Source organism: Acinetobacter sp. CY17, from assembly GCF_059515825.1.
This window is the reverse complement of record NZ_JCAKMX010000005.1, coordinates 57672-173014: the sequence shown is the minus strand read 5'-3', so window position 1 is coordinate 173014 and position 115343 is coordinate 57672. Positions and strand designations below refer to the sequence as shown.

Below are 115343 nucleotides of genomic sequence, written 5' to 3'. Positions count from 1 at the left end.
GTTTTGCTATATTTTGAACAAACTCGCTCCACATCTACTTGACACTTTGGTGGCGGATCAATAAGATACCGCCATCTTCTAAACGTCCCTATCGTCTAGAGGCCTAGGACATCGCCCTTTCACGGCGGTAACCGGGGTTCGAATCCCCGTAGGGACGCCATCTATTTTTTCTCTTATTTTATCCCAGAAGCATCCCCTTTATTTAGTTATTTTTTATCCACTCTTTGCTGAACTGTGTTGATTGTTTTAGATTTTTAATTGATAATCATTTTCCTTTAAATTAACATTTACTCAATATGCGTTTTGCTTATTCTGCCTTAACCGTGGCCATTGCGAGCATTTTAAATACTGCTGTATATGCTGAACAAAGCAGCCCAGAAAAGGAAGTGAATCTCACTGCAATTGTGCTTCAGGCAGAAGATGAATCTAACAACACTTTAGGCAAAACGGTTTATCACAAAGCAGATCTAGAAAATATTCCCAATAGTTCTAAAAATATTACTGACTTTTTAAAAGTTAATCCTCATGTACAGTTTGATCAAGCTGCGCGTAGTGCCTTGCAACAAGGTGAATTAAACCCTAGTGATATTAGTATTAATGGCGGTTTAGGCTACGATAATAAATTTCTGGTCAACGGCATTAATACCAACAATAATATTAATCCTGTCGGTGCATCTAGCTCTAATGATCCCAATGATTTATTTGGGGCTTCGCAAAGCGTAGCCGTTAATACCGATCTGCTGTGTAATATTACTGTGCTTGATAGTAATGTCTCTGCCGAATATGGAGAATTTACTGGGGGGATAGTCAGTGCACAAACCTGTAAACCAACCACTGCTGTCGGTGAGCTACATGGACAGATCAATTATGACTACACCTCAGATCAATGGTCAAAAATTCAATTTCCAAATCCTGAAGATTTGGCAAGTTTTGAAGATTCAAGTTCTGAAAAGTCCCAACCTTTTTTTACCAAACAAGGGCTAAGCGCCAGTTTATATGGCAATGTCAGTGAAAGTTTAGGTTTTAATGCCATTGCATCTTATCGTCATGCACAGATTCCGCTAAAAACCTCGCTTAAAGACCCAACACGCTTTGAGCAAGAACGTGAAGCAAGTAACGCGGGCTTAGAGCTGTTTTACCACCCGTCCGAGAAGACTCGCCTGAAATTAGGCGCGCAGTTCTTTGAAAACCAAGGTTTATATTTTGTTGGCAATGTGAAGGATTCTGAATCTATCCATCTCTCCGACAGTCAAAGCTTTTATCTCAACTTAGAACAAGATTTCAAGCAATTCAATTTAGAACAACAATTCAATTATCAAACCCAAGCAGCACAGCGTACAGCCCGAGCATTGACCTATGTGTGGAACAGCTCGCTTGATAAAAACTGGAGCACAGATGGTTCTGCCCGTGAAGGTCATTTAGGTAACTTAAAGCAACAGGAACAACGTCTAGAATATGCTGTAAAAGCGACACTTAAACCGCTAGAATTTGCCTCGGCAACACACCAAATTAAACTCGGTGCTGGTCTTGGACATTATGAAGCAGATTGGCAACGCCCCCAAGATGTGTACAGTTACTCAACCCCTGTGGCTTTAAATACTGGCGATTGCCTTGGTCTGACTGGACCTGCAGCCGCATGTGATAGCTCAGCTGGCAGCAAAGCCAATTTTGCTCATGGTCAATATCTCTCTTTACGTAGCATTTATTCAGCTGGTCAGGTCGATGTACAGCAAGACCGTTGGCATGCCTTTATTGAAGACCAAATGAGCTTAAATGACGCTATTAAGCTAGATTTAGGGATACGTAGTGACTATGACTCGTTGACCAAAAATCTTAATATCGCACCACGTACCGCTTTACATTACGCCCCTTTTGGCGATCAGCGTTTGAGCTTTAGTACCGGTTGGAATCGTTATTACGGCATGAATGCCTTTGCGAATGAATTACAAGACCGCTTAGACCAACTACAAAAGCGTCAAAGACGCCAAGATTTAACAATGGGTTGGTTTGATGACCCTCAATATACAGGTGCAACAGCAACTTACCGTTCACAACTTGACACCCCATTTTCTGATGAAATTGTATTGGGCATGAATGCCCAACTGCGTAATACTCAGATTGGTTTAAAATGGGTGAACCGCGACAATCAAGACCAGTTACGTCAAACCAAAATTGAAAAACGCCCTGAGGTAACAGGTACTGAACAATTTAGTCGTAGCTATGACAACTCAGGTCGTTCAGAAGCACAGATCTATACTTTAACTTTAAGCACTATCGCGCCTTTAAATTTTAAAAGTACCCAACATCAACTCTCTTTGGCGGCAGACTACACAGACACCATTCGTAACTTTGAAAGCTATAACAGCTTGGCCTACTTTGGCACCCCATTTGTGATTTATGACGGCAAAAAAATCGATGCCGATTTTATTCCAGCCAGCAACTTTAATACCCCATGGACCATTCGTGGCACATGGCATATCGCCTTTAGCCAGATTCCACTGAACATAACCCACTTCCTTAGCTATCAAGCTAAGGTAGATGCCATGAAACGTAAAGCCAATGGTTATACAGATGAAACTGGCATTAAATATGATACTTATACCCCATACCAAACTCAGCCAAAATTTACTTGGGATGTACGTACCACCTATGCTGTCGTAAATCAGCAGCGTTATCAGGCTCTATTGGGCTTAACGATAAATAACCTGACCAATCATCGTAATACGTATGTAGATCGCACAGGTGTTGCCCAACCTGAAATTGGACGTCAATTTATTGCTGACCTAACATTTAAATTTTAAGAGCGCTAAAGCGCTCTTTTTATGCCCAAAATTTAAGCACATAAAATAAATAAGAATTATTTTCAATTATAAATAGTTGCCTTTTTATTTAATATTAATGATAATCCGTCTCGTTTTCGTTTGCATGTATTTTTATTATGCGCTTTACTTCCTCTACGCTTAGCACTGCCATATTAGCTATTTTAACCGGCTCAACTTATGCAAATACAGATTCGAATTCACAGGAAAAACAAGTTGCCCTTTTACCCATTGTGCTCGAAGCACAAGAAAATTTACAACTTGGTAAAAAGGTTTATACAAAAGAAGACTTAAAAAAGATCCCAAATAGTTCTAAAAGCATTACTGATTTTTTAAAAGTAAACCCGAATGTACAATTCAGTAATGACCATTTGGCGGCAAGCACTCAGGCAGATTTAAAGCCCGCAGAAATTTCGATTCACGGTGCACAAGCATTTAACAATAAATTTGTAGTTAATGGCGTGAGCAACAGCAATATCCTCGATCCTGTTGGCTCAGGCACAGCAATCTATGGTGCCCTATCTGGTGGTTCACAAGGGGTAGCAATCAATACCGATTTACTGTGTAATCTCGAAGTTTTAGACAGTAATGTCAGTGCGAAATACGGTGGATTCACTGGTGGCGTTATTCAAGCCGATACCTGTGCACCAAATACAGAAATTGGAAAAATTCATGGCAGCGTCACCTATGACTATACTGAAAGTGACTGGAATCGTTATCACATAAAAACCGATGCAGATAAAGGTTTATTCCAAGGTGAATCCACGCAATCCAACCAAAAAGAATATGTTCGACAAGGTGTAAGTACCAATATTTACGGTAAACTTTCAGAAGTCTATGCTTTTGATGCCTATGTATCGCAACGTCAATCTAAAGTCCCTGTCGCAAGCGGTTTACCATCTCCCACAGAAATTGAACAAAAAAAATTAAATACCAATATCGGTGCAACACTTTATGTCGATCCTAATGCACAAACCAAAATGAAATTTGGGTTCACCTTAGGCGAATTAGAAGACAATACGTATGTTGATAAACGACGCAATTCGCATAGTACTGTTCAAAACGAATCCGCATTAATTTTTGCTGACATTGAAAAGCAATATACTTGGGGTCAATTAAAACAAAAATTAAATTTTCAGCAAATTGATAACAATCGCGAATCTGCCTCTGATCGAGGGATCAATTGGATTTATGCAGCAGGCAGTAAAGACTGGGCGAATACTGAAAAAGTCTGGGAAGGTGCAATCTCAGCAGATATCACCTTAAAACAACAAAGCTTGAACTATGAATTAGACACGCTATTTAATCGCTTTGATTTAGGTGAAACCAAACATCAATTCAGTGCAGGTTTTGCTTATCACTATGATGATGTAAAGTGGCAACGTACCAAAGATTTTATTACCCACTATGGTGTCACATCAGGGCCTACCCAAAATTTATATGATTTAAATGGTCAATCCTGCCAAGTCAATGATCCACTTTGCGATGAAAATAGCACGGTTCAATTCACCAACAGTAAAGTCCCTACGGTCTTTAATGGTCAATATTTTGCTGGCGGCAACTTATATAAAGCAGGTAAATTTGAAGGCACATATCAACAAGCATCACTCTATATTGAAGATGCAATTCGTTGGAACAATGTAAGTACACGTTTAGGTGTGCGTGCGGATTATGATGAATCGAATGGCAATTTAAACTTTGCACCTCGAACACGTCTTCACTATCAACCCTTTAACACTAACAGCTTAACCTTAACATCGGGTTGGAATCGCTACTACAATGCACCCACCTATATGACTGAATTACGTCAATCGGTGACTTCTTTAGATTTTAATATAAAGCGTGAAGATCAAAATTCTGAATGGATAGAAAGTCCAAAAACAAGTTGGAATACCGATACTCAGAAGAAAGACTTAAAAACACCTTATGCGGATGAATTTGTGTTGGGCTTGAATAGCCAATTTAAGAATACCAATCTGGGTATAAAATGGGTAAATCGTCAGTACAAAGATGAAATTTCCCGAAACCAAATCGGTACGGGCGTAAATCGTTATACCGTATATGACAATAGTGGTTACGGCGAGAATGATACGGTTACCCTTGAAATCAGCACGCTACAACCGCTTAAATTTAAAGGCAGCCACCATGATTTAGGCTTAGCAGTCAACTATACAGATTCTTATCGAAGCACACCTGATTACACAGAAGTGTTGATTGAAGAAGAATTACAAGAACTGATTTCTTATGATGGCAAAATCATAGAATTTGGAGACATGCCTGCAACAAACTATAACCAACCCATTACTGCACGTTTTTCTTGGGATATTGGTTTTGATGCAATTCCTGTAAAAATCTCAAATTTCTTAAGCTATAAAGATACCTATAAGCAAGTGTTAGAAGCAAGCTCTGCAGACAAAGTCGTGCACAATGGCGTTAAAATTGATACCTACACCTTACAGGATGTAAAACCTCGTTTTACCTGGGATATGCGCACCACGTATGATTGGCAAATTTCAAAAGATTATTCAGCTATTTTTGGCTTAACGATCAATAATATTACCAACCGCAATAATTTATACGTAAGCGGAAGCAAACTATACTCTGAAATCGGTCGTCAATTTATTGCCGATGTGACTTTCAAATTCTAATCTCACCTTAAATAGAGCACTCATTGAGTGCTCTATTTAGATTTAGGAACAAGATGATGCCGAATATAATAACTATGGTGTTGGCGATTATTGCCGTGTTAGGTATTATTTTTTTGAGTTTTCAACAACAAGAAGCCCCTGAAAGCCTACTAAAACCAGATATTCAACACGTTGAACACACCTTAACATCCGAACCACAGGTTACAACGACACTCCCTGCATCCGCTCAATCCACACCCCAAGCTTCAAAAATTTCTACCACTGCATCAATCTATTACAAACAAGCAGCAGAACATGGTTATGAAAGTTTAATCCCCTTCTTTGAACGTGGCGCAATTGCCAATAGCGATATGAGCCACAAAGAAAAACAAAAAATCTGTGAACTCACTTTAACTAGGGTACGCGTGGCTGAACTGAAACGCTTAGAACACACCGAATGCCAAGTGCAAAATGGCAAAATCAGCTTTATGTCAGTGAACGCCAGCTTAAAAACGCCAGATGGAAAAATTGATCAAGCAGCGATGATTGAGAAACTCGCCTATTTGCAAGAGCGACAGCAACTGCAAACCGATATGAGCTATACCATTGCAGGCTTAGAATATAAAGAACCAAATTCACTGTATAGTAAAGTGGTTGGTTTTGATTTAGATCAGGTTTTTGATTATTTACTCAGTATTGATGCACCACTGCCACAATATAATCTACTGCACGACCATTTACGTGGGCACAACCCTAATCTGAATATGATTAAAAAGTTGCAACAGCTCGGCTATACCGCAGATCACGCGAGTCTTAAAATTATTAATGACGCCACATATCAGCAAAAACATCCTGAAATTTATCAATATTTAAGTCATTCAAACTGATAGATTGCCATGCCTGCTATAGACTTAATTTTAGCGTTTCAATTTTGATAAAAAAACACCATTTACGCAAATATTTAGTCACAAAAAATCAATTAACGCAAATTTAAGACTTTTATAGAGCTAAAATATACGCCTTTAGTCTCAATTTTTATCATGCATGCTACTAAACACTCTGCCCCAAGTTTGAAAAGGGCAATGACCTCTCGTCATCTTATTATGCTGTCCTTAGGGGGTGCTATTGGTACGGGTCTATTTATGGGCTCAGGTCAAGTCATTTCACAAGCCGGCCCTTTAGGGGCAGTCCTTGCCTATATGATCGGTGGTTTAATTGCCTATATGGTGATGCTCTGTTTGGGTGAATTGGCAGTCCATTTACCTGTTTCAGGCTCATTTGCTGCATTTGCCGCGCAATATATTGGCCCTGGTACCGGTTATATGGTGGCATGGATGTATTGGCTAGGTTGGTCAGCCACCTTAGGGACTGAATTTACCGCTGCGGCCATCTTAGTTCAAGAATGGTTTCCACAAACTTCCATTTGGTTATGGACTTTAATTTTTGCCAGTGGCGTCTTAATTTCAAATTTAAGCTCAACCCGTGCCTTTGCCGAATCTGAGTTTTGGCTGTCGTTTATTAAAGTTGCCACAGTTTTAGTGTTTATTTTATTGGGCTTTAGCTGCATTTTTGGCATTGTACCTTTCCAAGGTTATACATCTGCGCCCATGTTTCATCATTTAACCGAACACGGTTGGCTACCCAACGGCTTAATTCCACTGTTTACTACGCTCTTAATTGTTAACTTTGCCTTTAACGGTACGGAAATGATCGGTATTGCGGCAGGTGAAACAGAAGATCCAGAAAAAAATATTCCTAAAGCCATTCATGCTGCAGTGTGGCGACTGATTATTTTCTTTGTTGGTACCATTATTGTGATTAGCTCTTTGCTTAGCTATAGCGATGCTGGTTTAAATATCGGTGGGCATGGCGGCTTAAGTAGCAGCCCCTTTGTATCGGTCTTTAATTTAATCGGCATTCCTTATGCTGAGGATATGATCCGTTTTGTAATTATTACTGCCCTTTTATCTACTGCAAACTCAGGACTTTATGCAGCTTCACGCATGATGTGGGCTTTGTCTGCCAAAAAACAATTGCCACGCATCTTTAGCAAATTGAGTCGATCTGGCGTGCCTTATGTGGCCGTTTTAGTCACCATGATTGGTGGTTTGCCGGGTTTACTGTCTGAACAATTTGGTGCGGATGTCATTTTTAAAAATCTGATGGGAGTTGCTGCCTTTACCATGGTGATTGTGTGGATGAGTATTTGCTGGAGTCAGTTTAATTTCCGTCGCCAATGGCTCAAACAAGGCCATACTTTAGCCGAGCTCAAATTCCGTACACCGCTTTATCCTCTAGTTCCTATTTTAGGTTTTATATGCTGTAGCGCAACGGGTTTAAGTATGGCGGCTGACCCTGAAATGTGGTCTGGCTTTATTGGCTGCTTGTTATTTATGGCTGCTTGTTATGCGGCTTATTATGCTTTTTACCATAGAAAAGACCACTAAATAAAAGGCATTAGGGTGCTTTTTATTTCAGTTATGTTTGAACTAGTTGATTGAAAATACATCACTTTTTAAAAAATATGCTATTTTTTAGGCAGTTAAACTTTAAATTAAACTTTATCTTTGATTTAAGTTTGACAGCCTTTAAAAAAATCCATAATATAGCCATCACCTCGCAACGTCCCTATCGTCTAGAGGCCTAGGACATCGCCCTTTCACGGCGGTAACCGGGGTTCGAATCCCCGTAGGGACGCCATCTATCACGCTCGTGATTTATAAATAAAAGTTTTCTTATTCATTATTTTATTGCAGATTTGCAGTTTTACACTACAATAGCCCGTTCCTATTCTTTTTTATTTTTCTGTTATGCAGCCATCTATGCAGCAGGGCAATTCTGCGCCTTTAAAACGCGCTATGAGTACCCGTCATTTGGTCATGATCTCACTCGGTGGTGCGATCGGGACCGGCCTATTTTTAGGCTCGGGTGAAGTCATTGCACAAACTGGACCGATTGGTGCCATTCTCTCCTATTTTCTTGGTGGTATTATCGCCTATATGGTGATGCTATGTCTGGGTGAACTCGCTGTACACATGCCAGTGTCAGGCTCATTTGGGGCTTATGCCAAACAATATATTGGCCCCGGTACAGGCTATACGATCACTTGGCTTTATTGGCTAACTTGGTCAGTCACTCTTGGAACCGAATTCACAGCAGCTGCACTCTTAATGCAGGAGTGGTTCCCTGACAGTTCTATGTGGATGTGGACCTTATTCTTTGGGGCATTCGTATTTAGCTTAAATATGATTTCCACCAAATGGTTCGCAGAATCAGAATTTTGGTTAGCTTTAATCAAAGTTGTTACCGTGGTTGCATTCATTTTGCTGGGTTTATTGGCAATTTTTGGGTTTATTGGCTATCAAGGTCAAGAAACTGCGCCATTATTCACCAACTTGACTGCACAAGGTTGGTTCCCTGAAGGTTTATTCCCTATTTTTGCCACTATGCTGATTGTGAACTTTGCCTTTTCAGGTACAGAGCTCATTGGGGTTGCTGCTGGTGAAACCAAAGATCCTGCGAAAAATGTACCTAAAGCGATTAATACCGCGATCTTCCGTTTATTGATCTTCTTTGTGGGTACAATTATTGTTGTGACTTGTCTTTTGCCACATCAAGATGCGGGTCTTGGCGGTGATGGCATCAGTAGCTCACCATTCGTTGCCGTGTTCCAGCACATTGGTATTCCATACGCTGAAGATGTGATTCGTTTTGTCATTATTACCGCACTTCTGTCTGCAGCAAACTCAGGTTTATTTGCAGCATCACGCATGATGTGGTCATTGTCTTATAACAAACAACTGCCTGCGGTGTTCTCTAAAGTGAATAAACGCGGTATTCCCTATGTTGCTGTTTGTGTCACGATGATTGGTGGTATGCCGGGTCTATTGTCTGAACAGTTTGCACCTGAAACCATTTTTACCAACTTACTGGGTATTGCCGCATTTACCATGGTGGTGGTGTGGATGAGCATTTGCTTAAGCCAATTTAACTTCCGTCGTCAGTGGTATAAACAAGGTCGTAAGAAAGAAGAACTTGGCTTTGCTGCACCATTGTTCCCAATCGTGCCTATTTTGGGCTTTGTGTTCTGTTTCATCACGTGTATGAGTATGGTGTTTGATCCAACCTTACAAGTCAGCTTTGTACTGTGTCTGCTTTTTATTGCGGCATGTTATGCAAGTTACTATGCGTTTTATCATAATAAATCTTAATTTTAATTAAGATGCAAAAAGAGCAACTTCGGTTGCTCTTTTTTATGTGCTGAAAAAAATAGACACCACGCCGAACAGATCGCTTAGAAAAACCACAATCAAATATTTCAGCATTTTTAATTTAAAAATTTAATTTTGATAAAAATAGCTATTTTTGTATTATTTTTCAGCAAAAATAACAGATTCGTTTTATTTTTATACGAACAACAATAAAATACCTAAATAAGTGCAAAAAAGCGTTTGACACACCCCCGTTCTCACCCTATTATACGCCCACCTCTGAAACGTCCCTATCGTCTAGAGGCCTAGGACATCGCCCTTTCACGGCGGTAACCGGGGTTCGAATCCCCGTAGGGACGCCAATTTCAGAAGTAACTATTTTATTCAGTCCCTATCGTCTAGAGGCCTAGGACATCGCCCTTTCACGGCGGTAACCGGGGTTCGAATCCCCGTAGGGACGCCATAAAATTCTTTGAGAATCAAATGGTTTAAAATAGCTTACTTCACACGACGTCCCTATCGTCTAGAGGCCTAGGACATCGCCCTTTCACGGCGGTAACCGGGGTTCGAATCCCCGTAGGGACGCCATCTAATGATTTAGATGCTGAAATTGAAATGCTTTATCTGTCCCTATCGTCTAGAGGCCTAGGACATCGCCCTTTCACGGCGGTAACCGGGGTTCGAATCCCCGTAGGGACGCCATATTCGAGCGTCAAGCTCTAAAAAAAGCCCAAGCATTTAAGACTTGGGCTTTTTTTATGTCTATACAATTTAGATTCATCACTTACTTTTTAAATGATGAATCTAGGTTTTAATTTAGCGTATGAGCATATTGACTGGCTTGAATCAAGGCTTGGCTATAAGCCGTTTGTGGTTTGTGAAATAAGTCCTCAGTGTTTTGCAGTTCCATGACTTTGGCATGTTGCAAAACCAAGACTTGCTGACACAGCGCACGTACCACATGCAAGTCATGACTAATAAACAGATAACTCATGCCATATTCTGCTTGTAAGCGGCGTAGAAGCGCCACAATGGCGCGCTGTGTGCTTCGATCCAAGGCTGAAGTGGGTTCATCCAAAATCATGAGTTTAGGCTGTAGCACTAAAGCGCGTGCCAATGACACGCGCTGGCGTTGACCACCTGAGAGTTCATGTGGATAACGTAATTTAAATTCAACGGGTAATTCAACGTCTATTAAGGCTTGTTCTATACGCTGCTCAACCTCTACTTGAGTTAAGTTTTGCAGCAATAAACCCTCACCCACAATTTGCCCAATATTTAAACGCGGATTTAAACTACTCAATGGATCTTGAAATACCATTTGCATATTAGAGCGTAAAGGGCGTAATTGTTTTTCGTTATAGGCATTTAAATCCTGTCCAAGTAATACGATCTTACCCTCGCTTGGAATTAAACGCGCGATGGCAAGGGCCAGCGAGCTTTTGCCAGAACCACTTTCGCCTACAATCCCTAAAGAGATACCTTGTTGTAACTGTAAATCTAAAGGCTCAACCGCAACCACATAGTCTTTGACACGATTAAGCAAACCTTGCTTAATGGGAAACTTTACCGCTACGTGTTGCAAGTCAAGTAAAGTCTGTTCTGCATCAAGTTGTAGCGCTTGCCCAAAATCGTGATTGAGTAAGTTTTGGGTATAGGCATGTTTAGGTTGGTTAAAAATCTCATTGACCAAGCCTTGCTCCACCACCTGACCCTGTTGCATCACCACCACTTGCTGGGCATAACGGCGTACTAAATTTAAATCATGGCTAATTAAGATCATCGCCATTTGGCGCTTTTGTTGCAAATGCTGCAATAAATCTAGAATTTGTGCTTGTAAGGTCACATCGAGCGCTGTGGTCGGTTCATCGGCAATTAAAATCTCAGGATCTTGCGCTAAGGCCATAGCAATCATGACACGTTGCCGTTGTCCGCCTGAGAGCTCGTAGGGATAACGTCTGAGCTTATCTTCGGGCTGTGGGATACCCACATCATGCAGCAGCGTAATGACGCGCTGACGCGTCTGTGTGGCGCTTAAACCTTGTAGTCTTAAACTCTCACCAATGATTTTTTCTACCCGATGCAAAGGATTAAGTGCAGTCATAGGCTCTTGGAAGATCATGGCAATTTTTTTACCACGAATGGCACGTAAGTGTGAGGCGCTTAATCCAAGTAAATCTTGCCCTTGAAACAGCGCCTGACCAGAGATGCTTAAGGTACTGGGTAACAAGCCCAATAGTGCCAAACTACTGATGGATTTACCCGAACCACTTTCACCTACAATCGCCAGCGTTTGCCCGCATGCAAGCTGAAAGTTTAAGTCTTGCACTAAAGTTTGCGTGGCGGTTTTAATCTGTAGGCCACGTACATCAAGTAAATTATTGACGTCTTGGGTCGAATGCATCGCGGGTCGCCTCGCCAATATAAATCAGTAGAGATAGCACAATCGCTAAAGTAAAGAAGCCAGATAGCGCGAGCCAAGGCGCATGCAGGTTGTTTTTACCTTGTAATAATAGCTCGCCTAATGAGGCTGCATCTGGGGGTAAGCCATAACCTAAAAAATCCAGTGCCGTGAGTGCCGTAATATTGGCAGTGAGCATAAATGGCAACTGCGATAAACTGGAGCTCATGGCATTGGGCAAAATATGCCGCAGCATAATGGTGTGATCAGAGACGCCTAAACTGCGTGCGGCACGCACATAGTCTAAATGCCGTGCGCGTAAAAATTCAGCGCGCACTAAACCCACCAAAGTTGGCCAGCCAAATAGCAACATAATTAAAAATAGCCAATACACATTGGGAGTAAACAGACTCACTAAGATCATCACCATAAACAGCATCGGTAAGCCGCCCCAGACTTCTAAGATACGCTGCCCGATGAGATCGACCCAACCGCCATAATAGCCTTGTATCGCACCCACCAAAATACCAAGGGCCGCCGAAGCCAAAGTTAAGGCAAAACCAAATAACAGTGACACACGTAAGCCATATAAAATTCGTGCCAGCACATCACGGCCTTGGTCATCTGTACCTAACCAATTGTCTGCTGTGGGCTTAGATGGCACTGGAACGCTTAAATCTAAATTGGGTGTTTGATAGGAGTATTCAATTAACGGCCAGACTGCCCAGCCATGGTCGGTAATTAAAGCCTGTACCGCAGGGTCTTTATAATCGGCTTCGGTTTCAAACACCCCGCCAAAGGTGGTTTCGGGATAAGTTTTTAAAACCGGGACATAGAATTGCTGCTGATATTTCACCAATAAGGGTTTGTCATTGGCAATCAGCTCTGCACCAAGAGACAAGATAAAAATAATGCTAAACACAATAAAGCAGCCAAAACCTAATGTATTGGCTTTAAAACGTTGTAACCGTGCTTGCATGATGGGTGACATTATTTGCTCCCTCGTGCATCAAAATTAATCCGTGGATCAATCACTTGATACAGCACATCACTGAGTAAGCGCAGCAATAAGCCCAATAAGGTAAATAAAAATAGCGTACCAAAAATCACGGGATAATCACGTTGTACAATGGCTTCAAACCCGAGTAAGCCTAAACCATCTAAATTAAAAATAATTTCAATAAATAAATTACCCACAAAGAAAATACCTACCAAAGCTTCGGGCAAACCTGCAATCACAATCAGCATGGCATTACGAAATACATGCCCATACAGCACGCGTGATTCGCTTAAGCCTTTGGCACGCGCTGCCAATACGTATTGTTTAGACAGTTCTTCCATAAAAGAATATTTGGTCAGATAAGTTAAACCAGCAAAACCACCTATCACCATAGCCAATAACGGCAAGCTCATATGCCAAAAATAGTCTTTGATTTTGCCCAATATACTGAGCTCGCTAAAGTTTTCTGATACCAAGCCTTGTAACGGAAACCATTGTAAATAGCTGCCACCAGCAAAAAAAACAATGAGTAAAATCGCAAAGACAAAGGCTGGAATCGCATAACCAATGGCAAGCAGCATAGACGTCGATTGATCAAAAATACTGCCATGTTGACGGGCTTTTTTAATCCCCAGTGGAATAGAGATTAAATAAATGAGTAAGGTGCTCCACAGACCCAATGACAAAGACACCGGCATTTTTTCCCACAACAAAGTGGTTACAGGTTTGTCTTTAAAAAAGCTAGTGCCAAAATCAAAACTGAGATAGCTTTTGAGCATTAGCAAAAAGCGTTCATGCATGGGTCGATCAAAGCCATATTGCGCTTCAATTTTTGCCACCATTTCATCGCTTAAACCTTTTGCACCTTGATAAGCGGTGTTGGTTGCTGCGGTTTCGCCGCTGGTTTGCCCCATCCCAGCAAAACTTTCTGCCTGTTGAATGGCTTGCTCAACTGGCCCACCCGGTGCAATTTGAATCACCACAAAATTGAGCAGCAAAATAAAAAATAAGGTGGGAATGATCAACAGCAGTCGCTTTAAAATATAAGTGCCCATTTCACTCCTAGCTGTTTATTATTTCTGACCTAAATATTGGCGTACTTTAGCGGCTTGTTGGGCATCGCTCCACCAATAATCAATGCCGGTCGATAATTTTGGTTTTTGTTTGGGTTGTTGATACATATTCCAATAAGCTAGCCAATTTTCGCCTTTACCATAAGTCGGAATTTGGTAAAAACCTGCCCGCAATAAACGATCCAGCACTTTAGTGCGTAACACCAATTGCTCACGATTTGGCGCACGAATCAGCTGTTGAATGGCATCATCAATCACCGGATTTTTAATGCCTGCATAATTGTAATTGCCCGGCTCATCAGCGGCTTTGGAGCTCCAAAACTGGGCTTGTTCATTGCCCGGATTTAAAGACTGCGGCAACACATTGGTGGTCATATCAAAATCGCTACGCCGCATACGCTCAATATATTGCGGTACATCAACATGCCGAATATTGACTTGAATACCCAAACGTTTGAGGTTGCGTACAAACGGCATTAAGGTACGCTGTAAACCATCTTGATGAATTAAAAATTCTAAGACAATCGGCTGACCTTTGGGGTCATGCAATTTGCCATTTTGGAAACGATAACCGGCTTTGAGTAATAAGCTACGCGCGGTGAGTAAATTATTGCGGTTAAAACCACTGGCATCTGAAACCGAATAACGCCAATTGGCAAGCACCCCTTGGCGCTGAATTGGATGCAGCTTGCTTAAATAGGGTTTTAAAATCGCAAGCTCTGCCTGACTTGGCGTGCCTTTGGCTTCAAGTTCACTATTGCTAAAATAGCTTTGTAGTCGTTGATATTGCCCATAAAACAAGGCTTTATTTTGCCATTCAAAGTCATAGGCATAGCTTAGCGCTTGGCGGAAACGAATATCTTGCATGGCTTTACGGCGGGTATTAAACACAAAGCTTTGCGTTGCAATTGGGTTTTGATGCTGGAAGCGATATTTGACCACCATGCCTTGCTTGATGGCAGGAAAATTATATTCCGTGACCCATTTACGTGCAGTATATTCTTCATGCAAGGTATATTGACCGGATTTAAAGCCTTCAAACGCCACATCTAAGTTGCGGTAATACACGTATTTAATTCGGTCAAAATTATAACGACCTTGATTGACCGCTAAATCTTTGCCCCAATAATTGGGGTTGCGTTTATAACTGATACTGCGTCCCGCATCAATTTTTTCAATCACATACGGCCCAGAGCCTAACATTGGTTGCATGGTAATGCGGCTAAAATCGCGCTTTTGCCAATCTTTGGCGGCATAAATGGGCATTTGCGCCAAAATTAGCGGCATTTCACTGTTATGTTTAGATTTTAAATGCATACGCACTTGATGGCGTCCCAACACCTCAACCCGTGCCAAATCTGACAAATACATCTGTAAACCAGGATTAGATTTGGTTAAATAGGCATCAAAGGTAAATTTTACATCATGTGCGGTGAGTGCGGAGCCATCACTAAACTTGGCTTTAGGATTTAAATCAAAAGTGACGGTAGTTAAGTTTTTCGGATCAAAACTGACCCGTTCCGCAAGTAACGGATACATCACCCCCGGTTCATCTAAGGATGAACTCATCAGGCTATCAAATAAATAATTGACCCCATCTGCCGCACTGCCCTTACCATTCATACTATTGAGATTATCAAAAGTGCCATTGGCGGCTGTCGTTAAGTAGCCGCCTTTAGGTGCATGAGGATTGGCATAGGGCATGGCACTACGCCCGCTATATTGCGGCTGACCATGCAGCGCAATATAAGGCGTCGTTTGCATGGCAGCCTGCAAGGGAGCTGCCACAACCAAAGCCACATAAGCCAACCAGCGCATCGCTATGCCTTAGAGATTTGGAACTTGAATGACTTGACCAATACGCAGCTGCGCATTTGGGGTCAGATTATTCAACTCAGCCAAAGCAGTTTGATCTAAGCCATAACGCCCTGCTAAACCAATTAAGGTATCCCCGCTTTTGACACGGTAATCACTGAATTTTTTCGGAATGTGAATGCTTTGCCCCACACGTAAACTCGCATTGCTGCTCAAATTATTTAAGCTGGCCAACTCGGAAACCGAGATACCTAAACGATTGGCAATAGCATATAGTGATTCACCTGCTTTGACCGTATGAGTTTCAGTATTGGTGCTTTTAATCACGGTTTTAGTGGCTATTGGCGTTGCCACTTGATCAGCTTTGCTGTCTCGCGCTTCAATCTCACCATCGAGTTTTAAACGCTGCCCGACCCGCACACTACTACTGGTTAAATTATTGAGCTGCATTAAGTAGCTGACTTGCAGATGATATTTGGCAGCAATACTACTCAGGTTATCGCCCGATTGGACCACATAGACCTCAGGCATTTTCACTGTGGTGGCGGTTTTATTGGCTATCGTTGTTTTGCTTGTGTTTTCAACTTTGGCTGGTGCTTCACCGGTCAATCGCAAACGCTGGCCTGCGCGTAAACCGTTACTGCGCTGAATAGCATTAAGATTGGCAATATAGTCCACGGTTAAATTATAACGACTCGCGATGCCACTTAAAGTATCGCCTGATTGCACGGTGTAACTTTCAGGCAGTGTATAGCCTGCAGGCACTGTTAAACTTTGGCCTGCACGTAAACTCGCATTCGTACTGAGCTGATTTAAGGCCGCCAATTCAGTCACAGAAATTTTGGCTTGCTGGGCAATACTGTATAAGCTGTCGCCACGTTGCACGCTATAAGACTCAACGTTGTAACTTGGCTCAAACTTAGCCTCTTTAACAGTTTCTTGAACAGCCTGATTTTCTTCTTTGACTGCTGTGGCAACAGCATTGACTGGCACATTAATTTTTTGTCCCGCCATCAAATTACTGCTTGCGCTTAAACCTGGGGTTAAATCTGCCAAGGCCTGATTACTCAAACCATAACGCGCTGCCAATACGCCTAGATACTCACCACGCTGTACAGTATACGTTTTGGTTTTTATACTACTTTTGCTCGAAGCAGTTTTTTCTCCTTCAAGCTTGGCTTTACTTGATGTATTTAGTTTAAGCTGCAATTTTTGACCAGTATAAATACCACTGGTCACGCTTAAATTATTGTAATCTGCTAACTCTTTTAGACTCAAACCATATTCATTGGCAATGCCAGTTAAAGTATCGTTGGCACGTACCGTATAGCTATTGGGTACAGTTTTTGGTTGAGGTTTTTCCAGTACAGGTGATTGTGGTTTAGCATCGTATAAATAAATGGTGGTTCCCACATATAACACGGCGTTGTCAGCAATTTGGTTCCATTTTGCCACATCACGCCAGTTGACCCCATGTTTCATGGCAATCATTTGCAGGTTGTCCCCTGGCATCACCACATAAGTCGAACGTTTACCTTTTGGTGCCACAACAACCACATCAGACTCGGTTTTAATGATGGTCTTGCCTTGGTTTAACTGTGCTTCCACAGAACTTGGACCGGTATTTTCGGCCACCCCTTTTGGATAAGAGAAACCTTTGGTCAGCTCTTGACCACTTTGTTCAGCAATGGATTGACTGGTTTGTAAAGCGGTGAGCTTAATTTTACCATCCACTGGATCAACAATTTCGGTGCCTTGTGGCGCCAGTTGTTTGAGCTCAGCCACCACTTGGGCTTGTTCAGCTTGTGAGGCAACAGGTTTTAACACCTCATCCACAGTTTTATTGTCACCCTCAGCGCGTACTGCCGCTAAGATTTGTTCACGCTCTTGCGAACTAATCGCAGGTTCGGTACGCACTGGCTGCACATTGGCAGCAGGAGTCACCGCTACAGGAATACGCGGTGCACTTGGAATATCCGTATTGGCAGCAAACGCAGCTAAAGCAGCCGAGCCTTGAGGCGTGGTGGTGCGTGTTGTGCTTGCTGTTGTCGTGCTTGGGGTCGATGTTACTGCGGTACTGGTCGGTTTTTGTGTATTGGCTAAAACCGGTGGTTGTGTTGTCTTGGTAGGTGTCACAGCCTTAAATGAACCACTTGGTGCTTTAGCTTGTGTGCTTGCCAACATACTACCGCTATGCAGGGTTTTTAAACGTGCATCAATTGTGGGACTCAGATCAGCTGGAATTAAAATTCGCATTGGGCTGCTGGCATCAATATGTTCACCACGATGGCCTGGGTTAAGTTGATATAACTCAGCACGGCTAAGGCCAGTAATACGGGCAATATCATTGAGTGCCACTGGGCCAACCTGAATTTCTCTAAAGTGCGGACGGTTAGCAATTGGCGGCAAGGTCACATTATAGGCACTTGGATTTTTAATAATTTGTGCCACCGCAATAAAGCGCGGTACGTAATACATGGTTTCTTGCGGTAATTTCAGTGACCAATAATCGGTAGGTAAACCTGCAGCCTTGTTACGGTTAATGGCTTGTTGAATACGACCTGGGCCTGCATTATATGAAGCCAGTGCCAATTCCCATGAACCAAACTGGTTATATAAACTCCCTAAAAACTCGTATGCTGCGCGGGTGGATTCCACCACATCACGACGACCATCATATTGACTGGTTTGTTTTAAACCATAAATCTTACCGGTACTTGGAATAAACTGCCACAGCCCTGCTGCTGCTGCCGAACTGGTGGCTGCTGGGTCATATGAACTTTCAATAATAGGTAATAAAGCCAGTTCTGTAGGTAAACCACGGCGCTCCGCTTCCTTAACCGTATGGTACAAATAGCGTGAGGCACGGGCGCTTAATCGATCAATATAAGGTTGACGCGAAATAAACCAACCACGCTGAGCATTAATGCGTGCATCGCTTCGGCTTAAATCCATTTTAAAACCGACCAGCATACGCTTCCAGACGTCGCCATGCTTTAATACCAACAAGCGGTCGCCTTCTACAGCACGCATATCGGTTGCCGAGAGTAAGTCTTCTAAGCCATCCATGCCTGTGGCACCGAGCATCTGTGATTGTTGTGCTTTAGTGGATGATGCTGAAGGTGCGGACGAACAACCGCTGATTCCTAATGCAACCAACGCTGAACCCAATACGGTCAGTTTAAAAAAAGGTCCTTTTGACTGCCACAGCTGCGTGGTTGCTTTATACATAAACAGAATCCAAAACTACGACTAAAATTATTGTTGAGAGTGGTCATTGTAGAGGAGCATGCCCCAGACTCAAGCGGATAATTTAGCGCGATTTGAGGATTAATGTTACAAGAATTTAAAAAAACTCCGCTTAAATGTATGCAAGCACAACACGCTCTGACTTTTCGGTTTACAATGTCGAGTTCTAAATTCTGCTGTTTTTGCCTACGGATCAAGTTATGACTGAAACAATCACTTTATATGTAGATGGCGCCTGTCGCGGCAATCCTGGCCTAGGTGGCTGGGGTGCCTATCTCATTTATGCTGATCAGTCTGAGAAAAAACTCTGTGGTGGTGAACATAATACCACCAACAATCGCATGGAGCTTACCGCTGCGATTGAAGGCATTCGTGCTTGCCCCAAAGAGGCGCACTTGATCATGTGGACGGATTCGACCTATGTACAAAAAGGTATTACCGAATGGATTGTGGGCTGGAAAAAGAAAAATTGGAAAGGCGTTAAAAATCCAGATCTTTGGCAAGCACTAGATCAAATTTGCCAAGGCCGCAGTATTGAATGGCATTGGGTCAAAGGTCATGCTGGACATGCCGGCAATGAAATGGCCGATCAACTGGCCAATTTAGGCGCAGACCAAACTGCACAAGGTCAAAGCACTACACCCCTCATAGCTCCAACAGCACCTGCAGCTGAACAGGATTGGCTCTTAGATGACCCTTTTGGCTTTGATTTGGCAGAAGATATGTTTGATGCCGAAGACCAATTTGAGCCAGAAACCGAAACCGAAACCGAAACCGAAACCGAAACCGAAACCGAAACCGAAACCGAAACCGAAACCGAAACCGAAACCGAAACCGAGCCTAAAGCTCATTCAGCAGTTCATCCACAGATTGTCATGACTGAGGCCAAACTCGATTTACATGGCCCACGTCAGCTCATTTTAGATACTGAAACCACCGGTTTTTATTTCCAAGATGGTGACCGCATTGTGGAAGTCGGTGCAATTGAAATGATTAATCGCAAACTGACCGGTCGCTCGATTCATATTTATATCAATCCAGAAAAACCCGTGGGTGAATCAGAAAATATTCATGGTATTTCTGATGAATTTTTAAAAGACAAACCTAAATATGCCGAAATTGCGGATGTCTTATACGACTATTTAAAAGGCGCTGAAATTATTGCCCATAACGCAAACTTCGATATGAATTTCTTAGACATGGAGTTTGAGCGGGTCGGTTTAGGCAAGTTGTCTGCTGTCTGTAGCGTCACTGATACCTTGGCTATGGCCAAAGCCAAACATCCGGGGCAAAAAAACTCACTTGATGCTTTAGTGCGTCGTTATGAAATTCCAGAGCGTGACCGTACCTTCCACGGTGCCTTACTCGATGCCGAAATCTTAGCCGACGTGTATTTGGCCATGACTGGCGGTCAGGTTGCCTTTGATATTGAAGCACTCTCTCACAGCGAAGAATATAATGCTGGCGGTGGCCGAGTAGTTGAAGGAGATGGTTTGCCGGTGATTTTACCTTCTAGTCATGAATTAGAACAACATGAGAACTGGGTCAATAAATATTTAGAAAAGCATGGTCAACCTTGCTTTTTTGCTAAATAAAACTGCAATATTTGTAACTCTTTTGTATTTAAATACAAAGGAGTTACGTTATAGTGAAAGCAATAAACAAACAGTATGTGTGAGCATACCTTTACGGATAAAACTTTTAGGATAGGTGCAGATCCATGTCTTACCAAACCTCTATTCACTTTGACCCAACAGCCCTACTAATAATAAAAAATGAAGTAGATAGCTCAATTGATCTGGTTGAAGCTGCTGTTAGTAGCTTAGTTGAAGATCAAAACCTACCTTTTGGCATTGAAGACGCGCTGAATCAATTTGAACAATGTGCCCAAGTTTTGGCCCTGATTGACATGCCAAGTGTGGCAAACCTTGCACAATATTGTGCTGAATTAATGCGTAAAATTATGCACCAACCGGATGATATCCATCTACCGGATGTGGTGGCGTTAAGTGATGGAACCAGTTTACTCAAACGTTATATTGAGTTTATTTGCCTACGTGAAGTACAGATTCCACAGTTTTTATTGGCCACGCTCAATCGCCTAGAACTTGCCCTTGGCCGTCCACTTACGCAAGAAGGTCATCAACTGGCACCTTTATTGGCCTGTGTCACCCCAAACTTTCGTTTACCGGATGCACCAGATTTAGAAAAATCAGGCTATGTACAACGTCTTTACAAACTCTCTTTGGTTAAACTGCTGACTGAGCAACACAAAGCACTTGATTTACAAGCCATCAAAATCGTGGCCGCTTATCTTGCCTCTATGAGCACGAATACCCCAAGCCATCAATATTGGCAGCTGTTATTGGTGGCATTTAACTCTATTGAGCAACTGTCTTTAAATGGACCACGTTTACAGAGCATGATTGCCATTGAGCGTAATATTGCAGCGTTTTTAGCAGCGCCACAGCGCTATCAAGCTCCTTTGGATCAAGTGGCGAATGTTTTAAGCTTGTGTCTGAGCCAAGAAACGCCAATGTCCCAGCATATCCGTGAGCAACTTGGTGCTAGTGAAGATTTGCTTAGCGATACACAACTACAGGTCTTTAGCCGTCATTTATATGGTCCAGATTTTAATACTATCCATACCATGACTGAATTGGTTAGCCAAGAAATTAGCCAACTACGCAATGACATTGAATACAACTATCAAAATATGTCACCTGAGAAAGCCCAAGAATTGTCGGCCAAATTCCATGAACTGGCCAATATCTTTATGGTGCTAAATTTAAAAGACGCCGCTCAAGAACTACGTCGTCAAGCCCAATCACTTAATCCAAGCCATTTAAAAGATCCAAACTTTGCGCAGCAAGTCATGAATTGTATTCAATCAACCATGAACTCCATTGGAATTTTAGAGCGCCAACATACCTCTAGTCGTTTACAACTTAGCGTTAACAACATGAACATCTCTTTAGATCGTTTAGATGAAGCGCATGAAGTTTTACTCAATGAGACCAAAGCCTTGATTGAGCTGTCTAGTCAAAGTTTAGTCCAATATTTACAAAGCCAAGACTTAAGCACCTTAGAAGCGATTCCATCGCAATTACGTGAAATTGGGGGTGCCTTATTGTTCCTTAATGCAACATCAGGTCAACGTTCATTGAGCCTTACTGCTGATTTTATCCAAGCACGTTTAGCAGCACAGCAGCCTATTCATCCAACTGAAATGGATGCTTTGCTTGAGCCTTTAGCAAGTGCTGATATGTGGATTGACAATTTGAAAAATAAACAACCTGTTCTGCATAACATGTTTGATGTAGCATTACAAAGTAGTCAAAAACTGAAGAATGTTGCCTAATGTCAATCGCTTATATCTTTCATCAACAACAGCTGTTAGTCGATCAAAATTTTCAATTGCCTGAAGTTGAAAGACTCAGCAGCGATTTGGATTTAAATACGGGCAAGGATGTGATTGCCCGTGACTTACTGCCCGATGAAAGCATTCCTGAAGGTTTGCAATTGGTGCCCATTCGTCAATTGCTTACCCTCTGGAATAGCAAGCAGTTTGAGGATGCTAGCCGTGCTGTACAACTTCTAGAGTGGCGTCGTAATCATAAGTTTTGCAGCCATTGTGGCAACAAAACGGTGCCTCATAGCAAAGAATTTGCCATGATTTGCCCAAGTTGCAATTACCATCAATATCCACGGGTGCAACCTTGTGTGATTACGATTATTACTCGGGGTGATGACGAAGTGTTACTGGCACGTAATGCACGTAATCCACGCCCTGTATATGGTTTGATTGCAGGTTTTGTCGAAGTTGGTGAAACTTTAGAAGAAGCGGTACGCCGTGAAACTTTAGAAGAAGTGGGTATTGAAGTGAAAAACTTGCAATATTTGGCCAGTCAGCCATGGCCCTTTCCCAGTAATTTAATGTTAGCATTTCGTGCAGAATACGCCGGCGGCGAACTTCAATTACAAGAAGAAGAAATTGCCGATGCAGCTTTCTTTAAATTTGATCAACTGCCTGAAATTCCATTTGCAGGCAGTATTGCGCATGCCATGATCATGCATGTCACGCAAGGTCATCCTGTAGCAGACGACAGCAAAGCTTGGCTTTAAGGCAATGCTTGATCTAAAGCCTCTAGAATCTGCTTCTGGGTAGAAAAATAGCGGCAAAACAGCGGTGCCACCGACCCCATCAAACTAATATGCCCAGTACGCGGCACAGTAATAATGGCACTATGATTGCCTTTGGCTTTCAGTGCTTGATCAAAATCAATGGCATTTTTAGGATGCACGATGCTGTCATTGGCTGCCACAAATAAGTAATGTTGAATAGTATTCGCTTCAACAAAATAATAAGGCATGACATGGCGATAATGCAGCGTTTGATCAAAAGCATCCGCACATAAAGGATCACCTTTATAGTCAAAATGATATGGCCCTGCCAAACCAATGACGGCGCGAATATTCTCTCTACATGCCAGTGTATACGGTGTAGGATGATAAAGCGCCGACATGACATTAAATGCCCCTGCGGAATGTCCCATTAGCACAATATTTTGTGTAGAAATCTGATGCTGCTGTTGCTGGGCATGCAAATAGTTTAAAGCCAAGCTTAAATCATCAATTGAGCTTGGAAAAATATGGGCGGGTGCGAGGTGATAGTTAATCACCGCCACATGAAAGCCTTGCTCAGCAAAAGCCGCCCCGACAAAGCGATAATCTTGTTTATCCCCATGTGACCATGCCCCACCATGTACAAATACCAGTAAAGGCTGGCTTGGCCGAGGTTGGTGAGTGACATATAAATCCAGCATTTGCCGTGTGGCTTGCCCATATTTGATGTCACTTTGTAGCTGATAACCTGTTTTCGCAACAAAATGATTGACTGCGTAAGTGCCCAAATCATAAAGACGAAAATCTTTGTAGCGCTCGCGTGCTATAGCAAATTTTTGCTTAAATTGATGTAAATTCAATTTAGAGCCCATAGCTTGGCTCTTGCTGTTCAGGGTCAATCGCAACAGGTGTAGCAACACTTGGTTGTGACACTGGGGCAGTTAAATAATTACTGTTACTATTGGCTTGTTGTTCAATATTATCCACCAAGGTCACAATTTTACTCACGTTACCAACTTGCTGTAACACTCGATTCAAGTCTTCAATTTCAGGGCTATTTAAGCGTCCCATCACATACAAGACGCCATTTTCAGTATGTACACGTACTTTAGAATCTGCCACCACAGGTGCTTTCATCAGTAAGCCACGGGTATTAGCGGTTACAGTGGTGTCTTGCATAATGGTGCTATAACCAATTTGGCTGCCCACCGTAATAAAATTATGTACGGTTTTTACATCAGTCATGGCGCGTACATTGTCTTCTGCCAATTGTTTTAAATGCTGATCAGGCACTTGGCCAGTTAAAAGTACATTGCCATGAAAGCTTTCAACATTGACACGGGATTGATTAAAACGGGCATCGAGCTTATACAGATTAATTTTTGCTGTACGTTCAATTGAAGAGTCAATAAATACTTGACCCAGCGAACGCGCGCCACTGTCCACACCCACAGGCGCACTGCCTGTGCCTTGAGAAATAAAACTCGCACAGCCAGATAAACTGGCCACACATACTACAGTTACAGCAATACGGCTAAACACGCGATCCGTCTCCTCGTCCACTTGTTATTGTCAACATTTTCAAAGCCTAATCAAGTTTGTATCAAAAGTAAAAGCATTTTCAATCCAAGCCAAATCATAAGCGCTAGGCAAAAATGACTGCTGTGGTATTTTTGCAATAGGTTGTAAAAAGTCGATACAAATCACATCAAAACGCAGTGCATATGAGTTAAATTGTGGATATTGCTGTAAAAACAATAAAGCGGTATGCATAATTTTGCCTTGTTTGGCGCGGCTAATGACTTCATTGGCCATTCCCCACTGCGTAGGTTGACGCGCTTTGACTTCCACAAAAATTAATTCATCTTGACGGGTCATAATTAAATCAATTTCACCAAAACGGCTATGATAATTGCGCTGTAGCATCTTAAAACCGTGCCGTTCTAAGTAAGTTTGGGCGTGTTGTTCTGCCCATTGACCCAACATTTGGTTGAAGCTCATTCCTTGTTCCTTAGCAATTGCCTGTAATCTACACCCTCTCAGGCACTATTTTCGGGTAAAATAGCCGATTGCCTGTATTTTTATTGTTGAGGAGAGTTGCATGAGTGCTCAGTTATTTGTGGTCGCTACGCCAATTGGGCATTTAGATGACATCACCTATCGTGCGATTGACGTATTAAAGTCGGTCACTATTATTGCCGCTGAAGATACCCGCACCTCAGCGCAACTGCTGAAACATTTTAATATTAATACGCCTTTGACCGCCTGTCATGAGCACAATGAAAGCAACAAGATTGATTTGCTGATTCAGCGTTTATTAAATGGTGAAAACATGGCGCTCATTAGTGATGCAGGAACGCCTTTGATTAGCGATCCGGGTTTTAAATTGGTACGGGCCGCACAAGAAAACGGTATTCGTGTGATTCCTGTCCCTGGGGCATGTGCAGCCATTGCTGCCCTAAGCGCTGTGGGCCTACCAAGTGACCGCTTTAGTTTTGAAGGTTTTTTGCCCTCTAAGCAATCTCAACGCTTGTTACATCTCAATCGTTTAAAAGATGAAACACAAACTTTAATTATTTATGAAGCGCCACATCGTATTTTAGATTGTGTACAAGATATGGCAGATGTATTCGGTGGCGATCGTCCTGTAGGTTTTGCGCGTGAGATTACCAAAACCTTTGAAACCATTAAAAAAATGACTTTGGCTGACTTGGTAGAATTTATTAAGAATGACCATCATCAGCAAAAGGGTGAAATTGTGTTAGTCATTGGTGGTGCTACAGTTGAAAAAGATTTAGAACAAGAAAAACTCGATCAATTATTAACGCGTTTATTGCAAGATTTATCGGTCAAAGCTGCTTCGCAGTTGGCAGCCGATTTAACGGGTATTAAAAAGAAAGTCGCTTATCAACGTGCACTAGAGCTCACCGACAAAGCATAAAAAAAGGCCTCGCAATTGCGAGGCTTTTTTTAGTCACGTACATTTTCATCGGCAGGCACTTCGGTGATACGACCACCCCGTGCTAAGAATGCTGCCACTTCATCTTCTAAAGCTTGGCGTTGCTTTTGTTTCGCCGTTACAGTGAGTGTTTCTGCTTCAGCAAGATCTGTATCGCTTGGTGCATCTTCACTGACACTCGCGCCTTTTTCTGCGGCTTTCGCTTCGTCTTCGTCTACCGCAATTTCGTCTACTTCATCATAATCATTGGCATCAGTCATTATAATCTCCCCAGAATGACATCATCTTTAAATTATGAAGAAATTTAGCAAGCAATTGGCCTTTCGCCTAGTAGTATGAGTAACAAAATTGTACTTTTTTTAATCAAAATCGTAACCATTTCTTGATGACTGCACAAAAAACGAGTGACTTAGGCTATATAGCATAACGAGTATTTTTCAAACCATTTAAACCGGCCGCTTGCTGCATAAATAAATCTTTAGCTAACGCAGACTGCTCAACGGTTTTTAGCCCAAAATTACGTGCCCAAACCACAGGGGTCAAACGACTTGTTTCTAGCCAACCCAGTAGCGACATACTGTGCATCATGGCTTCATTTTGCCCTTTACGTCGATGTTCATAATGTCTTAAGGTTTGTAGATGCGCCCACACGCCACGTTCACGATCGCGTAATAAGGCATCACAGAGTACCGCAGCATCAAGGCAACCAATATTCACCCCTTGACCTGCCAACGGATGAATCACATGCGCAGCATCCCCAATCAGCGCTAAACCATCGCGTACATAGGTTTTGGCTGCACGGGCTTTAAGCGGGAAAGTCGCACGCGGTGTCGCTTGTAATACTGCGCCTAACATATGCTGACTTTCTAAGCTGAGTAATTGGCAAAATGCAGCATCATCTAAGTTGGCATATTCTTCGGCATAGTCATCAGGCAAGGTCCAAACAATCGATTGCCAATAGCCGTCTTGTTCAGGCTGCAAACTTGCCATAGGTAAGTAGGCCAAAGGACCCGTTTCTAAAAAGATCTGCCGTGCCACATGTTGATGTGGCTTTTCGGTACGAATCGCGCAGCTTAAACCAGCCTGTTGATAATCTAAGACATCTAAGTCTATAAAGGCCTGTTCACGCACAAAGGAATTAGCACCATCAGCACCAATCACTAACTTGGTGGTGAGCTTTGTGCCATCTGCTAAATGAATAAACCAGACGCCATTGCCCTGCTCAACGCGCAGCACCTTGACGTGGGTACGGTAATCCTGCACCGCGCTTTGCATTTGGCTTTGAATCGCGAGATTTAAAATGCTTGGCTCAACCATTGACCCTAAAATATGCGCTTGCCACGGCGTCTGAGCACTTGCTTGCCCAAACATAATCTCACCATAGCCATTTTTATTCCACACCTGCATGCCGCTATAGGGCATGTGACGTGCAATATGCGCCCATACGCCAGCGGTTTTAAGTAAATGAATACTAGCTTGGCTTAAAGCCAACACCCGTGAATTGGGCTGCGCTAACACACGTTTAGCCTCCAACACAGGCGCTGCATCTAAAACCGTCGCTTGTACCCCGCCCTGCGCCAGCAATAGTGTAGTAAGACCACCTACTAGACCACCGCCAATAATGACAACGTCTAAGACCTGATCTGTCATGCTTTAAGCCCCATGGCATAGTTGGCAACTAAGGGTTTAAAGCCCGGAATGGTTTCAAATGCCACAAGACCTGTGTTACGAATCAGTTTTAAAATAATATTTTGATTGCTAAAACCGCGCACCACTAAATCACAAAAACGGATCACGCGTTGTTGATCTTTGAGTCTGGCTTGCTCATAAGCTTTGAGCATACTTGGTTCACCAATATCGCGTTGCTCGGCCAATTGCTCGGTCAAGAAACGGCGCAACACATACGCATCACGTAAACACAAGTTAAAGCCTTGGCCTGCTACAGGATGAATAGTATGCGCTGCATTGCCCATCAATACCACACGCCCCACGGCTTGTTTTTCGGCTAACACTTGTGACAATGGATAACTAAAACGTTTACCGGTTTTTTCAAATTTACCTGCGCGGTCGCCATAGGTTTGCTGTAAAGCATTTAGGAACTGCTGATCATTTTCTTCACCCAGCCACTCATGCTCGGTGCCTTTTTTGACCGGCCACACCACAGAACGACGATATTCACCCGGTACAGGCAACAAAGCCAATGGCCCTAAGGCACTAAAGCGTTCAAAACCAATATGTTGATGTGGCTTTGAGGTTTGTACAGTCGTGACAATGGCAACTTGGTCATATTCATGGGTAGAAAAACCAATGCCTAAAGCTTTACGACAGAATGAATCACGTCCGTCGGCGGCAATCACCAATGGCGCTGCAATCTTTAACATTTCATCAGCACGTTTAGCTTCAATGTAAGCGTGGTCTTGATCTTGCGTTAATGCGGTCACTTGTACCCCATCAATCAGTTCAATATTTGCATGCTGCCGCGCTTGGCTGAGTAGAATACGACCAAGCCATGCATTTTCAATCACTTGACCAAAGCTTTCGACTTTTTCTTTTTCAGCAATTAAGCGTGCCTTACCAAAACTGCCTTGTTCGCTAATATCCACTTGTAAAATTGGAGTGGCATATTGTTGCAAGACATCCCATAAACCCAATTCTTGATAAATTTGTACACTACGACGTGACAATGCAGTATTTCGGGCATCAAAACTTGAGTGATACGGGGCTAAATTGGCATCATCATAATTTGGATATGAAATCGCTTCTAACAGCTTCACATGAATGTCAGCTTTGGCCAGCATGAGTGCCAAACTTAAGCCCACCATTCCACCACCAACGATGACAACTTGTTGTTGCAACATATGCATTCCCTAAAATAAAAAAGTCTTATTATGCTTGCGCCATCAGCGCTTCGATATCTTCTACTGTTTTGACCACAGCTTGAGTTAGTACCAATGGGCCATTGGCAGTTGCCACTACATCATCTTCAATACGAATACCAATACCACGCCATTTTTCATCGACTGTCTCATCGTCTGGCGCGATATAAAGTCCTGGCTCTACTGTGACCACCATACCTTCTTCGTAGTTACGCCATTCACCATCGACTTTATAGCGTCCAACGTCATGCACATCCATACCGAGCCAATGCCCTGTACCATGCATATAAAATTGACGATAAGTTTCTTGGGCAATAATTTTTTCTTTATCGCCTTGCATAATGCCTAGATCAAGTAAGCCTTGTACCAAAATATCCACTGCTACATGGTGCGGCTCTTTATAAGAATTACCAACTTGTACTGCATTAATCGCGGCAATTTGTGCATCTAATACAATGTTATACAGGGCTTTTTGTTCTGGGCTAAATTTACCATTCACTGGGAAAGTACGGGTAATGTCTGAGGCATACAGTTCATATTCACAGGCTGCATCAATTAAAACCAAATCACCGTCTTTCAGCTCTTGGTTATTTTCCACATAATGCAAAATACAGCCATTTTGACCACCACCGACAATACTGTTATATGACGGCACGCAACCATGTTGACCAAATACATAGTTGAGCTCAGCTTCCAGCTGATACTCCATCATGCCCGGTTTCACCGCTTGCATCGCACGGGTATGTGCTTGGGCAGAAATGTCTGAGGCAATTTGCATTAAGGCAATTTCTTGCGCGTCTTTATGCAGGCGCATTTCATCTAATAATGCATCAAGTTGCACAATTTTTTCTGGGGCACTGGTGCCACGGCGTGATTCACCGTTGGCACTGGCAATCCATTTGGCTACCCGTGCGTCAAATGCTGCATTTTGACCCACGCGATAATACAACTGATCTTTATCGAGAAACTTCTCAATGATTTCTTCGTCAAGTAGCTCAATGGCATAGGCTTCATCAGCCTCAAAGTCGTCAATCGCGCCATCGACCCCTGCACGATAACCATGCCAAATTTCCATGTCACGATCACGTTCACGGCAGAACAAGCTATAGCTATAACCTTCCTCGAGATCATCAAAGGTTTCAATCACTGCCACAGCTTCAGGTTCAGCAAATCCAGTTAAATAGAAAAAGCTACTATCGGCACGGAATTTGTAATCGGCATCACGGTTACGCATATACACCTGATTGGTGGCAATAATCGCAATACTACGTGGTCCCATCTGTTCGGCTAAACGATCACGACGGGCTTGAAAATCAGCTTGAGTCAGTTTTGTCATTGAGAAGTTCTTCTTAAAAAGTTGTGTTTGCCTTAGCTTGGACGATGCGGGGTAAACATTTCCACCACATCTTGTGCAGTTTCACCATTCATCGCTGCAGCAATACGAGATTTTGCTTGGTAATTTTGTAACAAAGAACTCTCAGCCACTGCAACCTTTTTACGTCCCATCGACAAGCTAATTGGAATTAAACGTACAAACTCATACAACTCAAGATAGCTTTGCTCACCCTCTTCGTCATTGTCTGATTCGTCAAATTCAACCGCCGCAACATCTTGCAGATGTTCAATTAATTCTAGTTCATCAGGACGGATATGACCTGATGCCAAACCAAAACCTAGCACCACGCCTGCAGCCCAATCCGCCAAGGCTTGTACACGCTCTGCGAGAGGATGTTCATCATCTGGCAGCAAAGGTAAATAATCCAGCTCATCTTCAGATAAAGCATGTGAGATATCTTCACCTTCTTGTGCCAATAGCTCTAAGCCTTCATCATCAAGTGCGGGCACATTGAGTGTAGCTAGGATTTGCTGCCATTCATCTGCCGTTGGTGACTCAGTCACACACACCACACCTGTAACTAAACCATGTAATTCGCTTGGGCTTGAAATTTCTTCAATCTCAGCAAAATTACCTTCCCACTCGTTCCAACCTGAAATATCGTCTTGCATTCGCTTATCCAATCTCTATACTTCGTATATATTACCTTTGTTTGCAATACTGTGCGACTCCGTTATGTTAGAAGAATTACAGCGTCTTCAGGCGCATATTGGTGCGTTAAAGACGCGCCTTGATCACTATGAGCAAGAAAATCAACTGCTGCATAGCGCCAAAGCAACCGAGGCCGAGCAACATCATGCCGAAATTGTGCAAAAAACTGGCATTATCACGCAAAAGCAGCAGGAAATTGATCAACTGACTGAAAAAGCCAGCCAAACTAATAAGCAATTGAAGCAAATGACTCACGATGCTGCCGCACTTGCTGATCGATATAATCGTTTAGAAAAAAGCTGTACTGATCTAAAAAACCGCTTTCAAGAGATTTTATCAGAGCGTAATGAGCTGCGTACGCTACAAGAAAAGTTACAAAATGAGCAGCGCCAAAGTCAGCTAGAAATTAATGCTTTGCAACAAGAACGTGGCCGTTTGCTACAAAAAAATGAATTAGCACAAGCCAAAGTGGAAGCCATTATTCAACGCTTAAATATTTTGGGAACTGCTCAAGATAAACATGCCGATGAAATTGGCAAATTAGCTGAACTCAGCGATCGGAATGAGGGCGTATAAATGAGTGAGCAAATTCCCGTAGAACTTCGTGTACTTGGACACAGTTTTCGTTTAGCTACAACACCAGAAAAACAGCCTGAGCTTGAACGTGCAGTTGAACTGTTAAACGAGAAATATGAAGAGTTTCGTCGTAAAGCACCACGCATGGAACCAAGTAAGTTGATTATTATGGTGGCCCTAGAATTAATGCAAGAAGTGTTATCATTAAACAAAAGTGTACAAGAATATGAACACTGCGAAATTTTGCTCAGCAATGTATTAGCTGAGTTGGATCAATATGTTGCTGAAAAAAATCCACTGCCACAAAGCAATTAATTTTGTACAAACTCTAGACAGTTGTAATGCAAGTTTACATTGTTTGGCATACAAAAAGTTGCCAAGCGCATAACTTCAGTTATACTTGCCCTACGTCTGAGGTGTACGCCAGCGGGTCTATTCCCCTGAGCCGATACTTAAACTTACGGATTGTGTTCTGCATATTTAGAGCGTATGCCCACCTCGAGTGGGAAACCCAGCAAGTATGCGTCGCGTCCACCTTGAACTCTTCGGGTTCAAGGGTAATGACATGCAGCGGCACCGTCGGATAAAAAATTCTGTAAAAATCCCAGCATCTACAGCTGGGATTTTTTTGCCTTATACAAAACGCGGCATACCTATCTTATGGGGCTCACTAAAAGTTTAACCCCCTAGCATACGGTGGTGCTCAGCTTCAGCTTGACGTAATTCATCATAATAAGCAGGGTTAAAACTACATGCACTGAACAATGTTGCCAATAATGCAACGTAAATCACCTTTAACATAGCTCGACCTATCTGAGTTCATGAGAAGACTTTTCTTGACTACGCAATATAAATAAAACACAAAGATAGGTAAAACCATTTAATTGAATAAAATTAATCTAAAAAACAAATTAAACCTTTGCTACATTTTTGTGACTTAACTCAACACAATCATGGCTTAAAATAAATGCTCTGTTAAATACAGAAATACAGTAGGCAAGGATTGTCCTACATGAGTAAAACAACAATCAAACGCTCAAACTTCCTTCCACACTTCTGACTTTATAAACTTTGTTATATTTTGAGCGCTATTGATACCAACTGTATAGGTGGATCTATGTTGAACTATAAAATATTACTCCTCACAGCCTCAGTTTTGGCTTTAGCCGGTTGCCACAAGCAAGTTAAACCACCCTCCTACATTGAAGTTCCACCCACTCAACCTGGTTCACCACCAGTTGATTACATTAACTTAACTTCAGATACTTTATTTAAATTTAATGGCTCGAGTTCAAACGATCTATTACCTGCAGGCCGCGCCAAATTAGATGAAATTGCCCAAGGTCTAAAAGCGCGTTATGTCTCGATTCAACATATTGAATTGGTGGGTCATACCGATCGCCTAGGACAGGCTCAATACAACTATAACTTAGGAATGAAACGTGCTAAAACTGTCTATGATTATTTACACAGTCGTGGTATTCCAACCACCATCATGTCCTACAAGAGTGCGGGCGAGAATCAACCTGTAACCGATGGTTGTCCAAATGTCAGCCCACGCGCTAATTTAATTCAATGCTTACAACCAGATCGACGAGTTAGTATTGGAATTCAAGGGGTTAAACGTTAATTTTCATGTAAAAACTCAGCTAATTTAGCTGAGTTTTTACTTTAATATTCAAGTTAATCATTTCACAGCATTTATTTAAAATTGTTACATACATCACAATAAAAGGCTTTTTTTTTAAGATTAAGTCATTTTTTTCTGCTTAAGCTTATTTTTTTTACCAAAATATTTTTTTATTTTACATAGACTTATTTAGGTATCTACATTTTATTCAGTTTTAGCTAGTGTTCATAATTTATACATTGATCTAAAATAATCACAAGGTCATCAGACTGTAATCTTACGAGAGCATTTTGTTAAGCCAAGAGCTAGAAAAAATCATTTAAATAAGTTAACCATACTTGGCTATAAAATGTACTAAAAACTATAAGCGGATGCGCGCAGCATTGCAGTGTATTCAAGTGAAAATAACAACTATAGGTTGAACTATGTTAAATAAAATCATCATTGCTTCGGCGCTCGTCGTGGGACTGTCTGCCTGTACGAGCAAGCCTTATGACTATAGCCAGCCCCCTAAACCGGCTGATTATAGTAAGCCGGCAAACATCTATCCACCGTTTCAAGTTCAACATGCAGGCGCTAAGCCGCTTTATGTACAACGTGATAGTAAGCTATGCCCACCTGATACTTTAGATAAGCAAAAATGTCCAACTTATTTTTATATCAATGATCATAAAGTTGCCGACTTTTACGCCAACAACACCGGTTCTTTCTACGTTAAGCCAGAAACGTATACCTTAAAAGTACGTAACTGTAACACGGGTAAATGTTTGGTGGATGAAGTCAAAATCTGTGTCAATGATGGCTTACGTGACAATAAGCTTGTGTTATCTTTAGACGAAAATAACCGTCCAATTATTAACCACAGCAGTGGCAGCAAAAATATTAACTGTGAAAAACCAGTACCACCACCACCGCCACCACCAGAGTTCATCAACCTAGCAGCAGATACCTTGTTTAAGTTTGACAAATACAATGCTGAAGACTTATTACCAGCAGGTCGTGCTAAGTTGGACGAAGTGTCTGATGTGATCCGCAATGGTTATGTTTCTGTACATTCTATTGAGTTAATTGGTCATACTGACCGTTTAGGTTCAGATCAATACAACTATACCTTAGGTATGAACCGTGCTAAGACAGTACGTGAATATTTAGCAACACGTGGCGTACCTGCGCATTTATTAACCCATTCAAGTGCTGGTGAAACTCAACCTGTAACCAATGGCTGTCAAGGTGTAGCACCACGTGCGAAGTTAATTGAATGTTTACAACCTGATCGCCGTGTAACCGTCGCGATTCGTGGTGTAAAAAAAGTAAAATAATTCTATGATCCTGAGTTTAGCTTTAAGCTCAGGATTTTCTTCTCAGGCTATAAAGCTTATATTGGCTTTATAGCCTTATGATTTCCGCCCTGTTCTATGTCTTTAACACTGTCTCAATTACGCCGACAATTGCGTCAACAACGTCGTCGCATTTCTTCTTTCAAACAACGTCAATCTCAACAACAGACTTTTGCACGCTTACGCCGTCACGCTATTTTTAAGCACAGTCAGCATATTGGGGTGTACTTGCATGCTTTTGGTGAAATTCATACTCAACAATTAATCATGGAATGCTTTGCTTTAGGCAAACAGGTGTATTTACCGATGATTTGCAATATGAATCAGCATTTGGTGTGGGTAAAAATTTCTAAGCAACAATATATCAATCGACGCTTTGCCATGCATCGTTTAGGCATGCAACAAGCCATGCAAAACCGCGCTCGTGCTGTCACTCAACTAGATTTACTGATTATGCCCTTATTGGCTTGTGACCTGCTTGGGACACGGCTTGGCATGGGGGGTGGTTTTTATGATAAAACCTTATCACGCGCAGCGAAAAAACCCTATCGTTTGGGTTTAGCCCATGATTTTCAGCTACTCACGACTCCCCTGCAACGAGAAGCTTGGGATCAGCCCTTAGATGCCTTAGTTACGCCACAACGTTTTCTCACTTTTAAGCGCTAATCTTAAGATAACACTGCAATTTTTATGATTTTCATAGAAATTATTACATTTTACCCTTGTATTTTTAAAATTACCCATCACTATTAAATCATGGCAACACCGTTGTCACCTAGGAGTGCCCATGTCTGAAATTATGATGAATGAAGAAACCTTAGCACTAGAGGTGCCAAGCATATTACCTCTTTTAGCGCTACGTGATGTTGTGGTGTATCCACACATGCAAATTGCGCTGTTTGTTGGTCGTGAAAAATCGATCAATGCAGTTGATGTGGCGCGTAACAGTGACAATCTTGTATTTGTAGTTGCACAAAAAGATTCGCTTACAGAAGAAATTGATCACGATAATTTATATCAATACGGTACTGTCGCGAAGATTGTGCAAGTTGTAAATCACGAAAATGATGAAAACTGTATTAAGGTCCTCATAGAAGGCCTACACCGCGCCAAACTAGAACGCATTATCGACCAAGACAGCTATTTAACTGCTGAGCATAGTTTAAGCCCAATGAGCGTGACGCTTGAGCAAGAAACTCAAGAAAACCATCTGCTTGAATTACGTGCTTTATTTGCCCAGTATGCAGAAGCAAAATTACGTAATGCGCGTGAATTGATTGCAGCTGCCAATAAAATTGATGACTTATTGCAGTTATTGTTCTTTGTTGCGACTCGTGTTCCACTGAATATTGATGTAAAACAAAAGTTCTTAGAACATGACGAGTTTGCAGCACATTTAACTGAACTGATGACTTATTTGCTACAACAATCTGAAGAACAACAGATTGAGCAAACTTTGCATGATTCAGTGAAACGCCAAATGGAAAAAAATCAGCGCGAATACTTCTTAAATGAAAAAATGAAAGTCATTCAGCGCGAACTTTCTGATATGAATGGCGGTGCTGAAGATGATGTCGCTGAAATTGAACGTCGTTTAAGCGAAGCAGATTTACCTGAACATGTGCGTAAAAAAGCTGAAAATGAATTCCGTAAGTTAAAAGCGATGCAACCTGCTTCAAGCGAAGCAGCTGTGGTGCGCAATTACTTAGAAGTGATTCTTGATACCCCTTGGAATAAAGCCAGTAAAGTTAGTATTAACTTAAACAAAGCCCAAGAGATTCTAGATTCAGATCATTACGGGTTAGACGACGTGAAAGATCGCATTGTCGAATATCTTGCAGTGCAATCACGCGTGAAAAAATTACGTGGCCCGATCCTATGCTTAGTGGGTCCTCCAGGTGTGGGTAAAACTTCACTGGGTGAATCTGTAGCAAAAGCCACAGGTCGTGAATTTGTGCGTATGGCACTTGGCGGCGTACGTGATGAAGCCGAAATTCGTGGTCACCGTCGTACTTATATTGGTGCGATGCCAGGTAAAATTGTGCAGTCACTCAGCAAAGTTGGTGTAAAAAACCCACTGTTCTTACTCGATGAAATCGATAAGATGGCGCAAGACTACCGTGGCGATCCTGCATCTGCCTTACTTGAAGTACTTGATCCATCACAAAACAGTAAGTTTAACGATCACTATCTTGATCTAGATTTAGACTTATCTGAAGTGATGTTTATCTGTACTGCCAACAGCATGAATATTCCTGAAGCACTGCTTGACCGTATGGAAGTGATTCGTCTACCGGGTTATACCGAAGATGAAAAAGTCAATATTGCTGAACGTTACTTAGTACCAAAGGCTATTAAGAACAATGGCCTACGTGCTAAAGAGCTGACTGTGCATGAAGAAGCGATCCGTGACATCGTACAACGCTATACCCGTGAAGCAGGTGTACGTAGCTTAGAGCGTGAAGTCTCAAAAATTGCGCGTAAAGTGGTCAAAGAAGCGGTTAGCAAGAAAGCTAAAAATTTACAACTTGAAGTCAACTCAAGCAATCTGCCAGAGTATTTAGGTCCACATAAATTTGACTTTGGTATGGCGGAAGAAACTCCAGAAGTCGGCCGTGTCAATGGTTTAGCATGGACTTCTGTAGGTGGTGAGTTACTCACTATTGAAGTTGCAGCAGTTCCTGGTAAAGGTAAATTTATTACCACAGGTTCTTTAGGCGATGTGATGAAAGAATCCATTACAGCAGCGATGACTGTAGTGCGTACCCGTGCTGAAGAACTGGGCATCGAAGCATCACGTTTTGAAGAAACCGATGTGCATGTACATTTACCCGAAGGTGCGACCCCTAAAGATGGTCCATCAGCAGGTTTAGCATTAACCACTGCGCTGGTATCAGCATTTACCAAAATTGCGATTCGTCCAGATATCGCGATGACGGGTGAAACCAGCCTTGGTGGCCGTGCGATGCGGATTGGTGGTCTAAAAGAGAAGTTATTGGCTGCACATCGTGGTGGTGTGAAACTGGTGTTTATTCCGCAAGATAACGTGCGTGATTTAGCGGAAATTCCAGACAATGTTAAAGCAGGTCTTGAAATTAAAGCGGTAAAATCAATTGATGAAATTTTACCTTTGGCTTTAGTGGAACAACCGAAACCATTGGCCAAAGCACCTTTAGTCAAGGCAACTAATGAAGAGAAAGTTGCGCGTCATTAATTGAGACATCATGTTAAGCAAAAAGAGCGCCACGGCGCTCTTTTTTTATGTAACTTTTTATTTTCTAAACTTGCAATCTAACCTATTTAACCGCACTTTATAACAGGTAATCAAAATACCTTGTTGTATTGTTTTGGTCATCTGTGTCTCCAGACAGATGATCTTTTTAATCGCAGTCCTTTGGCTTTTAAGGACTGCGTTTTTTATGCTTACTGGCTGATACTTTTCACCAAAGCATTGACCAAATTTGCCATTTTTTTATAATCCAAACGTTGAATTTCTACTTCAGCACGGTATTGATTTTTATTACGATATTGACCGGTATCGGTAATTAAAACTGCTGGTAAATCATGTTTCCAATAGCTCAGATGATCCGAATCTTCAAAGATCTTCAGCACAGGTAAACTAAAGCGTTCACATGCCAATTGTTGCATATTTTGACAATACTGCACTGCAATATCACGTGAGGTAATATTGCTCACAACTGCTATAAAATTAGCATGTTCTGGATACAGCCATTTGAGTCCAATCGGATATTCTTGTACGGCAGCATGCTCATAAAACCCAATTTGGTCCAATACATAAATGGCTTGAACGGGTTCCTCGCTCGCCACTAAAGTTTTAGCATGGCGCATACTGCCCATTTGTTCAGTATTAACATACGGTGCAGCGCCCAAGGTATAAAATACAAATTCAACATTATGCTTTAAGCTATTTTTATTTTGACTTAATACGTGTGCAGCCTCGACCACACCTGCCACGCCAGAAGCATTGTGATTGACACCACGGCTTTCACCTTCCACATCGTAATGCGCACCAATAACCACCTTATTGGGATGACCGGCATTTAAACGACAAATCACATTACGATATTGCTTTTGATTCAAATTAAAATTTTGATAATGACACGGAATCGCAAATAATCTCATTTGCTCTGTCAGCCATGCTGCTGTGCGATTGAGCTCCTGTGGATGTTTATAATTTCGTGCATATTGCATTGGTCCTACTACTTGAGTGAGGAATAACTTAATATTGTCTGCGTCTGCTTGGGGGGCTACAGCGTGGGCTGTGGCTAATGTTGCAGCCCAAACTCCAATAAAACATCCGATAATCAAACGCATTTGTTTTTATTCCATGATCAATGTTGTTGCTTTTTTCTTCTATAAAACATAAATCCTGCCTGCTTTTCAAGAGGCTTTTTCCTAAAGTCGCACGCGCGGTATATACTGAGCATTGGATTGATAGGCAAGCATTACGTATGAAAATTCGTATTTTAACCATTGGGCAAAAAATGCCAGCATGGGTTCTGACTGGTTTTGAAGATTATTTCAAACGCATTCAACCATTTGTACAAACACAAATTGTTGAACTACCAATGGCCAAACGCGGTAAAAATGATTCTGAGGCGGACATTTTAAAATACCGTAATATTGAAGGTGACAGCATTTTAAATGCCATGAAGCACAATGAAGTTTTGATTGCTTTAGAGGTGGGTGGTCGTGAATTTAGCACCGAAAAACTGGCTGAAACTATGAAAGGCTGGATGCTTGAAGGCAATGATATTGTACTGGCGATTGGTGGCCCAGATGGTCATTCTGAGGCTGTCCGTAAAGCCGCGGCATGGCATTGGTCGTTATCTAAGCTTACTCTACCGCATCCGATGGTACGGGTGATGCTGATTGAACAACTGTATCGTGCTATGAGCATTAACAATAATCACCCTTATCACCGTGCTGGGTAACGTTTTATATTTAGAACGATATGTTGAAAAACTCACGCTTTCTTGCAACGCAGACATTTGACACAATCCTGTTAATGATTGAATTTGGTATTTAAGTATGCAGCGACACACTCTCCCCGGCTTATTTATTTCTCATGGCTCTCCAATGCTTGCGATTAATCCTGAGCAAGTCGGGCCTGCATTACAACGTTTAAGTCTGAATTTACCTAAGCCACAGGCCATTATTGTGATGTCTGCGCATTGGGAAAGCCAAGCGTTAGAAGTGAGTACAGCAACGCGCCCTGATACATGGCATGATTTTCGTGGCTTCCCTGCTGAACTTTACGAGATTCGTTATCCCGCGCCCGGTGCTCCAGAAATCGCTGAGCAGATTTTACAGCGTTTCAATCAAACAGGTTTAGCTGCGCATGCCAATAGCAGTCGACCCCGTGATCACGGAGTATGGATGCCACTTTTACATCTGTATCCTGAGGCAGACATTCCGGTCATTGAAATCTCTTTACCCATGCACATGAGCAGTCAAGAGATTTATCAAATTGGACAATGCTTAGCAGAGTTTCGTCAACAACAAATACTCTTAATTGGTTCTGGCAGTATTACCCATAATTTACGTGAATTGGCCTGGGATGGACGTCCTGCTCAAGTGCCGGAATGGGCTTCGACTTTTCGTAACTATGTGGTGCACAAGTTACAACATCACGATATAGATGCAGTGCTCGATTGGCAGAACATTCCCTTTGTCGCTCGAAATCACCCGACTATTGAGCATTTTGCACCGCTGTTTTTTGCTATGGGCACCGGGCCACGCTTTAGTATTGTGCATAGCAGCTTTAGCATGGGTGCCTTAGGCATGGATATCTATCGTTTTGACTAAGCTTAAACCCAAGCTGAGAACGGATACATTTTGCTACTAAATCAGGCAGAGTATCCGTTTTTTTTTGATTATATTAAAATCTATACATTCAACATAATAGAAGACGTATCTCATGCGCTTATCTTATTTCGCTATTCTTTTATTGCCCTTGTCTTTGGTCGCTTGCCAAGCAAATGACATTCAAACTGTACGAGATCATGCCGTGCAAATTTTACAACATCAAAATCCAAGTAAAACACTGAGCGCCTATACTTGGCAAACAGACACTGGGGCAAAAAAGCCCATGTTGTTACGCTTTGGTTCAGATGGTCGCTTAACTGTTAGCACCACCTGTAATACGCTCTCTACCGCATGGCGAGTAGAGAATAACGAGGTCATCACAGGCAATACCATGATGACCCAAATGGCCTGCTCAGCAGCAGACATGCGTCAAGAAGCAATTGCTGCTAAGTTGCTAAACGATCGAAAAGTACCTTTTATTTTAGATGCTACAGATCGTCAAAAGCCCACCTTAACTTTAATGGATGCCACCGGACAGCGTTATGTATTTAGCGGCACCATGACTGCGGAAACACAATATCAAGGTGAAGGTCAAACCATGTTCTATGAAATCCATCCCAATACCAAGGCCTGTACAGGGGTGGTACGTCAGCAATGTTTACAGGTCAAAGAAATTCGCTATAACCCACAAGGCCTAAAAACCTATCAAGATGCCAATTGGAGTTTGTTCTATGGACAGATTCAAGGCTATGAGCATCATCCAAAAGAACGTCAAGTGATTCGGGTTAAACGTTATGAGATTAAAAATCCTGCTGCCGATCAATCTAAATATGCCTATGTGTATGATATGACCATTGAACGCAGCTTAATCAAATAATCGAGCTATAAAAAAACCGCTCTAATGAGCGGTTTTTTTTCAGATATCAACTAATTCAAAATTAGTAAACACCTTGCGCGAGCATCGCATCAGCAACTTTTACAAAGCCTGCAATGTTCGCACCATCAACATAGTTCACAGTACCGTCTTCTTTGGTACCAAATTTCACACAGTTGCGGTGAATTTCTTTCATGATCGCATGTAAACGCTCATCAACTTCTTCAAAAGTCCAACCTAAACGCAATGCGTTTTGAGACATTTCAAGACCAGAAGTCGCGACACCACCTGCGTTTGATGCTTTACCTGGTGCATAAAGAATTTTCGCTTCTACGAATTTCTCAACGGCAGCCAAAGTTGATGGCATGTTTGCGCCTTCAGCAACACAGATGACACCATTTGCAAGAAGTTTGTCTGCGTCATCAGCATCTAACTCATTTTGAGTTGCGCATGGCAATGCGATATCGCATTTGATACCCCAAGGGCGTTCGCCTTCAAGATATTCAAAGCCATGTTTAGATGCGAACTCTGAGATACGACCACGTTTCACATTTTTCAGTTCCATCACTTCAGCTAAAAGCTCTTCTGTGAAACCATCTTTCACATAAACAGTACCCGCTGAGTCAGATAATGATACTACTTTAGCACCTAAATACATTGCTTTTTCAGCAGCATATTGTGCAACGTTACCTGAACCTGAAATGGTCACGACTTTATCTTTAAAGCTTTCACCGCGAGTTTTTAACATTTCTTCAGCAAAGTAAACTGTACCGTAGCCTGTTGCTTCAGGACGTGCCAGTGAACCACCGAAAGTTAAACCTTTACCTGTGAATACGCATGAAGTGTCATTGCTGAGCTTCTTCATCATACCCGCCATGTAACCCACTTCACGGCCACCTACACCAATATCACCGGCTGGGATATCTGTGTTTGAGCCTAAGTGACGGTATAATTCGATCATTAAAGCTTGGCAGAAACGCATGATTTCGCCTTCAGACTTACCTTTAGGGTCAAAGTCTGAACCGCCTTTACCACCACCCATAGGAAGTGTTGTTAAGGCATTCTTAAAGGTTTGTTCGAAACCTAGGAATTTTAAAATTGAAAGGTTTACAGATGGATGAAAACGCATACCACCTTTAAACGGACCAATTGCTGAGTTGTACTGTACACGGAATGCACGGTTTACATGGGTTTGACCTTGGTCATCTACCCAAGAAACGCGGAACTGAATCGCACGTTCTGGCTCGACTAAACGCTCAAGCAAACCGTGGTCTGCGTATTGAGGGTTTTTTTCAATGAATGGCCAAAGACTGGTCATTACTTCTTCAACGGCTTGAAGAAACTCTGGTTGATGTGCGTCACGTGTTTTAACGTAATCTAGGAAGTCGTTAAGGCTGTTGTATTTCAACGCTTAATCCTCAGCAGATAAATGGATCAAAATTGGTCAAAATTTCAATCAATGATGTATTTTGGCGCAGACAATTTAATATCTTTTGTTAACAATCAGCAATAGTTTTTTGAAAAAAACTTTTTTTTAGATTTAATTACAACCATTTAAATTAATTATTGCGACTTTTTTTCATAAGTTATACAACTTTTTCTTATTAATTTTTTCCGAAAAATCGCGCATTTATAAGGCACAAGTTGACCCATTTTTGCGCAAAACATTTCATTTAAAAACATGCTAATATGCACACTTTCTTCTCCTGATTAATTCTTGTTGCGCCGATGGGCAAGATCACGCTATGAACGCTCAAATTTCTCTGATTCAACATCTCGATGCTCAATTACCGCAAACCCAATGTGGACTCTGTGGTCACCGTGACGGCTGCTTACCGTATGCCAAAGCGATTGCCGAAGGAGAAGATGCCAATAAATGTGTGCCTGGTGGCCAGCCAGTGGCAGATGCGTTGGCCGAAATTTTAGCCCGCCCTAAATTAACTGCAGCGCCAAGTGTTTGGCCGATTCAAAGCGATGGTCGTCCACAGCAAATGAAAGCCGTGATTCGCGAAGATGAATGTATTGGCTGTACCAAATGCATTAGCGCTTGCCCTGTAGATGCAATTTTAGGTGCAGGTAAACTGATGCATAGCGTGTTAAGTGATTTATGCACCGGCTGTGAACTATGTATTGCACCTTGCCCTGTCGACTGTATTGACCTAATCCCTGACCCCAAACCTGTACCTAATGAGCGTGAGCGTGCGCAACAACAAAACGACTTACGCGCGCGTTATTATGCGCATATTCAACGCGAGGAAAAACGTCGTTTAGATCGTAAAGGCCCTGTAGTACGGGCTGAAATTGATACCCAACTGTTTGCACAATTTTCACAAGTCAGCGATCAAGTTCCTCATATTCAAATTATTGAAAAGAAAAATGATTTAGTTAAAATCTTGGATGCCAAAAGCACTATTGAGCTGGCCAAAGTACGCACCCAAATTAAAAAGTTAGAAAAACAATTGAGCGTACGCGAAGATGCCAATAAACGTGCTTTACTGGCCAATTTAAATCAACAGCTTTTAGCATTACAGGGAGAATAATATGCTCACCAGCAGCGGCAAACCTGTAAAAAATATGACTAAAAAGCAAGTGCAAACTTTCTTTGAACGCTTACGTGAACAACGCCCAAACCCCACCACTGAGCTTAATTTTTCGAGCCCATTTGAACTTTTGGTGGCAGTCACTTTATCGGCACAAGCCACAGATGTCAGCGTCAATAAAGCCACGGATCAACTGTTTAAAGTAGCCAATACACCAGAAAGCATTTATGCCTTAGGCGTCGATGGTTTAAAGGAATATATTAAGACCATTGGCTTATATAATTCCAAAGCCGAAAACGTCATTAAAGCCTGTAAAATGCTGATTGAGCTGCATGGCAGCCAAGTGCCTAACAATCGTAAAGACTTAGAAGCTCTGCCTGGTGTGGGGCGTAAAACTGCCAATGTGGTGCTGAATACTGCTTTTGGACAACCGACTATGGCGGTCGATACCCATATTTTCCGTTTAGGTAATCGTACTGGCTTAGCTTTAGGTAAAGATGTACTTGAAGTCGAGCAACGCTTACTCAAAGTGATTCCAAAAGAATTTATGTTAGATGCACATCACTGGCTGATTTTACATGGGCGTTATTGTTGTATTGCACGCAAGCCCAAATGCCATGAATGTGTGGTGAGTGATGTATGCAACTGGCCTGATCGGTTTGATTTTGGTGCCAGTAAACCGATTTTGGTGAAAAATATCGATGCATAAGCATCGATATTTTTTTGAAGCTTATTTTTTCTTATTTTTTTCTAATTCTTGTTGTAGTTTTGGGTGCAGTTGATAGTCTTTATTGACGCCTTGTTCACGCTGCTGATGCTGCGTTTGACGTAACATTTTAAAGCTGACGTAGATCAAGCCCAATAATAAAATGATGCCGATCACTACCAATAAAATCGCGCCAATTTTTAGCACATCCAATTCTCAACACAAAAAAAGAGCCCTAATATGACTTAGGACTCTTTTAATGTCAAAACAAGTCAAAAAACTTATTCTGCTTCACCTAAAATCGCAAAAAGATCGGCTTGAACTTCTTCGATTGGGCGTAAACCGTTTAACTTGTCATAAGTTGGTGCATTCTCACCAGATGCTGCACGACCTTGATAGAAGCCAACCAATTGTTCTGTTTCAGCGTGGTATGAACCTAAACGCTTACGAATGGTTTCTTCTTGGTCATCAGCACGTTGTACCAGGTCTTCACCTGTTTCATCGTCCTTACCTTCCACTTTTGGTGGGTTATAAACGATGTGGTAAACACGGCCAGATGCAGGATGCTGACGACGACCTGAAAGACGTTGTACGATTTCTTCGTCAGGTACATCAATCTCAATCACGTGATCAATATTAATACCTTCTTTTTCTAACGCTTCGGCTTGCGGAATCGTACGTGGGAAACCGTCAAAAATACAGCCATTTACACAGTCAGGCTGCGCAATACGTTCTTTTACTAGGCCAATGATGAGTTCGTCTGAAACTAAACCACCACTTTCCATCACGCTTTTAGCTTGTAGACCGAGTTCTGATCCTTCACGAATTGCAGCACGGAGCATATCACCGGTTGAAATTTGTGGGACATTGTAGCGCTTACAGATCAACTGAGCTTGTGTACCTTTACCTGCTCCAGGTGGTCCGAGTAAGATAATGCGCATAATAAAAACATCCTCATGTTTAACATGTATATGACACTTCAAGCGATTGGCCTGTCAGCATCGATTTTATAAGAAAGCCACAAACAAATGTATTAAACCGGCGAAAAATCCGGTCACTCCCCCCAATACAATCAAAATCCACTCATCTTCCTGAAAAGCAGGGCGCAATAGATTTTGAAACTCTTGTGGCGTTAGGTCTCGAATACGATCGCGGAACATTTGATAGATTTTCTGTGCACGGCTCGCATTAAAGGCTGGGTCGCATACAGGCACCATCGTAATTTCAATTGAGCGATCAATCAAGTCTGTCTTGAGTTTTGCGTACTCTTTTGGCCCTAAAGACAGCTGCAATGTTGTGCGTACCAGTGGGGTGTCCATAATTTGGTTAATATGACGCTTAACGATACGGCGTGTGCGATCCTTGCGACTACCATACATCATTTCGGTCATAATTGTTTTTAAGGTAATGAGCTCTTCGGTCACGATTTTGGCAAATACCGTAGACACTTCATCTTGGCGTTTCATAAAGGCGCCTTGAATATTGTAGCTGCCTATACGTGGTACGACGGGTTTAATCCAAGGGAAACTGCGGTCTTGCGTCCGTTCAAAAAACTGTGGATAACGCACTGGATGTGGCAACATTGGATTAAACACCATCCAAATGGCAATCCAATTGGTCAATAAGCCCCATATGGCCGCCCAAAAGGGAACCGTCCAATGCCAAGGCACCACAAACCACACGATCATTTGGAACAAACCAAACACCATGCCAATCAAGGCACTAATATGCCAAATAAAATTAATCTCTTTTTGACCCACCGTTAAAAACATGCGCACCATTAAACGGCGATCGCTTTCCATACGGCGCACAATCATCTCACGCATATCGACTAAACTTTCAACATTCATGGTCAGTTCAGTCACTAATTCTTTTAAAATCGCGGGTAGCTGTTTGTGAGCCTGCGCAAAAATACGACGTTTAATGGCATAAGGGACGTTTTCCCACAAAATAGGATTACGCTCCATCATCACCTCTTCAATGAGGTTTTCTAGGTCAGCATCAACCTGCACACCAATAATTTCTGCCATTTCTTCAGGGTCCATGGCTTGTAAAAATTCTTGTAGTGAGCCAAGTTTAGACAAGGCATTATCGGTAATGACGCCAGAGATGTGTCCCGCTTTACGCGGCACGATCCCCTGCCAACCCACCGGAATTGGCCCAAGATGAAAACCCCAAAAGTTGACGGGGAAAAATACCATTTTGAGTGCCATCCACACATGCGCCCAGGTGACAAATGCAGTCACCGGTACAATACTCAGTACTGCCCAAAAATCGGGTCGATTTAAAAACGCAAGCCACAATTCATGGATGTGCTCAAGCATGTAAGAATTCCAACTATGGTTTGGGGTGGTTTAGGCCAAAAATTGCGCTAATGTCATCGGTAGTTCCATTAAGCTGCTCTATCATAACCATTTTTTTAAGCAGTCGTCACCTAGCTGTGTTGCGAAAATGTATAAGTCGAGCCAATTCATGGCCGAGGCTTGGCTGAGAAAAAGTAAACATTTTGCGTGACAGCGGCACAAAAGATATAGATATGCGCTAGAATATGCCTCTTCGTTTTTTCGATCCCCACTTCAAAGCCGATTGCGTATGAAACAGCACTTGCCCCTTAAAGATGTTCAATTAGAAAAGCGCATTTTTCGCAATCGCGTTTTTATTTCTATGGGGATTGTGCTGTTCTTTTTAGTGTTGTTGGTATCGCGTTACGCTTACTTACAAATTATCAGTTATGAAGAATTTAATACAGCCTCTGATAAAAACCGAATCCGCTTACAACCTCTAGCCCCAGCACGCGGTTACATTTATGACCGCAATGGGATTTTGTTGGCTGATAACTATCCGGTATTTTCAGCAACCCTCAGCCGTGCTGATGTTGATGACATTGACGCGACTTTGGCACGTTTGACGCCGGTATTAAATTTAACTGAAGAGGATATCAAAGGCTTTCAAAGTCGTATTAAAACCTCGCGTAAAACTGAGCGTGTCGCAATTAAGCTCAATTTGACTGAGCAAGATATTGCCCAATTTAGTGAAATTAAATATCAGTTTCCTGGGGTAAATATTGAAACTCAAATGACCCGCTATTATCCACATGGCGAATTATTTGCCCATGTGATTGGTTATGTCGGTCGCATTAACGATAAAGAATTAAAAAAGATTGATAAAGATGCCTACGCTGGAACCAACCTGATTGGTAAAATTGGCGTCGAAAAATCTTATGAAGATTTGCTGCACGGTGTACCCGGCAATGAATCCGTCGAAGCCGATGCCTTTGGTAATGTGCTGCGCCATTTAGGTCGTAAAGATCCGATTCGCGGTAATGATCTGTTTTTATCTTTAGATTATGGTCTACAAGTTGTAGCATCAGAGCAATTGGCCGGTCGTCGTGGCGCAATTGTGGCCATGGATCCCAATACCGGTGAGGTGTTGGCCCTAGTTTCAAGCCCAAGCTTTAACCCCAATTTATTTGTGACTGGAATTAGTACCACCAATTATTCAGCACTACGCGACAATCTTGATCAGCCACTGTATAACCGCGCGGTTCAAGGGGTATATCCGCCAGGCTCTACCATTAAACCAATGTTTGGTTTAGGTGGCATTCATTATGGGTATGTCAATTGGCAAACTGCCATTTCAGATCCAGGCTACTTTACTTTACCAGGTGATAGTCACCGTTTCCGTGACCATAAAAAAAGCGGGCATGGCAGTGTCAACATGCATAAGGCACAAGTGGTGTCTTGTGATACCTATTTCTATGTCTTGTCGTATCGCATGGGCATTGAAAAAATGAATGCGTGGATGCGCCAATTTGGTTTTGGTGAGAAGACTGGCATTGATTTACCAAGTGAAAGTAGTGGCTTGTATCCAAATCCAGAATGGAAAATGCGTACTCGCGAAGCCAAATGGCTCAAAGGCGAAACCATTTCGGTTAGTATCGGTCAAGGTGCATTTACCTCTACCCCACTGCAATTGGCCATGGCTACCGCCATTACCGCCAATCAAGGCTCTAAAGTGACCCCGCATGTGCTACGAGAGAGTCGCGGTGCCAAAAACTTTAAAGTGCATAATGGCACCAATGGCAAAATCAACTTTAATGGTCAACCTGAAGATTGGATTAAAATGCGCGAAGCCATGGTGGACGTGATTCAATCGGGCACAGGTAAAGGCATTAAAAGCGGTTTACAATACCAAATTGCTGGTAAAACCGGTACCGCACAGGTCAAAAGTATTGCCCAAGGTAAACGCTATAATGAAGCACTCCTCACCGACCGTCAGCTCGATCACGGTTTATTTGTGGGCTTTGCCCCAGCGGAAAAACCTGAAATTGCCATTGCAGTGATCTTAGAAAATGGTCGTGGGGGTAGTGCAGCCACTGCCCTTGCACGTCCGATCTTTGATTATTGGTTACTCAAGCGTAATAAAGATCCAATCCGTCCAAGTGGTGCGCAAATTAGCGGTGGCTTAATGACTGCAGGTCTTAAACCAAGTGATCTACCAAGTGGCAATAACATTTTACAAGCCGATCAAAATGCGCTGCCAAGCACGCCGGCTGCGACACAACGAGATTAACTGTTATGAAAAATCAATTGCGTATTATTGGTGGCGACTGGAAACGTCGCCAATTGCCTTTTGCCAGCATTGAAGGCTTACGCCCAACCCCAGACCGTGTCCGTGAAACCTTATTTAACTGGTTAATGTGGGATGTTCAAAATACTCGCGTTTTAGATGTATGCGCAGGTTCAGGAGCTTTAAGTTTTGAAGCTTTATCACGCGGTGCAGCATCGGTGGTGATGATTGAACCTAATTTAACCCAAGCTCAGTTTTTAAAAGATAATCTAGAACTGCTTAAAGTCACCAATCAACGCGCTAAACTCAAAATTAGCACGGCACAGCACACTTTAGCCAGTTTAAAAGAACAATTTGACCTGGTGTTTTTAGACCCACCTTATGGTCTTGATTTATGGACAGAACTGGCTCACTTGGCCGATCCATTAATCAACGATAAAGCCTTGATTTATGTCGAAGCAGATCGAGATTTAAACCAATTGCAATTACCAGCTACATGGCAATTGCTTAAAAATACCAAGGCAGGTATGGTACGTGCCGGTTTATACCAAAAACAAGCCTAAAAAAGGCTGCAGCTGCAGCCTTTTTTTAACGTCGATGTTCATTTTTGTGATTTTTATAACGTCGATCTGAATTATTCCAATCACGTTTATGTGCGTTTTTATAACGTCCTTCGCCTGGTGTTTTAGAGTCATATTTATGCTGATATTGACCACGTGGATGATCATCATAAGGGCTCACAACACAGCCGGTTAGCATTACACCCATCACTGAGCTGAGTAAAAGTGTTTTTAACATCGCAAGTTCCTTTTTTGATATGACAGCTTATTGTCCAGCTCAAAATGCGAGATTCTAAGTAGCTTATGTTGTGATCTGGTACAACACCTGCTGCTTTATATGTTTTGTTGCTGAGTATGTTCACAATTTGCTTAAAGACCAACGACAAACTCCATTACACTCAACGCTTTAGATGAGTGTACCGTATGTTGTGGAGCCTATTTATTCTCGGTGCGCTGGTTGCAGGCTTTATTCAAGGATTAACCGGCTTTGCCTTTGCGCTGATTGCTATGTCTTTTTGGATTTGGGCCTTGCCACCTCAATTGGCTGCGCCTTTAGTGGTCTTTGCTTCAGTATGGTGTCATCTGATTTCCTTATTACAGGAAAAAAGTGCCCCCAAATTGAACCCAAAATTGCTTGTGCCTTATGTTTTGGCAGGTTTAATTGCAGTACCTTTAGGGACTTATTTGCTTGACTTGGTCAATGCTCAGGCCTTTCGTTTGACACTCGGCATTTTTTTGTTGCTGTGGAGTCCTCTCATGTTATTTAACCCTCAAATTAAGATCTTGCAACATAGCGGACGCTATGCAGATAACAGCATCGGTTTTTTGGGCGGTATATTAGGCGGATTGGGCGGTTTTTGTGGCGCCCTACCTTCAGCTTGGGTAATGCTCAAACAGCTCCCAAAAGCTGAACAACGCTATATTTTAAGGCACTTTAATTTTGCCATTCAAATCTTCACTTTGGCTGTTTACCTTGCTCAAGGCACTTTAAACCCTAGCCATTTCCCCTATATTGGGGTGTTATTACTGAGCGTAAGCATACCTGCCATTTTAGGTGCACGTTTATTTTATAAAATTTCAGAACAACGCTTTAAGCAAGTTGTTTTGGCTCTATTATTTAGTTCAGGGCTGTTTCTAACCATAACCAGTTTATATAGCTTTATTCAATAAATAGGCAAGCCCTTGGACTTCCCTATTGGGCTTATTTTACTTTTGCAGTTAAATACTCAAGCTCATAGGCTTTTTGTTTTTCAGCATCAAACTCACCTTGCCACTTACTCATCACCAGTGCCGCCAAGGCGTTACCAATTAAATTGAGGACAGTACGCGCCATGTCCAAGATTCGGTCGATTCCTGCGATAAACGCCAAACCTTCTAATGGAATCCCCACACTGCCTAAAGTTGTCAGCAATACCACAAAAGATACACCCGGTACGCCTGCAATCCCTTTAGAGGTGATCATTAAGGTGAGGACCAAAACTGCTTGTTGACCCAGTGTCAAATCAATCCCGTACAGCTGGGCAATAAAGATGGCTGCAATACTTTGATACAGTGTTGAACCATCTAGGTTAAATGAATAGCCAATGGGTACTACAAAGCTGGTAATGGATTTTGGTGCGCCATAACCTTCCATTTTCTCCATCACACGCGGTAATACCGTTTCAGAGCTGGCAGTTGAATAAGCTAAGATCAATTCATCTTTTAAAATACGAATAATCGTCCAAATATTTAAACCACACATTTTGGCCACAAAACCCAATACACCAAAAATAAAGAATAAAATGGCGGCATAAACTAATGCAGCCAATTTTACTAATAGCAATAATGAGCTAAAACCAAAATTGGCCACAGTCGCTGCGATTAAACCAAATACACCAATCGGTGCAAAGAGCATAATCATATGTGTCACTTTAAACATGGTTTCAGACACTGTAACCAATACATTAATTAAAGGTTGTTTGGTGTCTTGCGGTAATTGGCCAAGACCCACAGCAAAGATCACCGAAAAGAAAATAATCGGCAACATCTGACCACTGGTTAAGGCAGCAAAAAAGTTAGACGGAATTCCCGACAAGACAGTTTGAATTAAACCATGAGATTATTTACTGACGTGATGGGTCGTATCTTGGTACTTTGAAATATCTACTTGAGTCAAGCTTGACATATCAATGCCGGCACCCGGTTGGAATACATTGGCCGCCACCAGACCCACTAAAATCGCAACAGTGGTAATGACTTCAAAATAAACAATGGTACGAAAGCCCAACTTGCCTAACTGATGACCATGATGGGTACTGGCAATACCCAAAATCAACATCGACACCACCAATGGCACGACGATCATTTTAATTAAGCTAATAAAAATAGAGTCTAATGGGTTTAAGACATTCGTAACAAGTGTTTCGCGATATTTAGATAATTAGTGCAGTACAGACCCAAGCACAATACCTAAAATAAGAGCAATAATGATTGGCCATGCCAGGCTCATCTTCAGTTTTTTCATACTTCGCTCTAGAATTTATACAATGGGAGAAAAAATGTCCGCAACTATCCGACAATTAAATATTTAGATTTAATCGCTCGGAAAACGGATTTTGGCTATCATAAAAGATAGATGAATTGTGCGGACAATACAGAAAATGAGCCGATAATTTTGGATAAATCGAATTTATTTGCCTAGATTTTTTTCAGTTTAAGTTAATAATTCAATGCAAAAATCAACATTCATTTAAAACACAAATACTTTCGTTTATAGGTTAATCAAAGTTTAGTGATTGATTTTACGAATTGTTATTCGGTAAATGGTTAAGCTGATTCAACGGTATGTAGTGGTTACTCAGTGTTAAGCGCCAAAATACTTTTGTTGCAAGATAAATATTGTTATGGTGAAGTCGCTTAAGTTTTAAGAGATTGATGTCATGCAAATTCAGCAGCAAATTGTCTTGGTAACAGGGGGTGCACGCGGTTTAGGCTTAGCCATTAGCCAAGCGCTATTGCAAGAAGGTGCCCGTGTGGTGGTGAATTATTATCGAAGTGAAGCCAAAGCACAGCAATTACAGGCACAATTTCCGCAACAGGTTTTTATTTATCAAGCTGATGTTACAGATCAAGCACAAGTGATGGCATTATTTGCTGCAGCTAAACAACATTTTGGTCAAGCCATTAGCTCTATTGTAAATAATGCCTTGGTAAATTTTAGTTTTAATGGCGATGCGCGGCCAAAAATCCATGAATTAAAGTGGAGCACGATGCAAAATCAAATTGATGGCGCATTAAAAGCCGCCCTGCATACCACCCAAGCGGCTTTAACCGATATGCAAGCCCAACATTTTGGTCGCATCATTAACATTGGCACCAACTTAGTCCAAAATCCTGTGGTGCCTTATCACGACTATATCAGTGCTAAAGCTGCGTTGTTGGCGTTTACCCGTACCAGCGCACATGAATTAGGTGCCTTTGGTATTCATGTCAATATGCTCTCAGGTGGTTTGTTACAAGCCACCGATGCCAGTTCTGCCACCCCTGATGCGGTCTTTGATTTTATTGCAGCTGCAACCCCAATCCAAAAAGTCATTACACCTGAGGATTTTGCTGCGGCAGTGCTGATGTTTTTATCACCTTATGCACGCGCCATTACCGGACAAAATTTAATTGTCGATGGCGGCTTAGTCAAAGGGTAGCTGTTGATGTTGCTTTTATGTGAATAACATCCTATTTTTTGAGCAGTTGATAAACAAGAGCGTCTTTTTTAGCTATAATTATTTATACAATTGGCGCCATCCTTTTGTTTAACCTCTGCTCATGAAACTTAGCTTTATATTCAGCTTAACCTTGCTGCTGAGTGGCTGCATATTTGGTGCATCACACGAAGTTCAACGTGCAGAAGAGTTACTTGCACAGTTTCAATGCCGTAATGTAGAAAGTAATCAAATTGCACATAGTGCCATTACCACCTATCACCAACAAAGTTTAGCGGCGAGTCGCACTAAGGCTGAAGAATATATTCAAGCCTATAAACAAGGTGACTATGATTTACATCTTTCCTTGTCCAATATGGTTGAGCAACAATATAAAAAATATCATAGTGCATGTCAGGCTTTAGGTGGCATACCCGTAAAAACAGATTAAAAAAACAGGGCGATCTGCCCTGTTTTTTTATAAATAACGTTGATCGACACTAAAATCTTGAGGAAATTTAGGCGAGATCTGTGCATAAAACTGCATAATTTCACGCATATCATGTTCCATATTGCCACTTGGGTAAATGATTTTACCCACCCCTGTTTTTTTCTTATCATAATCCATATAGGCCAAAGCAATCGGCACTCCGGCATTAACAGCAATATGATAAAAACCAGTTTTCCAATGCGTTTGGCGTGCCCGTGTACCTTCAGGAGTCACCAACATCACCAGTTTAGGATGGGTTTTAAATAAGTCAGACATCACCTGTACCATACTTGGGCGCGCCTCACCGGCCTGTTTGGGCGCACGGTTAATGCCAATCCCGCCCATGGCACGAACAAAGGGACCAAACGGAAACTTCATATAACTGTCTTTAATGGTAATTCGTACATGAACGCCTAAAGCTTTTAGTGCTAAACGCGCATATAAGGCATCCCAATTACTGGTATGCGGTGCGGCAATCATCACACATTGATCTAAATCGAGTGGCCAATGATTGTCGATTTCCCAGCCGAGTGCATTTAAACTACGTTCTGCCAATTTTTCAAACATGATCCTACCTCAATTTTATTTCGCGCTGATTCTAACAGCTTGTGTTGAAAGATCACTGCATATTGTGCTCAAAAACCTTCCAGATCATTGCAACATTTAAAAATAACAGCCTAAATAAAATCAAATGAGTACAAAATTTGCACAAAAGCAACTGTTTAAATTAGACAATCTTCGCCAAAATTAGAGAGCTACAGACCAAAAACTAAATCAGGATAACCATAATGAAAATTCAACTGCTCTCTGCTTGCCTTATGACGATTTTGACTTTAACAGCATGTTCTAAACCTGCTGACAAAACCGAAGCCATGAATAACACAACAACCAACACTGAAAGCCAAGCTGCCAGCATGCCAACGAGTGCCAATGACTTAAATTGGGTCGGTGACTATAAAGGTGTATTGCCTTGCGCGGACTGTGAAGGGATTGAAACTGAGCTAGAACTCAAAGCCAATAATACTTACGAGCTGTCAGAAGAGTATCGAGGCAAACAAAGTAATGAGTTTAAAGCCAAAGGCAGTTTTACTTTTGATGCCGAGCAAAGCAATGTCATTACTTTAGATGAACAAGGTCAAAAGCGTAAATTCTTTATTGGTGAAAATTTTGTAGAATTACGTGATATGCAAACAGGCAAAAACTTGGATACTCAGCTGAACTATAAGCTCATGAAAAATATGTAATTTATCATAAGCATTAAAAAACCCAGCCTAGGCTGGGTTTTTTGGGTCCATCAATGCTTAAGATTAAGCAGAGAATTGGTTCATTGTATTTTTCGCGTCATCACCCGCTTTAAGCGCGTTGTCACCAGCGAAGATTTCTTTGTGGTCATCACCGATGTCAGAACCTGCCATTGCTTGGTGTTTCACGCAAGCGATACCACCACGGATTTCTTTACGTTGTACGCCAGCAACATAAGCCAACATACCTTCAGAACCAAAGTAACCTTGAGCAAGCTCGTGAGTAGAAAGCGCTGCTGTGTGGTAAGTTGGAAGTGTGATCAAGTGGTGGAACACACCTGCTTCGCGCGCAGCATCTGCTTGGAATGTACGTACTTTATCATCAGCTTCAGCAGCCAATTCAGTGTTGTCGTACTCAGCGCTCATTAATTTAGCGCGGTCGTATGCAGATACATCTTTACCTTCAGCAACCCAACGATCGTACGCTTGTTGACGGAAGTTTAAGGTCCAGTTGAATGAAGGTGAGTTGTTGTAAACAAGTTTCGCATTTGGCACTGTTTCACGTACACGGTTTACCATGTGAGCGATTTCAGCAACGTTTGGTGTTGCAGTTTCGATCCAAAGAAGATCCGCACCGTTTTGTAAGCTTGTTACACAGTCAAGTACAACGCGGTCAATTTGCGTGCCTTCACGGAATTGATACAAGCCAGAAGCAAGACGCTTAGGACGGTGAAGTTTACCATCACGTTTAATTAAGATTTCGTCTTCTTGCGCTTCTGAAATATCAATTTCAGTTGTGTCTAAATAGCTGATGTATTGAGAAGCGATGTCGCCTGGCTCTTTAACCACTGGGATTTTTTGAGTCAAGTCAGCGCCTTCAGAGTCAGTACGTGCAACGATGATACCGTCATCAAGACCCATTTCTAAGAATGCATAGCGAAGCGCATGGATTTTCGCAATGAAGTCTTCGTGTGGAACAGTTACTTTACCTGCTTGGTGACCACATTGTTTCGCGTCAGATACTTGGTTTTCGATTTGTAGTGCACAAGCACCTGCTTCGATCATTTTCTTCGCAAGTAAGTAAGTTGCTTCTTCGTTACCAAAACCTGCGTCGATGTCCGCAATAATTGGCACAACGTGAGTTTGGAAGTTGTCGATTTGTGACGTGATTTCAGCAGCTTTCGCAGTGTCACCAGCTTCTTGTGCTTTTTTAAGTGCACGGAATAAGTCGTTTAATTCTTTTGCGTCTGCTTGACGTAAGAAGGTGTAGATTTCTTCGATTAATGCAGGAACTGAAGTTTTTTCGTGCATAGATTGGTCAGGAAGTGGACCAAACTCAGAACGAAGTGCAGCAACCATCCAACCAGAAAGGTAGATGTAGCGACGTTCAGTTGTACCGAAGTATTTTTTGTTGGCAATCATTTTTTGTTGTGCGATGAAACCGTGCCAGCAACCTAATGATTGAGTGTATTTGCTAGAGTCAGCATCATAAGCAGCCATATCACGACGCATAATCGCAGCTGTATATTTCGCGATGTCTAAACCTGTTTTGAAACGGTTTTGCAGTTGCATACGCGCAGCATCTTCAGGAGAGATGTCTGCCCAAGTGTTGCCGAATTTTGCTTTTAATTCGCGGATTGCATCGATCGCTGTTTGATATGTAGTCATGATATTTCCCTGTATTAATTTTAGGACTTTTCCCAACGATTTGCTAAAATCTTACCCTCATGTACTTGTTTAGATTATGAGCGCTTCGTTGCATTGGATACAGATTAGTTTGCTTGAAAAATTTAATCCAATAGTCTGCAAGAATTATCATTATTTATTTAAAAAATATGTAGCTAAAAGTCGTATACTTTGCGTGATATTGATTTTTAAATATTTGTTTTTTATCATTTTAATTTTTTCAACTTTTTTATTTTTGTATTATTTTTAATCATTAGACCTAAGTCTTAAAGGGATTTTTTAATTTAATAAGTGCCTTTTTAGCTCCTTATCTTGGTCTTGCTTGTATTTTTTGCAGTTAGCTATCAGGATTATTTTTTAAACAAAAGGTAGATTATTTTTTTAGCTTATTTATAAGCCTATCACTTGCTCTTAACACCTTGTTAGCGCTGTGCTTATTGGCATTAATACAAAAAAAACATGGCTTTTTTTTCAGCATTTTCTTACACAAATTGGCCTGCTTATGGCATAATCTGAGGTAATTTCATAATTTTATTCTCGGTATTTTTTTTATGAATCTGGAGCGGGTCGACCTCAACCTACTGATTTATCTTGATGTACTTCTTCGCGAAAAAAATGTCACCCGTGCTGCAGAGCAACTTGGGGTTACTCAACCAGCCATGAGTAATATTTTGCGCCGTTTGCGTAATTTATTTAATGATCCTTTATTGATTCGTTCATCTGAAGGCATGACCCCCACTGAACGTGCTTTAGAGTTACAACCACGTATTCGTGATGCTTTATCCGATCTTTCCATGATTCTAGAGCCACGTACTGAATTCCGTCCTTATACCTCTAATCGTGTATTTAGAATTATGACCTCAGATTATGCTGAGGCAACTTTAGTACCACGTTTAGTCAAAGCATTGCGCTCTGAAGCACCGAATGTGGTATTGGACTTTTTGACCCCAAGTGATGTGTCTTATCGTGACATGGAACAAGGTAAGGTCGATCTTGCCATTAACCGCTTTAATGAAATTCCGCAAAGTTTCCACCAAGTATTAGTTTGGCGCGATAGTTTCTCTTGCTTACTCAATCCTAAACATCCTGCTGCCAATAACTTAAATCTTAAAAGCTATTTAGATGCACAGCATATTTGGGTGTCTAAAACGGGTATGGGCGTTGGCTTTGGCGTAAATCCAGAAAAACAAGCAGGCTTAGGTTGGATTGACCAAGCTTTAGAGCGAATTGGGCAAAAACGTAAAATTTCAGTATTTACCCGTCATTATCAAATGCCAGGCTTATTGGCGTCTAATGTAGATTTGGTGGCAACCTTACCAAGTCGTATTGCGCGTTTACAAGCTAAGAGCCAAAACTTACTCATTAAAGACCCGCCATTTTACATTCCAGAATTTGAGTTAAAAATGGCATGGTGCCCACTGCTTCATCATCATCCTGCACATCGCTGGTTACGCCAATTAATTTTATATGTCGCCCGCCAGATGATTGAAGAAGAAAATCGTGAGTATTTACTCAACAATTCACAATTTTCGCAGTATTAAACTGTTTTCAAACAGCATTTTTTAATGCTTGCATTTTTTTAGCCGCGTAAAGAAAATGTTCTGCGCGGCTATTTTTGTGTTAAAACTAGCAGTATAGATAATAATATTCTTATCACAGGTGGACCCGTGAGCCTCTTTCAAAACATCGTCATCATCATGCTGTTAATTGTCGGGGCAGGATTTTTGTCGTTAACCGAGATTGCCCTAGCTGGTGCTCGTAAGGTAAAACTCAAAATTTTGGCGGAATCAGGCGACACACGTGCACAGCGTGTTATGGACCTTCAAGAAAATTCGGCTGACTTTTTTGCCGCTTCACAAATTGGTCTGAATGCTGTCGCGATTTTAGGCGGTATTTTAGGGGAAGGCGCGTTTCGTCCTTACTTTATGGCTTTTGTCGCCAAGTTTTATACTGGCCCTTGGGCAGAAACGATTGGCTTTGCCCTCTCCTTTACCTTAGTGACCTCACTATTTATTTTATTTGCTGATCTCATGCCCAAACGTTTGGCCATGATTGCACCTGAAAAAATTGCAGTCAGCGTCATTGATCCGATTCAAATTTTTATTAAAGTTTGTCGTCCTTTGGCTTGGATCATTAATGCCATTGCCAACTTGCTGTTTCGTTTATTTAAAGTCAATACCAAACGCGATGACAATATTACTTTTGATGATATTTCTGCGGTCATGGATGCGGGCGCACAGGCAGGTGTCTTACTCAAACAAGAACATCACTTTATTGAAAACGTATTTGAACTTGAAGAACGTAACGTACCCTCAAGTATGACCACGCGGGAAAATGTGGTGTACTTTACGTTAAATGAGGCTGAAGAAAGTATTCGTCAGAAATTGGCTGAATATCCTTATTCTAAGTTTTTGGTGTGTAGTGAAGATATTGATAGCGTGATTGGTTATGTGGATGCCAAAGATATTTTGGTACGTATTTTAAATAATCAATCTTTATTGCAACTCAATGAATCGACTATTCGTACCGTACTGACGATTCCAGACACCTTAACCTTGTCTGAAGTATTAGACCGCTTTCGCTCGACCAAAGAAAAATTTGCAGTGGTCATTAACGAATATGCCTTAGTGGTGGGCGTAATTACCCTCTCCGATATTATGATTACTGTGATGGGCGATTGGGTGACACCGATTGATGCCGATCAACAAATTATTAAACGTGATGAAAACTCATGGCTGATTGAAGGCAGCACCCCCATTGAAGACATTAAACATGCCCTCGAAATTGACGAAATGCCAGATGAAGAAAACTATGAAACCTTAGCTGGCTTTATGATGTATCGCCTACGCAAGATTCCACGCCCTGCTGATTCAGTTGAATATTTAGGTTTTAAGTTTGAAGTGGTGGATGTCGATCATTTTAAAATTGACCAGCTCTTAGTGACGCGTTTATCGGCAAAAATTGTTGCCGATCTCCCACTAGGTGATGGCTAGAGCATGTCAATCTTGGCAATATTGGCGTGTTTCTGTGTCTATTCAGCGCTGTATTGTGTGTATTTTTTCTTTGTTCATAGCAATAATTGCTTGCTACTTATAGCCGCCATTGCACTGCTTATTTTAGCCGCCAAGATTAGCCCCTATGCGTATGAGCGAAAATCAAAACGCTTTAATAATACCTTAATGTGCGGCGATACTTGGTTTTGGCCACTATTTACATGGTGGCGACTGTTTATTTTGCCAGCCAAACTGCTGTTACGTTATTTTTATGATTAAAAAAAGCGCCTTTAGGCGCTTTTTTAGTGACTTATCGATTTGCAATTAAAGCATCTAAGACGGCTTGGTAGTGAATCGCAATATCATCTTCTAGCACTTTATAGGCATTATCCAATTGTACCATTGGCCAACCTTCTTTCCAAAACGGGAAGATGTTATGCAAATCACGCGTTACCGTAGCATCTTCACGGCTAATGGCTTGTGCCACCTGTGACAATACTTGCGCAGTTTCAGCGCCATCAATCGCTAAATAATCAATACCACGAACTTTTAAAATACGAATACGGTCTTTTTTATAGCGAATTTTTTTGGCTTGACCTTCGTTTAAGCCCAATGCCAAGACCACAGCTTCAACAAATTTCTCTTCAAAAGCTTGGTGTAATACCACCAATGCTTGTTTATGCGCTTCTTGACGCCCCGCTTTACCGCCAGCACGAATCACTTCTTGTGCTTGGGTGTTGAGCTCATCGCTTTTCATAGACTGCAAAATGTCTAAAATTTCGATATCGCTTAAGTTTGCAGGAGATTGTTCAGTCATAAACTGCCTTTGAAGAATAAGAAAACTAAAGCACTATTTTGGCATAATTTGCCGCTGAAATATATCGTGCTGGGTCATAAGCCTAAAATAAAAAATCCTCCAAAGCGGAGGATTTTGGCTGTTTATGCCTGCATGACTTCTACCACTACTTTACCGACATGCTCGCCAGTATCGAGTGCTGCATGCGCCTCTTGGATTTGATCAAAGCTAAACGTTTGATAAATCATCGGTAAACATTGCCCTTTTTCAAGTAATGGCCAAACTTTTTCTTGTAGACCTTGTGCAATTTCAGCTTTTTCTGCTGTGTTACGCGCGCGCATGGTGGAACCGGTAATGGTTAAGCGTTTCATCATAATCTGACCCAGCTTCACCTCTTTGGCTTTGGCACCACCTAAAAATGCAATATAGACTAAACGGCCATCACGGCGTAATAAATTTAAGTTTTGCTCTAAATATGGCGCACCGACAATATCTAAAATCACATCAACACCAGCATTTTCTGTTGCTGTTTGAATGACTTCTTCAAAGTTTTGAGTTTTATAGTTAATAGCTGTGGTGAGATGAGAAATCGCTTGTACTTTTTCATCCGAACCTACTGTTGCAAAAGTTTTTAAACCAAGTGCTTTTGCTAACATCAGTGCAGTGGTACCAATACCACTGGTGCCGCCATGTACTAATAAGGTTTCACCTGCTTTGGCGCGACCCATTTGGAACACATTGGCCCACACAGTAAAGAAAGTTTCAGGAATGGCTGCTGCTTGTACAAAGCTCACACCTTCAGGAATGGTTAGAGTTTGGCTTTCTGGCACCACGCAATATTCAGCATAACCACCACCATTGGTTAAACCACAAACTTGATCACCGACTTTAAATTGGCTGACTGCACTGCCTACAGCAGCAACTACACCTGATACTTCAAGCCCAGGTACAGGTGTCACCCCTTTTGGCATTGGATATAAGCCTTGACGCTGTAAGATATCTGGGCGGTTAATTCCAAACGCGTAAACTTGTACCAACACTTCATCCGCTTTTGGCGTTGGAAGAGCGACGCTTTCATAGGCCAACTTATCCACGCCACCTGGTTCGGTAATAATTACTTGCTGCATGCTGTTTGACATCAGTCATCCTTTTCATTTGATTTGTAATACGACTTGGTTAAGCAACATAAGATAAATTGCACTAAAAACCAAGTCTATCTTCAATTTTTCCCTGTTAACACGCCTCCTCTGCTAAGCAGAAATTGATGACAAATGCATGTATTTCATGAAAATTTAATATGTAATATTTCTTTTCCTTTATGACAACGCCATCACACTGTCATGTAGAGACGTTATTTTTCAGCTCTTATATATCAACAACTTGAGAATATAGACGCATGAAACGCGCTTACCTCTATGCCAGTATTTTACTTTGTTTAAACTTAGCCGCTTGCTCAGACGATGATGATCATCATGTCACAGACACAGCACCACCGGTCACTGCACCTGAGCCTAATCCTGAGCCGAGTGTGCCCGCTGAACCCGTGCCTGTACCTGAAATTTATCTCGATGAAAATTTCGACCAAATGACAGCGTTACCTAGCACATGGATGTTACCTAAAAATAATGCAGGCAGCGTGTATATCGAAAATGGCGACTTATACCTTGATGGACGTGCCAATGATACACAAATGACCTCAGTGCTGTTGCCTAAAGATTATCAACAGTTACGTAATTATCGTGTTGATATGGAATTTAGTTATCTTGACAGCAATAATGATGGACGCTGGGCCAGCATCATGTACCGTGCAGCAGATGAGTTTGCTGATCCAGCCTTTAGTCCTTACTACCAATTTGCCATGCGTAGTCAGACCACGAGTAGCAATGGTCTAGAACTGTCATTACGTATGCCAACCAATGCTTGGAACGTACTGCATAAATCAGCACATAATGAAAATATTGGTCTGAACACAACCCACAAAGCCAGCATTGTGGTGCATGGTAAACGTGTGCGTCATTATCTAAATGACCAATTGGTACTTGATACCACCTTACCTTATGCACTCGATCAAGGCGGCATTGGCTTGTCGGTCGCAGGGTTATTAATGAAGGTCACACATTTTAAAGTGACTGAACAAATCGAAGCGCTACCTGAAGCCAATAAAGTTACCGAACTGGTCGATCAAGCTTTACCCGTGTCGATGGCACCGACTTTGATTCAATCGGCAAAGGCCACAATAGCTGCTCAAAGTGCCACGCATGTTGCTTACCGTTTGGATGCAGATTTAAATCTATTCAATCATGATCAACAAAAAGTCATGCATCTGACGCAATATTTACAAAACAATAATCGTAACAGCTTAGCACTCCTCGAATTACACAATACGGCAACGATTGATGCATTAAAAACCATCAGTAATCAGTATGACCTTGCAGAGCTCACCTTATATTCAGATAACGTAGAGCTCTTACGTCAAGCACGCATTGCTTTGCCGCAATTACGCACAGCTTTAGATTATTCTAAAAAAACCAATCTAAGCCAGAGCAAGCAAGACCTCGTGACCTTGGTACATAATACCAATGCCTCGTTATCTAAGATTGTAATTTTACCACCACAACTGACTACACGAGATACCGTCAGCCATCTGCAGCGTTTACTGATTACAGCATGGGCCAAAAATGACAATGCTAGTCCTGTACAAGCCGCACAGATCTTAAGTAGTGGCGTCAACGGGGTCTGGAGTCAAAATCCAGATATTTATCAAAATATTATGCAGAATATGGCGCCAAATACCTTATTACGTAAACCACTGATTACAGGTCACCGTGGTATTCCTGCTCTAGATGATGAAAACACGTTGGAAGGTACCCTAAAAGCCATTGAAGTGGGTGCAGATGCTGTTGAATACGATGTGTATTTAAGTAAAGATGGTCACGTATTTTTAATGCATGATGGCACAACCACACGTACCACAGGCGTACAACGCAATACAGAAGATCTGACGCTTGCTGAAATTCGTGAGCTGCGTACCTTAGGCAAGAATCGTCCCGTACCGACTATGGATGAAGTTTTAAGCGCGGTAAAAAAATATCCGCATGTCACGAATTTCATTGAAGTAAAGAGTTCGAATCCTGCAATTATTCCAAAAATTAAAGAACTGTTAGATAAACATGATGCCTATGATCAATCGATTGTGATTAGTTTTAATGGCGAACAAATTCTACATATGAAGAATATTTTGCCGGGGGTCTCTACAGGTTTTCTCACCAGTACACCTGCTGCACAAAGTGATTTGGTTAACACACGTCGAATCTTAGATGCTACACAAAAATATTCATCGACCTTTAACCCATCTTTTAGTGGCTTAAGCAAAAATCTGATGCAACAGGCTGCTCATCGTGGTGTGACCTTCTGGCCATGGACATTCCGTCTCAATAAAGACGACTTTAACCGCATGTATGTGCAAGGGACACATGGTTTAACCACAGATTACGCACATGATGCCTCAGAATTTGTAGTCAAACTCAATGCGCCTAAGCAAGTGGTTGCCAAAGTAGGTGAGCCATTAAGTATTGCGGGTCAATTACAAAACCAAATTGGACAACGACAAGATTATGTATTTAAACAAATGCTTGTATTGCCAAGTTCGGCCAAGTATAACCAAAGTGGACAAGCTGTTACCTTTACTGAAAAAGGCAGTGCTTATGTGATGCCAAGTTATCAGTATCAAATTGCACCAAATTATAGTTATACCCTATATGCTGAACCTGTCACTGTAACCGTACAGTAAGCTTGAATTGATTGAGAAGGAAAGTCTAATGACTTTCCTTCTTTTATTTCGGCTGTTGTACAAATTGCATTAGAAATTTACGCACCAATGGCAGCATAATCATAATTAAAGGAAATGCCATCAGCCATGATAGGCTCCATGCGTGTAACCATATATTCAAAAAACCTTTTGCCGCACCAATTTTTAAATAAATGTTAAAACATGAAATTGCACCACTCATAATACCTGACAAGATCAAAGGCATCAGCCATGTGAGATGTTTAGGATGAATTTTTATGCTCATTGGCTGACCTCTTGGCTGGCTAAATGGGTAATTTCAACTGCGGCTTGATCAATTTTTTCTGCAATCATACGCACTTGTGCTTGGGTTAAATTTTCATGTTGAATTTTAAGACGTAGTGCCATTTTTAGGTTTTCCATGGCACGTTTTATATCTAAAAATTCGCTATTGTTTTGAATCTGATTACGGGTATTAAAACGTTCAAAAATTTTATCTAATTCGCTTTGATGATCTTGTAGATGCATTAAACCTTGCGGTGTAATGTGATATTGCTTACGCTCATCTTTGCTAATTTCCACGCGTGTATATTGTTTTTCCACGCGTGTATATTGTTGTTGTTCTAAGTAATTGAGGGTTGGGCAAATTGTGCCTGTACTGGGTTTATAGTTGCCACCAACTAAATTTGCTACGTCTTTAATAATGTCATAGCTAAATTTAGGGCTTTGGGCAATAAAGTGCAAGACAAGAAGTTTCATCTGCCCTGCTTCAAATAAGCGTTTTCGTGGTGCTGCTTCGGACATCCTAAGATATACCTTAAATTTAATTAAGATATATCTTAATACCAAAAAATCTATTTATCTAGTGCTATTTTTAGAATAGTCGTTGAGAATTACCCATTGTTCTGATTTATTCAGCCTTTTGTTCAAGATCACCCAATATAAAAACCCTTTAGAAAAATGGCTATTGGCATAATTTTTGCCAATGGATTAATTACTACAATAGCAATGGAAAATCTTAATGTTAAAAAAAATATTACTCGGCTTCGGCCTATGCAGTTCTTTATTTCTTTCAGGCTGCAATAATGATGATAAGCAAAAAATCGTCACAGAAACACCTGCAAAAACCTTACAACCGATTGTTATTCAGGGTGCTTTACCCATTGAAACACAGAGTTTGGCTGCCAAATTAACTAATCCATCTACAGAAACCATTGGCGGCTGGCAATTTTGGCAAGGAACATATCAAGGCTATCCTGTTATTATTTCAAAAACACGGATGGGAATGTCTAACTCGGCTGCTGCTACAGCTATTGCCATTGAGCGCTATAAACCTATTGCGATTATTAACCAAGGCACATCAGGCGGGCATGATCCTAATTTAAATGTTTATGATATTGTGATTGGTAAATACACCACCAATATTAATGCCTTTAAAACGCCTTATTTGCCTGTAGGTGCAGGTTCTCATCCGTTAAACTGGACAGAAGCTTTTGACGTTTTACCTGAAGATGAATCTGACCCTGAACCTATCGCGATTCGTAAATTTGCGGGCGATACTGAGTTAATTATGGCAGCGCACAAAGCCAAACCGCGTTATAGCAAAGGTGATGTAGTTGAAGGTACAATCGGTTCTGCCGACGTTTGGAACAGTGAATTAGACCGGATTGCTTTTTTCCGTGAGCACTATGGAACATCTGTAGAAGAGATGGAAGCGGCTTCTGTGGCTCAAATTGCCAGTCAGTTTAATGTACCGTTTATTGGTATTCGTGTATTGTCGAATAATATTACCAACAATAGTCCATATGATCCAAATACAGGTGAAGCGTGCCAAGAGTTTGTATTAGATGTAGTGGTTGAATATATGAAGCAAAAGCAAGTTGAATTAAATCAACAGAAATAATTCGCTCAACAATAAAAACCCGCCATCAGGCGGGTTTTTTTAAATTAATTCAATCTATTATAAACGAACCAATTCAACAATATTTTCAGCAAGCTCTTCAACAGAATCAACAGCAACAGTTGCATCTGTACCGTCAGTTGCATCTGTAATCACTACTACACCAGTTTCGCGTAGTAAGGCAACTTGCGCAGCATCTAAACCGGCTTTGGCAATTGCCACAATACCTTGTTGAAGCAATAAACTCTCTAAGGCTTGTGCATTTTCGATCGCAGCTTTTGACACTGTTACCGCAGCAGGTTTTTGACCTAAACGTGCAGCACGATCTTCCGCTGTGACAGGGTTACTATGCGCAGTCCATTCAACAGACTCTTCGACCATACCCGCACCAATCGTCACGTTGTTTAAACGATCAATGAAGATAAATGAACCTGTATAACGGCTGTCTTGGTAACGGTCAAAGACCACTGGTGCATCAAATTCAACGGTTACGTTGGCAATCGCATTCAGTTCTAAGTTTTCAACTTGAACTTTTTCCAGTGTATTGACGTTGGTACGGTAATTAATCCCGGTTACTTTTGCAGGAACAGTTTGTGTACCCACTTTTAAGTTATATAACTTCCCTAATACCAATGGCTGATCTGCCATCCATACCAGAGTCGCATTCACCGCACGTGAAATATACGGCGCAGCTTGATCCGCACGTACAAGGACGTTACCACGAGAAATATCAATTTCGTCGTTTAGTGTTAAAGTGACTGCTTGACCTGCAACTGCACGCTCAAGGTTACCATCAAAAGTTACGATTTCTTTCACCGTAGATGACTTACCTGATGGTAAAGCAGTGATAGTATCGCCAACTTTGACTTCACCAAGCGCCACCGTACCACAGAAACCACGGAAATCGAGGTTCGGACGGTTGACATACTGCACAGGGAAACGGAAATCTTGCTTTTGGCTACCGCGGCTAATTTCTACCGATTCAAGCGTACCCATTAGGGTTTGGCCTGTATACCATGGGGTATTGGCAGATTTATTCACCACGTTATCGCCATTTAACGCAGAAATCGGCGTAAAGATGATATTGGCAGGTTTACGATCACCCAATTGGCTCACGAAGTCAGCATATTCAGCTTGGATTTCATTGAAGCGTGCTTCAGAGAATTCCACTAAGTCCATTTTGTTGATAGCAACAATAATGTTCTTAATACCCAATAGGCTCGCAATAAAAGTATGACGACGCGTTTGCGTTTGAACGCCATAACGCGCATCAATTAAGATAATCGCAAGGTCACAGGTCGATGCACCAGTTGCCATGTTACGTGTGTATTGCTCATGCCCCGGAGTATCGGCAATGATGAACTTACGTTTTTCAGTAGAGAAATAACGATACGCGACATCAATGGTAATGCCTTGCTCACGCTCTGCTTGTAAACCATCTACCAATAAAGCTAAATCAGGTGCATCACCTGTGGTACCAACTTTTTTAGAGTCACGTGTTACGGCTTGCAATTGATCTTCATAAATCAATTTTGAATCGTAAAGCAAGCGACCAATTAAAGTCGATTTACCATCATCGACGTTACCGCAAGTCAAGAAACGCAATAAGTCTTTATTTTCGTGTTGTTTTAAATAACCCAAGATATCTTGGCTAATTAAGTCTGATTGATGAGACATTGCTCAGCTCCACAAATTCTTTGAAATCGGTTAAATCCGCCTATTTCCCCCTTTTACAAAGGGGGACATCCCCTCTCTTTTCTAAAGAGAGGTCGGGAGAGATTAGAAGTAACCCTCTTGCTTCTTCTTCTCCATCGAGCCTGCTTCATCATGGTCAATCATACGACCTTGACGTTCAGAGCTGGTTGCAAGCAGCATTTCTTGGATAATTTCCGGTAAGGTATTGGCAGTTGATTCCACTGCCCCTGTTAACGGGTAACAACCTAAAGTACGGAAACGCACCGATTTCATTTGTGGAACTTCACCTTCTTTTAAAGGCATACGTTCATCATCAACCATAATTAAGGTGCCACTACGTTCAACCACAGGACGTTCTGCAGCTAAATATAAAGGTACTAATGGAATGCTTTCTAAATAAATATATTGCCAAATATCAAGCTCAGTCCAGTTTGATAAAGGGAACACACGAATACTTTCGCCTTGGTTCACTTTACCGTTGTAAAGGTTCCAAAGTTCAGGTCGTTGGTTTTTCGGATCCCAACGGTGTTTTGAATCACGGAATGAATACACACGTTCTTTAGCACGTGATTTTTCCTCATCACGGCGCGCACCACCAAATGCCGCGTCAAAACCATATTTGTCCAAGGCCTGCTTTAGACCTTGGGTTTTCATGATGTCGGTATATTTTGAGCTACCATGATCAAAAGGATTGATGCCTGCATCACGACCTTCTTTGTTTTGATGTACGATCAAATCAAAGCCATGGGTCTTGGCCATATTGTCACGGAAGGCAATCATGTCTTTAAATTTCCAGCCCGTATCGACGTGCAGGAGTGGAAATGGAAGTTTGGCAGGATAGAATGCTTTTAGGGCTAAATGCAGCATCACTGCTGAATCTTTACCAATGGAGTAAAGCATGACTGGGTTCTCAAACTCAGCAGCAACTTCACGGATGATATGAATACTCTCAGCTTCAAGCTGTTTAAGATGAGTAAGTCTTTCCTCATTTAATGACATGGACAACACCAGCTTAGAATATGTGTACTTATTACACTTTTAAAGATATTTAGGCATTATAGTGATTTAGAATTCATAACGATTGCTTGTTTTATGATATTGATATGCAAAATCATCATATAGACCAAAACTGATATACCGTATAAGTTTTTATGAAAGAATCACTTAAATTAACCCCACTCACGCACCTCCCTCAGCCCTGAAAAAGTGTCCAAAGCGTCAGCATTTGATGATTATTGATTTTTCAACTCAATTTAAGCGCCTGATTCAGGATTTTTTTAGCCCATGGATTGGCAAAGAATCAAAATCTACCTAAATTAGAGTTTAACTTTGTCTTTGCGGTTATTCTCTCCTATGTTGAACTATGATTTAGAGACTTTAAAACACAAAATTGAAACTGCAAAACTGGCAGGCTTCATTTACCAACATCAACAACATATTTTGGTGTTACAAGAACCCTTAACAGATCAAGGCGAAACCTTAAGCTTCTTTGCCCAACATGAAACCAGCAGTGATCAAATTGGTTTGCAATTTGCGATCAAACTGATTGACCAACAACTGACGTTTTTAATTGGGGTCACCCACAGTAACCAAGAGCGTGGCTATGAAATTGGTGCAGGTAATTTAAAAGGTGAACAAAAAGCCTTTAACCTGTTATATGCTTTTTATAACTACCCTAAAGCATTTTATTTGGTCGAATTGCCGCTGTTTTCTAATTCAGCTCAACTCGAACAGGCTTTAACAGCACAACTATTTAAGCGTCCTGAATTGGCATTTATTCACACGGCAACTAAAACCAATCCACGCGGTGTGCAGGTACAATGGATTAAAGACTATATTGTGCAACAAAGTTTAGATATGAAAGTACGTATTCAAACCGCGTTACTTTAAAAAAAGCCCCGCTTTGGGGCTTTTTTTAGTATTTAAATAATGCGCTGTTTAAAGGAATCTCTAGCCCAAGTGAGGCGCCGACATCTTGACCATGCATATCAGAATCACTCACCCATGCATTGAGTTTTAGAGGCAAATCTGCTCGAAGCTGATGCTGCCAACTGACATCAATGGCATGAATGGTGTCTTTGGCTGCAAAGGCTTGGTTGGTGTCTCGATCGGATTGATTGACCTTAGCTGACAAGACACGCGCTTGAATACGATTAACTGGGTCAAGATGTACATGCCCACCTAGCGATAACATTTCTGCATCCCCACCTAAGGCGTGCCCTAGAGAAAAGCCATGCTGGTAAAAACCGTCCGTATATCTGCTGTGGTTATAAGAAATACCGCGTGCTTTACCATTGGTGCGTGTATCAGCCCATTCAGCATAAACTTGATAGGGTCGATTGGCGAAGCTTGAGGAATAATCCACACCTGCCAAGTACATCTTTTTAGATGGCAATAAACCGGCTTCATCTTCACCGACATATTGACCATAAACACCAATCGGCAAATCGACTAAAGTGTGCAGATTCAGACGTGCATCAAAACCAGCGATTTGATTGGATGGATCAGGCTCACCTGTACCGCCATTGTCTTTATGACCAAGCATCGCATCCCAAAGTGAATTTAAACTCTCTGGACGCCCTTCTCCACCCCATTGAATAGCACGTGATGCACCTAACTCTAAATAGGGAAGAGGTTGTGCTGTAAGGCGTAAAGCAATTAATTTTGCCTCTGGAATGGCTTGATAGTCATCTAATTGACCTGCAAAAGCTTGATATTGCCAAGGTCCAAGCCATGCTAACCATGGCGTCTCAAAAGCACGTTGTTGATCCCGTTGCATGGTGACGCCATAGACAGGACGACTTGCATCCCCTCGAATTAGACTCCCCTCATGTCCTGGCCCCCAATAGCTTGGAATTTGCCCTGCAATCAGCCATTGATTCCAAAGCTTGCCAGCCAAATATGATCCTTCTAAATTTATCTCTTGATCATGGTCAATCTGTAAATCTTTTTCAGCATTCACACGCAAGCGAGCGTCCCAATTTTCACCACCAGCATGACCTGCTATACCCAGTTGATATTGGGCTTTGACCTCATCAGCAAATTGTTGCGGCAAGTTTTTTTGCTCACTCTCTGCAAATAGGTGTAGTTTTAGCGGCACTTTATCCTGCTGTAACGCTGCTTTCACTGCCGCTATCACTTTGGTTTGGGCTTGATTTAAGTGATCACTTTTAGCTTTGCTTAAAGCATACTCCACTTCCTGAGCACTCAGTGGCCAAGTTGAAGTACTGATTTGAATGACACCCTGTTGATTGAGCCAATTTAAATCTTGGCGTAATTGCGCATTGTTTAAAATAATACCTTGCGCGTGTAATTGTGTGACACTGACACAACCTAAACTAAGTGCGACCATTAGTCTTTTTATAAACATGAATTTATCGTCTGAAGTGTAAATAAGCCTATTCTTATTAAAGTTATTATTAATAATGAGTTTATTAACACTACACTGTAAAAATATAACAATAGTCTCTAGACAAATTACATAAACTTTCAAAAGATGACTGAGCAGCGCATGATTATTGATTTAAGCATAAAAAAACCCGCACATGGCGGGTTTCTTTAGATTTGCTCACTTAGGCGTTTTTATGACGCATATGTGGGAACAAAATCACATCACGGATACTTGCAGCATTGGCAAATAACATCACCAAGCGGTCAATACCAATACCTTGACCTGCTGTTGGCGGTAGACCATATTCAAGCGCTTCAACAAAGTCTGCATCGTAATGCATCGCTTCATCATCACCTGCATCTTTTTCTGCAACTTGCGCTTGGAAACGTTCTGCTTGGTCAATTGGGTCATTTAACTCTGAGAAGCCATTGGCCAACTCACGACCACCGATGAAGAATTCAAAGCGGTCAGTGATGTGCGGGTTGTCATCGTTACGACGCGCAAGTGGCGAAGTTTCCGCAGGATATTCAGTAATGAATGTCGGTTGGCGAAGCTTGGTTTCTACCGTTTCTTCAAACACAATCGTTTGTAGCTTACCTAGACCAAAACCAGGTTTTACTTGCTCTTTCAATTCGTTTTGAACGAAGTTTGCAAGGAATTCACGATCTGCCACATTTTCAGGGGTAAATTGTGGGTTATGTTCAAGAATTGCATCAAACATTGAGATTTTCTTGAACGGACCTTTAAAGCTATAGACTTCATCGCCATATGGCACGTCTGTTGAACCCAAGATATCAATCGCTAACTTCTCAAGCATATTTTCAGTCAGCTGCATTAAATCTTTATAATCAGCATAGGCTTGGTAGAATTCGATCATGGTGAATTCTGGGTTATGACGTGTAGATACACCTTCGTTACGGAAGTTACGGTTAATTTCAAACACACGTTCAAAACCACCCACCACCAAACGTTTTAAGTAAAGCTCAGGCGCAATACGTAAGAAAAGTGGCATATCTAACGCATTGTGATGCGTTTCAAATGGACGCGCAGACGCACCACCTGGAATCACATGCATCATTGGCGTTTCAACTTCCATAAAACGCTGTTCTGTTAAGAAGGCACGAATACCTGAAACCACTTTGGCGCGGATTTCAAAGGTCTTACGGGTTTCTTCATTCACAATTAAGTCTAAATAACGTTTACGGTATTTCACTTCAGTGTCAGTTAAACCGTGGAATTTATCTGGGAGTGGACGCAATGATTTGGTTAACAATTCAAAGTGTTCGATATGCACATAAAGATCACCTTTACCAGAACGACCAATATAACCTTTGACTGCAATAATATCGCCTAAGTCTAAGCCTTTGATCGTTGCAACAGTATCTGCATCTAATTCTTTACGTGCCACATAAAGTTGAATACGACCTGTCATATCTTGGATCACGATAAATGAACCACGATTGAGCATCACACGACCCGCAACCGATACATAGACTTTTTCACCCGCTTCGATATCTTCTTTAGACACCTCAGCAAATTGGTCTTGTAAATCTTGTGCGTAATGTTCGCGTTTAAAGGTATTTGGCCAAGGGCTCGTACCAGTTTCTTGTGCCTTGTCTTGAATTTGTTTTAACTTGGCATGACGCTGTGCAATTAAATCGTTTTCGGAAATGGTTTGTTCAGAAGTCGACTGAGCGTTTTGTTGCGTCATCTCTGCCTCGAAATAGCAATAAAATAGAAGTTGCATAGCATAGCAGATTTACAAGAAATTGCGTAAGTGTTCAGCGCGCAGCAATTAATTTTTTGCTTCGCCTAAAGTCTATACGACCAAATGTGAACTTTTTAAAAGTTAAAACTGACCTAAAATAAAACCAAACAAATAAATGAACAATCACGTATTTTCTGATTGAGACAATCATAATGCCAAAGCCCAAAATTTTATTCTTCCATGGACTCGATTCATCAAAAGAGTCTACTAAGTTTTATGCGATTGATTCTGATCATAAATTTTGTTTAAGCGTTGATTATCGTGCTTTGAGCTTTCAAAGTGTTTATCAATTTTATCAAGATTTAATTCACACCTTAAAACCCGATTTAATTATAGGCCATAGCTTAGGCGGTTATTGGGCGCTTAAAATGTCTTTTTGGTCAAAAATTCCTGCCATTGTAGCTAACCCAAGTCTAAGTCCTCGCTTTCGTGATGATTATCCCGCCATCTGTGAGCATGATTTAGAACATGATATTTTGCAACTGGCCTATTTAGAATTGGATGATGAAGTGTTAGATATGCATGCAGTGCGCGCCCAGCTTGAACCTTATATGCAAGTGGCTGCAGTGGCAGGAGGACATCACCGTTTGGCCCGTCCTGACAATATCAATGTCTTGATTGAGCAAATACAACTATTACAACAAGCATAAAAAAGCCTTGGCAATGCAAGGCTTTTTTATACTCAAGACAACAACTTAAGCCACGTCTTCTTGCGGCTGTGATTTATCGTCTAATACAGACCAGATGTTTAAGCCCAAATCGGCATGTAAATCTGGTAAGTCGAGGAAAATACTCGCACCTAAAATTTCATGATTACATTTTTCAGCCAACTGTTTCACTGCTTTTAAAGTACCACCTGTTGCCAGTACGTCATCTACAATAATAATTTTTTGTGCTGGCACTTCTGCAGACATTTCTAAACGATCTAAACCGTATTCTAAGCTATAACCCACACCAACTACAGGTGGCGGCAATTTACCTGCTTTACGCACCAAGACCAAACCTTTGCCTAGACGCTGAGCCAATAAGCTCGCTAGCACAAAACCACGGGCTTCAACGGCTACAAAACTATCAACCGCTTCAAGTTGCTCAGCTGGAATGCTGGCAATTAATGCATCAGTTAATGGCTCAATGTTGCTCATAAATAATGGCGTTAAATCAAAAAATTTAATGCCTGGTTTTGGGAAATCTTGAACCGTGCGAATATGAGACCACAACGTTGTAGACAAATTGCTCATGGGAGAAATAATCAATAATAAGAAAGAACGGGCCGAATTTTAACGCCAATTCATAGGCATAGCTAGAGCAATCAGCTGAGATTTGCTCAATTAAAAAACAGACTTTTTTTATAAGAATTTGATTTATTTATATTATTTTTTAAATAAATATTAATAATATCTATGAATTATTACATTGTAATCAAAATACAGGAGTTTTTCTGCCCGACTTTAGTCTAAATCTTCAAATCTTATTTTTTGGTGTTTAGATTAAACACAGCACTATGTGAAAATTTGCTGTTTTTAGCCATGATTCAGCTGAAAAAATCGCTGAAACGTATATTTACTTTACTTTGATGCTTTAAGCACGTAAGAATTTCTATAAATAGCCTTATAATAACGATCTTTATTTTTCGCTGACCCAGTGTTGGTCAGCATTGGAGAGTCAGATGAAAAAGTATCAATGTATCGTATGCGGTTGGATTTACGATGAAGCTGCAGGTTGGCCAGAAGATGGTATTGTAGCTGGCACCAAATGGGAAGACATTCCAGACGATTGGACTTGCCCAGATTGCGGCGTATCAAAAGCTGATTTTGAAATGGTTGAACTATAAGCCACACTAAAAAGACCATATCGATGGTCTTTTTTGTTTTTTATATTGAAAAGAGAGATTGATTTATGCATCCCATCGTCATCATTGGTTCAGGTATGGCAGCTTATGCCCTCGCGCGTGAGTTTCGTAAACTCGATCAAGACACAGCGCTTATGATGATTTGTGCCGATGACGCACGTAACTATGCCAAACCAACTTTATCCAATGCTTTAGTGGGTCATAAAGCACCTGCGCAAATTGCACTTGGTGATGCAGAAAAAATGAGCGCCCAGCTCAATATGCAAATTGTAAATCATACTTGGGTTAAAAGTATCGATCCCCACACACAAACACTTAAGCTAGAAAAAGATGGCCAAAACACCACGCAAAACTATAGCAAACTGATTCTGGCCCTAGGTGCCACGCCTATCCGTGTTCCCCTACAAGGCAATGCTGCCGATCAATTACATGTGGTAAACAACTTAAATGATTACACCGCATTTCGTGCTGAGCTGGATCAAAAAACTGCGCAACGTGTGGCAATCTTAGGTGCAGGTTTAATTGGTTGCGAATTTGCCAATGATTTACAACACACTGGTCATCAAGCGACTGTAATTGACTTGGCTGAGCAGCCATTAGCACGTTTACTACCTAGTCATGTAGCCCAAGCATTCCAAGACAAATTACAACACGCTGGCATTGCTTTTGAGCTTGGCACTACCGTGAGTGTTCTTGATCAAGCAGCTGATGGCTACCAAGTCACCCTTGCCAATGGCAAAGTGTTAACTGCCGACGTGGTGCTCTCTGCAATTGGTTTACGTGCCAATACTGAACTGGCCCAAGCAGCAGGCATTACAACAAGCCGTGGCATTGTGACCAACACCCAACTTGAAACCAATGTTGCTCATATTTATGCGATCGGTGACTGCGCAGAAGTTAACGGTACTTTATTACCTTATGTAATGCCGATTATGCAGCAAGCCCGTGCTTTAGCGAAAACCTTAAGCGGTACCAGCACACATGTACATTATCCAGCCATGCCGGTGGCAGTCAAAACGCCAGCCGCGCCTTTAACGGTATTGCCTATACCACATGAGGTTGAGGTGTCTTGGACGATCGAAACCCAAGAAGACGGCTTAATTGCTAAAGCCATAGATACAACTGACACTTTACGTGGCTTTGTCTTATTGGGTGCAAGCGCAGGCAAACAACGTTTAAGCCTAACCAAACTTGTACCAGATTTAATCCCAGCACAGCTTTAAGGAATCTGCCGATGAGTCAAACACTTGAGTTTAAGGCTTCACCTTATACCGCTTTTATGCAAGAAACCAAAGTCGATTTAGGCAATGGCATTCAATTGCATGTCGAGGTGGGTGGCAAAGCCGATGATCCAGTCTTACTGCTGATCATGGGACTCGGTGCACAGTTACTCTATTGGCCGGATTTTTTTTGTAAGTCATTTATTGACCAAGGCTTTCGGGTGGTACGCTTTGATAATCGCGATATTGGTTTATCCTCTAAAGTACACTATCAAGGCCCACCCTTGAGCCTGCCTAAATTGATGGGCCGCTTTGCCTTGGGACTAGAAAATCAAGGCGCACCTTATAATTTGTATGATATGGCTGATGATGTTGCGTGCCTAATTGAAAAAATGCACTTAGGACAAGTCTATGTATTAGGTGCTTCGATGGGTGGCATGATTGCGCAAATTTTAGCGGCGCGTTACCCCGAAATGGTCAAGACTTTAGGCTTACTGTTTACCAGCAACAATCAACCCTTGCTGCCACCGCCTTTTCCAAAGCAATTATTTAGTTTAATTGGACGTCCCAAATCCAATGATGAAGATGCTATTATTGACCATAATCTACAAATCTTTAAAATTATCGGCTCGCCCGGCTACCTAAACCAAGTCGAGGCGGCACAAACGGTGCGAAAACTCTACCGAAGAAGTTACTATCCAACTGGTGTACTTCAACAGTTTTTCGCAATATTATGTACCGGTTCTTTACTTAAACTGGATCAGCAGATTCATCAAGCAACCTTAGTGGTTCATGGTTCGCGCGATCGTTTATTGCCACCAGCGCACGGTAGAGCCATTGCTAAAGCAATTTCAGGCGCTAGATTTGAATTAATTGAAGGAATGGGGCATGATATCCCTCCGCATTTTATTCCATATCTTAGCGGATTATTTGCTCATCACTTTAAATCTAATTAGGACACTATGGCTGCATTACCATCCTTAAGACAGCTGTCATACCTTGTTACACTGTCTGAAACGCTGCACTTCACTGAAGCAGCGCGTCGATCTTTTGTGACCCAGTCAACATTGTCTGGCGGGATCATGGAATTAGAGCGCTTACTTGGTGGCGTCCTCGTTGAACGTGATCGTCAAAATGTACGTTTAACCCCACTCGGCGAACAAGTTGTGGCACGCGCACGTGTTCTACTGGCTGATGCTCAAGACTTAATGCGTTTAAGCCGTGAGATGAGTGAGCCGCTAACTGGCGACTTACATTTAGGTATTATTCCAACCATTGCTCCATTTATTTTGGCGCAATTGTTAGATGAAGTACATAAACAACTGCCAAAAATTCAGTTGCATTTACACGAAGCCCAAAGCGAAAAAATTGTTGAAAAACTTGAACATGGTAATCTCGACATGGTGGTGCTTGCATTACCGTTTGATACCCGTGGTCTAAAAGTCGCTGAAGTGGCACGCGAAACGCTGTATTTAGTGTGCAATAAAGCAGATCAACACGCTTTGAATGCCAACTCACTGGATCAACTTGATTTATCGCGTTTAATGCTGCTTGAAGAAGGTCATTGCTTACGTGATCATGCTTTAAGTGCTTGCCCAATTGGTGAACGTAAAAATGATCATCGTTTAAAAGCAAGTTCACTGCCTACCTTGGTAGAAATGGTCTCTGCTAATCTAGGCTTTACCTTATTGCCAGCAATTGCTGTGCATACCACCATGATTAAAGCCAATCCAGAGTTAAGCGTCAAAGCAATTGAAGCGGGTCCTAGCCGTACTTTGGCCTTAGTCACACGTAAGAGCACCCCATTACAAAGCGAATTTGATGTGTTATTGCAAATCTTGCAAAAAATTACGCAAGATTTACACTAAGCCATAGATTAAAAAAGGAGCGCTAAGCTCCTTTTTTTTATGCATAAAAAAAGGCTTGTGTTTCGACAAGCCTAACTTGAATACCCAATCTCAACGACCTTCATTCAAGAGATGGAATGCCCTCTTATATGCCAGAATTTATAAGAGGAAGCTTGAGTTTATAAATAAAACTCAAATGCATCCATCCCTTAAATGGGGTATTTTAACGGTGTATTATTGAATATCTTCAATTAAAACACGCTGTGCATTATGGGCAACATCAGTCTCTTGAGCTTTAAAACGCACCCAAGTACCGTCGCTTTGTAGGTCCCAAGCTTGTTGATTATCTTCGAGATAATTAAGCAAGCCGTGTTGGTAAATCCGTTTTTTCAAAGCTGGATCTTCTACAGGGAAGCAGGCTTCCACACGATTAAATAAATTACGATCCATCCAATCAGCACTTGAACAATAAATACGTGCATCACCATTGTTGCTAAAGTAATACACACGGGTATGTTCTAGGAAACGACCGACGATTGAACGTACTCGAATATTCTCTGACAAACCTTTTAGACCTGGACGTAAGCAACAAATTGAACGAATAATAAGATCAATTTGTACACCGGCTTGTGAGGCTTCATATAGCTTATTAATCAGCTGCACTTCAGTTAAAGCATTGACTTTCACAATAATTTGCGCAGCTTTTCCAGCCTTGGCATTGGCAATTTCTTCATCAATAAAATGAATTAATTGGGCATGTAAAGTAAATGGTGCATGCAATAACTTTTTCAGTTTTGCCATTTTACCCATACCGGTGAGCTCTTGGAAAATGCGGTGTACATCTTCACATAGGTCTTTATCGGTGGTCATTAAGCCGTAGTCAGTATACATACGCGCATTGCCAGCATGGTAGTTACCTGTACCTAAATGCACATAACGCACCAGTTTATTGTTTTCACGGCGCACAATGAGAATCATTTTGGCGTGGGTTTTATACCCCACAATACCATACACCACCACAGCGCCTGCTTCTTGTAAAACATTAGCAACAGCAATATTGGACTCTTCATCAAAACGCGCGCGCAATTCAATCACCGCAGTGACTTCTTTCCCATTACGTGCCGCTTCTGCTAAGACCTGTACAATTTCAGAATCTGGGCCACTACGATACAACGTTTGCTTAATCGCTAAGACTTGTGGGTCACGTGCAGCTTCGCGCAACAGTGAAATCACCGGTGAAAAAGATTCAAACGGATGATGCAACAAAATGTCTTGTTTTTGCATGGCGCTAAAGGTGTTATCGGCTTTTTTCAGCACCTTCGGAATGACAGGCACATGCGTGTCATAGCGTAAATGTGGGCGTTTAAAGTTGGACAATAAACGCGCTAAATTCACAGGCCCATCGACTTTATAAAGTTGCTCAAATTCGAGGTCAAATTCATCTAACAAATATTGATAAATATGTTTTGGACAGTTTTCTGTGACTTCCAAACGTACCGCACGACCAAAACGACGTGAGCTTAATTCACCTTTTAAGGCTTTGGCTAAGTCTTCAACGTCTTCATTTAAAGCCAAGTCGGCATTACGGGTCACACGGAACTGATAACAACCCGTTGCGGTCATACCCGGGAATAAATCTGATACATGCTCATGAATAATCGCTGATAACATCACATGGTGTTCTTTACCACCCGTCAGTTCATCAGGTAAACGTACCACTCGCGGCAACGAGCGCGGTGCAGGCACCACTGCTAAATCAATTTGACGACCAAAGGCATCTTTACCTTCTAAAGTCACAATAAAATTCAGTGATTTATTAACTAAACGTGGGAATGGATGCGCAGGATCAAGGCTGATCGGGGTTAAGACAGGGGCAACTTGTTCTTGGAAATATTTTTTCACCCAAGCCGATTGTGCCGGGGTAAGTTCACCGCGACGTAAGAAGCAAATATCCTCATCACGCAGTTTTGGTAAGATTTCTTGATTTAAAATCCGGTATTGGCGTTCAATCGCTTCATGGGCGGTTTTAGAGATTTGATCAAGCACTTGTTTAGGCGTCAAACCATCTGGACTTAAGCTTTCATTGCCTAAATCGAGTTGTTCCATTAAACCGGCAACGCGAATTTCAAAAAACTCATCTAAATTACGCGAAAAAATGAGTAAGAAATTCATGCGCTCAAGCAATGGATGCAAAGGATCAACTGCTTGTTCAAGAACACGTAAATGGAAATCTAAAATTGACAGCTCACGGTTGATGTAGCGATCGTTGTAGCTATAATCCACTGGGGTTGGCAAGGTCTCTACTGAAGTCGTCATATGTCAACTGCGCCTATATTTTTTAAAGTCATCTTTACTCTAGTATGCTTGAAATTTATGACAAAAAGATAAAAAAAAGCGCAAACATTTGCGCTTTTTTGCAACAGTTAAAGCATTAGGGGATTTGGCTATAACGCATATATTTACGAATCATCTGTTTACGTGCGTTTAGGCTGCGATCCTGACGATTGTTTTGGTAATATTTTGGATTGGGTAAAATCGAGGCTAAAAATACCGCTTGTTCACGGGTTAAACTACGCGAGCTTTTACCAAAATAATGCTGGGTTGCCGCTTCAATCCCATAAATATTGTCACCAAACTCAACCGAGTTTAAATACACTTCTAAAATGCGCTGTTTGCTCCACATCCGCTCCATCATAAAAGTCGCGACTGCTTCTTGACCTTTACGTACAAAAGAGCGCTTATTATATAAAAATAAGTTTTTAGCCAACTGCTGTGAAATGGTGGAACCACCTGCGACTACTTTGCCTTGATCTTTATTACGCAATAAAGCATTTTGCATACCATCGAAGTCAAAACCTTTATGCTGTAAAAATTTACCATCTTCAGCGGCAACTACAGCACGTTTCATATAATCACTGATCTGATCATAATCACGCCACTCATGTTTAATCGGCTGGCTTGAATCAGCCCAATAATCGAGACGCATAAACATGGTGGTCTCTACGGGATTCGTGCGCCACCATGCAAGGCTGGCAAAGATCCACAGTTGGATCAGCAGCACAAAACTGATCAAAATAAGAAGTGTACGAACAATAAAGACTTTCATGCTGCTGCATTTCCCCTGCAGGATAAAATTTTCGTGATAAGCTCAGACATAAGACTAAAATAGCACAATTCCAAGATGAGCCAACTTTCCCCACCTACCGTCAAGCACCAAGTCAATTTAAAGGGTTGGTGGCTGAGCGCCCTATTCATCACCCTCAATGTTGCCCTGTTTTTATGGCAAATTAGCACAGGTGTGGATGCGAGTCGCCCAAGCATTCAAGATGCTATCGCTTGGGGTGCAGATTATGCGCCTCTGAGCTTTTTAGTGGAACCCATTCGTTTATTAAGCAGTATGTTTTTTCACTTTGGCTTAATTCATTTAATGCTGAATATGTGGGCCTTATATTTATTTGGTCATATTGCTGAACAAATGTTTGGCCGTGTCTATTTTTTAGGGCTGTATGTCTTAGCAGGTCTCATGGGCAGTTTACTCAGTGGTTTTTTAGATTTACAAAATTCATTGTCTATGCTGCAAAATGCTGCCATCAATGCGGAACAACTGCCCAAAGTGGGTGCTGGTGCTTCAGGTGCAGTCATGGGTTTAGGCGCTGCTTTAACCGTTATTTCCTTGTTGCCTGTGCTGAAAAAACAGCGTTTTATTTTAGATAAAAAAACCTTAGTGATGGTCATGGGGATTAACCTATTTATTGGTTTTATGACCGCAGGAATTAATAATGCTGCCCATATTGGCGGTATGCTGATGGGAGCTGCATTAGGCTTGGTTTGGTATCTTTCAATGCGTGTCAATAAAGCAGTTTTGCTGTGGTTAGGGCTAGGGCTTGGCATGGTGCTGTGTGGCGCTTTATATAGTTATTGCCTAATGCTATTAGAACTGGTCGCACCGCTGTGGCAAGAATTACTGGCAGCGATGCGACAACAATTTAATTTTTAATATCGCGCAGTGCACTTAAAGGTGCAATTTCAGCTAAATAACTTAGGCGATAGCGTCCAATCAAGGCACAAATCAGCGCCATCGCCAGTGGTAAAATCAGCCATAGGCTCATATGCAACTGCCATGTCATCCCCATTTTATACGCGACAATAGCACTTAGCACTTCAGCAAAGATACACGCTGCTATACCTGCCATTAAGCCAATCAAACCGACCTCAATGCTGAGCATGTTTTTCAGCTGCGCTTTAGCACCACCAAACGCACGTAATAAAGCCACTTCTTGCTGACGTGCATCCAGCATAAGGTTTAAACATGCCAATAACACCAAGAGCCCGGCTATGGCCACCAATACTGCCAACACACTTATAATATTGAGTAACACATCCAATAAGCGTTTGACCTCAGCAAGCATTAGCCCGACATCAATAAATACAGTATTACTAAAACGTTGAATCACTTCAATGAGTTGCGTTTGCTGTTCGGCCGGCACATAAAAGCTGCCTAAATAGCTGCCTGCATTAGCATCCATACTGTTGGGGCTAAAAATAAAGAAGAAATTAGGGCTAAAGCTTTCCCACTCGACACTGCGTAAATTAATCACCTCTGCAGTTAAATCCCCTTCAGGTAAACGAAAGGTTAAACGATCACCAATTTGAATCCCCAATTCTTGCGCAGTTTTAACTTCGACTGAGACCTGATTCACTGCACTAAACCTAGCTTGGCCTTGGATAATTTGATTATCTGCAGGAAAATGCTCAGCTTGGGTTAAATTGAGCTCACGACGTAAGGAATTACTTTTAGCTCGGTCGGCTTCCGTAAAGTCTTGAGCATTTTTAGCCACTAAACGACCACGAATATTTGGATATAAGGTGGTGCTTGACCACGCATTTTGCGCTAACACGGCTTCAAAGTCGGCCAAGTCAGTTGGTGGTAAACCATAAACAAACTGATTGGGGGTATCTTGTGGTAATTGCTGTTGCCAACGCTCTGTGAGATCGGTTTTTAACACCAACAACACACTCATTAAACTTAGGCCCAAGGCCAAAGCAGTAATTTGCAATGCCATTTGTGGTAGTTGACGAATATAAGCACTTAAACGAGTTTTACGCTGCTGTATCAATTTGAGTAAGGCATAAATCAGTACATAAAGCATGACACATAACAGCGCTAAAGCTCCAATCACTACTAGACTCAGCGCGACATTTTGGGTGAGTAAAATACTAAATACAATTAAGCTTAAACCGCCACAGATTAAAGTACTTCGCATTTGGCTCAGGCTTTTATCTTGGCTGCGTAATACACGCACCGGCGCTGTATTCAGCAATTGCCATAAGCTCGGCAGCACAAAGCCAAGTAACACCACTAAACTGGTTAGCATGGCAATCGGTAGTGGCCCAAGCAGCAATTGCAGCACAGAAAATTCAATACTCAAATGTGGCATTAAAGTCAGCATCAACTGTAATAAGCCAAAGCCCATCAGCACCCCAAGTACGGCGCCAAATAATACAGCCAGTAGAAAAATCGCGGCCAATAAGGATATATATACACTTAAAATTTGTTGTTTAGATGCACCCATACAACGAATCAGCGCAATATGCTCTTGTTGTTGCTGAACATAACGCTGACTGGTTAAGGCAATGGCAATTCCACAGAGTAAAATGGTTAAAATATTGGCCAGCTGTAAAAAGGTATCCAAATTTTCAATTGGACGCATTAAGCGCTGATTACTTTCGCTGGCATTACGCAACCTTAAGCTACTGGCTTCATCTTGCTTGGCTGCATCAAGTTTTGGCTTTATGGCCTGTTCAAAGGCTTTCGTTTGCTGTGGTGCGCCGGACAAAAGCAGACGATATTCAATCCGACTGCCGACTTGAATAGCATTGGTTTTTGCCACATCAGCTTGGTGAATAATGACGCTAGGTGAAAAACCTGCAAAGCCCAATTCTTGATTAGAGTCTTGTTGAATCACTGCAGTAAATTTAAGCTGAGCATCAGCAATATTGACCCAATCGCCGAGTTGGACTTTGAGTAAATCTTGCGCGCGTGGACTAAGCCAAATGTGGCCTGCTTGTAATGGCGTGTCTGGCTGACTCTTTAAGCTTCCTCTTAAAGGAAAGTTATCTTCAATTGCTTTGACATTAACCATGACAAATTCTGCATCAGTATGTGCCATGGAGCTAAAGCTAGTCACTTCAGATTGCTGAAGATTATAGTGCTGAGCCTGTTCACGCCATGTTGGTACAAGTGGTGCTTGATCACTTAAGACCAAATCTGCGCCCAATAACTCAGCTGCTTGTAAGGCCACTGCATTTTGAATCTGTTGGTTACTAAATTTTAAGGCTGTGGTGGCACTAATGGCTAAAATTAATGCCACCAAAAGCAGGTAAATCCCGCTACTTTTAATGCTTTGTTGCCATAAGGGTCGAAATAAACTCATTCTTGCTCCTCACGCTCATGCAATTGCCCATCAATGAGCGTGAGATGGCGCTGACACTGGGCTGCCAATTGCGGGTCATGAGTCACCAAAATTAAGGTTGTACCCAATTCACGGTTTAAATTAAATAATAATTGCTCAATTTCGCGTGCTGTTTGTCCATCTAAATTACCTGTGGGTTCATCAGCAAAAATAATTTGAGGTTGACTGACCAAAGCACGTGCAATGGCAACACGCTGTTGCTCACCACCTGAAAGCACCTTTGGCGTTTGCTGGGCTTGGCGTGCTAAGCCAACTTTCTCCAATAATAACAACGCCCTTTTTTCGGCAGTTTTATACTCAAAATTAGGCTGCAAGCGTAAAGGCAGCAATACATTTTCTAAAGCACTAAGATGCCCAAGTAACTGAAAAGACTGAAATACAAAACCAATATGCTTTAAGCGCACCGCTGCGCGTTGTTCTTCATTTAAGTTATGAATTGCTTCACCACAGACATACAATTCACCACTTGAGGCCTGATCGAGGGTGGCTAAAATACCCAACAAGGTCGATTTACCTGAACCTGAACGCCCTGTAATGGCCACTTGTTCAGCCGCATGAATTTGTAGATTAAGCTCAGAAAAAATACTGAGCTGCTGGCTGCCAAGTTGTATCTTTTGTGTCAAATTTCGTGCACAAATAAGTGCTTGTGGCATGATAGTGGCATCATGGTGTAACGAAGTCATAGAATCCCTATTATGCAAAAGAAGCGAAGAATCATAGTGTTGGCTGCGGCTTTACTGGGTATAAGCTATGCAGAAGCAAAAACCGTCATGATTGTAGGTGATAGTATCAGCGCAGCTTATGGTATGCGCCCTGAACAAGGTTGGGTACATTTGTTACAACAACGCCTCAATCAACAGTATCCGAAACAACATAAAGTGGTCAATGCAAGTGTCAGTGGTGAAACTACAAGTGGTGCTTTGGCGCGTTTACCTAAGTTATTAACCACACATCAACCTGATGTAGTGGTAATTGAATTGGGGGGTAATGATGGTTTACGTGGTCAGCCACCACAAAATATTCAAAAGAACTTACGTCAGCTGGTACAAAAGAGCCAACGAGCCAATGCCAAAGTAATTATTTTGGGCATGAAAATTCCACCTAATTATGGCAAAGCCTATAGCCAAGCCTTTGAACACAATTACAAGGTGGTCAGTCAGCACTACAAAGTGCCGTTGATGCCATTTTTCTTAGAGGGTGTCGCGGGCAATAAAAACTTAATGCAAAGTGATTTAGTGCATCCAAATGCAAAAGCCCAACCCATTTTACTTAAAAATGCGTATTCTTATATTCAAAAAGCCCTATAAAAAAAGCCAGACTGATGTCTGGCTGATGACTCAGTCAAAATTTAGAAATCAAAGAAGGTTACTTCACCAGTTTCAAGTGAATATTCGGCACCTACCACTTTGAGCTTACCTTTTAAGATTAAACTTTCAATAACTGCAGAACCGTGACGTAATTGGTTGACTGAACCAAAGACATTGGCACGCACTGCATGATGTGAAAGTTTATCTAAATCATCTTTGAGTTCTGTTTGCATTAAAATTTCAACAGACGGACGAACACGGTTCACAATCGACATCAAATTTGCCGATGGCGGTTGCGATGGATTTTGTAAGGCTTCAATAGTGGAATGAATCGCGCCACAATGACTATGACCGAGTACCACCACTAAAGGGCAACCAAAACTGTCCGCGGCAAACTCTACACTACCCACTTGTGACGGTGCCACAATATTACCTGCTACACGAATCACAAATAAATCACCTAAGCCTTGGTCGAAGACCATTTCAGCAGGGACACGTGAATCTGAACAACCTAATACAATGGCAAAGGGCTCTTGGCTTTCTGCCATCTCAGCACGTTGTTGATGAGTAAGTAATTTTTGATGGTTGGTTTCACCATTTACAAAACGCTGATTTCCTTTTTTTAAGCGTTCTAAAGCTTCTTCTGCTGTAAGCATTTTCTACCACCCATATTAACGTTGCATTTAGTGTAATCGCATGAATTTTGAATGTCACTTGCAAAAAGGATTAGCTGTTTAATTTTTATATAATCTGTTACAAAAAAATAAAATTAAAATTAATTTATTAAAAAATAAAGTTTTATTTAATTTACAGCTGCTCTTTAATGCTAAAATTAGCGTTTTTTTATTGTATGGGCTGTGCTTAAAACTGCTCAATTAGTTGCTTGATCTGAAGTAAAAGCATTGAAAGCCAACTCTGCTACTGTCATCCTTAAGCCAATTTAAATTGGTTGTAGAGACGGTATGTACACCCATCCTTTGCTTGAGCAACTCATTGATGCTCAGCTTGATTTTTTAGACCAGTATTTTGCACAAGGCACTGTGGTCGAACAGGAATTGTTAAGCTTTTATCAATGGTTTAGAAAACAAACCTTAGCTGAGTTATGGTCCTTTGATGCGCTGAATCAGCTGCTGCAACAACAAATTTTAAATACCCCAGCATCTGAGCCATTAATCAGCCAAATTGCCGAACATATCCGTTTTTTTCTGATTCATCCAAGCAATGATACGACTCAAATTCAAGATGTGATTTCGGTGCTCACGGTCGATCAATTGGCACAATACGTGGCCAGTAAACGGGGGCATCGTGAGCGTTTGATTAAAACTGTGGTCAATAACCAAGCGTTTTCAGCTATGCTGAGTCAACTCATTCAACATGCCATTCAAGATTATTTAGATAATTCGATGGTTAAACATGTGCCCGGTGTGTCGCAATTTATGAAAATGGGCCGTAGCGTATTAGAAAGTGTGACCGATCAAGATTTAGACAACACCATTCAACAGTATTTACAGCGTAATATTTTAAAACTCAGTCAAATGAGTGAAAGTGTTTTGAATCAACATTTTGATGACGATAAGCTGTATCACTTTCAAGCGGGTCTGTGGCATAAGATTAAAACCAAACCGTTAAGCGTACTACGCAATTACATTGAGGTCCAAGATTTGCCGCAAACTGGGGCTTTAGGACATCAAATTTGGGATCACATACGCCAAACGGACTATTTAAAACAGCAATTACGTGACGGATTGTATGCATGGTATAGCCGTAATCAACAGCATAGCTTTGATCTGTTATTACGTGATTTAAATATTGATGAAGCCCTTGTGACTAAAGAGCTTAATACTTTATTACAGGCTGTGCTTACAAAAATGATTGCTTCTGGTCACTTACGTGAACGTAGCCGCATGGTGTTACGTGAATTTTATTATAGAGACGCTACACGGCGCTTGCTCAATGTATAAGTGATCACCCTGCTACGGCAGGGTGTTTTATAGCCGATGGTTATACTGCACTGCAGTACCACATTGCGCAAGCAGTTGAAATGGGAGATCTAACTGTTTAAGGCATTGATTGATTTGCTTAATTTTATGCGCTTGTTGTGATGTTGGTAACTGTAACGCCGGATGAATATAGCCTGCCTGCATCAGTAGAAATAAGGTTTCCATTAAAAATACTGGATTTTGCGCAAACTCAGGCTGAGCTAAAAAATCCTGAAAACTGCAGGCTTGGCGCTTGAGCTGCGCAAACATGTTAGCAATCAATGCTTGAGGCGCTGCTATTTGACCTATCTGAGTTTGAAAATGGCTGATACCTTGCATCGGTGCATGGGGCAATAATTTAAACTGAATAGCAGCTAATTGGCTTAGATGCTGCTGTTGGCTTAAGGCTTGTGGTGTTTTTTGGAAAATATCAATACGTTGTTTAGCATCACGCGCCAAATCTTTTAAATACTCTTTTAAAGCAGGTATTTGCGTATTGTGTAGCAAGGGCTGTATTTGAGCTGGAATGCTAATACTGTCTAAATTTTCACATGGATTAGCACTGCCCAAATAGCTCAATTTGGCGTGTTGATACAGTTGTTGATGCACATCCACACTATACAAAGGTTGCCAATGATCGGTTAAAAACTCATGTGCCAAATAGGCATCGCTTTGCGTTAAGGTTTTAAGGGCCTGCTCAATTTTAGGTTGATGTATAAAAGCACCTGCCCGCTGTAAATCTCGACATAAGCCTTTGGCAATCTCTAGACTATGTGCTGTATGCTGTTGATCTACCAAATGAAATAGCTTCTGAATAGCATTTAAGTCAGCAGAACCGGGATAACACATATAGTGTAAATAAAAAATCCCTTGCGCTTTTAAAAACTGAGCCACAATGGCTAAGATCTCTTGTTGTTGCTCAGCGGCCACCCAAGCATAAGTGCCATGATTAACAATAAAATCAAAATATTGATGATTGGTTGCTAAAAAATTGGCAAAGTCACCCTGTATAAACTTAATATTATTTAAGCCAAGCTTGTGAGCACGCTGCTTTGCTTGTTGAATATGCTGGGCATTAAAATCAATACCAACAAAATTTGCCTGAGGATAATTCGCCGCACACAGCAGTAAATTGCTGCCTGTGGCACAGCCAATTTCTAAATAATGAAACTCTTGCTCTGCTTGAGGCGCTGCAAAACCTAAAAAATATACCACGCTACTGAGCCATAACGGGGTCATTTCCTTATAGAAAAAACTCGGATAGACAGTATCAATTACATAACCATTTTGTTTTTGCATGATTCCTCTCAAACTAAACATGTACAGCATACATATGGGGCAAAATGCCCCATATGTAGCGCTTTTAGAAGCTTAGATTTACTGCAAAACTATAACGTCGACCATCGAGCACCCAGTCATTGCCATCTTCCAACACGTTTTTATTTTGCACGTTGTAAATACCTGTCGAAAGTTTCAGCTTATCGCTGTATTTATACACTGCACCAAGGTCAACAAAGGTATAATCAGGGGTGGCATTATTGCCCACTGTTTTACCGCGATAGTTGAGCTGTGTCCAAAGTAACCATTGATCATTCACATCCCAATCCAGTCCTGCATTAAACATATGTTTAGGCAAGTCATTCAGTGGTTTACCTTTGTTCGCCCCTGTTTTTTGCTCACTGTTGGTATAGGTATATGAATGGCGATATTTTAAGTAATCGGTAATAAAGTAATCTGTGGTGAGTTCAAGTCCGCGAATTTGTGCTTCATCCACATTATAGTTATAGGTATAACCTGTAGCGCTATATGGGAAACTCGGATTCTGTTGATAGAACTGACTGTTGGCAACAAAGTCATCAATTTCGTCTTGAGTATATGATGGTTTACCGCCTTCTGCTTCTGTTGGCAAACGACTGCCCGCAACACGTGACGAACGAGTAATTTTGTCATTAAAGTCAGTTTGATAGACCATTAAGCTGGCCAATATACCTAAATCACGATTTTCAAACGCAAAACCCGTTTCATAAGTTAAGCTGGTTTCAGGTTTTAAGTCTGGATTTGGCATAATTGCCCCACCCATGGAGTTAAGCATATATTGCGGGGATGAGCTACGTAAGCTTGGTGCCTTATAACCTGAAATCACCCCACCTTTAACGGTAAAATTGTCATTGGCTTTATACACTGCATAGGCTTTAGGGCTAAAGTTATCGCCAAAGAACTCATTTTCGTCATAGCGACCGCTGAGCGTTAATGCCAATTTGTCGGTCACATTCCACGTGTCTTCTGCAAATAATGACCATTGGTAGCGATCCATTTTCGTTACTTTACCTGCCATATTTGCCTGTTGGTTGGTCGCACCATCTTCTAAGTTTTCTTCTAAGTAACGACCACCAAGCGTGAGGGCGTGGTCATCAAAGAAATACGTTCCTTGAGTATTCGCAGTCAGGGTTTCAAATAAAATCCCCCCTGGGTTTTGTACTTTATCAATTGTACGCCCAGTAATTGAATTATTTTCGTCTTGGTCAAATTGTAGGTAAGAGCTGCTGACCCATTTATCGTATTTTGCTTCGTGATTTAAGCTGATGTTATTTTTTTCTAACTCTGAATAGGTACGCGATGCATCTGGCAACAAACTAATACCTGGGTTATGAGTACGTTGCTGCTGTGTATTTGAGATTTCAGCCGTTAAAGTATTATTGCTATTTGGGGTGTAAACCAACTTTGCCGCAATATTCTTTTTATTAAAATCAGGCTCGCTTTCACCAGATTCAGTGGTTGTGCGTTGTAGTGAACTCTCTTCAATGGTCTGTACACCGCCTGTCACTTGCATCGACAATAAATTTGCAATTAGGGGTGCTGTGACATACACACTGGTATTGGTGGCATCATTATTCACTTGATTAGACTGAGCTGCTTTGATGTATTCAGTACGAATACTGGCTGTCATTTTGTCTTGATGCTTTTTAGTAATAATATTAATTACACCACCCATGGCATCGGAACCATATAAAGATGAAGATGGCCCACGAATGACTTCGATACGTTCAATGGCTTCGATCGGCGGTAAGAAATTTACCGATGCGCCTTGTACCCCACCATTGGTGGTGAGTAGGCTTCCATCGTTCATCGGCTTACCGTCAATTAAGAACAAGGTATATGCCGAGCCCATACCACGAATAGAAATGCTCTGATTGGTACCGCCCCCTTGTACAAACACACCTGGTACATTTTTTAAAGCGTCTGTCACATCACTATAAGATTTTTTTTCTAGTTCTTCTGCGGTAATCACCGAAATCGTGGCAGCAGCATCTGCAATATTTTGCTCATAACCACCCGCTGTGGTCACAACAATGGTGTCTAATTCTACAGGTTGCTTTGTTGCTGTATCTTGTGCGTTTGCCACAACACCCATGGCTGAAAGTACGGCAAAAGCCAAAGTTGATCGTATTAACGGCTGGTTCATGTGCGCTTTACTCAGAATGCTATGAAGAGATAATGTTTAATTTGTTGCGCATTGTAACAAACAAGAATAATTTGTAAATTGTTTTTGATAATTATTATCATTAGCCTTTAAATTTTAAGCAAAAAAAATAGCCCCAATTATGGAGCTATTGATTGAGCAAAGAAGCTTATTTCATATAAGCACCTTCTGACTGCGTGTGATCCGTTTGGTCAATCACACGAGCAAGCTCAGGGACGTGTTGTTTTAAAGTCACTTCAACGCCTTGCTTTAAAGTCACATCAATGGCTGAACAACCTTGGCAACCACCACCAAATTTAAGTACCGCAGTTAAACCATGTTCAGGGTCTTCCACCACTTCAACTAAAGCGCAGTTACCACCGTGACCTGCTAAACCTGGGTTAATTTCTGATTGTAAAACGTAAGTAATACGCTCTTCTACAGATGCATCTGGACCTACGCGTGGCACTTTAGAGTTTGGTGCACGGAAAGTTAACTGACCACCAAAACGGTCTTTGTTGTAGTCAATCACAGCATCTAATAGATAAGGGATTGATGGGGCATCCACATAAGCTGGAAAATCTGGATACTGTTGGACATAGTCCGTTTCAACCACTTCATCTGGTGCGCTATATGCCATACAACATTCAGCACGCGGTGTTCCTGGATGCTCAACAAAAACGCGCACACCAATACCCGGCGTGTTTTGTTTTGCCAATAAATCACGAAGGTACTCTTGTGCAGAAGGCGTAATTAATAGATTTGGAATTTCTTCTGCGGCTACTGTGCTGCTGTTCTCAGTCGACATAACAATCTTTCCTCAAGCTGAAGCGTTCATTTTAACTGAAGATGCGGGGTAATTAAAAAAAATCAACCAAAATTGTCGGATTTATTGTCTATACTGCCGCAAATTGCTGTTTTAATGGCATGATATCCTTTAAATCGTATTGGTAGCGCTGCAATCTATGTTGGATTTACCTTTTAATCATACTGTCACTTTAATTTTAATTACGGTGGTCATATCGCTGTTGGCGTTTTCTAATCAAAATTTGATGAATCGTCTCATTTTTTGGCCACCTGCCATGCAACGCGGCCAGTATGACCGTTTTATTAGCCATGGTTTTATTCATGCAGATGGTGCCCATCTGTTATTTAACATGATCACGCTGTTTTTCTTTGGTTCGATCATTGAACAATTTTACCGTCAGTATTTATATGATTTGGGCTTTGTGCTGTTTTATTTAGGCGGTTTGATTGCGGCGATTATTCCAAGTTATTTAAAGCATAAAAATGATCATCGCTGGGCCAGCCTTGGTGCTTCGGGCGCTGTATCTGCGGTGTTATTTGCTTATATTTTATTTGAGCCTTGGAAACTGATTTTTGTGTTCTTTATTCCTGTACCTGCGATTATTTTTGCGGTGCTGTATGTGGCTTATAGTATTTGGTCAGGTAAACGTGGCAATTCCAATATCAATCATAGCGCGCATTTATGGGGTGCCGCTTACGGCATCATCATGACCATTATTATTGAACCGCGTTTAATTGGCCATTTCTTAAGAAAATTGAGTCAAATTCCATTTTGATAAAGCTCAGGCGCATCAGAGTGGGGCAGCTGTTGTTTAGCATAAAAAGTAAAATATTCAGCATAAAAACTTGTTTTATTTTGCAATCAGCTTTGCTTTAAGCTCGGCGCAAAAATAAGCTCAAGTTTAAAACCATGCCAAAATTAAAATTACTAACTGCCCTCACTTTAGCTGCACTCAGCTTTGCGATCACGGGTTGTCATCATGATGAGCCTAAGTCCGCGGCAAACATGGTCACCAAACAGCCTAATGTGCTGTTTATTATGGCTGATGATTTAGGCTATTCAGACCTAGGGGCTTTTGGTGGTGAAATTTCTACTCCACATTTAGATGCGCTTGCCAATGAGGGGCGCATTTTAACCAATTATCACACCGCACCAACATGCTCACCCACCCGTTCGCAACTGATTTCTGGCGCCGATCATCATTTGGCAGGCATTGGCGCGATGGCAGAACTCACCCCTGAGCATCTGCAAGGTCAACCTGGTTATGAAGGCTATTTAAATGAACGTTCGCTCTCAATTGCCGAAGTGTTACGTGATCATGGCTATCGTACTTATATCAGTGGCAAATGGCATTTGGGCTTGACCCCTGAAAGCAATGCACACGCTAAAGGTTTTGATCGTTCCTTTACCTTGTTGCAAGGTCTAGATTTACATTTTAAAGATGCCCCAAGCGCCTATAAACGTAACGCTACTTATACCGAAGATGGTCAAGTTGTGCCTATCAGCCAATTACCAGATGACTTTTTCTCCACCGATTACTATACCGATAAACTGTTGGCTTACTTAGAGCAAGATAAAGATTCAGACAAACCCTTTTTTGCCTATGCAGCTTACACCGCACCACATTGGCCTATTCAAGCTCCAACAGCATATAGCGATAAATATAAGGGCCGTTATGACGTCGGTTATGATGTCATTCGTGAACAACGTATTGCCCGCCTTAAACAATTGGGCCTGATTGATGCGAACTTCCAAGCTGCGAAACCTGTCACGACCGCACAAATTGGTTATGGCACATGGCAAGAACTTACACATGAGCAACGTGCCATCGAAGCACGTAAAATGGAAGTCTATGCAGGTATGGTGGAAAACCTAGATGCCAATATTGGTCGTATTATTGGTTATTTAAAAGCCAACAACCTGTATAACAATACCTTAATTTTCTTTGTCTCTGACAACGGTGCTGAAGGTGCTGTACGTGACTATAACGACCCAAGTTTTGATAGGTCTTTGGCTGCAGTCGGTACAGCCCAGTCTTATCATTATATTGGCCCACGTTGGGCAGAAGTGAGTGCTGCACCGTTCCATTTATGGAAAGAAACTGCAGCTGAGGGTGCAACCACAGCCCCTGCCATTGTCAAAATTCCACATCATCAGCAACGCCAAAATAGCTATGATGGTTTTACCTCTGTGCTTGATGTATTGCCCACCGTGTTAGACTATGCCCAGATTGCTGTACCACAAGGTCAATACAAAGGTCGCAACATTCATACCCCATCAGGCTATTCATGGAAAGCTAAACTTGAGAATAAAGCCGCTCAGGTACGTCCAAGCGATTTTAGTTTTGCCGATGAATTACATGGCAATATCTATGCCCGTCAAGGCGATTGGAAGATTGCTCGTCAAGCCAATGCCAAGTTGGGTACAGGTGAGTGGGAGTTATATAACTTAAAAAGCGACCGCGCTGAACGCCATAACTTAGCTGAGCAATATCCTGAGCAAGTGGCTAAATTGGCTCAAGTTTACGATCAATATCGTCGACAAAATGGCGTATTGAGTTACCAATAATGCGTTTTTTTTACTTGGCGCTGGCTTTACTACTGAGTGCCTGTCAGCAGCAACAACCGAAAAGCCAAGCCTTAGCGCTTGGCAATTTAACGCGTTGTCAGGATTATTCAGGTTTACCTACAGATTGGCAACGTAGCGCCACAGCAGGGATGCAATATATTCCTCACGGTCACTTAATGCTTGGTTCAGCGCTTGCTTATGCTGATGAGCGTAACTTTGGCGAAAAACAGCGCACTGTACAAGGGTTTTGGATCGATCAAACTGAAGTGACTGTGGCACAGTTTAGAAGCTTTGTTGAAGCTACTGGCTACGTGACAGACGCGGAAAAACAACACGCTGCCGCTATTTTTAGTCCCGACCCGAAGCAACCTAATACTTGGTGGCAACTGAAACATGGCCACAGTTGGCAATATCCTGAAGGCAAAGATCAAGCGGCAGCCAAAGAGCATGAGGCCGTACGTTTGGTTACTAAAAATGATGCCGAACATTATGCGCTATGGTTGGGGCGTGAGTTGCCTACTGAAATTGAGTGGGAGTACGCCGCTAAAACCCAACATTACCACGACCAAGGTTTAAAGCATGAACCACGTAATGCTCAGCATCAACCCAATGCCAATTATTGGCAAGGTGGTTTCCCCTTTGAACCGCAAGTTGAAGACCATTTTCAAGGCATTGCACCGGTTGGCTGCTATGCACCCAACGCATTTGGCTTATATGACATGATTGGCAATGTCTGGGAATGGACCGCATCTCCTTATCAAGGTGCTCATGACCATCATATGGGCAATTATGCGGCGCTCAGATCTAAACATAGCCAAAATTTTGTGCTCAAAGGCGGTTCGTTTTTATGTGCCAGTCAATATTGTGCCCGCTATCGTGCCAGTAGCCGTCACCCACAAGAATTTGATCTGGCCACCTCACATGTTGGTTTTCGTACCGTTTTACGTGGCAAACCTTAAAGGCATATCGCAAGCATGACATTTTTTCTCTACAATCTGATTTAAAATGCTAGCCCAAAACTGTTTGGGCATGGCTAATATAAGCAGCATAGAATTGAATATAACGAGATTTTTTATGTCACATGCCTTAGACGGTTTACAGTTTCCCATTGATCCCAAAACTCAAAAACCCAGCAGTACTAAAATCGGCAAGGAAATCATTGCCGAAGCCTTATCTTTAATTGATAACAAAACAGCTCAAGCCTTATTGGCCGAAAAAAACTGGCGTAAACAATATCCTCACTATTTTAAAGCGCTCGTTAAAGGCGCGATTTTAAATTCCGCCCATACCCTCATTATTGCCGAACAAGGCTTACAAAAAGCACGTAATAGTGTAGATTTTTATCGTTATGGCGAGCGTTATCATCTTAAAGATGCCATAAAACTCAATGCGCAAAATCTCTACACTGTTAAAATTCAAGGCAAAAGTCAGGCTGCACCTGCGTGGTATGTGCCTTATCAAGGGCAAAAGCTACAAGGCGCTGCGCTGCTCAAACAACTCGATGCTTGGCAAGCTGCTGGCATTATTGAGTCCAGTCATGCCGATGCCATGCGCCTGTGCGTCGCCCATCCAGAATGGTTTGATTTATCTGATCGTAATATGGTGCTGTTTGGTGCCGGCTCTGAAGCAGGACCTTTAACCTGGCTATGTCAATGGAAAGCCAATATTGTGGCTGTAGACTTGGCCAATGAAAAAGTATGGCAAGGCATTTTAGATAAAGTCCACGCTGGTAATGCCACTTTATATGCGCCAAGTCATCAAGCTGTTCAAGCCGATGCAGCTGATTTAGCCCAGCATTTAGGCGCCAATTTACTGAACGAAATTCCAGAGATTATTAAGTGGTTAGTGCAAAATCCCCATCCGCTAGATTTGGCCGCAATTGCCTATTTAGATGGTGAAAAACATGTGCGTGTATCAATTGCCATGGACAGCATTATGAGTGAAGTGAGTGCACAAAAAGCCAATACTAGCTTAATGTTTATGTGTACGCCAACTGATGTCTATGCGGTACCGCCTGAGGTGATTGAAGCTTCTAAAAGCAAATATCAACAGCGCGCTAAAATTCACAGCCAACTGAGTAAAGCGCTGGCCTTACTCAGCCAGCAACATTTATTTAAAGCCAATGATCACAGCTTAATTCAGTCTGATAATGGGCAAAAGTACGGTATAAGTGACTGTCTGGTGATTGAGCAAGGGCCAAACTATGCCTTAGCCAAACGCTTACAACAATGGCGTGCCACACTGGCACGCAGTCAGGGTCAAGTGGTCAGTATTAATATTGCCCCATCTACCACCACCCATTCTGTGGTGAAAAATCCGCTCCTCAAAGCCGCTTTTGATGGCGCACAATTATTTGATGTTGAAGCATTTGCACCTGAAACCACCAACGCATTAATGGCAGCACTTTGGGTACATGATTTACGTCATGCTCATTCTGTGGCACAGCCAACCACCGAGCTTCCACATCCTTTAGAACTGATGATGTCTGGTGCCAACCATGGCGGTTTATGGCGTGTGCCTTATTTGGCGCGCACTGCACTGCCTTTGGCTGCCGTATATGGTATGGCCAAGTCCAAATTACCGCTTAAACTGCTGAGCAAATTAAAGCCATAAAAAAACGCAGCCTTGGCTGCGTTTTTTTATGCTTAAGCTTAGAAGACTTTAAGCAATAACCAATACAACACACCTGATAAACAGATGGTTGCAGGTAGCGTAAAGATCCATGCCGACAGAATAGTTTTAACGGTATTAAAGTTTAAACCTGACTTATTGGCCACCATGGTACCTGCCACCGCAGAATTTAAAACATGTGTAGTCGACACTGGCATACCAAAGCCATCTGCTGCTGCAATGGTTGACATTGCCACCAGTTCAGCTGACATGCCTTGACCATACGTCATATGGTTTTTACCAATACGCTCACCTACTGTGACCACAATACGCTTCCAACCGACCATGGTTCCCAGACCCAATGCCAAGGCAACCGCCACTTTGACCCAAGTTGGAATGTATTGTAAGAATGAATCAAGGTTGTCGCGGTATTCATCCACGGTTTTTTCTTGGGCTGCCGTCATGGCCGGCAAAGCTTCCGCTTTATCCAAACGTTTGAAGGCTGTGGTGCTTAAATACATGTCATTACGGAATTCAGACACCAACTCTTCTGGTACATCTTTAATGTTGTTATAGCTACCTACTTTTTCACCCAAGTGATCGGTTAGGCTAGCTAAAGCCGGCACCACTTCAGGTGTAATTTCTTTGGTTTGTACATATTGCGTGATGATGGCACGTGCCTTTTCATCGGCAATATCTTCATGATTTGGATAAATGAGATCTGCTGTTTGTGCAGATAGCTGCCCGAAGGATTGCATATGCGCGCTATCGACATTTTTATTGAGCGAATACGCCAGCGGCACACAGCCAATTAAAATCAGCATGATTAAACCCATACCTTTTTGACCATCGTTTGAACCGTGGGCAAAACTCACACCGGTACAAGTAAAGATCAAAATAGCACGAATTAAAGGCGGTGGTGGCTTATTCCCTACAGGCGGTTGGAATAATTCCATTTGTTTCTTAAAGATTTTTTTCACCAATAAGAACAACACTGCCGCAAAAGCAAAACCAATTAACGGTGAGAATAACAGGGCTTTACCCACTTTCATCACCTGTTCCATATCTACACCTGATGCACCGCTACCTGCGTGCAAGATGTAGTTCATGATCCCAACCCCTAAGATCGAACCAATTAAGGTGTGCGAACTTGAAGCCGGAATACCTAAGAACCATGTGCCTAAGTTCCATAAAATGGCGGCAATCAGCATGGCAAAGACCATGGCAAAACCAGCACCTGAACCGACATTCATAATCAATTCGACAGGTAATAAGGCAATAATACCGTAGGCGACCGCACCACTTGCCACCATAACCCCTAAGAAGTTACAAAAACCCGCCCACATCACTGCCACAGGTGCCGGTAATGCATTGGTATAAATTACGGTTGCAACTGCGTTGGCGGTATCATGAAAGCCATTGACGAATTCAAAGCTGAGCGCAATAAATAAGGCGCTGGCCAATAAAATCACCGTATATAGCCCCAATGCCGGAACATGAGCTAAATCTGCAGACAATTGAAAGCCAATATAAATTAGCGTAGAAACAATCAGAGTCAAAAACACCGGCATAAAGAATTTCGGTGTCGGCACATGAACATTGGTCGACTGATCAGCCGAATGTTGTGCTGAGTCTTGGGGAGTTGGATTAGAATTCATGCAAGCAGGAATAGAGGATTCAAGGATCCCCATATTGTTCAATTAAATTATGACAATTATATGACAAAGAGACCCTGATCGCAGGCTATTTTAACTGCAATTGCTTGGTTTTGGTCGGTGGCGTACACATTATCGTCAAATAATGATCAAGATTTACAAGCGAGCATGATTTTTGGTCCTATCAATTAATAATGTACTGCACTCGTTGAAAGCACAGTTTTGATTTTTATTTAATCTAAGCAATAAATATGACAACAACATGAAAAAATTTCATTTCTTTGTATTTTCTGCATAACAATTCAACTGCTTAATTTGAATACTGCTTAATTTATAGCGAAGTCTGCTAATATATTGTCGATTTTCTATTCCATCGGATTGGGGTTTTGTATGTCCACACTCGCCACATTAAAAGAGCTTCTTGCCAAGCGCATCCTGATTATTGATGGTGCAATGGGCACCATGATTCAACGTCACAAACTCGAAGAAGCCGACTACCGTGGTGAACGCTTCGCTGACTGGGCATCTGACCTTAAAGGCAATAATGACCTTTTGGTGCTCACTCAGCCACAAATTATTCAAGGCATTCATGAAGCGTATCTTGAAGCGGGTGCGGATATTATTGAAACCAATACCTTTAACGGTACCCGTGTGTCGATGTCTGATTACCACATGGAAGATTTGGTTCCAGAAATTAATATTGCTGCTGCTCGTCTTGCTAAAGAAGCGTGTGCAAAATACTCAACGCCTGAAAAACCACGTTTTGTAGCAGGTGTACTTGGGCCAACATCACGTACAACCTCAATTTCACCAAATGTAAATGACCCTGCCTTCCGTAATATTACGTTTGATGAATTAAAAGAAAACTACATCGAATCGACTAAAGCGTTGATTGAAGGTGGTGCGGACATCATCCTCATCGAAACCGTATTTGATACGTTAAATGCTAAAGCTGCAATTTTTGCAGTCAAAGAAGTGTTTAAAGAGTTGGGCTATGAACTGCCAATTATGATTTCAGGCACGATTACTGATGCTTCAGGTCGTACTTTAACAGGTCAAACCGCAGAAGCATTCTGGAACTCCATGCGCCATGCAGAGCCACTCTCTATTGGCTTTAACTGTGCGCTGGGTGCGGATGCAATGCGCCCACACGTCAAAACCGTGTCTGACGTTGCCAACACCTTTGTTTCAGCGCATCCAAACGCAGGCTTACCTAATGCCTTTGGTGGTTATGATGAAACGCCTGAGGAAACAGCAGCATTTATTAAAGAGTTTGCAGAAAGTGGTCTAATCAACATCACAGGTGGTTGTTGTGGTACCACGCCTGACCATATCCGTGCCATTGCACAAGCGGTTGAAGGCATTGCGCCGCGTCAAATTCCTGAAATCGAACCTGCGTGCCGTTTAAGTGGTTTAGAGCCATTTAACATCACTAAAGATTCATTGTTTGTGAACGTCGGTGAACGTACCAACGTGACAGGTTCTAAAAAATTCTTACGTTTAATTAAAGAAGAAAATTTTACCGAAGCTTTAGATGTTGCACGTCAGCAAGTTGAAGCAGGTGCACAGATCATCGATATCAACATGGATGAAGGCATGCTTGATTCGCAAGGTGCGATGGTGCATTTCTTAAATCTCATTGCATCTGAACCTGATATTTCACGTGTGCCTATTATGCTTGACTCTTCTAAATGGGAGATTATTGAAGCAGGCTTAAAATGCGTACAAGGTAAAGCGGTGGTGAACTCAATTTCCTTAAAAGAAGGTTATGACGAGTTTGTAGAACGTGCGCGTCTGTGCCGTCAATACGGTGCGGCTGTCATTGTCATGGCATTTGATGAAAAAGGTCAGGCTGATACCGCAGAACGTAAAAAAGAAATCTGTAAGCGTTCTTATGATGTGTTAGTAAATGAAGTCGGCTTCCCTGCTGAAGACATCATCTTTGACCCGAACGTGTTTGCGGTGGCAACAGGGATTGAAGAACACAACAACTACGGTGTGGACTTTATTGAAGCAACCGGTTGGATTAAACAAAACCTTCCACATGCAATGGTATCGGGCGGTATTTCTAACGTATCGTTCTCTTTCCGTGGTAACGAGCCTGTACGTGAAGCCATCCATGCGGTGTTCTTGTATCACGGTATTCAACAAGGCTTAACCATGGGCATCGTCAACGCAGGTCAGCTTGCAATTTATGATGACATCGATGCCGAGCTTAAAGAAGCGGTTGAAGATGTGGTGATGAACCGCAACCAAGGTGAAAGCGGTCAAGACGCGACTGAAAAACTTTTAACGGTTGCAGAAAAATATCGTGGTCAAGCAGGTGCACAAAAAGCTGAAGAAAACCTTGAGTGGCGTAATGAGAGCGTTGAAAAACGTCTTGAATATGCATTGGTTAAAGGCATCACCACGTATATTGATGAAGATACCGAAGAAGCACGTTTAAAATCTGCACGTCCTTTAGATGTAATTGAAGGGCCACTCATGGCAGGTATGAACGTGGTCGGTGATTTGTTCGGTTCGGGCAAAATGTTCTTACCACAGGTGGTAAAATCTGCACGTGTGATGAAACAAGCCGTTGCGTGGTTAAATCCATTTATCGAAGCTGAAAAAACTCAGGCTGAAGCAAAAGGTAAAATCTTACTTGCAACGGTAAAAGGCGACGTACACGACATCGGTAAAAATATCGTGGGTGTAGTTTTGGGCTGTAACGGTTATGACATCGTTGACCTTGGCGTGATGGTGCCTTGCGAGAAGATTCTTCAAACTGCGATTGATGAAAAAGTCGATATCATTGGTTTATCAGGCTTAATCACACCGTCATTGGATGAAATGGTGTTTGTTGCCAAAGAAATGCAACGTAAAGGCTTTAACATTCCACTGATGATTGGTGGTGCAACTACATCGAAAGCGCATACTGCGGTGAAGATTTCACCACAATATCAAAATGATGGCGTGTTCTATACGGCTGATGCTTCACGTGCTGTGGGTGTAGCAACACAACTTCTTTCTGCTGAAATGAAGCCAAAATTGATGGCAGATTACCAAGCAGATTATGAAAAAATCCGTGAGCGTTTAGCCAACAAACAACCGAAAGCTGCCAAACTGTCTTATGCAGACTCAATTGAACATGGCTTTAAGATTGATTTTGCTAAAAACGCACCTGTTAAGCCAAACTTTATTGGTTCGCAAACCTTTACCAACTATCCATTAGACACCTTAGTTGAGTATTTTGACTGGACACCATTCTTTATCTCTTGGAGTTTGGCGGGTAAATTCCCTGCAATTTTAACAGATGAAGTGGTAGGCGAAGCTGCGACTGATTTGTACAACCAAGCACAAGAGATGTTAAAAGACATCATCGAAAATAAACGCTTTGACGCACGTGCAACCTTTAACCTCTACCCTGCAAACCGTGTTGCGGCGGATACTGTTGCAGTCACCGATGAAAATGGTAATGTGACGCATCGCTTTAACCATATCCGTCAGCAGTCTGACAAAGTAACAGGTAAAGCCAACTTCTCGCTTGCTGACTTTGTTGCGCCTAAAGATGTGGCTCAGGATTATTTGGGTGGCTTTACGGTTTCAATCTTTGGTGCGGAAGAACTGTCGCAAGAATATAAAGCCAAAGGTGATGACTATAATGCCATTTTAGTACAAGCCTTAGGTGACCGTTTTGCCGAAGCCTTTGCCGAGCATTTACATGAACGAATCCGTAAAGAATTCTGGGGTTATCAAGCTGATGAAAACTTATCTAATGATGAGCTGATTAAAGAGAAGTATGTCGGGATTCGTCCTGCACCGGGCTACCCTGCTTGCCCAGAGCACTCTGAAAAAGCGCCTTTATTTGACTGGTTAGGCTCAACTGACAAGATTGGTACGCAACTGACCAGCAGCTTTGCGATGTGGCCACCTTCATCAGTCAGTGGTTTCTACTATGCCAACCCTGAAAGCCAGTACTTTAACGTGGGTAAAATCGCAGGCGACCAGCTTGAAGATTATGCGCAGCGTAAAGGTTGGACACTGGATGAAGCGAAACGTTGGTTAGCGCCAAATTTGGATGATTCGATTGTTTAAGAATCCTCTAATTTAGAAATAAAAAATCCCCTCGAGTGAGGGGATTTTTTAATCACCATTCAAATCGCTCATTTCGTTGTTTTTCATTTTCTTCATCTCTTTGAGCTTGTCTATCAATAGCAATTATCCACTCTTTTTCTTTAGCAATGATCAGCGACTCTAATTCTGGAAATATTGGTACTATTTTTTCTTTCAAACTTTGTATAGATGGTAATCTTCTAGACATTTCTTGTGACCAACTACCACTTGCTTGTGTAACCTTAAATATTGATTCATTAAACAAGTGTTCTAGCAGGCTTCCCCTTTCTTCTGACAATTTTAATAACTCCACTAATAAATCTAGCCATACAATCTTACTTTTTGTTTCACCTGTAGTTTCCTCTTGATAATTTTTAACACAAAATAATCTAGCATTTTCTATCCAGAATTTGATTTTGTCTTGATCTTTATCTATCCACTTCAGTACATCACTTGAATCAGCAAAAAACAAAACTTTATTTAAATCACCCTTCCAAAATTTTGATAAAAACTCCTCACCCTCTAAAAATTCTTTTATAAATTTGATTGTGTTCGTCTTTATTAATAATTTTAATATCTTAAATTTTTTATTCTCCCTATAAAGAGAAATGTATCGCTCACCATTAAAATAATCTCCAACATCTTTAAATATTTTATCTTCAAAATCCTCACCACAACCTAATAATACTTTTAAACCATCCTCATAGTGATTGAAGTTACTCTCACTACTAATAAATTCAGGAACATTGCCTAATAAAATAGGTTGATATTTCTCTGATAATTTTTTTTGAAAAAAACACTCCTCAAGTAACTCATAATGAGCTCTATCCCATTTTTCTAAATCAATTAGCCTATCTATAAACAGCTCAAATATTTCATTACTTATTCTATTATGATATTTAAAACCTGCCAATCTTGGCAATTGAGCGATATTAATTTTATCTTGCTTGAAAAGTTGGTAAAAATACTTAAACTCTTCATCATTTTGACAACTATCAAAAATCATATGAGGAGCTATATTCCTCAAAATAGTGTGATCCAATAAAAAATCTATAAATTTTTCATAATCTTTCTTTGAATTATTTTTAAAACCCTTTAATAATCCCAATAAAAACTCAGAACTCTTTATATCTGCTTCTATATATGTATGCTGAATTATATCAATACAATTATCAACATTCTCAAATATATGAACTGTACTTTCACCTAACTGAATCAAATATTGATGTGCTAACCATCCACTACTTGCTTTAATCAATAAATCCAAATTTTCTTTTAAAACCTCAATATCCTTTAAATTTTCACCTAAATATTGGATTAACTTCTCATAAGAATTAAATTCAGGAATTTTAATTGCATGTTCATCATTTTCACTTTTACTCATTCTATAGATATCATGATCTGGAGCTAAAATATAAGTCTGTAATAGCTCTCGAACCCTATTTTTATTAGGTCTTAGCTCTTTTTCCAAATTTTCTAATTCTTGTAATAATTTAGGTGAATTTATTTCTAATTCATCTTTATTGAGGTTAATAATACTTAGTAGTTGTCTATGAGCTTCAGGAAAATATTTACGCTCATTAAATTGCAGTAAAAACTTTCTCACAAACTCAACTTTTCCACATTTCCAAATAATAGCTTTAAGATTGTGCGTAAAAATCTGTCGAACTTTATCAACATTTCGATTATCTAGTTCATCTAATATACTAAGTAAAAACTCAACCCAACTCCAAATCTCTCCATAAGTTTTCGGCTGATAGCCATATTCACTTAATTGAGCTCTTTCAGAATAATCTCTCAGTAGAAAGCCATAATCATTGAAATTAAGTGCTTTAGATAAGCAATCTAAAAGGATTGACTCGTAATCAGGCTTCATTTTTAATTGAGTGACAACTTCTTTTTTTTGCTCTAAATCAGCCATTGTTTCTGATGTATAGAGCCTAAATAATGGAGTTACTAAATCTCGAATAGAGTTGTTTCTTTCACCTTCTTTTTCATCTTTAGCAAAATAAATGAGTAAATCAAAAGCTTTTTTAAAGTTATGTGATTGATAAGATAAAGATCGAACTAATCTAGAAATTTCAACAAAATGAGTATTTTCCCTAGTTAGAAAACTAGGATCAGTATTATGCTTTTGTTCTAGTAATTCTAAAACTTGATCTTCAGCAATATGAGCAAGTAATCTAAATTTAACTAAATCCTGTGAATCATATCCATCATTTAAAAGTTTCTCTCCCAACCATCCACTAGAAGAAAACCATGATGTCACTAACTCTTGTACTTTTGGAACATCATGTAAGTAACTTAAACGTTTAATACAGGACATCTGCAAACGTACAGGCATATTTTGAATAAACTCATCTAGATGTCTAACTAACTTCTTTGAAATACATTCTTTAGCTAAATGATTTGCTAGTACATGCGGTAAAATAGCACGCCATGTCCCACGCTGTTGAACAATGTCTTTACTTTTCAGCTCTTCGATTTTTTCAATAGCATCATAACTATCAACTCTTGCGAATCTCGACACACAATCCAATTCAGAATTTTCTTCACCTACATCCTCTAAATTAAAGGAATAAACTAAAGCAAAATTTTGAGCAACTTTATATAACTCATCATCTCGCTGTCCTCTCTGCCAAAAGAGTCGTTCAAATAACTCAGAACTTGTAAGCAATGCTAAGTTATCAGTACGTTCAATATTTGAAGCAACTGCCAAAGCTAATCGATAGTTACCACCTGAGAACTCAGCAATTTTTCTTGCGTTTAAATCATTAATATGTGGGTAATGTCGCTCTATAACTTTTTTAATAATTTCAGGGCTATTTGGCTTTAATTTATAAACTTCTGTACTTTCTGGTAAATCGTCCTGAACATCATATTCAATAGTTAATAACGAAATTTGAGTATCTTGAATTTTTTTCGTTAAATTGCCATGTGTATCTTGGCCACAATTATCGACAATTAAAATATAGGGTTGCTTTTTTTGAATCAGCTCTTCAACAAAATGCTGAGGTTGTGGGTTAGGTGAATCACCAAAATCACAATACCAAACATTTTTAATATCTAGGCTATTGCTTCCAATGCGCTCATCGAAAAGAGCTTGAGCAAAGCGTGTTTTACCTACACCTGAGAGACCAACCAATCTTATAGAAGATCCGCCTACTGATAGTTTTTCTCGAATTGTATTGATACCATCAGTCACACTAATTTCATTTTTGTTAAAATCTTTAGGTACAATAACTTTAATATCTTCATCAACTAAATATTCTGCTTCAACTTTATCCTTTGTATTTGACCAATCATCGTAGCGTTGCCAACCTTCTAGCTTTTGCTCTGTAAAAAAGTATTTAGCTAAATCATCATGCTCTAAGCACACAAATTCAGATTCAAAAAATGAAGCTTCTCTCCATTCAAGCTCAATCATTAATTCTTTAGCTTTAGCATTTATATCTATTAAAGCCTGAGGGGACATCATCTTTTTTTCAGCTTTATTGTATGCTTCTCCCCAAAACTGATTTGTATATACCAATATTTTGGTTAGTGTGGGATGATCTCTTCTAGCTTTCTCTAGCATTTCTAAAAAGTCATCTTTATGGCTAGAAAGACTTGTAGAGTAAAACTTGGCTTGAAAGCCTATGACTTCACCCTCTTTTTCAATTGGATTTTTTTCAATGCCTGACTGATTTTTAAACCCAAACCATCCTTTTGGTAAATCAAATTCTCGACAAAATAATAGATAAGCAAACCATTCGAATGTCACTTGCTGATTATTTGAAAATTTTGCTGAAAAAATTTCCCAATTCGGTTGAATCATTCTATTTATCCTTTTTACTAGCTTAATGAAATTAAGTTAATTCAACTAAATATACAAGATACAAAAAATAGAACCTTTTCTAACCCATCACACCCAAATTATCCGTTTTAACATTATTCAATCAGCAAATTTCTACAAATTCCTGAATAATAGACTGCAAAATCTCCCCCGTCTAAAAACAGGTTAAATCCATGAAAAAACTCATGAACAACCCAGAACATCTGGTTGTCGACATGTGCCAAGGCTTTGTCCTTGCTCACCCAGAACTGACATTTGATTCCAACTATAAAATCATCGCAAAAAAACAAAAACACCAAAATGTGGCACTCATCAGTGGCGGTGGTAGCGGTCACGAACCTGCACATGCAGGCTTTGTAGGTCAAGGCATGTTAGATGCTGCCGTGTGTGGTGATGTCTTTGCATCGCCGTCGCAAATTCAAGTCTATAAAGCCCTACAGCAAGTTGCCACTGACAAAGGCGTGCTGATGATTATTAAAAACTATTCCGGCGATATGATGAATTTCCAGAACGGTGCAGCTTTAGCCACTGAAGATGGTATTAAAGTCGATTACGTCAAAGTGGCTGATGATATTGCGGTAAAAGATAGCCTCTATACGGTAGGTCGTCGTGGGGTAGCAGGCACAGTATTTGTGCATAAAATTGCCGGTGCTGCTGCAGCACAAGGTTTAGAACTGAGTGAAGTCAAAGCTGTGGCACAAAAAGCCGCGGATAGCGTTACCAGTTTAGGCTTTGCCTATAGCTCTTGTACCGTTCCTGCCAAAGGCACGCCAACCTTTACCCTTGCCGATGACGAAATGGAATATGGCGTAGGCATCCACGGCGAACCGGGGATCCGCCATGAGAAAATCTTGCCAGCAAAACAATTGGCACAGCGTATGGTCGATGATCTGTTCCTTGATCGTCCAGAACTCAGCGAAGTTGCCGTTATGATCAACGGTTTTGGTACTACCCCACTGCAAGAGTTGTATCTCTTTAACCAAGATGTTTGCCAATATCTCGCCAGCAAAGGCATCAAAATTTATCGTACTTTTGTGGGTAACTACATGACCAGTATTGATATGAACGGTGCTTCCGTATCCTTATTGGCATTGGATGATGAGCTCAAAGGCTATTTAGATGCACCTGCCAATACCCCTGCCTTTAAAATGGATGGTTCAGCTGCGCTGCCGCTGAATTTTGCTAGCGCTACAGATGCCAATGGCCTCAGTTTAAATACTGCTGTGGAAACGCATCCTGAACATGCCATCATTAGCAATGAACAATTTAGCATTGAAAATATGCGCTATGTGGTCGATGTAATGAGTGCCTGTATCATTAAAAATGAAGTGCCATTTTGTGAACTTGATGCCCATGCCGGCGATGGTGACTTTGGCATGAGTGTGGCCAAAGGCTTTAAGCAACTCAAACGTGAATGGCCAAGCTTATTGCAATACCAACATATGGATGAGTTTTTAGATCACTGCTCCATGATTATTATGCAACATTGTGGCGGTGCATCAGGACCCATCTGGGGGTCTGCGTTCCGTGCTGCAAGTAAAGCGATTGCAGGCAAAACAACACTATCAACGGCTGATTTTGCCGATATGCTCCAAGCGGCGGTCAAAGGCATTCAAACTACAGGTGAGCGTTCCTTTGGTCGTGGTGCTGTGGTGGGTGATAAAACCTTAATTGATGCCTTGGTACCATGTGCTGATGCTTGGTCTGCCAATACAGATAAAAGCTTTAAAGAGAATTTTATGCTTGGTGCACAAGCTGCGGTACAAGGTGCTGAAAATACCAAAAATATTGTGGCACGTATGGGCCGCGCCGGTACTGTTGGTGATCGTAGCCTAGGTTATCCAGATGCAGGGGCACATGGTTTGGGCGTCATCTTTAGCGATATTGCCAACCACGTTCAATAACGTGTTTGAGCAAACAAGCCTTGAATATTCAAGGCTTGTTTGCTTTAGGCCATAGTGACCCTCGTAAAAAATCCTAAACACATTAGGCTTTTTTATGTTTAAGATATTCCTCTAATGTCTGCTGAGTCACCTGACGTTTATGGCCTTTCAGCTGCGCTTCACTGAGTATGCCTTCGGCGTCAAGCACAGTCACAGGATGACCATCTGCTTGTAAGCGTTTTAACCCTTCAAACAACATACGTGCCCCCACATCATGCACCAAACTTACATTCGTTAAATCTAAAATAATGGCATGATCTGCCACAGGTTCAGCTTGCAAGATACGTAACAGCATTTCTGATTCGGTGAATTGCAGCACACCGCGTAGTTCAAACACCACGGTACCGTCAGATTGCACACTGCGGCTCTGTACAATGGTTTGTGCCGATGGTGTCCCTTGCATCAGATGTAAACCCATGTCATGCGATAAACGCTCAAATATTTTCACGCCACGGACACTGTTGCCATGTTCATCGATTTTGGGTGAAAACACGGCAATCCCTACTTGCCCAGGCAACACCCCAAAAATCCCACCCGCCACACCACTTTTGGCCGGAATACCAACGGTACTTAGCCAATCTCCGGCAGCATCATACATACCACATGTCATCATGACACTTAACACTTGGCGCACCACAGCGCCATCAAGCAAGCGCTCACCTGTAATCGCGTCAATTCCACCATTGGCAAGCACACTGCTGATACGGGCTAAGTCTTTGACCGTGACTAAAATCGCGCATTGCTTGACATAGCCATGCACAATCTCCACAGGATCTTCTGTTAACACCCCAACCGTCCGCAACATATAGGCAATGGATAAATTACGAAATGCTGTCTGAATCTCAGATTCATATACGCTTAGATCAAATTTTAATTCACGCCCTGCCAACCGACTTAAAAATTGGCGCAGTTTTTCTGCCCGTTGTTGGCCTTTTTGCACCGTAATTAACGCATGGGTGGTAATGGCACCTGAGTTAATCATTGGATTTTTGGGGCGTTTGGTTTCTTGGTCTAAAGAAATTTGATTAAATGCTTCACCTGAAGGTTCAACATCAACTTTCTCCAAAACCGCTGTTAAACCCAGTTGTTGCAGCGCTAACGCATAAGCAAAAGGTTTAGACATCGACTGAATGGTAAATTCAACCTCATCATCACCACTTGAGTAAATGGTGCCATCAACCGTGGATAACGCCAAAGCCAAGCGCTCAGGATTGGCTTGCGCCAGCTCTGGAATATAATCTGCCAACGCACCTTGGCTGTTGCAATTGCATTGGGTTAATACGTGGGCGAGGTAATCAGGGACAGGCGTTTGCATCGTTCATCATCATTATTGTTATGTATTTAACATAAACCCTGACTTAAGCTGTGCCAATAGCTACAAGGCTGGACTTACAATTTTATCACATGGCTATAGCGCTGCTTCAGTCAAACGCTGGTGAAATAAAATCCCATCTAAATGATCAATTTCATGCTGCACCATTCGTGCAGGAAAGCCCTGATATTCAGCGCTATGCATCTGCCCGTTTATGTCCGCCTAACACACTTGAATAGAGGCACTACGTGCCACCTGTCCACGCTGCATGGCACACTTAAACAGCCCTCTGCAGCTAACAACAGCTCATTTGAGCGATGGGTAATCACTGGATTAATCATCACCACTGCTGCCATTTCTGGTGCATTTGGGTAACATGGATTAGGGGATGAAGCTACAATAATAATGCGTTTGGAAAGATACACTTGCGATGCGGCAATACCACCCCCATGACGTACAGAGTACTTTGCATTTGTGCCACATAAGCTCGCAGCCCAGCACTATTAAATTCGTCTTGACTCAGCGCTTGTGCAAGCAGCGTTAAAATCGCTTCGCCTTGTTGGGCAACGTGCATGTCAATCTGCTTTTTTTAGTCGGTCAGCGCTTTATATAGATTTAATATGATATTAATTTGCACTTTGGCTTCGTATTTCCTACATGTTTTGTTGGTATAATCCAAGTGCTTATTCGATTGTAATGTATTTTTAGAATGCTCACGTCACAGTTGCATGCTTTTGGTTTTATTATTCCTAGTTTTTTGCTGTGTCTAGGCAGTGGAATTTTATGGATAGGACGTAGCAAACATATTGCCCCTTATGTGCGTTATTTTGCCTGCGTCATTGTGATGGCGGGTATCTTACAAATCGCTCAAGCGATCGCTATTCCGCAGCAGATGATCGACGTGCTGCCTTGGCTATGTGTATGGTTTCTACTGGCCATTAGTCTGATGACACATAGCATTTATTTACGTTTTAAAATTCGAACCCATTGGCCTTATGTAGTCAGTGTGATTATTTTAAGCATCCCGATCTTTTTATATTTTACGTATATTGACTATAGTTTTGAATCTCGTCTGAGTGCCACTATGGTGGCAACCTTACTGATTTTTGGCAATAATTTACGCGGCATTTTGACCAACCGTTCCCAACATTGGTTAGATCATTTGCTTAAGATCATCATTATTCTGATGTTGAGCTTTTTTGTCTGCCAAGTGATGTTTTTGGTGCTGATGGCCAACACGCTATGGTTAGATGCTTATGTGACCCTATTTTGGTCGAGCACACAATTTACCAGTCTATTTTTTAATATGGCAATTTTTTCTTTATTGTCAGGCTGTGCCGTGCATGATTCAATGCGCACCTTAAAATATGAGCTTAGCATTGATCCATTAACTGGCTTATTTAATCGGCGTGCCCTCCATGAAAAACAAAAATTATTTCGTGCTTTACCTGAGGCACCTTATGCCTTGTTATTGTGTGATTTAGATCATTTTAAAAAAATCAATGACCAGTATGGGCATGCGATTGGTGATCTTGCCCTGCAGCACGTCAGTCAAATTATGCGCACGACTTTACGCCAAAATAATCGTATTATTCGTTTTGGTGGTGAAGAGTTTCTTGTGGTGTTGGCGGCCCCAGCTGATTTAGCCTTAGAAATGGCTGAATGTCTGCGTCATAATATCTATCGTCAGCCTTTATATTTACCCGAACAAGAAATTAGCATCACCATTAGCATTGGGGTAAGTTTTTTTGACGCGCCCTGTGATTTAGAACCTGCCTTACAAGATGCTGACCTGATGCTGTATCAAGCGAAAAAAATGGGCCGCGATCAAGTGGCATGGCAAATGGCCAGTTAATTCAAAAAACAGTTGTCGTATAAAAAATAATCCATCATGATTCAAAGCGATATGATTTCGTTTATCTTATAGAGAACATGCATGGACGCAAAAGATCGTCACACCCTTGGCTTATCGTCCTTAGGGGGCGCTTTAGAATTTTATGACTTTGTCATTTATGTCTTTTATGCCAAGATTATTTCTGAGTTGTTTTTCCCTAGCGGCTTGAGTCCGTTTTGGGCCATGCTCAACACTTATGGCATTTTTGCCGCGGGCTATTTTTTCCGTCCTTTAGGTGGTGTGGTGATGGCACATTTTGGTGACCTGCTTGGGCGTAAAAAGTTGTTTAGTTTATCTATTTTACTCATGGCCTTACCAACGCTTGTGATTGGCATCATGCCCACTTTTGAAAGCATTGGTTATGCAGCACCACTGTTGTTATTGCTGATGCGTGTGGTACAAGGCATTGCTATTGGTGGAGAAATTCCTGCTGCATGGACCTTTGTCTCGGAGCATGTACCGGCATCTAAAGTGGGTTTTGCTAATGGCATTTTAACCGCCAGTTTATCTTTGGGGATTTTACTGGGTGCGTTAATGTCCTTATGGATTTCGCTGCAATTTAGCGAAACCCAAATCTATGATTGGGCATGGCGTATTCCGTTTATTGTCGGGGGAGTATTTGGGTTATTGGCGATGTATTTACGTAGCTATTTAAAAGAAACCCCAGTATTTCAAGCCATGCAAGCCAAAAAACAATTAGCCAAAGAATTGCCAGTTAAACAAGTCTTAGCCTCGCATAAAACCGCAGTGGGGATTGGTATGTTAATGACTTGGTTTTTAACCGCGTGTGTGGTGGTGCTGATTTTAACCATGCCAAATCTACTAACCACTCACTTTGGCTATAGTCGTAGCCAAGCATTTAGCATGCAAAGTTTAGCCATTGTCATGCAAATGATAGGCTGTGTTGCTGCCGGTGTTTTGGCAGATCGTTTGGGTGCTGGGCGAGTCCTACTGGTCGGGGCAATGTTCGTTGCCACTATTGCCGGCATTTTCTATCAAAGTTTAGGCCATGCCAGTGAAACCAGCATCTTTATGCTGTATATGCTGCTGGGTTTAGCCTCGGGCACAGTGGGCATGGTGTCTTATGCCTTAGTCAAAATGTTCCCTGCAGCTATTCGTTTTTCTGGGATTTCATTTTCCTATAATGTGGCGTATGCCATTGCTGGTGGCTTAACCTTACCTGTGGTGCAATGGCTGAGTTTATATAGCAAAATTGGCGCGCTATATTATATTTGGGTGGTCTGTCTAGTCAGTGGATTTACGGCGTTGATTTATCGTCAATGCTTTGAAAAATCGAACAATGCGGTTCAGACAAAGTCAGCTGAGTATGATCACCAACCTTAAAATTTAAACGATAATGACGAAATTCCACTACGGCGTAGAATTGTTCTGCGCCGTCATCTAAACCACTTACATGCCATGTCGTGCCTGGTGGAAAATCGTGTAGCCACGGCGCAGCATAAAAATCTGCCACTGAAGCGAGTGCTAAATCAGGCGTTTCCATCAGCTTATGACAGACCTGTAAAAACTGCTGAATATGTTTGTGATGAAAGTCGATCAGCATGCTTATTCCAATAACCGTAATTTCTTTAATCGCGCTCGAATTGCGCCCACATTACGTTGCAAGCGCTGGGCAATTTCCTTTAATGGCAATTGTTCGAGCATAAAGGCATCAATTAAACGTACTTCTTCATCTTCATCCCAAGGTTGATAGGCCTTGGCTGCTGGCTGAATGCTTTGAATCTCGCTGGCTGCCAAATTAACCGTATTGCTTGCTTGTGGCTGTTGCATATGTTGATGCTTATGTACCAAATCGGTAATTTCTTGATAGAAGCCTTGGCTGTGACTGGCCAGAAGATATAAATATTCCTGCGCACGGGTCAGTGCGACATAGGCCAATTTACGTTCCGTGTCAGGCTCACGTTGAGCACGCGGCATGTGCTCTAACCCTAAGCAAAATACATGTTTAAACTCGAGACCTTTACAGGATTCTAGATTCAACACCTTAATGCTATTGCTGTCTAAATTGAGTTTCTTTTTGGCCTGTGAAGTCATCACCCATTCTAGTGGGGCTTGAGCACAATGCTGACTAAACGCTTGATTAAGCCCCTGTTCATCTTGTTTGTGTTCGCCATGATAGGCTCTTAAAATAGCAATCTCTTTGGCTGCGGTACCTTGCTGCAATAAACGTGCAACTTTTTTGGCAATAATTTCGAGTAATTTATGGCGGGCCGGCTCGTAGTGACTCATAGGATATTGCCCCATGCGGCATTCACCAGTATCTGGATTTAAGACCCGATCATAAATGTCTTGGCCTTGTAAGCTACCAATCTGCTGCGGATTCAAAAACTCACGCGCCACATCCAAAATCTCTTTGGTATTTCGGTAGCATTTAAGCAACTCAATCGGGCGTTTGCCTTGTACTTGTAAGCCCACCGACTTCCAACTCGGTTTGCTACGATTGAAAATATTTTGTGCAGGGTCATAGCAAAATAAAATGCTGTTGCTGACAGGATTGACCAATTGGGTTAACAGTTGAATCCACGCTTGGGAAAAATCCTGCCCCTCATCAATTAAAATCGCATCATAAGGATAAGTATTGGGATGCTCGGTTAAATAATCTTGCAACAACTTGACAATACGCTGCTCGTAATCTTCAGACGCCTCGCCCTGTTTAAAAGCAACATTCGCTTGGGTAATGCTTTTCACCACGCCATGGAAATTTTGTACGTCAATCGCTTGCGTCTCACCCAACATGTTTTTAATGTGGTTGCATAAGGTATTGTTAAAGCACACCACCAAAATTTTCCAGTCTGGGTAGATTTGGCGTAAATAACGTGCACGACTGGCCAATACCAAAGACTTACCACTACCCGCGACGCCTTTTAAAATACGATGCCCTTCCCCTATGTTTTTGGCCACACTTTCTTGTTGTAGATCGAGCGCTTTAAAATCTTGCGCTTGTGCTGTAAATAAATCTTCTTGTGCCAAATGATTGACTCGAATTTCAGGAAAAATCATATAGCGCAGCGCTTTTTCTTGCGCATAGCTCAAAGGATTAAACTGAAAGCTAAACCCCTCAAAAGCTGACTGCAAACGCTGTTTGGCTTGCTTACGTCGCTGTGCATCATTAAGATCTAATTCTAGCTCATCTTTAAATAAGGCTTTTTGTGTAGGCGTAATGGCCGGTGCTAATAAACCCATCTCATTGGCATCATGACGGGTGATGTTGGTATAAAAC

92 protein-coding genes, 6 tRNA genes, 1 other RNA gene and 2 pseudogenes (2 of these 101 cut by a window edge) are annotated in these 115343 nt (G+C 41.5%); 55 read left to right on the top strand and 46 right to left on the bottom strand.

Going from position 1 to position 115343, the window contains the following annotated elements:
* The 12 genes from rnt to AC5YCI_RS05730 all read left to right on the top strand — a co-directional run.
* A protein-coding gene (gene rnt, locus AC5YCI_RS05785; RefSeq protein ID WP_496128636.1) for a ribonuclease T crosses the window boundary here: on the top strand, positions 1-64 show its 3' end. It extends 596 nt beyond the left edge of the window; 64 of the gene's 660 nt are visible here — the last part of the coding sequence; its start codon lies off the left edge, out of view; the stop codon is at positions 62-64.
* A gap of 20 nt (positions 65-84) precedes the next feature.
* Positions 85-160 (top strand) — tRNA-Glu (locus tag AC5YCI_RS05780).
* A gap of 136 nt (positions 161-296) precedes the next feature.
* The gene (locus AC5YCI_RS05775) at positions 297-2801 is read left to right on the top strand and encodes a TonB-dependent receptor plug domain-containing protein (protein WP_496175282.1); all 2505 of its coding nucleotides are present in this window, start codon (positions 297-299) and stop codon (positions 2799-2801) included.
* Positions 2802-2938: 137 nt separating this feature from the next.
* Positions 2939-5467: a TonB-dependent receptor plug domain-containing protein gene (locus AC5YCI_RS05770; protein WP_496175281.1), complete on the top strand. Its 2529-nt coding sequence runs from the start codon at positions 2939-2941 to the stop codon at positions 5465-5467.
* Between the two features lie 56 nt (positions 5468-5523).
* On the top strand, positions 5524-6333 hold the full coding sequence (locus tag AC5YCI_RS05765; RefSeq protein ID WP_496128639.1) for a hypothetical protein: 810 nt from the start codon (positions 5524-5526) through the stop codon (positions 6331-6333).
* Between the two features lie 153 nt (positions 6334-6486).
* A complete protein-coding gene (locus AC5YCI_RS05760; protein WP_496128640.1) occupies positions 6487-7893 on the top strand; it encodes an amino acid permease in 1407 nt (468 codons plus the stop codon).
* Between the two features lie 177 nt (positions 7894-8070).
* Positions 8071-8146: transfer RNA gene (locus tag AC5YCI_RS05755), tRNA-Glu, on the top strand.
* A gap of 110 nt (positions 8147-8256) precedes the next feature.
* On the top strand, positions 8257-9657 hold the full coding sequence (locus AC5YCI_RS05750; protein WP_496128641.1) for an amino acid permease: 1401 nt from the start codon (positions 8257-8259) through the stop codon (positions 9655-9657).
* Between the two features lie 286 nt (positions 9658-9943).
* A tRNA-Glu gene (locus AC5YCI_RS05745) sits at positions 9944-10019 on the top strand.
* Positions 10020-10044: 25 nt separating this feature from the next.
* Positions 10045-10120 (top strand) — tRNA-Glu (locus tag AC5YCI_RS05740).
* A 49-nt stretch (positions 10121-10169) separates the two neighbouring features.
* A tRNA-Glu gene (locus tag AC5YCI_RS05735) sits at positions 10170-10245 on the top strand.
* 38 nt (positions 10246-10283) lie between these two features.
* Positions 10284-10359, top strand: a tRNA-Glu gene (locus AC5YCI_RS05730).
* A gap of 109 nt (positions 10360-10468) precedes the next feature.
* On the opposite strand, the gene AC5YCI_RS05725 is transcribed toward AC5YCI_RS05730, so the two are convergent.
* From AC5YCI_RS05725 to AC5YCI_RS05705, 5 genes are read right to left on the bottom strand one after another with little or no spacing between them, the layout of a single operon-like run.
* Positions 10469-12061, bottom strand: coding sequence for an ABC transporter ATP-binding protein (locus tag AC5YCI_RS05725; RefSeq protein WP_496128642.1), 1593 nt, complete (start codon positions 12059-12061; stop codon positions 10469-10471).
* Entirely contained in the window at positions 12036-13049 is a 1014-nt protein-coding gene (locus AC5YCI_RS05720) for an ABC transporter permease (RefSeq protein ID WP_496128643.1), read from the bottom strand. The genes AC5YCI_RS05725 and AC5YCI_RS05720 overlap by 26 nt, the downstream gene beginning before the upstream one ends.
* Positions 13049-14113 carry a microcin C ABC transporter permease YejB gene (locus AC5YCI_RS05715; protein ID WP_496128644.1) on the bottom strand — a complete coding sequence of 355 codons (1065 nt, stop codon included), beginning with the start codon at positions 14111-14113 and terminating at the stop codon, positions 13049-13051. Before AC5YCI_RS05715 ends, AC5YCI_RS05720 begins: the two co-directional genes overlap by 1 nt.
* An 18-nt stretch (positions 14114-14131) precedes the next feature.
* Positions 14132-15949 carry an extracellular solute-binding protein gene (locus AC5YCI_RS05710; RefSeq protein WP_496128645.1) on the bottom strand — a complete coding sequence of 606 codons (1818 nt, stop codon included), beginning with the start codon at positions 15947-15949 and terminating at the stop codon, positions 14132-14134.
* Positions 15950-15958: 9 nt separating this feature from the next.
* On the bottom strand, positions 15959-19177 hold the full coding sequence (locus tag AC5YCI_RS05705; RefSeq protein WP_496128646.1) for a lytic transglycosylase: 3219 nt from the start codon (positions 19175-19177) through the stop codon (positions 15959-15961).
* Positions 19178-19395: 218 nt separating this feature from the next.
* On the opposite strand from AC5YCI_RS05705, the gene dnaQ reads away from it, so the two are divergent.
* The 3 genes from dnaQ to nudC all read left to right on the top strand — a co-directional run bounded on the left by dnaQ (position 19396) and on the right by nudC (position 23320).
* Positions 19396-20790, top strand: coding sequence for a DNA polymerase III subunit epsilon (dnaQ, locus tag AC5YCI_RS05700; protein ID WP_496175280.1), 1395 nt, complete (start codon positions 19396-19398; stop codon positions 20788-20790).
* A 125-nt stretch (positions 20791-20915) separates the two neighbouring features.
* Positions 20916-22556, top strand: coding sequence for a chemotaxis protein (locus AC5YCI_RS05695; protein ID WP_496128648.1), 1641 nt, complete (start codon positions 20916-20918; stop codon positions 22554-22556).
* Positions 22556-23320 carry an NAD(+) diphosphatase gene (gene nudC, locus AC5YCI_RS05690; protein ID WP_496128649.1) on the top strand — a complete coding sequence of 255 codons (765 nt, stop codon included), beginning with the start codon at positions 22556-22558 and terminating at the stop codon, positions 23318-23320. Before AC5YCI_RS05695 ends, nudC begins: the two co-directional genes overlap by 1 nt.
* Here nudC and AC5YCI_RS05685 read toward each other — a convergent pair.
* Genes AC5YCI_RS05685 through AC5YCI_RS05675 form a run of 3 tightly spaced genes read right to left on the bottom strand, consistent with a single transcriptional unit; the run spans position 23317 to position 25321 of the window.
* A complete protein-coding gene (locus tag AC5YCI_RS05685; protein WP_496128650.1) occupies positions 23317-24192 on the bottom strand; it encodes an alpha/beta hydrolase in 876 nt (291 codons plus the stop codon). The genes nudC and AC5YCI_RS05685 overlap by 4 nt on opposite strands.
* Positions 24182-24862, bottom strand: coding sequence for a BON domain-containing protein (locus tag AC5YCI_RS05680; RefSeq protein WP_496128777.1), 681 nt, complete (start codon positions 24860-24862; stop codon positions 24182-24184). Before AC5YCI_RS05680 ends, AC5YCI_RS05685 begins: the two co-directional genes overlap by 11 nt.
* Positions 24863-24901: 39 nt before the next feature.
* Entirely contained in the window at positions 24902-25321 is a 420-nt protein-coding gene (locus tag AC5YCI_RS05675) for a YraN family protein (protein WP_496128651.1), read from the bottom strand.
* 100 nt (positions 25322-25421) lie between these two features.
* Between AC5YCI_RS05675 and rsmI the strand changes: the two genes are divergently transcribed.
* The gene (gene rsmI, locus AC5YCI_RS05670; protein WP_496128652.1) at positions 25422-26261 is read left to right on the top strand and encodes a 16S rRNA (cytidine(1402)-2'-O)-methyltransferase; all 840 of its coding nucleotides are present in this window, start codon (positions 25422-25424) and stop codon (positions 26259-26261) included.
* 29 nt (positions 26262-26290) lie between these two features.
* On the opposite strand, the gene AC5YCI_RS05665 is transcribed toward rsmI, so the two are convergent.
* The 5 genes from AC5YCI_RS05665 to AC5YCI_RS05645 all read right to left on the bottom strand — a co-directional run bounded on the left by AC5YCI_RS05665 (position 26291) and on the right by AC5YCI_RS05645 (position 31162).
* Positions 26291-26539, bottom strand: coding sequence for a hypothetical protein (locus AC5YCI_RS05665; protein WP_496128653.1), 249 nt, complete (start codon positions 26537-26539; stop codon positions 26291-26293).
* Between the two features lie 154 nt (positions 26540-26693).
* The gene (locus tag AC5YCI_RS05660; RefSeq protein ID WP_496128654.1) at positions 26694-27929 is read right to left on the bottom strand and encodes an FAD-dependent monooxygenase; all 1236 of its coding nucleotides are present in this window, start codon (positions 27927-27929) and stop codon (positions 26694-26696) included.
* Positions 27926-29134, bottom strand: coding sequence for a 2-octaprenyl-6-methoxyphenyl hydroxylase (ubiH, locus tag AC5YCI_RS05655; RefSeq protein WP_496128778.1), 1209 nt, complete (start codon positions 29132-29134; stop codon positions 27926-27928). The genes AC5YCI_RS05660 and ubiH overlap by 4 nt, the downstream gene beginning before the upstream one ends.
* A gap of 31 nt (positions 29135-29165) precedes the next feature.
* Complete coding sequence (gene pepP, locus AC5YCI_RS05650; protein ID WP_496128655.1) at positions 29166-30491, bottom strand: Xaa-Pro aminopeptidase; 1326 nt, start codon at positions 30489-30491, stop codon at positions 29166-29168.
* A 32-nt stretch (positions 30492-30523) separates the two neighbouring features.
* A complete protein-coding gene (locus tag AC5YCI_RS05645; RefSeq protein ID WP_496128656.1) occupies positions 30524-31162 on the bottom strand; it encodes a UPF0149 family protein in 639 nt (212 codons plus the stop codon).
* A 64-nt stretch (positions 31163-31226) separates the two neighbouring features.
* Between AC5YCI_RS05645 and AC5YCI_RS05640 the strand changes: the two genes are divergently transcribed.
* The 3 genes from AC5YCI_RS05640 (at position 31227) to ssrS (ending at position 32368) form a co-directional block, all read left to right on the top strand.
* Positions 31227-31778, top strand: a complete 552-nt coding sequence (locus AC5YCI_RS05640; protein WP_496128657.1) for a hypothetical protein — start codon at positions 31227-31229, stop codon at positions 31776-31778.
* The gene (locus AC5YCI_RS05635; protein WP_496128658.1) at positions 31779-32093 is read left to right on the top strand and encodes a cell division protein ZapA; all 315 of its coding nucleotides are present in this window, start codon (positions 31779-31781) and stop codon (positions 32091-32093) included.
* Between the two features lie 90 nt (positions 32094-32183).
* Positions 32184-32368, top strand: a non-coding RNA gene (gene ssrS, locus AC5YCI_RS05630) — 6S RNA.
* Positions 32369-32456: 88 nt separating this feature from the next.
* On the opposite strand, the gene AC5YCI_RS05625 is transcribed toward ssrS, so the two are convergent.
* A complete protein-coding gene (locus AC5YCI_RS05625; RefSeq protein ID WP_496128659.1) occupies positions 32457-32579 on the bottom strand; it encodes a hypothetical protein in 123 nt (40 codons plus the stop codon).
* A 316-nt stretch (positions 32580-32895) separates the two neighbouring features.
* Between AC5YCI_RS05625 and AC5YCI_RS05620 the strand changes: the two genes are divergently transcribed.
* The 4 genes from AC5YCI_RS05620 (at position 32896) to lon (ending at position 37959) form a co-directional block, all read left to right on the top strand.
* On the top strand, positions 32896-33408 hold the full coding sequence (locus AC5YCI_RS05620) for an OmpA family protein (protein WP_496128660.1): 513 nt from the start codon (positions 32896-32898) through the stop codon (positions 33406-33408).
* Between the two features lie 425 nt (positions 33409-33833).
* A complete protein-coding gene (locus AC5YCI_RS05615) occupies positions 33834-34727 on the top strand; it encodes an OmpA family protein (protein WP_496128661.1) in 894 nt (297 codons plus the stop codon).
* Positions 34728-34823: 96 nt separating this feature from the next.
* Positions 34824-35411, top strand: coding sequence for a 5-formyltetrahydrofolate cyclo-ligase (locus AC5YCI_RS05610; protein WP_496128662.1), 588 nt, complete (start codon positions 34824-34826; stop codon positions 35409-35411).
* Positions 35412-35532: 121 nt separating this feature from the next.
* The gene (gene lon / locus AC5YCI_RS05605) at positions 35533-37959 is read left to right on the top strand and encodes an endopeptidase La (protein ID WP_496128663.1); all 2427 of its coding nucleotides are present in this window, start codon (positions 35533-35535) and stop codon (positions 37957-37959) included.
* 209 nt (positions 37960-38168) lie between these two features.
* Here the strand turns inward: lon and AC5YCI_RS05600 are convergent, their stop codons facing one another.
* A complete protein-coding gene (locus AC5YCI_RS05600) occupies positions 38169-39080 on the bottom strand; it encodes a M28 family peptidase (RefSeq protein WP_496128664.1) in 912 nt (303 codons plus the stop codon).
* 137 nt (positions 39081-39217) lie between these two features.
* Between AC5YCI_RS05600 and rlmH the strand changes: the two genes are divergently transcribed.
* The 3 genes from rlmH (at position 39218) to AC5YCI_RS05585 (ending at position 41451) form a co-directional block, all read left to right on the top strand.
* A complete protein-coding gene (gene rlmH, locus AC5YCI_RS05595) occupies positions 39218-39700 on the top strand; it encodes a 23S rRNA (pseudouridine(1915)-N(3))-methyltransferase RlmH (protein ID WP_496128665.1) in 483 nt (160 codons plus the stop codon).
* Positions 39701-39797: 97 nt separating this feature from the next.
* Complete coding sequence (locus AC5YCI_RS05590; RefSeq protein ID WP_496128666.1) at positions 39798-40574, top strand: dioxygenase family protein; 777 nt, start codon at positions 39798-39800, stop codon at positions 40572-40574.
* Between the two features lie 112 nt (positions 40575-40686).
* Positions 40687-41451 carry a DUF4377 domain-containing protein gene (locus AC5YCI_RS05585; protein WP_496128667.1) on the top strand — a complete coding sequence of 255 codons (765 nt, stop codon included), beginning with the start codon at positions 40687-40689 and terminating at the stop codon, positions 41449-41451.
* 61 nt (positions 41452-41512) lie between these two features.
* Here AC5YCI_RS05585 and gdhA read toward each other — a convergent pair whose 3' ends face one another.
* Positions 41513-42856: an NADP-specific glutamate dehydrogenase gene (gdhA, locus tag AC5YCI_RS05580; protein WP_496128668.1), complete on the bottom strand. Its 1344-nt coding sequence runs from the start codon at positions 42854-42856 to the stop codon at positions 41513-41515.
* A 337-nt stretch (positions 42857-43193) separates the two neighbouring features.
* Between gdhA and AC5YCI_RS05575 the strand changes: the two genes are divergently transcribed.
* Complete coding sequence (locus AC5YCI_RS05575; RefSeq protein ID WP_496128669.1) at positions 43194-43988, top strand: RnfABCDGE type electron transport complex subunit B; 795 nt, start codon at positions 43194-43196, stop codon at positions 43986-43988.
* Position 43989: 1 nt separating this feature from the next.
* The gene (gene nth / locus AC5YCI_RS05570; RefSeq protein ID WP_496128670.1) at positions 43990-44697 is read left to right on the top strand and encodes an endonuclease III; all 708 of its coding nucleotides are present in this window, start codon (positions 43990-43992) and stop codon (positions 44695-44697) included.
* Between the two features lie 21 nt (positions 44698-44718).
* Here the strand turns inward: nth and AC5YCI_RS05565 are convergent, their stop codons facing one another.
* The 3 genes from AC5YCI_RS05565 to AC5YCI_RS05555 all read right to left on the bottom strand — a co-directional run bounded on the left by AC5YCI_RS05565 (position 44719) and on the right by AC5YCI_RS05555 (position 47018).
* On the bottom strand, positions 44719-44901 hold the full coding sequence (locus AC5YCI_RS05565; protein ID WP_496128671.1) for a hypothetical protein: 183 nt from the start codon (positions 44899-44901) through the stop codon (positions 44719-44721).
* Positions 44902-44975: 74 nt separating this feature from the next.
* The gene (gene adk, locus AC5YCI_RS05560; RefSeq protein ID WP_496128672.1) at positions 44976-45635 is read right to left on the bottom strand and encodes an adenylate kinase; all 660 of its coding nucleotides are present in this window, start codon (positions 45633-45635) and stop codon (positions 44976-44978) included.
* 66 nt (positions 45636-45701) lie between these two features.
* Entirely contained in the window at positions 45702-47018 is a 1317-nt protein-coding gene (locus tag AC5YCI_RS05555; RefSeq protein ID WP_496128673.1) for a hypothetical protein, read from the bottom strand.
* A gap of 268 nt (positions 47019-47286) precedes the next feature.
* Here AC5YCI_RS05555 and mrdA point away from each other — a divergent pair, with 268 nt between their 5' ends.
* Positions 47287-49266, top strand: a complete 1980-nt coding sequence (gene mrdA / locus AC5YCI_RS05550) for a penicillin-binding protein 2 (protein WP_496128674.1) — start codon at positions 47287-47289, stop codon at positions 49264-49266.
* Between the two features lie 5 nt (positions 49267-49271).
* A complete protein-coding gene (gene rsmD / locus AC5YCI_RS05545) occupies positions 49272-49826 on the top strand; it encodes a 16S rRNA (guanine(966)-N(2))-methyltransferase RsmD (RefSeq protein WP_496128675.1) in 555 nt (184 codons plus the stop codon).
* A 25-nt stretch (positions 49827-49851) separates the two neighbouring features.
* Here rsmD and AC5YCI_RS05540 read toward each other — a convergent pair whose 3' ends face one another.
* Positions 49852-50061: a hypothetical protein gene (locus tag AC5YCI_RS05540; protein ID WP_496128676.1), complete on the bottom strand. Its 210-nt coding sequence runs from the start codon at positions 50059-50061 to the stop codon at positions 49852-49854.
* 185 nt (positions 50062-50246) lie between these two features.
* Between AC5YCI_RS05540 and AC5YCI_RS05535 the strand changes: the two genes are divergently transcribed.
* A complete protein-coding gene (locus AC5YCI_RS05535) occupies positions 50247-50993 on the top strand; it encodes a sulfite exporter TauE/SafE family protein (protein ID WP_496128677.1) in 747 nt (248 codons plus the stop codon).
* Positions 50994-51024: 31 nt separating this feature from the next.
* Here AC5YCI_RS05535 and gltP read toward each other — a convergent pair.
* Positions 51025-52326: pseudogene (gltP, locus tag AC5YCI_RS05530) on the bottom strand (glutamate/aspartate:proton symporter GltP).
* Between the two features lie 415 nt (positions 52327-52741).
* Between gltP and AC5YCI_RS05525 the strand changes: the two are divergent.
* Both AC5YCI_RS05525 and AC5YCI_RS05520 read left to right on the top strand, forming a co-directional pair.
* Positions 52742-53503: a 3-oxoacyl-ACP reductase gene (locus AC5YCI_RS05525; protein ID WP_496128678.1), complete on the top strand. Its 762-nt coding sequence runs from the start codon at positions 52742-52744 to the stop codon at positions 53501-53503.
* 121 nt (positions 53504-53624) lie between these two features.
* Positions 53625-53951: a hypothetical protein gene (locus AC5YCI_RS05520; RefSeq protein WP_496128679.1), complete on the top strand. Its 327-nt coding sequence runs from the start codon at positions 53625-53627 to the stop codon at positions 53949-53951.
* Between the two features lie 27 nt (positions 53952-53978).
* Here AC5YCI_RS05520 and AC5YCI_RS05515 read toward each other — a convergent pair whose 3' ends face one another.
* Positions 53979-54557 (bottom strand): 1-acyl-sn-glycerol-3-phosphate acyltransferase, encoded by a 579-nt coding sequence (locus AC5YCI_RS05515; RefSeq protein WP_496128680.1) that lies wholly within the window; start codon positions 54555-54557, stop codon positions 53979-53981.
* A 221-nt stretch (positions 54558-54778) separates the two neighbouring features.
* Between AC5YCI_RS05515 and AC5YCI_RS05510 the strand changes: the two genes are divergently transcribed.
* Positions 54779-55234 (top strand): copper resistance protein NlpE, encoded by a 456-nt coding sequence (locus AC5YCI_RS05510; RefSeq protein ID WP_496128681.1) that lies wholly within the window; start codon positions 54779-54781, stop codon positions 55232-55234.
* A 63-nt stretch (positions 55235-55297) separates the two neighbouring features.
* Here AC5YCI_RS05510 and AC5YCI_RS05505 read toward each other — a convergent pair whose 3' ends face one another.
* Positions 55298-56899 (bottom strand): isocitrate lyase, encoded by a 1602-nt coding sequence (locus AC5YCI_RS05505; protein WP_496128682.1) that lies wholly within the window; start codon positions 56897-56899, stop codon positions 55298-55300.
* Between the two features lie 569 nt (positions 56900-57468).
* Here AC5YCI_RS05505 and AC5YCI_RS05500 point away from each other — a divergent pair.
* Entirely contained in the window at positions 57469-58458 is a 990-nt protein-coding gene (locus AC5YCI_RS05500) for a LysR family transcriptional regulator (RefSeq protein WP_496128683.1), read from the top strand.
* A 126-nt stretch (positions 58459-58584) separates the two neighbouring features.
* A complete protein-coding gene (gene paeA / locus AC5YCI_RS05495) occupies positions 58585-59910 on the top strand; it encodes a polyamine export protein PaeA (RefSeq protein WP_496128684.1) in 1326 nt (441 codons plus the stop codon).
* A gap of 310 nt (positions 59911-60220) precedes the next feature.
* On the opposite strand, the gene AC5YCI_RS05490 is transcribed toward paeA, so the two are convergent.
* Both AC5YCI_RS05490 and AC5YCI_RS05485 read right to left on the bottom strand, forming a co-directional pair.
* Complete coding sequence (locus AC5YCI_RS05490; protein WP_496128686.1) at positions 60221-60727, bottom strand: hypothetical protein; 507 nt, start codon at positions 60725-60727, stop codon at positions 60221-60223.
* A 122-nt stretch (positions 60728-60849) separates the two neighbouring features.
* Positions 60850-61845: an NAD(P)H-quinone oxidoreductase gene (locus tag AC5YCI_RS05485; RefSeq protein WP_496128687.1), complete on the bottom strand. Its 996-nt coding sequence runs from the start codon at positions 61843-61845 to the stop codon at positions 60850-60852.
* Between the two features lie 257 nt (positions 61846-62102).
* Between AC5YCI_RS05485 and AC5YCI_RS05480 the strand changes: the two genes are divergently transcribed.
* Positions 62103-64496 carry a glycerophosphodiester phosphodiesterase family protein gene (locus AC5YCI_RS05480; protein ID WP_496128688.1) on the top strand — a complete coding sequence of 798 codons (2394 nt, stop codon included), beginning with the start codon at positions 62103-62105 and terminating at the stop codon, positions 64494-64496.
* A gap of 43 nt (positions 64497-64539) precedes the next feature.
* Here the strand turns inward: AC5YCI_RS05480 and AC5YCI_RS05475 are convergent, their stop codons facing one another.
* Together AC5YCI_RS05475 and AC5YCI_RS05470 are read right to left on the bottom strand one after the other, a co-directional pair.
* A complete protein-coding gene (locus AC5YCI_RS05475; RefSeq protein WP_496128689.1) occupies positions 64540-64779 on the bottom strand; it encodes a DUF2798 domain-containing protein in 240 nt (79 codons plus the stop codon).
* Positions 64776-65297 carry a PadR family transcriptional regulator gene (locus AC5YCI_RS05470; protein ID WP_496128690.1) on the bottom strand — a complete coding sequence of 174 codons (522 nt, stop codon included), beginning with the start codon at positions 65295-65297 and terminating at the stop codon, positions 64776-64778. The genes AC5YCI_RS05475 and AC5YCI_RS05470 overlap by 4 nt, the downstream gene beginning before the upstream one ends.
* A 217-nt stretch (positions 65298-65514) precedes the next feature.
* On the opposite strand from AC5YCI_RS05470, the gene AC5YCI_RS05465 reads away from it, so the two are divergent.
* Positions 65515-66396: a 5'-methylthioadenosine/S-adenosylhomocysteine nucleosidase gene (locus tag AC5YCI_RS05465; RefSeq protein WP_496128691.1), complete on the top strand. Its 882-nt coding sequence runs from the start codon at positions 65515-65517 to the stop codon at positions 66394-66396.
* Between the two features lie 57 nt (positions 66397-66453).
* Here the strand turns inward: AC5YCI_RS05465 and cysN are convergent, their stop codons facing one another.
* Together cysN and cysD are read right to left on the bottom strand one after the other, a co-directional pair.
* Positions 66454-68070: a sulfate adenylyltransferase subunit CysN gene (cysN, locus tag AC5YCI_RS05460; protein ID WP_496128692.1), complete on the bottom strand. Its 1617-nt coding sequence runs from the start codon at positions 68068-68070 to the stop codon at positions 66454-66456.
* 102 nt (positions 68071-68172) lie between these two features.
* Entirely contained in the window at positions 68173-69087 is a 915-nt protein-coding gene (gene cysD / locus AC5YCI_RS05455) for a sulfate adenylyltransferase subunit CysD (protein ID WP_496128693.1), read from the bottom strand.
* Positions 69088-69441: 354 nt separating this feature from the next.
* Here cysD and AC5YCI_RS05450 point away from each other — a divergent pair, with 354 nt between their 5' ends.
* Entirely contained in the window at positions 69442-69978 is a 537-nt protein-coding gene (locus tag AC5YCI_RS05450; protein ID WP_496128694.1) for a hypothetical protein, read from the top strand.
* Between the two features lie 25 nt (positions 69979-70003).
* Here the strand turns inward: AC5YCI_RS05450 and AC5YCI_RS05445 are convergent, their stop codons facing one another.
* Both AC5YCI_RS05445 and lysS read right to left on the bottom strand, forming a co-directional pair.
* On the bottom strand, positions 70004-71458 hold the full coding sequence (locus tag AC5YCI_RS05445) for a capsule assembly Wzi family protein (protein WP_496128695.1): 1455 nt from the start codon (positions 71456-71458) through the stop codon (positions 70004-70006).
* A 202-nt stretch (positions 71459-71660) separates the two neighbouring features.
* The gene (gene lysS, locus AC5YCI_RS05440) at positions 71661-73190 is read right to left on the bottom strand and encodes a lysine--tRNA ligase (protein ID WP_496128696.1); all 1530 of its coding nucleotides are present in this window, start codon (positions 73188-73190) and stop codon (positions 71661-71663) included.
* Between the two features lie 209 nt (positions 73191-73399).
* Here lysS and AC5YCI_RS05435 point away from each other — a divergent pair, with 209 nt between their 5' ends.
* Positions 73400-73897 carry a YqiA/YcfP family alpha/beta fold hydrolase gene (locus AC5YCI_RS05435; RefSeq protein ID WP_496128697.1) on the top strand — a complete coding sequence of 166 codons (498 nt, stop codon included), beginning with the start codon at positions 73400-73402 and terminating at the stop codon, positions 73895-73897.
* Between the two features lie 45 nt (positions 73898-73942).
* On the opposite strand, the gene AC5YCI_RS05430 is transcribed toward AC5YCI_RS05435, so the two are convergent.
* A complete protein-coding gene (locus AC5YCI_RS05430) occupies positions 73943-74485 on the bottom strand; it encodes an adenine phosphoribosyltransferase (RefSeq protein ID WP_496128698.1) in 543 nt (180 codons plus the stop codon).
* A gap of 428 nt (positions 74486-74913) precedes the next feature.
* On the opposite strand from AC5YCI_RS05430, the gene rubA reads away from it, so the two are divergent.
* The 4 genes from rubA to oxyR all read left to right on the top strand — a co-directional run bounded on the left by rubA (position 74914) and on the right by oxyR (position 78184).
* The gene (gene rubA, locus AC5YCI_RS05425; RefSeq protein ID WP_496128699.1) at positions 74914-75078 is read left to right on the top strand and encodes a rubredoxin RubA; all 165 of its coding nucleotides are present in this window, start codon (positions 74914-74916) and stop codon (positions 75076-75078) included.
* Positions 75079-75143: 65 nt separating this feature from the next.
* On the top strand, positions 75144-76319 hold the full coding sequence (locus AC5YCI_RS05420; protein ID WP_496175279.1) for an FAD-dependent oxidoreductase: 1176 nt from the start codon (positions 75144-75146) through the stop codon (positions 76317-76319).
* 11 nt (positions 76320-76330) lie between these two features.
* On the top strand, positions 76331-77272 hold the full coding sequence (locus tag AC5YCI_RS05415) for an alpha/beta fold hydrolase (protein ID WP_496175278.1): 942 nt from the start codon (positions 76331-76333) through the stop codon (positions 77270-77272).
* Positions 77273-77278: 6 nt separating this feature from the next.
* Positions 77279-78184, top strand: coding sequence for a LysR family transcriptional regulator OxyR (oxyR, locus tag AC5YCI_RS05410; protein WP_496128702.1), 906 nt, complete (start codon positions 77279-77281; stop codon positions 78182-78184).
* 213 nt (positions 78185-78397) lie between these two features.
* Here oxyR and ppk1 read toward each other — a convergent pair whose 3' ends face one another.
* Entirely contained in the window at positions 78398-80479 is a 2082-nt protein-coding gene (gene ppk1 / locus AC5YCI_RS05405) for a polyphosphate kinase 1 (protein WP_496128703.1), read from the bottom strand.
* 115 nt (positions 80480-80594) lie between these two features.
* Positions 80595-81269 carry a monofunctional biosynthetic peptidoglycan transglycosylase gene (gene mtgA / locus AC5YCI_RS05400; protein WP_496175277.1) on the bottom strand — a complete coding sequence of 225 codons (675 nt, stop codon included), beginning with the start codon at positions 81267-81269 and terminating at the stop codon, positions 80595-80597.
* A 75-nt stretch (positions 81270-81344) separates the two neighbouring features.
* Here mtgA and AC5YCI_RS05395 point away from each other — a divergent pair, with 75 nt between their 5' ends.
* Positions 81345-82160: a rhomboid family intramembrane serine protease gene (locus AC5YCI_RS05395; RefSeq protein WP_496175276.1), complete on the top strand. Its 816-nt coding sequence runs from the start codon at positions 81345-81347 to the stop codon at positions 82158-82160.
* Here AC5YCI_RS05395 and AC5YCI_RS05390 read toward each other — a convergent pair.
* On the bottom strand, positions 82150-84597 hold the full coding sequence (locus AC5YCI_RS05390) for an ABC transporter permease (RefSeq protein ID WP_496128706.1): 2448 nt from the start codon (positions 84595-84597) through the stop codon (positions 82150-82152). The two genes, AC5YCI_RS05395 and AC5YCI_RS05390, sit on opposite strands and share 11 nt — an antisense overlap.
* On the bottom strand, positions 84594-85319 hold the full coding sequence (locus tag AC5YCI_RS05385; RefSeq protein WP_496128707.1) for an ABC transporter ATP-binding protein: 726 nt from the start codon (positions 85317-85319) through the stop codon (positions 84594-84596). The genes AC5YCI_RS05390 and AC5YCI_RS05385 overlap by 4 nt, the downstream gene beginning before the upstream one ends.
* Before the next feature lie 12 nt (positions 85320-85331).
* On the opposite strand from AC5YCI_RS05385, the gene AC5YCI_RS05380 reads away from it, so the two are divergent.
* Positions 85332-85943, top strand: coding sequence for an arylesterase (locus tag AC5YCI_RS05380; RefSeq protein ID WP_496128708.1), 612 nt, complete (start codon positions 85332-85334; stop codon positions 85941-85943).
* A gap of 41 nt (positions 85944-85984) precedes the next feature.
* Here the strand turns inward: AC5YCI_RS05380 and AC5YCI_RS05375 are convergent, their stop codons facing one another.
* Positions 85985-86599, bottom strand: coding sequence for a carbonic anhydrase (locus AC5YCI_RS05375; RefSeq protein WP_496175275.1), 615 nt, complete (start codon positions 86597-86599; stop codon positions 85985-85987).
* 306 nt (positions 86600-86905) lie between these two features.
* Between AC5YCI_RS05375 and AC5YCI_RS05370 the strand changes: the two genes are divergently transcribed.
* Positions 86906-87904 carry a hypothetical protein gene (locus AC5YCI_RS05370; protein WP_496128710.1) on the top strand — a complete coding sequence of 333 codons (999 nt, stop codon included), beginning with the start codon at positions 86906-86908 and terminating at the stop codon, positions 87902-87904.
* 27 nt (positions 87905-87931) lie between these two features.
* On the opposite strand, the gene AC5YCI_RS05365 is transcribed toward AC5YCI_RS05370, so the two are convergent.
* The 3 genes from AC5YCI_RS05365 to nfuA form a co-directional block, all read right to left on the bottom strand.
* Complete coding sequence (locus AC5YCI_RS05365) at positions 87932-89221, bottom strand: class I SAM-dependent methyltransferase (RefSeq protein WP_496128711.1); 1290 nt, start codon at positions 89219-89221, stop codon at positions 87932-87934.
* A 64-nt stretch (positions 89222-89285) separates the two neighbouring features.
* Positions 89286-91385 carry a TonB-dependent receptor domain-containing protein gene (locus tag AC5YCI_RS05360; RefSeq protein ID WP_496128712.1) on the bottom strand — a complete coding sequence of 700 codons (2100 nt, stop codon included), beginning with the start codon at positions 91383-91385 and terminating at the stop codon, positions 89286-89288.
* Between the two features lie 166 nt (positions 91386-91551).
* Entirely contained in the window at positions 91552-92190 is a 639-nt protein-coding gene (nfuA, locus tag AC5YCI_RS05355; RefSeq protein ID WP_496128713.1) for a Fe-S biogenesis protein NfuA, read from the bottom strand.
* Positions 92191-92347: 157 nt separating this feature from the next.
* Between nfuA and AC5YCI_RS05350 the strand changes: the two genes are divergently transcribed.
* The 4 genes from AC5YCI_RS05350 (at position 92348) to AC5YCI_RS05335 (ending at position 97371) form a co-directional block, all read left to right on the top strand.
* Entirely contained in the window at positions 92348-92965 is a 618-nt protein-coding gene (locus tag AC5YCI_RS05350) for a rhomboid family intramembrane serine protease (protein ID WP_496175274.1), read from the top strand.
* A 134-nt stretch (positions 92966-93099) separates the two neighbouring features.
* Positions 93100-94758, top strand: a complete 1659-nt coding sequence (locus tag AC5YCI_RS05345; protein ID WP_496128715.1) for a sulfatase family protein — start codon at positions 93100-93102, stop codon at positions 94756-94758.
* Positions 94758-95717, top strand: a complete 960-nt coding sequence (locus tag AC5YCI_RS05340; protein ID WP_496128716.1) for an SUMF1/EgtB/PvdO family nonheme iron enzyme — start codon at positions 94758-94760, stop codon at positions 95715-95717. The genes AC5YCI_RS05345 and AC5YCI_RS05340 overlap by 1 nt, the downstream gene beginning before the upstream one ends.
* Positions 95718-95832: 115 nt before the next feature.
* A complete protein-coding gene (locus tag AC5YCI_RS05335) occupies positions 95833-97371 on the top strand; it encodes a hypothetical protein (protein ID WP_496128717.1) in 1539 nt (512 codons plus the stop codon).
* A gap of 38 nt (positions 97372-97409) precedes the next feature.
* Here the strand turns inward: AC5YCI_RS05335 and AC5YCI_RS05330 are convergent, their stop codons facing one another.
* Positions 97410-99026 (bottom strand): inorganic phosphate transporter, encoded by a 1617-nt coding sequence (locus AC5YCI_RS05330; protein ID WP_496128718.1) that lies wholly within the window; start codon positions 99024-99026, stop codon positions 97410-97412.
* Between the two features lie 387 nt (positions 99027-99413).
* Between AC5YCI_RS05330 and metH the strand changes: the two genes are divergently transcribed.
* Positions 99414-103100 (top strand): methionine synthase, encoded by a 3687-nt coding sequence (gene metH, locus AC5YCI_RS05325; protein ID WP_496128719.1) that lies wholly within the window; start codon positions 99414-99416, stop codon positions 103098-103100.
* Positions 103101-103152: 52 nt separating this feature from the next.
* On the opposite strand, the gene AC5YCI_RS05320 is transcribed toward metH, so the two are convergent.
* A complete protein-coding gene (locus AC5YCI_RS05320; RefSeq protein WP_496128720.1) occupies positions 103153-106935 on the bottom strand; it encodes a hypothetical protein in 3783 nt (1260 codons plus the stop codon).
* Between the two features lie 191 nt (positions 106936-107126).
* Between AC5YCI_RS05320 and dhaK the strand changes: the two genes are divergently transcribed.
* Positions 107127-108857 (top strand): dihydroxyacetone kinase subunit DhaK, encoded by a 1731-nt coding sequence (gene dhaK, locus AC5YCI_RS05315; RefSeq protein WP_496128721.1) that lies wholly within the window; start codon positions 107127-107129, stop codon positions 108855-108857.
* An 82-nt stretch (positions 108858-108939) separates the two neighbouring features.
* On the opposite strand, the gene AC5YCI_RS05310 is transcribed toward dhaK, so the two are convergent.
* Together AC5YCI_RS05310 and AC5YCI_RS05305 are read right to left on the bottom strand one after the other, a co-directional pair.
* Positions 108940-110211 (bottom strand): glutaminase, encoded by a 1272-nt coding sequence (locus AC5YCI_RS05310; RefSeq protein WP_496128722.1) that lies wholly within the window; start codon positions 110209-110211, stop codon positions 108940-108942.
* A gap of 93 nt (positions 110212-110304) precedes the next feature.
* Positions 110305-110782, bottom strand: a pseudogene (locus AC5YCI_RS05305) (peptide deformylase).
* 135 nt (positions 110783-110917) lie between these two features.
* Here AC5YCI_RS05305 and AC5YCI_RS05300 point away from each other — a divergent pair.
* Positions 110918-112063: a GGDEF domain-containing protein gene (locus tag AC5YCI_RS05300; protein ID WP_496128723.1), complete on the top strand. Its 1146-nt coding sequence runs from the start codon at positions 110918-110920 to the stop codon at positions 112061-112063.
* An 81-nt stretch (positions 112064-112144) separates the two neighbouring features.
* The gene (locus tag AC5YCI_RS05295) at positions 112145-113446 is read left to right on the top strand and encodes an MFS transporter (protein WP_496128724.1); all 1302 of its coding nucleotides are present in this window, start codon (positions 112145-112147) and stop codon (positions 113444-113446) included.
* Here AC5YCI_RS05295 and AC5YCI_RS05290 read toward each other — a convergent pair.
* Positions 113361-113666: a hypothetical protein gene (locus AC5YCI_RS05290; protein ID WP_496128725.1), complete on the bottom strand. Its 306-nt coding sequence runs from the start codon at positions 113664-113666 to the stop codon at positions 113361-113363. The two genes, AC5YCI_RS05295 and AC5YCI_RS05290, sit on opposite strands and share 86 nt — an antisense overlap.
* 2 nt (positions 113667-113668) lie before the next feature.
* Positions 113669-115343 carry the 3' portion of a DEAD/DEAH box helicase gene (locus AC5YCI_RS05285; RefSeq protein ID WP_496128726.1) on the bottom strand. Its footprint extends 407 nt past the window's final position, so only the last 1675 of its 2082 coding nucleotides appear in the window; the start codon falls outside the window, past its right edge — the gene reads right to left on this strand; its stop codon occupies positions 113669-113671.

Bases quoted from the DNA above. Each gene is read 5' to 3' on its own strand.
- AC5YCI_RS05775 (WP_496175282.1), top strand. From the start codon at position 297: ATGCGTTTTGCTTATTCTGCCTTAACCGTGGCCATTGCGAGCATTTTA.
- AC5YCI_RS05770 (WP_496175281.1), top strand. From the start codon at position 2,939: ATGCGCTTTACTTCCTCTACGCTTAGCACTGCCATATTAGCTATTTTA.
- AC5YCI_RS05765 (WP_496128639.1), top strand. From the start codon at position 5,524: ATGCCGAATATAATAACTATGGTGTTGGCGATTATTGCCGTGTTAGGT.
- AC5YCI_RS05760 (WP_496128640.1), top strand. From the start codon at position 6,487: ATGCATGCTACTAAACACTCTGCCCCAAGTTTGAAAAGGGCAATGACC.
- AC5YCI_RS05750 (WP_496128641.1), top strand. From the start codon at position 8,257: ATGCAGCCATCTATGCAGCAGGGCAATTCTGCGCCTTTAAAACGCGCT.
- AC5YCI_RS05725 (WP_496128642.1), bottom strand. From the start codon at position 12,061: ATGCATTCGACCCAAGACGTCAATAATTTACTTGATGTACGTGGCCTA.
- AC5YCI_RS05720 (WP_496128643.1), bottom strand. From the start codon at position 13,049: ATGTCACCCATCATGCAAGCACGGTTACAACGTTTTAAAGCCAATACA.
- AC5YCI_RS05715 (WP_496128644.1), bottom strand. From the start codon at position 14,113: ATGGGCACTTATATTTTAAAGCGACTGCTGTTGATCATTCCCACCTTA.
- AC5YCI_RS05710 (WP_496128645.1), bottom strand. From the start codon at position 15,949: ATGCGCTGGTTGGCTTATGTGGCTTTGGTTGTGGCAGCTCCCTTGCAG.
- AC5YCI_RS05705 (WP_496128646.1), bottom strand. From the start codon at position 19,177: ATGTATAAAGCAACCACGCAGCTGTGGCAGTCAAAAGGACCTTTTTTT.
- dnaQ (WP_496175280.1), top strand. From the start codon at position 19,396: ATGACTGAAACAATCACTTTATATGTAGATGGCGCCTGTCGCGGCAAT.
- AC5YCI_RS05695 (WP_496128648.1), top strand. From the start codon at position 20,916: ATGTCTTACCAAACCTCTATTCACTTTGACCCAACAGCCCTACTAATA.
- nudC (WP_496128649.1), top strand. From the start codon at position 22,556: ATGTCAATCGCTTATATCTTTCATCAACAACAGCTGTTAGTCGATCAA.
- AC5YCI_RS05685 (WP_496128650.1), bottom strand. From the start codon at position 24,192: ATGGGCTCTAAATTGAATTTACATCAATTTAAGCAAAAATTTGCTATA.
- AC5YCI_RS05675 (WP_496128651.1), bottom strand. From the start codon at position 25,321: ATGAGCTTCAACCAAATGTTGGGTCAATGGGCAGAACAACACGCCCAA.
- rsmI (WP_496128652.1), top strand. From the start codon at position 25,422: ATGAGTGCTCAGTTATTTGTGGTCGCTACGCCAATTGGGCATTTAGAT.
- AC5YCI_RS05665 (WP_496128653.1), bottom strand. From the start codon at position 26,539: ATGACTGATGCCAATGATTATGATGAAGTAGACGAAATTGCGGTAGAC.
- AC5YCI_RS05660 (WP_496128654.1), bottom strand. From the start codon at position 27,929: ATGACAGATCAGGTCTTAGACGTTGTCATTATTGGCGGTGGTCTAGTA.
- pepP (WP_496128655.1), bottom strand. From the start codon at position 30,491: ATGACAAAACTGACTCAAGCTGATTTTCAAGCCCGTCGTGATCGTTTA.
- AC5YCI_RS05645 (WP_496128656.1), bottom strand. From the start codon at position 31,162: ATGCAAGACGATATTTCAGGTTGGAACGAGTGGGAAGGTAATTTTGCT.
- AC5YCI_RS05640 (WP_496128657.1), top strand. From the start codon at position 31,227: ATGTTAGAAGAATTACAGCGTCTTCAGGCGCATATTGGTGCGTTAAAG.
- AC5YCI_RS05635 (WP_496128658.1), top strand. From the start codon at position 31,779: ATGAGTGAGCAAATTCCCGTAGAACTTCGTGTACTTGGACACAGTTTT.
- AC5YCI_RS05625 (WP_496128659.1), bottom strand. From the start codon at position 32,579: ATGTTAAAGGTGATTTACGTTGCATTATTGGCAACATTGTTCAGTGCA.
- AC5YCI_RS05620 (WP_496128660.1), top strand. From the start codon at position 32,896: ATGTTGAACTATAAAATATTACTCCTCACAGCCTCAGTTTTGGCTTTA.
- AC5YCI_RS05615 (WP_496128661.1), top strand. From the start codon at position 33,834: ATGTTAAATAAAATCATCATTGCTTCGGCGCTCGTCGTGGGACTGTCT.
- AC5YCI_RS05610 (WP_496128662.1), top strand. From the start codon at position 34,824: ATGTCTTTAACACTGTCTCAATTACGCCGACAATTGCGTCAACAACGT.
- lon (WP_496128663.1), top strand. From the start codon at position 35,533: ATGTCTGAAATTATGATGAATGAAGAAACCTTAGCACTAGAGGTGCCA.
- AC5YCI_RS05600 (WP_496128664.1), bottom strand. From the start codon at position 39,080: ATGCGTTTGATTATCGGATGTTTTATTGGAGTTTGGGCTGCAACATTA.
- rlmH (WP_496128665.1), top strand. From the start codon at position 39,218: ATGAAAATTCGTATTTTAACCATTGGGCAAAAAATGCCAGCATGGGTT.
- AC5YCI_RS05590 (WP_496128666.1), top strand. From the start codon at position 39,798: ATGCAGCGACACACTCTCCCCGGCTTATTTATTTCTCATGGCTCTCCA.
- AC5YCI_RS05585 (WP_496128667.1), top strand. From the start codon at position 40,687: ATGCGCTTATCTTATTTCGCTATTCTTTTATTGCCCTTGTCTTTGGTC.
- AC5YCI_RS05575 (WP_496128669.1), top strand. From the start codon at position 43,194: ATGAACGCTCAAATTTCTCTGATTCAACATCTCGATGCTCAATTACCG.
- nth (WP_496128670.1), top strand. From the start codon at position 43,990: ATGCTCACCAGCAGCGGCAAACCTGTAAAAAATATGACTAAAAAGCAA.
- adk (WP_496128672.1), bottom strand. From the start codon at position 45,635: ATGCGCATTATCTTACTCGGACCACCTGGAGCAGGTAAAGGTACACAA.
- AC5YCI_RS05555 (WP_496128673.1), bottom strand. From the start codon at position 47,018: ATGCTTGAGCACATCCATGAATTGTGGCTTGCGTTTTTAAATCGACCC.
- mrdA (WP_496128674.1), top strand. From the start codon at position 47,287: ATGAAACAGCACTTGCCCCTTAAAGATGTTCAATTAGAAAAGCGCATT.
- rsmD (WP_496128675.1), top strand. From the start codon at position 49,272: ATGAAAAATCAATTGCGTATTATTGGTGGCGACTGGAAACGTCGCCAA.
- AC5YCI_RS05540 (WP_496128676.1), bottom strand. From the start codon at position 50,061: ATGTTAAAAACACTTTTACTCAGCTCAGTGATGGGTGTAATGCTAACC.
- AC5YCI_RS05535 (WP_496128677.1), top strand. From the start codon at position 50,247: ATGTTGTGGAGCCTATTTATTCTCGGTGCGCTGGTTGCAGGCTTTATT.
- AC5YCI_RS05525 (WP_496128678.1), top strand. From the start codon at position 52,742: ATGCAAATTCAGCAGCAAATTGTCTTGGTAACAGGGGGTGCACGCGGT.
- AC5YCI_RS05520 (WP_496128679.1), top strand. From the start codon at position 53,625: ATGAAACTTAGCTTTATATTCAGCTTAACCTTGCTGCTGAGTGGCTGC.
- AC5YCI_RS05515 (WP_496128680.1), bottom strand. From the start codon at position 54,557: ATGTTTGAAAAATTGGCAGAACGTAGTTTAAATGCACTCGGCTGGGAA.
- AC5YCI_RS05510 (WP_496128681.1), top strand. From the start codon at position 54,779: ATGAAAATTCAACTGCTCTCTGCTTGCCTTATGACGATTTTGACTTTA.
- AC5YCI_RS05505 (WP_496128682.1), bottom strand. From the start codon at position 56,899: ATGACTACATATCAAACAGCGATCGATGCAATCCGCGAATTAAAAGCA.
- AC5YCI_RS05500 (WP_496128683.1), top strand. From the start codon at position 57,469: ATGAATCTGGAGCGGGTCGACCTCAACCTACTGATTTATCTTGATGTA.
- AC5YCI_RS05490 (WP_496128686.1), bottom strand. From the start codon at position 60,727: ATGACTGAACAATCTCCTGCAAACTTAAGCGATATCGAAATTTTAGAC.
- AC5YCI_RS05485 (WP_496128687.1), bottom strand. From the start codon at position 61,845: ATGTCAAACAGCATGCAGCAAGTAATTATTACCGAACCAGGTGGCGTG.
- AC5YCI_RS05480 (WP_496128688.1), top strand. From the start codon at position 62,103: ATGAAACGCGCTTACCTCTATGCCAGTATTTTACTTTGTTTAAACTTA.
- AC5YCI_RS05475 (WP_496128689.1), bottom strand. From the start codon at position 64,779: ATGAGCATAAAAATTCATCCTAAACATCTCACATGGCTGATGCCTTTG.
- AC5YCI_RS05470 (WP_496128690.1), bottom strand. From the start codon at position 65,297: ATGTCCGAAGCAGCACCACGAAAACGCTTATTTGAAGCAGGGCAGATG.
- AC5YCI_RS05465 (WP_496128691.1), top strand. From the start codon at position 65,515: ATGTTAAAAAAAATATTACTCGGCTTCGGCCTATGCAGTTCTTTATTT.
- cysN (WP_496128692.1), bottom strand. From the start codon at position 68,070: ATGTCTCATCAATCAGACTTAATTAGCCAAGATATCTTGGGTTATTTA.
- cysD (WP_496128693.1), bottom strand. From the start codon at position 69,087: ATGTCATTAAATGAGGAAAGACTTACTCATCTTAAACAGCTTGAAGCT.
- AC5YCI_RS05450 (WP_496128694.1), top strand. From the start codon at position 69,442: ATGTTGAACTATGATTTAGAGACTTTAAAACACAAAATTGAAACTGCA.
- AC5YCI_RS05445 (WP_496128695.1), bottom strand. From the start codon at position 71,458: ATGTTTATAAAAAGACTAATGGTCGCACTTAGTTTAGGTTGTGTCAGT.
- lysS (WP_496128696.1), bottom strand. From the start codon at position 73,190: ATGACGCAACAAAACGCTCAGTCGACTTCTGAACAAACCATTTCCGAA.
- AC5YCI_RS05435 (WP_496128697.1), top strand. From the start codon at position 73,400: ATGCCAAAGCCCAAAATTTTATTCTTCCATGGACTCGATTCATCAAAA.
- AC5YCI_RS05430 (WP_496128698.1), bottom strand. From the start codon at position 74,485: ATGAGCAATTTGTCTACAACGTTGTGGTCTCATATTCGCACGGTTCAA.
- rubA (WP_496128699.1), top strand. From the start codon at position 74,914: ATGAAAAAGTATCAATGTATCGTATGCGGTTGGATTTACGATGAAGCT.
- AC5YCI_RS05420 (WP_496175279.1), top strand. From the start codon at position 75,144: ATGCATCCCATCGTCATCATTGGTTCAGGTATGGCAGCTTATGCCCTC.
- AC5YCI_RS05415 (WP_496175278.1), top strand. From the start codon at position 76,331: ATGAGTCAAACACTTGAGTTTAAGGCTTCACCTTATACCGCTTTTATG.
- oxyR (WP_496128702.1), top strand. From the start codon at position 77,279: ATGGCTGCATTACCATCCTTAAGACAGCTGTCATACCTTGTTACACTG.
- ppk1 (WP_496128703.1), bottom strand. From the start codon at position 80,479: ATGACGACTTCAGTAGAGACCTTGCCAACCCCAGTGGATTATAGCTAC.
- mtgA (WP_496175277.1), bottom strand. From the start codon at position 81,269: ATGAAAGTCTTTATTGTTCGTACACTTCTTATTTTGATCAGTTTTGTG.
- AC5YCI_RS05395 (WP_496175276.1), top strand. From the start codon at position 81,345: ATGAGCCAACTTTCCCCACCTACCGTCAAGCACCAAGTCAATTTAAAG.
- AC5YCI_RS05390 (WP_496128706.1), bottom strand. From the start codon at position 84,597: ATGAGTTTATTTCGACCCTTATGGCAACAAAGCATTAAAAGTAGCGGG.
- AC5YCI_RS05385 (WP_496128707.1), bottom strand. From the start codon at position 85,319: ATGACTTCGTTACACCATGATGCCACTATCATGCCACAAGCACTTATT.
- AC5YCI_RS05380 (WP_496128708.1), top strand. From the start codon at position 85,332: ATGCAAAAGAAGCGAAGAATCATAGTGTTGGCTGCGGCTTTACTGGGT.
- AC5YCI_RS05375 (WP_496175275.1), bottom strand. From the start codon at position 86,599: ATGCTTACAGCAGAAGAAGCTTTAGAACGCTTAAAAAAAGGAAATCAG.
- AC5YCI_RS05370 (WP_496128710.1), top strand. From the start codon at position 86,906: ATGTACACCCATCCTTTGCTTGAGCAACTCATTGATGCTCAGCTTGAT.
- AC5YCI_RS05365 (WP_496128711.1), bottom strand. From the start codon at position 89,221: ATGCAAAAACAAAATGGTTATGTAATTGATACTGTCTATCCGAGTTTT.
- AC5YCI_RS05360 (WP_496128712.1), bottom strand. From the start codon at position 91,385: ATGAACCAGCCGTTAATACGATCAACTTTGGCTTTTGCCGTACTTTCA.
- nfuA (WP_496128713.1), bottom strand. From the start codon at position 92,190: ATGTCGACTGAGAACAGCAGCACAGTAGCCGCAGAAGAAATTCCAAAT.
- AC5YCI_RS05350 (WP_496175274.1), top strand. From the start codon at position 92,348: ATGTTGGATTTACCTTTTAATCATACTGTCACTTTAATTTTAATTACG.
- AC5YCI_RS05345 (WP_496128715.1), top strand. From the start codon at position 93,100: ATGCCAAAATTAAAATTACTAACTGCCCTCACTTTAGCTGCACTCAGC.
- AC5YCI_RS05340 (WP_496128716.1), top strand. From the start codon at position 94,758: ATGCGTTTTTTTTACTTGGCGCTGGCTTTACTACTGAGTGCCTGTCAG.
- AC5YCI_RS05335 (WP_496128717.1), top strand. From the start codon at position 95,833: ATGTCACATGCCTTAGACGGTTTACAGTTTCCCATTGATCCCAAAACT.
- AC5YCI_RS05330 (WP_496128718.1), bottom strand. From the start codon at position 99,026: ATGAATTCTAATCCAACTCCCCAAGACTCAGCACAACATTCGGCTGAT.
- metH (WP_496128719.1), top strand. From the start codon at position 99,414: ATGTCCACACTCGCCACATTAAAAGAGCTTCTTGCCAAGCGCATCCTG.
- AC5YCI_RS05320 (WP_496128720.1), bottom strand. From the start codon at position 106,935: ATGATTCAACCGAATTGGGAAATTTTTTCAGCAAAATTTTCAAATAAT.
- dhaK (WP_496128721.1), top strand. From the start codon at position 107,127: ATGAAAAAACTCATGAACAACCCAGAACATCTGGTTGTCGACATGTGC.
- AC5YCI_RS05310 (WP_496128722.1), bottom strand. From the start codon at position 110,211: ATGCAAACGCCTGTCCCTGATTACCTCGCCCACGTATTAACCCAATGC.
- AC5YCI_RS05300 (WP_496128723.1), top strand. From the start codon at position 110,918: ATGCTCACGTCACAGTTGCATGCTTTTGGTTTTATTATTCCTAGTTTT.
- AC5YCI_RS05295 (WP_496128724.1), top strand. From the start codon at position 112,145: ATGGACGCAAAAGATCGTCACACCCTTGGCTTATCGTCCTTAGGGGGC.
- AC5YCI_RS05290 (WP_496128725.1), bottom strand. From the start codon at position 113,666: ATGCTGATCGACTTTCATCACAAACATATTCAGCAGTTTTTACAGGTC.